This window comes from Salibacterium aidingense DSM 18341 (assembly GCF_000429685.1).
Classification (GTDB): Bacteria; Bacillota; Bacilli; order Bacillales; family Marinococcaceae; genus Salibacterium; species Salibacterium aidingense.
Genome location: NZ_AUCI01000009.1, coordinates 1 through 115,343, shown reverse-complemented (window position 1 = coordinate 115,343; position 115,343 = coordinate 1). Strand labels below are relative to the sequence as shown.

The following is a 115,343-nucleotide window of genomic DNA, read 5'->3' as shown; positions in this document are numbered from 1 at the left end:
ATCCTCTTAGATCCAGCTCACGAATCGGGATATACAAATATCCATAAATGTGATTTGTAGATCTCTCTGTAAGCGCCTTTGTCGCTACTACCATCGCGCTGCTATTCGTAATCTCACCACCATCAACAAATTGATAAAGAATCTGATTGGGGTTCTCTTTTGTGTTTTTTGTGATCCGATGGTCCATTAAGTCATCTCCCGAAACCGACCAATTTACATATTTCATATTAAACAGCCGCTCATTTTCTCCGAGGATGATCATGTTCGCTTCATTCGGGCGGTCGGAGTACAGTTTTTCCATCTGCTTTTTAATGGAATAAAAGGAAGTAGACGCATCTATCGAGCTCACATACTCTTCCGTTAACATTCGCTTAATCGTAGCGTTATTTTCTACGTCCATTGAAGTAACTACAACTGAGTAGCTGAACTGTTCGAACTGCTGCTTAATCTGGTTAAGTACCTTCGTATTTGTAATGCTGAACGTATCCATAAACAGATTGTTCGACATCCGAATCGTACTAAAGGTAATCAGAAGAGAAACAGAAATAATACTAATAACCATGACGAGAAACATTTTAATAAATAAATTATTATATTGAAGAATGTTCAGTAATTTTTTCATTCGACTGATCCTCAATTCAGTATCGGGGCAGGCTTACGATAACTCCCAGGTGATGATCCTTCCATTTGCTTAAATACTTTACAGAAGTAGCTCGGATCTGAGTAACCGACCATTTCACTAACCATGCTGACCGAGACAGAGCTAGTCTCAAGAATCTGCTTCGCTTTGACAATTCTCACTTGATTTAAATAATCGCTGAAACCGATGTTCAGATGAGTGCTGAAATAACTGGATAGATACGAGGGGTTGAAGTGGAATGATTCAGATAAGGTCGTCAGCGAAAGCGGTTCAGCATAATGATTCTCAATAAATTGCAGCAGCCGCTTCAGATCAGGCGGGCAGTTTTTATTGTCTTCGACCTGCACAATACGTCTTACCTCATCAACGAAAGTATGAAAGACAGCCACTGCTTTTTTCGCATGAGATGCTTCATTAATTTCCGAGAAATACTTATATTTCATCGTCTCAAGCTCGTGAACATCGTAATTCATATTGTCCAGCAGAACAATGACATTGAACATAATGTTCTCAAGCCATGACTTAAATTCAAAGATATCTTTCGTATATTGACGCATAAGGACGTCAACATGCTCCGTTAAAGAAGTAATCGCAAACTCGAACTTTTTCTGTTTAAAGAGTCCTAGAAACCTCCCTAAGTCAAAAGGCTTCCCGACTTCAGGTACCTCAGGCAAATCATCATAGATTAAAACCTGCTCCTCCGTTAGATAAAATAAATAATCCTTCATGTTTAATAAATGATCCTCATAAATAGTTTTCAGTTCTAGAATCGACGAAAATGGAACACTCATTAACCAAATGGTCCGGCACTCCCGGTCAGCCTCAGCCATCCGGGTTACACATTGCTTCACAGACTGGAGCTGTTCCTCCCCGTTAAAATTAACCAACACTGTATTGATATCGCTTTCATTAACAGGGATAAAAAAAGTTTCACAGGCAAAGAGCTGCTCCTCGAACAAACCACTTACTTCCTTAAAAAATTCCTTTTTACTCCCCCTGCCGCAGCCAGCGATCAGACTGTAATGACTATACGAAAAATCTTCAAGCAGTTTCTCCTCGCTGATCGTTAACGAGGAGCCAATCAGGCACTTTTGTAAAACTACTTCTATCGAAGGGGCACTCTGAATCACTTCCTCCGCCCGTCTGGACTCAGGCATCACCTTTCGCAGCTTCTTAATTAATTCGTCTCCATTCAACTTCGGTTTTAGAATATAATCAGCCGCCCCACACTGAAACGTTGAACGGACATACTCAAAATTTTCAAAGCTGCTTAACACCACAATCTCAATATCTGGATACTGTTCTTTCACCACCCGCACTAACTCGATCCCATCCATCCCAGGCATCACTACATCCGTAATGACAAGGTGAGGACGTAATTCATCGATTAACTGAAGGGCTTCATTCCCATTTGAAGCCTCCCCAACCATTTGAAAGCCTACCTTTTCCCAATCAATATAATTGATCACCCCTTGCCTGATCAACATTTCATCATCCACAACTACAACCTTGCACAGACCGCTCATAACAATCTCTCCCTTAAGGTGATGCCTAGTCTTTTTGAGAATCAGCAACCTTCCTGCCTTTCAAAAACCAGGTATACGTATTTTTTAATGCTCCTTTCAGAAAATGTTACAGCCCATGAATGAATTTTAAAATTTCTGATACTTTTATTGTAATGTCTTTCGTATAGATCGTAAACTAGTATTCTATCTGACACGGAAGGATACAGCTTAGAACAGATTATCTAGTAAATTCCCTAAGGAAGACAGTTAAAGCTAATTTGTAGATGTTGGTGCCCAAACTTAATTAAATGAATAGGATGAGAATGTATTTCAAGGAGGCGAATGATTTATGTATTACTACAATCCTTACCACTCCCCATATTGGGGCCCGCGTCAGCAGGAAGGCTATATCTGTATTACGGAGGATCAGGTAGAATTCGAAGGAGGAATGGAAGGAACAATAACCACCTCAGAGGATGAAGAACTCTCCGTTGTATGCTTTCCCATCCCTCTAGGACCCGGTCAGTCAGTACCACCTCAAGGACAAGAAGAGGAGGAGGATGGCGGCAATGGGAATGGCAACGGTCAAGATGGCATGATGCCCGGGTTCCCTTTTCCAGGGCAAGGCAATGGAGGTGGAATGCCGGGATTTCCAGGAATAGGAGGCGGTCAAGGGCAATCCCGCACAATTGGACGCCGCCCCTATACAAGGCCGTCATACTACATTTACCCTGGCCCTCGTTATTGGTAACGAAAAAGCTCCACCTTATAATAGAAAGTTCATGCTTTCTCACGATAAAAATAGTCCAGGAACAAGGTGGAGCTATATTTCATCATGTTTATCATTAAAACAAGAGTTCACTTGGTTGATGAAAATGGAAGACAATTCAGCATATACTGCTGATACTGTCTTCCATTACTGTGTTGATTAATAGTCGTCTTCGTTTTTTGTATCCGTGTCTTCTTCTTGTATCTCCTGCTGTTCTTGAATGTGAAAGGCTCTTACTTTCTGATCCGCTTCTTCACTCATCTCGTGTAACTGCTCCGCGGTTTCCGCGACACCCTGCAGCGCCTGAACCTGTTCATCGGTGGATGCACTGATTTCTTCACTTGCCGAGGCAGCCTGCTCGATACTCGCATTAATATTGTCCAGTTTAGCAATGATGTTCTCTTTCTTCTCGTTCATATTCGTAACATCGCCGGAAATAGCATGCATCGCTTCTGCCATTTCTTTGGCTGCCTCGGTCAACCGTTCAAAAATATCTTTTGTCGCTGTTACTGCCTGCTTCTGGTTGTCATTGGAAGCCTGAACCTCTTTCATCGAGGTGACAGCTTCCTCAGACTCCTGCTTAACAGAAGCTATTCGTTCTTTAATCTGGCTGGTCATATCGCTCGTCTGCTCTGATAACTTTCGAACTTCTCCTGCCACCACGGCAAAACCTTTGCCGTGTTCCCCGGCTCTCGCTGCTTCGATGCTCGCGTTTAACGCGAGCAGGTTCGTCTGTTCCGAAATTTCTTCAATATTTCCAATAACAGATTCAATACTTTGGACATGCTCCGACAAGTCATTCACGGTCGTGCTTGCTTTATCGGTTTGAGCGGAAGCCGATTCAGATGCGGTTTGCAGGGAAGTCATCCGCGCCAGTCCATCATTATGGTCTGTCTCCTGCTTTTTACTCAGCTCTGTCATCGCTCCCACCCGGTCCGTAATATTGTCAATAGAGGCCGCTAACTCGTTCGCCGCCCCATCGGTTTCTTCCGTCTGCTCTGCCATGGAAGCCGCCGTTTCAGCCACCTCCTGAATGGCTTTATTAATATCCTGGCTGGAGGCCGTTGTTTCTTCCGAGGTTGCACTCATCTGTTCTGAGGACTCCCGCAGCTGAAATACGGTAGTTCTCATTGAAGTCAGCAGCTCATTCATATCCCTGATCATTTTATTAAACTGACGTCCAAGTATGCCCATTTCATCGTTGGAGGCAATTGCGGTATTTACAGTCAAATCGCCATCACTCACCTGCCCCATCTTTACTTTCAATGTATTCAAATGACGAGTCAACCGACCGGAGAAAATGAAAATAATAACAGAACCGAGCCCTGCAACTATAATCGTGTAAATAATCAATTGAGTCAGCAGCTGATTCAGCGGGGCGTACAATTCCCTTTCCGGTACAGCAAGAGACAATGTCCACCCGGTGGTTGGAAGCGTCTGTTGATAGACGAGATGCCCCTCGCCGTTATATTGTATGGTCTGTATTTCTTCCTCATTTGTTGCAAAGGCTTCCCCAAATTCTTTTTCATCCATTGCGTTAGCCGACATTACTTTATCCCGTTCAGGGTGCGCAATGTACTGCCCATCATTGTCCGTCAGAAACGCATAACCAGCTCCGTTCATATTAGCGGAACCAATATGCTCCTGCAGGGTTGTTAAGTCTATGTCCGCTGTAACCACTCCCATCGGCTCCCCGGCCTCGTTCATAAAAGGGACCGAAGTCGTCAGCATGGTAATGCCAGTTTCTTCATCATCATACGGTTCTGTCCACACCGCATCCCCCTCCGAGTTCATTCCGACTTCATACCATTCCCAACTTGGATAATCATAATCCGGTTCTTCGTATGCTTCCGTATATACCGCTTCTTCTCCGTCTTTATATACGTAAGGGCCAGTAAATTCCGTTTCTTCCTCATAGGCGTACGGCTCATACCAAATCCCCGCCCCCAGCGTGTCCTCATTATTCCAAATCATATGTTCCAGCACTTCTGCCATCTCTTGTTTTTCCATGCTGGTTCCCTGGCTTGTCAGCAAAGCAGATAAATTGTCCCCTATCCGTTCATGTCCCACAAACCTGCGTTCTGTCGCTTCCGTGAGTTCGGCACTGGTTGCTGTCATGTTTTCCTCCAGTGCTGTTTCCAGATCATCTTTGGCTGCAAAATACGAAACCGCGGAAACCGCAGCTCCCGATAGTAATACGAGCGGGATGAAAATGGCCAGCATCTTTTTACGAAGTGTCCTACCTTTATACATCTACTACCCCCCCCATAAGTAAAAAGGCTTATTTTTTCATGGGGATTATTGTAACTAAAATTTGCTTATAAGAAAATAGTCTTATGTTATGAAGAAACTAATGATAACGCTTCCTCCCTTGTTTTAAACGTTTTAAAAAAATTTAATTTTTTTATCAAAAATAAAAATGGAGATTAGGGCATCTACCCCAACCTCCATCTTGCTGGAAGGACTTATTTGTTACTTTGTTATTCCCTTTACATCCTGGATCTGGCTGTCGTATTTCTCAAACATCGCGTTTTGATGGTCCTGAAGCACTTGGTTATAGTGCTCTTCTTCCTTAGAATTATCATTTGGAACCAATTCAACGTCATGTGTTACATGCTCCGCGATATACTGACTGGTGATCACATTTTTCCTTGTTTCCTCTTCCCAAATCGTATTCATGTATTCAGCTGCAGCCATACCTTCCTGCTCCGCCGCCTCTTCCATGTGGGTTTTTAGTTCGTCGTTGTGTTTCATCATTTTTTGATGTAAATCCTTGGCCTGCTCTACTTTATCTTCTACTTCCTGCTGATCAACAGCCCCTGCTTCTTTCAATACAAGCTCTCTGTATAAGAAATGCCGGGCCGTTCCCTTATTTACTTCCATGGTACCGGAGGTCATGACATTTTCTATATCCGAGGTCGTATAGGCCTCTCCATCCAGCACAAACCAGCGTTCGTCTTCCGAATGAAACAGAAAGGCCAAAGCCATGTAAATACCTGCTGCAGTCATCCCAGCTATTAAAAGGATCCTTTTCCAGATAGAAAACCCGCCTTTCCACACCTACCTAATTCGTTCCAGGATGTCTTCGTTATATCGACTCCGGGTGAAAATGTCAAGATGGTGAAGGGCTCTTGTCATAGCGACATACAGCAGTTTAATATCGAGTTCATTGGCTGGGTCAAACCGTTCGTCTTTGGTGACAAGCATAACGCCGTCAAATTCCAGGCCTTTCGATAAATACGACGGCAGGATCTGGACTTTTTCTGGATCTAGTGCTTCGTCTTCCTTCAGCATTTGCAGCGGGATAGCTGTTTCTTTCTCCAGTAATTTCTGCACCGTTTTTGCTTCTTCTGCTGTTTTCGTAATAACAGCCATCGATAACACGTCATCTTTTTTCCAGGCCTCAATGGTTTGGTTGATCCCATCTGCCAGCTCGTTCCTCGATTCATACGGATGAAATAACGGTTCTTCGCCCCGCCGGACCACTGGTTTTGCCTTTGGCAGTTCTTTATTACCGCTGAAGTCAATCACCTGATTCGCTTTTTCCATAATCTCTTTTGTAGTCCGATAGCTTTGTTCCAGCTCAGTGTACGTGGCTTTTGGAAAAATGTGATCCAGCACCTGCTCCCAATCCTGAATACTCCGGTAACTATGGATACCCTGCGATAAGTCACCGAGAATGGTAAACAGTTCTGTATCGAGAACATGCCGCAGCATATATAATTGAAAAATGCTGTAATCCTGTACTTCATCGATGACGACATTCTTGATTTTCTGCGGCAGCTTGACCCCATAGAGGAGATGCTTCAAGTATAAAAGCGGCGCAGTATCCTCAAATTCAAGTTTATTCCCTTTTAGCAATTTTTCATGGTACGCCGCCAACTTTTCCGCCTGGTCCCGCGTCAGTGATCCAGTACTGTATTTTTGAAGCTTGTCTGGATCTTTCATGAGTTCTTTATAATAATCCTGCACTTTCTTTTTGCTGAACTGCTTGGTGTAATCGGAAACGGTGGTCTTTGCAAGATTTTTCAATTCTTCCATATGAGCTTCTTTCCGATCAAAGACTTCCACGACTTTCTGCCGCCGCTCTTCCGGATCCTTGATGCCGTGACGGTACTTTTCAATCTTGTTATCGTAGACCTCTTCCACCTGCTCAAAAATTTCCTGTTTCCGTGTTTTTGTATTTTTTTTAATCACGTCTTTAATTTTATCAAGGCGCTGATACGGGGGCATGTACGCGTATTGGTCTTCAAACAGCTCCTGCTGCCGTTTCCCGGAAAATAAAACGAACCGTTCGAGCATCAAGTCCTCGTTCGGCACAAGGTCTGCTTCCACATCTTTGGCAAAGCGTTGAAGCAGATCCTTGAATTCGAGCGAACCTTTCCAGCCGGAGATCCACTCCATCTCCGTTGTATCGGTATCAGTGTGCTCGACCAAGCTCAGCAGTTTTTCATCGTACGACGTAAAGGTATGCTTTTTTCCGATCGCTTCCAGAAAAAAGTCTGTAAACGTTGTCTGCTTCACATCATCGACCCCAAGCTCCGGCAGTACATCGGAAATGTAATCGAGAAACAGGTGGTTCGGAGCAAGAATCATCATGTCATCGGGATTAAACGTGTCAGCGTAAGTATAGATAAAATACGCAATCCGGTGCATCGCAATCGTCGTTTTTCCACTGCCGGCAACGCCCTGCACAATCACCGGTTTATTCATATCCGCCCGGATAATCCGATTCTGTTCTGCCTGGATGGTTGAAACGATATCTTTCAGGCGTTTGTCGGCGTTAGTCGTTAACGCTTCCTGCAGCATTTCGTCTCTGGCCGTGACATCGATGTCCCGCATGTCCTGAAGCTGCCCTTTTTCAATCGTATACTGCCGCTTGAGAGAAAGTTCTCCCGTATATTCCTCGCCATGGGCCACGTAGGCAGCTTCGCCAATTTGTCCTTCATAGTACAAGTTGGCAACCGGCGAGCGCCAGTCGACAATGACGGGTTCGTGCGTATCTTCCGTGTACAGGGAAGCTTTTCCGATGTACAGCTCTTCTTTGGTACTAGTGGGATCCGGGGTGAAATCAATCCGGGCGAAATACGGTTTTTCGCGGATATTTACAAGGTTCCGGAAACTTTTATCGGCCATATCCAGCAGGTTCGCGTTGGCCAGGATATTAACGTAGCTCAAAGAGCTGTCGAGATGGTCCAGTTCCTCCATTGCGTGTTTAATATTGCCCTGAAATGCCTGCTGATCCTTCGAGGCTTTTTCCAGTACCTTTTCCAGGTACTGCTTTGTTTCTTCTAAATGCTGTTTTTCTTGTTCAAACTCGGTTATTTTCTGCTCTGCCATCAAGAACCCCTTTCTATTAGACAATCATGAGAAAATCATATCATAATCCTGCCGTCCTCATCACCTGCCCGTTTTTTTCTGATACAATGGAAACCGTAAAAATATGTAAAGCGGTGAAGCACATGCTTGAAGATACAGGAGAGCGTATTATCCCAAAGGAAATGAAACCGGAAAACGGGCTGCTGCTGGAGCATTTGGCTCGCTATACGTTTGCGCTTCCCTACGTCAAAGGGCGGGTGCTCGACATTGCCGCTGGGACCGGCTACGGCTCCCAGATTACAGCCAAGAAGAAGAAAAAAGAAATCACGGAGGTTCTCGGAGTGGATGTCGATCCGGAAACGATACGATATGCCAAAAAGCACTACTATCATCCGCTCCTTTCCTTCCAGGCCGCGGATGCCCTTGATCCGGACATCAAGAAGGAACTCGGCACATTTGATACCATTCTCTCGTTTGAAACGATCGAACACGTGCCGGATGATCAAGTATTCCTGAAAAATATTCTGAGCCTTCTCCGTCCCGGCGGTACCCTTGTTCTTTCCACCCCATTTGGACAGGGGCGGGGGAATCCGAGCAGCTCCCCTTTTCATTATCATCAGATCACCGAAGAAGAATTCCGGGATTTGTTTCTGGATTACCCTGCCACCTCCTTTTATTATCAGCGCGGGGTCACGATTGAACCAAAGCGGGAAGGACTGCATTATCCCCTTGGCATCGCCGTCTGCAAAAAGGGAAAGGAACACGAATCATCGATTCATTCTGTGTCTGTGAAAAACTCAGCAGAAGGACCGGTTTACCTCGTACATGATACGGATCACGGAGAACAAAGGGTCAGCCGGGAGCTTTTTTATCAAATCCTGCAGAAATGGGAAGCCAGTGTTGAATAATGGCGGAACAAGGAAAACAAAAAGCCTCGCTGATAAGTATCCTGCTCAACACTGTCTCCTCCCTTTTAGCTTTTGGAGGCATCATTCTCATCGTTTATTTCATTAATGAAGGCTGGTATCCTACGGGGTACAATGTAGAGCACACGGAAGGAGGAACAATCTTTCTGGAACGGGGATGGAAAAATAAAGAAACTTTGGTCATAGAAGAAGAGGCATCAGAGAATTTGAGAGACGTCTCATCAATGGCAGCCATCAGCATTTCCAATTATAAATCGGCCTTTATGGGGATGGCTTCAAGTTTTTACAGCTTTTACATTGCTTTCATTCCCGTCCTGTTTCATTTAAAAAAATGGGATAAAAAGAAAGTGAATAAGAGATTATTTTATTCGGCCTTCTTGTTATTTCTCACAGCATTGATTACCTATCAAACAATGAATATACACACCGGAGTTGAAGAGGACTGTGCGGAGGTGGAACAGCAGATCGAAGAAGAGGAAGAAACAGCGCGTTCCTTCGAATGACTCAAAACTATCTGCCTGAATGATCACCATCTACCTTCGTTTCATGCAGCGTATTATTACGTAAGGAAACAATTTTTTTAAAAGGGAGGAAACCTTTTTGATTTACCCGGTGAGGATAATATGACTCCAACAGTGGGATTATTGTATTCCGCTGTAAAAGAAAATAACCAGCGGCTAAAATCGATTACAGAAGGGATGTCCCTAGAGGAAGTCGAGTACAAAGGTCCTAACAACAATTTTAATAGTACCGCTCAGCTAATAAACCACCTCTCTTACGTCGATTTAAAGTGGGTATATAGAATAAAAGGAGAATCACTTCCTCCTTCTTTAGAAGAGAAATATGGACCTGCGTTAGATGCAGAAGGCAGGCTACCTATGATTAAAAACAAGTCTTTAGGTTCTCTTGTTTCCGATTATGAAGAAATTATTAAAATGTTAAAAGAAACTTGTACACAACTTAGAGATGCTGATTTAGAAAGAGCGACTGCCTTCGGCCACGATAACGAAAAACAAGCGACCATTCGCTGGGGGATATGGCATATAGCCGACCACAGCCGTTATCACCAAGCGAATATAAATCTACTTAGACGGTGGTATGTTAAGGAGACATAGATGGCAGCGAATCATTAAGACGTCAGCGGTCAATGTCGTATGCCCCTACAATGTACTTATTCATTGAGGCAATGGGAAGAATTAGAAGAAGTGCTCCAGGAATGAACAGGTGTCGAATGACGTATCCTTCTCCTATGGTATAGAATAATACATGGTCAGCAGGAGGAGGAATAATACAATGGAATTATGGAAACAACCAGCCATGAACGAACGCCTGAAAGTTTTGGAAAAGGACGTCCAGCCTTTTAAGCAAAGAGCCGCTCTCCATGACGAAGAGGCCTCTTTCCCGGTGGAGAATATAGAAACTTTAAAAGACATTGGATATACAGCGCTAACCGTTCCGAAACGTTTTGGCGGGAAGGACATTTCCCTGCTGGAGCTGGTGAAAGCCCAGGAAATCATCGGCAAAGCGGACGGTTCCACCGCCTTATCGATCGGATGGCATATGGGAATCGTTCAAAATCTCGGTGAACAAGAGAGCTGGCCGGAGGAGATTTATGCTTCTTTCTGTAAAGAAGTTCTTGAAGATGGGGTCTTGTTGAACAACACCGCAACCGAACCGGCTACAGGCAGTCCGACCCGGGGAGGGAAACCGGAAACAACAGCGATATTAAATAATGGGCAATGGGAGGTCACGGGCCGGAAGACGTTTACGACGATGGCTCCTGTATTGGATTACTTTGTCGTCAGTGCCACCCTTGAAAAAGACGAGAGTGTGGCAAACTTTTTAATCCCACGGGAAAGCCCCGGGCTGTCCATTGAGGAAACATGGGATTCGATTGCCATGCGCGGCACCGGCAGTCATGATCTTGTGCTGGATAAAGTAAAAGTACCGGAAGATCAGCTTGTTGCCTATTTAACACCTGGGGAGAAACCAGCCGCAGGATGGCTACTGCACATTCCTGCCTGTTATTCGGGGATTGCCGAAGCGGCCAAGGAGTATGCTGTTTCATTTGCAAAGGAGTATTCGCCAAACAGCATAAACGGAACGATTTCCGAGCTCCCCAACGTGCGCCAGAAAATCGGGGAGATGGAGCTCCTCTCTAAGCAGAACAAACATTTTCTAACCAGTGTGGCTGCTAAGTGGGATCAGTCCGGGTATGAAGAGCGGCAGACGATGAAGCCTGAACTCGGAGCGGTGAAATACAGCATCGTAAATAACGCCCTTTCCATCGTTGATACCGCGATGCGGATCGCAGGAGCACGCAGTCTTTCACAGAAAAACCCGCTGCAGCGGTATTACCGCGATGTCCGCGCCGGCCTTCACAACCCGCCGATGGACGACATGACCATCATGCAGCTCGCCTCCGAAATCTTAAACAACGTGGAAACCTCGTAATGGGTTTCCACGTTGTTTACCCTTTAGGTTTGGGACATTTATTCCGCTATCTGTGACAAAACCTATTAAATCGAGAGGTGGGCGGACATTTATTCCGTTATTCCTGCATTTCACCTTGTTATTTTACTGTTATCCAGCAAATAAGGCATTAAATGTCCCTAACTTCCGTTAAAACACTGATTTTGAGACCAATAGAGGATTAAATGTCCGAATGCTGCCCGAACGGTTTTGATTGTTCAAAAGACCAGGCGACACGTGCCACTCTTTTTCCGAGGCGGGACGCCATGGTTAATTCATCCTCCGCAGGCACACGAGAACTGTCTGGACCAGCCAGCGTAGAAGCGCCATAGGGGGAACCGCCTACCGGGTTAGCTGTTAAATATTCCGGGTTTTCGGTATAAGGAAGACCCATATAAATCATACCAAGATGGAGGAGGGGGACGAGGGAACCAAGCAGGGCCGCTTCATGACCCCCGTGTATGGAACCGGCACTAGTGAACAGAGCGGTTGGTTTCCCTTCCAGTTCTCCTGTACTGCAGAACTGTCCAGCATGATCGAGAAAAGACTTAACCTGGGCCGGCATGGAACCCAGGTAGGTAGGGAACCCCCAAATGATCCCATCTGCTTCCCGTAATTGATGCATGGCGGCTGTTGGTATATGCTCCTGCGCTCTTTGACTTGCTTCAAAGTCTTCCTTCCGCTTTGTTAATCGAAAATGGTTCGAGAGACCTTCCTGTTGATGGTAGGATTGGTTTACAACACGGAGAGTTTCATCCTCAAATTCCGGAATTTTCGCAATCTCTGCCTTAGTTCCTTTTACCTGGGCAGCTCCGGCCGCAACTACTTCGGCCATCGTCCGGATATGACCAAATCCGCTATAATAAAGGATGAGCACGTTCGCCATACACATATTCTCCTTCCACTGCTATCCGCTCTTCCTGCCAGACTCTTGATAACCAGCGTCCCTTTCCAAATACAGCACGTGTCTGAGGCAGTTCAGCAAATAGCTCTTCCAGTGTTTGAGCATCAAACATAACAAATGTGGCCTCTTCCCCAATACTCAGCCCTTTGCCGGAAATCCCCATAATCTGTTTTGGAATGGTCGTAATCATTTTCACTAGCTCCGGTAGGTCTTCCCGTCCTCCCATATGACCGGTATAGCCTGTTAACTGGGCGATCTGAAGGAGGTCCGCCCTCCCGAATGGATGGAACGGATCGCAGACATTGTCTGAAGCAGCTGCCAGTGGGATGCCGTAGTCCCTGATCTCCCCAATACGGGTCGTCCCCCGTCGTACCAGTCCTTCGTCATCTCTGCCCTGCAGATACATGTTGGCTGCAGGAAGCGTAATCGCCATAAGTTCCGCTTCCTTCATTTTTTGAATAACCCGAATGGCTTTGTTTTTTTCCATGGCTGCAAGCGAGCAGAGATGATCTACCGTCACCCGCCCCTGATAGTTAGTCTGAATTGTTTTTTCAGCGACGTAAAGAATGGTATCCACTCTGGGATCATCACTTTCATCGGTATGCAGGTCAATTGGCAGATCGTATTCCCCAGCATATCGAAAGATCTCGTCAATGGTTTCATGCGGAACCTCGCTGAGATGAGGAGCGCCGCCGATACCATCGACTCCGAGTGCAAGCATTTCCTCGATTCGTGTTCTATCTTTTTCCCCGTACTGGAAATAGGGAAGCATTGGAAACACCTGTATATCAATGAGCTCAGACAATTCTTTTTTTGCTTCCAGGACCATGCGGACGCCGCGGAAATTTGCGGCCCGGTCCAGTTTGGTATTAAAGTCGATATGAGTGCGGATCGCAGTTGTTCCATGCTTCAATGCGGCAAAGGCCGTTTTTTTAATGCGGGCTTTTACATCAGCATCGGTGAAGTTGGGGGAATAGGTACTGTAATTTTCAATCGCTTCTTCTAAGGTCCCGCTTTCGTTCCCTACCGCATATAGGGAATGAGACTTATCGAGGTGCATGTGGGCATCGGCAAGCCCCGGAAGAACAATACGGCCTTTTGCATCCCATTCTCCGTCTTTCTCCAGCTTTTCAGAAAATGAAAAAACGTGATAACCGGATATTTTCTCGTGGTGCCGATCAAGAGAGACTACCATCCCGTTCTCTATCTCTAGTTCAAAAAAGGCATCCTTATCATATATCGGTATCTTTACATTCCATAGTTTCATAAGCGTCTCCTTTCTTCCAAAGTTGAAAAGATCTCGGAATAAATAGAGGTTTTCTGTGCTGGGGTTTCTGCCAGAACGGTTCCATTAGAAATTACCAGTTGCGGCACCGGCTGTCTGCGCAGTGCATCCCGGGCATCTAAAGCAGGAAGGAGTATAAGATTGGCTGCCCCACCTTCCCGAATTTCATAGGAGTTTATTCCCATAAGATCCGCTGGATAAGTAGTCAGCATATTCATAATGACCGGAAAGTCCTCACTGCCTGTCATATGGGCCAGATGAGCCAGCATATGTCCCGCTGTCAGCAGGGAGCCATCCCCAAGCGGATAAAAAGGGCTCTGAAAATCATCATGGGCACAAGATACAGAAATACCATATTCGAGTAATTCTTTTACTCTTGTAATCCCTCTTCCTTTTGGAAATCTGTCAAAACGGCCCTGCATCGCACTATTTATTAAAGGGCAGGTAACCACATGAACAGCAGAAGCGGCAAGACGTGGAAGTAGTTTTTTTACATAGGCCTCATTATAATAAGCCATGGCATTAGCATGACTGACCGCCACCTTATGATACAGTCCTGAATCCACGGCAAGGTCAGCTGCAACTTCGAGAAATCGGGACTCAGGATCATCCGTTTCATCACAAAAAATATGAACGAAAGTCTGATGCTCCACACCAATTCCGAAACAGGTCTCCAGGGATTCTACGCCTTTTTCTCTTGTATTTTCAAGGTGAGGTACTGCACTCACTCCGTCGGCTCCGAGGGCCAGAGCTCGTTTCAGCTGAGCTGCTCCATTTCCAGGAGGAGCGAGACCAAGCTGAGGAAAAGCAATAATCTGCAGTTCCACATAAGGAGTCACCTGTTTTTTCACCTCTATCAAGACTTTCAACGCCACAAGCTCCGGGTCGGACACATCCACCATTGTCCGCATGTAGAGAATTCCCTGTGCGGCCATATGCTGAATAACCTGCAGAGCACGGGCACGGACTTCCTCTTCCGACAATTTTTCCTTTTTATATCTCCCCCAGACTTCAATGCCTTCCAGCAATTGGCCGGAATGATTGATATAGGGGGAGCCATACGTCCATGCGGTATCTAAATGAATATGCGATTCGACAAAAGGCGGGAGGAGCCAGGCACCACCCGCTTCTATGACAGAGTGGGCTTCCTGTTTTTCCGGGCCGATGTACTGAATGCACTCGTCTTTGATACCAATTTGTTTTACTTCGCCTTCTAATCTTACATTATTAAGGCACAAATCCAGCATAATTATTCCTCTTTTCCAGCAGTTGTTCCCGCGCGCATCCGGTTGGTCTTCCCCGGATTAAGAAGGTGGTATGGATCATTTTCCCGCTTGGCTTCCAAAATCATTTCCACGCAGTCGTCCTTTCCGCCTTCTTCCAAAACATACGTATGTGGATTACTGACCCTGACCCCTGCTTCTTCGAAAGCATCCATGATTTCATGTAATCGCCTTTCATTCTGATACCGAATCACAGTCTGTGACGTCGGAACAATAATGCCTCCGGCTTTGATCCACTCCAGATGAACGAGAAGTTCCCCCGGAAACTGTTTTTTTAATAATTCTATCTGCCGTAGATATCGATCAGGTGAAAAGCGTGCCTGGACATAGGTGTCGCCTGGATGATCCTTCAGCCACCAAAGCGTAACGTGATTCCAGGTAAAATGACTGAGGTCCTGTTTTTTCTTATAGAGAAATGCTCCAAATGCTTCTATATCATCTCCCCCTAACTCATCGGCCAGCTCTGTTAAAAGTTTGCAGCTGTCCGGCGCCGCCATTACGAAAACCGTGGCTTTCCCAGGTTCGATTATCTCTTTTAACGGAGAAAATACTTGCGCCAACCCTGCTTCACAAACAGAAATCAGCCGTTTATGAATATCTGAATCCAAGGCAGCTATTTCGGCGAAAATATAAGCCTGCCTGTCTGTGTTAAATTGAAAACAGAGATTTTCCCACTCACTCTTTGGAGCCAAAGACAGCACCACTTCTACCATAATGCCGGAAAGCCCGTAGTTATGGATGTACCGCTTCAACTCTTCTCCATTAATCGTTAAACGTTTTGGCTGTTCTTCCATTGTAAGAACCGTCAATTCCAGAACATTTCCTTCATCCCAAAGCGTTCCATAATTAATCGAACCAATACCGCCTGTCCCGCCGGCGATGAACCCAGCCAGCGTCGATTGCTGATACGTACTCGGGAAAAAACGAAGTTCCTGGCCGGTCCCTGCGAGTTTTCGTTCCAGCTGCCCCATTTTCACCCCAGCCTGAAACCGGCCTGTTCCTTCTTTTATTTCAAGAATGCTGTTTAATTTCGTTGTATCTATCATGATACCGCCGTTAAGCGGGACAATCTGGCCGTAGTTACCTGTACCTCCTCCCCTCGTGCTGATCGGTATTCGTTCTTTTGCAGCAAAGGAAAGCAGCCCCCTCAGCTCCATTTCACCCCGTGGCCGTGCCACGCATTCGGCATAATGAGAGGATAATTTTTCTTTCAACACAGGGGAGTACCAGAAAAAATCACGAGACATCTTCTTGAGAAGAGATGGCTGCCATTTAATCACGTCCGATCCAAATTGTTCCTCAAGCCGTTTTACCCAAGAGTTTGTCATTCGGACCCTCCCCTTTCTTATTTTGTCTGTGACATAGTGCCTTTCAGGGCTTTCATTTCAAACGCCGCAATGACCTGCAGTGTTTTTGCAAAATACTCACCCAGTACCGGTAGAAATGTTTCTCCTCTTTCTTTGGATGCCTCCCCGGCGCACCCAGAGGTTCCGCTTTCGCTCACATCATCAGCTATCCACGCCACGGAGGGGCCGCCTTTAATATCGATTCTTACTTCATTTTCGAAAAAAGGGCTGTAGCATTCATTGGAAGCACGTGTCATATTAACCCATTCCTCTTCCAGCGCTAATACAAGGGAAGTTTCCACATCTCCTCCATGAATCCCATACCTTTTTTCCTTTTCTGAAAGATTATGTTCAATCTCCGGCCTGCCATCCATAGCGTTGGCACGGAACACCATCAAACCGGTTTTAATGCGTATTTCCCGGGCCATCATGTTTAACAAATCGGAATTTCCTCCATGAGCATTAAAGAGAACGAGCCTGCGGAAACCGCTACGCTGAATACTCTCTGCGATATCCATTACAACGTTCTGCAGTGTTTCCGAAGTAAGCGTAACGGTACCAGGGTGATTCTGGTGCTCCGTACTCTTTCCAAACGGCAGCGGAGGGAGGAGCCATACGTTGTCCTGCAAGGACAGATGTTCAAATGCTTCCGTAACCACTCCTTCTGCAATCAGCGTATCGGTGTAGATCGGAAGATGATCCCCATGCTGTTCCACAGCTCCTACCGGGAGCACCACCGCCCCCTTTCCTTTGTCCAATTCTTCCACTTCTTTGGTAGAAAGACGCGGCAGAAACAATGTCTGCCACGCCTTTCCCGTCCACTGTCTATTCACGAAGATCCCTCCAAACTTATTGTAAAAATTCCGTTGTGTAAATATCCTCCGGTGCCATCCCTTCTTCTATCAGCCCGAGGTCTGTCATTTGATCAATTAACGTCTGCCATCTTTGCTCGCTCATATATCCTACTCCGTTAACTTCTGCATCCCCGCCGTACACAAGTTCCTGCATTTCTTCTGTGGCATAGGCCATCTGTTCCTCACTCAATCCATCCTGCAGCCCCATGAGATAGGAATAGAGAGGTGCTGGTTCCTCCTTGAACGCTTCCCATCCTTTCGTCACAGCGTTCACAAATGCCTGGACTTCTTCCGGATTTTCTTCAAGATGCTCCTGCGTGGTAAATAATACATCTCCATAAGGGGAATAGCCGGATTCTGCAATCGTTAAATAATCGGTTTCCACCCCCTCCTGCTCCAGATAAAACGGTTCGGAAGTGACATACATCTGGGAGGCTGCTTTTTCATTCGACATAAATTCCGAATTGCTGCCGTTATAAACCATATTCTGTTCCTGCTCAATGTCGGTTGTTTCCACAAGGTATTCCCAATAGCCGGCGCCCGGAGCGGTATAAATGTCATAGCCGTCGGCCAGATCATCGAAATTTTCCACCGGCTCGCCCTCATGGAACATAATCCCCTGCGGCGTAGTCTGGAAATTGGTAAATATCGCTACCAGCGGAATACCGTCGTTCACCGCGCTTAACATCTGATCCGCCTGAGCCATTCCGTACTCTGCCTGTCCTGAAGCTACTATTTGAACAGAAGATACTTCTGGACCGCCGGGTTCCACTGTCATATCCAGTCCTTCTTCTTCATAAAAACCTTCCATCGCAGCGTAATACTGTCCAGCATTCTCTACCTGCGGGAACCAGCTCGTGATTTGCTTTGTTTCTACTAACTCCTCAGCGCCCTCCGATTCATCTTCTACTTCTGCTTCGTTGGTTTCTTCTTCCTCTCCGCTTGCTTCTCCCATGGCCTCTCCGCCGCCCGATGTATCTTCTGAGGACGAATCGGTACAGGCGGAAACCAATAAGAGAAGAGGTACACCGAGGAAAAAAAGAAAAATAGTCTGTCGCAGGTTTTCTTTAATAGATGTCATCAGAAACATGCTCCTTTCAGAAATGAGATTAAACGGTCTCAAAATTCGGAATTTTCCCTTGATTTAATAAACCATGTGGATCATTTTCCTTTTTCTTCTCAACGATAGCCTGCAGCTGCAGGTCCCATCCGCCGGCACCGAGTAAATACGTATGAGGGTCATTTGTCCCAGCCCCAATATCATTTAAAAATGTAATAATTTCATATAGTCTTTTCTTTGAAGTAAATTTAATAAGAGGCAGAGCAGCCGGCACAAGCCGGCCTTTATCCATAATCCATTCAAAATGAAGCAGCACTTCCCCACCGTATTTCTCCTTAACAGTCTTTATTTGCGACTCAACATTTTCAAGAGAGAAAAAATTCTGTAAATAAGTCCAGGCAGGATCTGTTTTCATCGCCCACAATGTCGTATGATTCCAGGTGAAGTCAGAGATACCCATCCCTTTCCGGTATAATTCTGCCTCCTTTTGATAAATAAATATTCCCCCGTATTGCTGCGCCAGCTCCAGCATATCTTTTTCACTTTCTTCCGCTATTTCTATAAATACGAGATCACCACAGTCTTTCAATTCATTTCGAAGGGGTAAAAAGAAATCTCCGATCTCCCTCTCAAATACCGTTACCAGTCTTTTTTTCCCAGGGGATTCTGACAACTCTCTGGCAAAGCTCATCGCTTGAAAAAAATCTGAAAAATTCAGAATATACTGGGACCAGGAGGTTTTTGGTTTCACCGGGATGGTCACATCTACGAGAATACCGTTTACGCCGTAACTGTGAATATAGTTCTTCAGCTCCTCCCCAGTTACGTTGAGTTCTCTTACTTCCTCTTCCATTGTCAGCACCGTGGCTTCCAGCACATTTCCGTCCCACAGGTTGCCCCATGTGATCGAACCAATTCCACCAGAACCACCTGCAATGAATCCTCCCATCGTAGCTTTAGCAAAGGTGGACGGGTAAATCGTCAATTCCTGATTTGTCGGGACTAACTTCCGTTCCAGTTCACGGATTTTCATCCCCGCCTGCACCCGGACAAACCCTTCTCCTACTTCCATCATCCGGTTCAGTTCGCTCATATCCACCAAGAGTCCGCCATGCAGCGGGACTGCCTGTCCATAATTGCCGGTTCCAGCCCCCCGGATCGTCACTGGCAGTTTTTCTTTCACAGCAGCGGTTAAGCCGGCTTTTAAAGAAGCGATGGATTTCGGACGTATCACAAAATCAGCGCTTTTTTCTTTCAATTCTTCTGCTAGAACCGGGGAATACCAGTAATAATCCTTGGATAATTTCCCTACCATATCCTTTTTCTGAAAAAACTCCCCCTCCTCCATCACTTCGGTGAAACGTTTAGCTGGTAAAGCGCTCATTTATTACTCCTCCTCTTATTCATGAGAACTCTATGGATATGATAAGGTCAAATATCCATTAGAGTCATTGTGTATTTTCACTAAAAGATAGCCGTTTAATTGTTAGAATATTAAAATTTTTTGTTAGATAATCTTCATAACAATAACTCCTTGATTCAAAAACTCCCTATTATATCAAGAAATTAATGAATAAAAGCTTGAGGACTTACGAGTCAGGCCGGGTGTGAAATTATGTAACATAAAAATTATATTCAAGCCTAAAAAAGGGGTGGTATCCAATGACCATTCAAAGTAGCAAGATGCGAAGAATTAAATGAGCTGCCGGTGCAGGCGAAACTCCAGCAGGAATGAGTTGCTCCTCTGTGATTAGACACCAATATTTGTTGATTCGCTTCTTGCAGATGGTAGTACTGGAGGGGCATGCCCGCGGAAAGCGAGTCTTCGCAGGGACCCGTCTTTTTTTTATTCAACAAACGTTAAAAATAAACAGTACATATACCTTTTTTATACTTTTTCAGCCGCCTTCCGCTACTGTCCATGGGTAGTTTGCCAAAGCATAGAGAAAGGAGCTGTCACATTTAAAACAGCTCCTCGTACCAAACACTTCCTGATTGTGATTATATCCAGACCTGTATCTCGAAACGGGGGGGGATGCGGTACCTCCTGTGATAGAAGCCGATGTCTCCGACCCATTAATGATATGTACACATCCAAAGATCCCAAAAACGGCCGCAGCAAAAGAACCAAACTCTGTTCCAGCAGAGGTTATTACAACGAATCGTCCTGTACAAAGCCCAATTCATTTCCGTCCGGATCTTTAATACTGAAGCGGCGCAGCCCGTATGGGGTATTATGTAACGATTCTAAAATAACGGCCCGATCTTTCAGTTTTTTCCAGCAAAGCTCCACATCTTCTACATAAAAGTTACAACGGGCGCCGGATGGATACGGCGTGCCTTTTGCCAATGCAAAGGTAACCTGGCCTCCTGTCTCAAAATCAGCATATTCCGGTTTTTCCGGCGGCCACATCGAGCTGGCTTTAAAATCCAGCATCTTTTCATACCACTTCACGGCTCGTTCCAGATCCGATACATTAATCTGGACATGTTTCAAGGTTAATTTCATTTCAACGCCTCCCGCTTTCATTTTATAAGAAATTCATTGATTTGTTTAGCTTTTATTGTGGAAGGATAAGGATAGCAATGATTTGAATGGAAAGAAGGAGGATAACAATGATAGATCCAAGACAACAACAGACAAACGGGCAGCCGGCGCAGACCCAGCCTTCCCAGCCCGGTATCGAATCACAGATGAATCCTCTTCCAGTGCAGCCGAAAGAATATAAAGGAAGCGGTAAACTCACCGGCAAAACCGCGCTTGTAACCGGCGGGGACAGCGGCATCGGCCGTGCCGTTTCGATGGTCTATGCGAAAGAAGGGGCCAATGTCACGATTGTGTACTACAATGAACACAGTGATGCCGAAGAAACCAAACAGCTGGTAGAAGCTGAGGGCGTTCAATGCCTGCTTCTTCCAGGTGATGTAAAACAGGAATCTTTCTGCAAAGATGCCGTCCAGCAAACGGTAACGACATTGGGCGCACTCGATATCGTCGTGAACAATGCAGCCGTCCAGTATGTCCGTAATGACATTTCCGAAGTGTCGACCGAGCAGTTGGAAGAAACCTTTCAGACTAATTTTTTCTCGTATTTTCATTTAACGAAAGCAGCGATCCCTTTTCTGAAAGAAGGCAGCTCCATCATCAATACCACGTCTATCAACGCCTACCGCGGTCATCCGCAGCTTATTGATTATTCTGCGGCAAAAGGAGCGATTGTTTCGTTCACACGTAGTTTGGCACAGCCGCTTGCGCAGAAAGGGATACGGATTAATATGGTAGCCCCCGGACCGGTATGGACACCGCTCATTCCATCGACGTTCTCTGCGGATCAAGTGGCCCAGTTCGGAACGAACAGCCCGATGGGACGTCCCGGGCAGCCTTCTGAACACGCCGGAGCTTATGTGTTTCTAGCGTCAGATGAATCTTCTTACATGACCGGACAGGCCGTTCATATTAACGGCGGGGAGTTTATTTCTTCCTGATTATTTACGTGAATAGGCAGCATGTAAAAACGAGGCCGGGACAGAAGGATAGGAAATGGCCGAAAACCCGAACAAAACAATTTTCCATGGGGACGGCTTCAGCTCACTTGGTAAAGAAGATCGCATTACCAAGTGAATCTGGAGTCTCCGTGGCCGGCCTCGGCTGAATAGAGAAGGTGGTTGGGCCAAACGAAAGAAAAATTGGTAAAACGGACATCGGGTTTATATAACAAGAACGTCCATTCAGCGGAGTCAAAATAGGTCGACTCCTGCGGGAAAAGCACGAGTCTCGAGACCCCGCAGGAAGTGGCTTTCTTCCGAGGAGGCTCGAGCCGTGCCCGCGGAAAGCGACCTATTTTGACGCAGCGATAGAACAATACACAAAAATCCGAACGATTTATGGAAAAAATCGTTCGGATTTTTTGTCCATGATAATGTTTTGTCCCAGACTCGTCTATTTCTTATAAACCGGAAACGGAGCGGTTGTTTTTCTCGCACCACTTTTCCAGCGTTGCGGCAGCAGCCTCCTTGTCTTCTGGTTTGAACCGAATCCAAAACGCCGCTTTGTCTTTGCCCTGATCAATTTTTAATGTCCGCTCCTCTTCCCAGGAAAGACCTCTTATCTGATGACTCCATACCTCGTTCGCCCCGATTTTGATCCAGGCTTCGTGAAAGTCCACTTTGGTCCGGGGCAACGATGTGCGTGCGGAGAGTTCCCCATAGCCATACAACAGAACAGCTACGATCAAAAAGCCAAGCAGCAGCGGCCATTCCCTCGAAAAAGCGTACATGATGCCGCCAATGACGGCAGCCAGGATTGCTCCGGTTTTAAACGCGGAGGCCGATCCCGTATTATCGGCTTCGAAACTCGCGATCACCATGCTTTTATCCGCGATAATTTCTTTCCACTGGAAAATGAGATGCAAAGTTGCCCCCACCCGATAGGTTCGGATAATAGGAATGAATACCAGCAACTGAACGCCGATCGTAACCAGAATCCCGGTATTCCACGTCCCTAAAAACAAAAGAGCTTCCAAAGGAAGGATGGCATAGATAAATGCCTTGTAGATCCAGTTCAGAACAGGATACGGTTTATATTTGCCCTTAAAGGAGATAGGGGGGTTTGGGTTTTCGGGGTCTACTCGGGTCTTTTCAAAATGCCACTCCAATAAATTTTCCCAGTCGCCATCAAAATAATCAGAAAGATAGGAAATAGTTAATGCTGTGGAGTTCATACAATTACGTTCTAAAATAATATTAGAAATATAGTCTGCTTCTTCTTGAAAGTTTTTTTCTCTTTCAAGCCATGTATCAAGAACTACATGTTCATTAAAATGAAATAATTTCAGAAGCCAGGGATTATATTCTTTTATAAAAGATTCCCACAAGTCTATAATTTGACAGCCTTTCATCTCTGATAAACGTTGCTCCGACTCTATCTGTTGAACGAGCTCCTTTATAGCAGAATGATACTCTATAATTTGCTCTTCATAAGCTGGTTTATCTTTCAAGACAGAGATGAAAGAAAAAATGTCTAAAGATATTTCATCGCTATAAACATTCTTAGCCTCTTTAGCAACCCGTTCAATCAGCTGTTCCATTCGTTCCGAGTCCGGATCCATATCCTTTCGTTTTTCCAGAAAAGAAGACAAAGAATCAGGCAGTTTTTTTGCCCATAGCCAATGAGTATAAGCCTCATAAACAGATTTCGCGGTATCTTCCTCCTGCACATTCCCCTGTTCATCCAATACCATCCACTGCATGAAATGTTCATACTCATCCGTAGAAACTTGACCAACGATAAAATAGTACTCTCTATCTTTTTCGATCGGAAACGTCCGATAAATGGGGAATTTCGGAAGAGCATGAGGTATATAGACTTTCTTCTGGGCTTTTGTCAGCTTCTTTCTCACATGAACCGGTTTCATGAATATCCTTCCCTTTATGGACGATTATGCACTGTTCACAGTTTGACCGTTTTTCTCGCACCACTTTTCCAGCGCTGCGGCAGCAGCCTCCTTGTCTTCTGGTTTGAACTGAATCCAAAACGCCGCTTTGTCTTTGCCCTGATCGATCTTCAGCGTCCTCTCGCCTTCCCACAACAGATCCCGGATCTGATGACTCCATACCTCGTTCGGTCCGATTTTGATCCAGGCTTCGTGAAAGTCCACTTTGGTCCGGGACAACGATGTGCGTGCGGAGAGTTCCCCGTAGCCATACAACAGGGCTGCGACGATCAAAAAGCCAAGCAGCAGCGGCCATTCTCTCGAAAAAGCGTACATGATGCCGCCAATGACGGCAGCCAGGATTGCTCCGGTTTTAAACGCGGAGGCCGATCCCGTATTATCGGCTTCGAAACTCGCGATCACCATGCTTTTATCCGCGATAATTTCTTTCCACTGGAAAATGAGATGCAAAGTTGCGCCCATCCAATACATACGAATAACAGGAACGAAGACCAACAGTTGTACACCGATTGTAATTAAAACACCGATATTCCATGTCCCTAAAAATATTAAAGCTTCCAGAGGAATGATGGCATAAACCATCGCCTGATAGATTTTTTTCAAGACGGGATATGGTTTATATTTACCCTTGAAAGAAATGGGAGGTTTTGGATTTTCGGGATCTATCCGGGTCTCTTCAAAATGCCATTTCAGCAGGTGGTTCCAGTCTCCATCAAAACGACCGTAAAGAGAAGAAAGAGAAGAAGCTGTTGATCGCACATAATTTCTTTCCAGATAAAAGGAGCGTGCATACTTTTCTTCGACTGTTTTATTTTTATTTCTTAGTTGTATTCCCAATTGTTGAATAGTTGTTGACTCGATATGAAATATTTGTTGAATCCATGGTTGATATTCTTCTTGAAGTTCTTCCCACAGTTCTAGAATTCGTGTTGCGTTCTGCTCGGACAAGGATCCTTCCGATTCCGTTCTCTGAACAACTTCCTTTAACTCATAAAGAAACGCCAGAATTTCATGTTCGCGGATCGTCTTATTTCTGAACAGCGTTATAAACTTCAGCATCTCTTCCGGATTATCCTCATTATGCCTCTGTTTCAACTGTTCAGCGGTCCGTCGGATCAACTGTTCCAATGCTTCCGGATCCGGATGCAGCTGTTCTCGCTCTTCCAACAAAGGAATTAAGCTATCCGATAGGTTTCTCGCCCACTGCCACGTCGTGTAAATTTCATGAATCGGTCTTGCCGTTGTTTTATCCACCCTAGTTCCTTCGTCATCCAGGACCATCCACTGCATAAAATGGTCTTCTTCATCGAGACTTACCTGACCTACGAGATAAAAATACCTGCCATCCTTCTCGATGGGAAACGTCCGATATATGGGGAATTCCGGCAAAGCGTGAGGTTTGTAGGCCTTTTTCTGCGCTTTTGTCAGCTTTTTTGTCATATGGACCGGTTTCATCTATTCGTCAGCCTCCAATTATTGTTCTGTCATCCAAGGTTCTAGTTCTCGCATAATCTCTTCTTCTTCCCCTTCTTCAAATTCAAAATATTCCATTAACCCTGCAAGAGCATTAGTCATCTGTTCGTTACTTTTTTCTATTTCCGCAGAATAATTTTCTTCCAAGTCAGTGCTCAGAGTATCATTGTACATGGCTTCATATTCCCCTTCCAATGGTTCATACGCCCTCTGCATCGCCTCAAACCCCTGTACAAAACTATTTCTTATTTCAGCGACGTCTTCTGTCTGAATATCTAATTCGTTCAACGTTGTTATTTGCTTATTCAGCCCTTCCATCACTTGTGGATAATAATACTCAATCTGTCCGGCATTCAACGTCTGCACCGTCATGAAATAATCATAGGTCTGCCAGAATTCTTCATTTAACGCTTGGTCTCTCACTTCTTCTGCTTCTTCGGCAGCGTTATTCCCGCATGCGGCCAACAGAAGAAGGAGTATTGTTATTAGTATTATACTATATTTGTTCATTCTTACCTTCCCCTTCTCCAATTTGTGGAGTGTTTATCTCTGCCGTTTGGGAAACATCCAGTTTTGTCCCGGAGATTAAGTCATGCAGCATTCGTTTATCTTTTCTTATCTGTTGAACGATAACACTTACGATATAGAGCAGTCCGAAAGAATATAAGTAAAGAAGATAGGCCGATAAAAAGTGGGCCAAAAGCCTGAAAAACGATGGAACCTCATGGCTCATTGTTTTTATTTCGACTGCAACTATTTTTTGTCCCCACGTTTGTCCACCTCGTTGATAGGCGGCAACCGTAAGAAGAAGCAGGACCATTCCATGGACAAGGAGCAAAGAGACGACGCGGGTTGGAATAAGCATATCCATCAGCCAGATCATCGGATAAAAAAAGATAAAAAACCAAATTATTATATCCATAAGCAAACCGATAAAACGTTTGAAAGCCATTTCCTACTCTCCTTCCCCAAGCGTTGCTCCGGCAGAGGCCTCAATAGACACTTCATTAAAACCTGCTATTTTCATAAAAAACAAAGGGGAAGGAGCAGATGCCTCGACATAAACAGAATGAGAATCGGATTGAAATAAATCTATACGGGCTTCCGGATGATTCTCATGAAGGTAGTGAACAGCAAGATTCCTGGCTTCGGACGCCTGTAATTCAATTTCATCGTCTTCTTCCCAAGCTGTCTCATCATATGAGTCGAGAGCCCCATGAGCCGCTGCATCCACCGCTCCTGAAAGTTTAATGTGATTAGCCGCCAATAACCCTCCGTCCACAAGCAGACCGCATAGCGCGATGAATACGGGGATCATGAGAGCAACAAACGGTGCCACAAAACCTTCTTCCCTTTTTAATACATCTTTCATGATTGAGAGTCCCCTTAATCAAAGATACGGTATTCCGATTCATGGGTTAATTGAAACGAGCCGCCGTTTGAAAGAAACGAAAGCGGTACATTATAATCGCAGTGCACTTCAACAACAAAGTCATCACCGCTCCTGGCTGGGTTCACATTCCCACAATTTCCGCCTGCTGCAAAGGAGAGCGTGTTTTCTGCCGTTTGCCGGGCTCGATCGGCTGCATCGAAGGTCGAACTGCCTTCCTCTGCAATAACAGCTGCCCCGGTGCGGGCCCCCTGATTCGCTGCTGCGACTACAATCATTTGGTTGTAAGCCACTGTCCCAAGCAGAAGTCCTCCTACAATAAACATAATCAGCACCGGCATCACGACGGCGAATTCAGATAAAGCCTGCCCTCGTTCATTATGAACTAGTTTTTTTATTTGTTTTACCATACGATCACCATCCAGGTCAGAGCTATGACCGGGGCAAAGGGAAAAGTGACCGAACTCTCCCGTTTATCGGTTTTATACATGATACTAAGCCACCATCTCCAAAGAATATCTATGATAGCCCGTGGGCCGTTATAACGTAGCATTTGGAGGATTGAAAACAACACGCCGCCTCCAATGGATAAGATCCAAAACCAGTATGTATCAGGAAAAGATAAAGTGAGGGCGGCAGCAGCTGCCAGTTTGGCATCCCCTGCACCCAAAAATCCGATGACCCAGAGCAGAAAAAAAAGCACGAGTGTAGCAGCCATACTAAGGGCATAACTCCACCATTCAGCAGGGTTGTTTACTAATAAATAGAGCATACTGAAAATTAGGATCATGACTATAAAATAGTTGGGGATACGATTCTGTTTTATGTCTGTATAAGCTGAAGAGATTAATAGAACAGCTATGAGTAATATCACTATCAAAATTGTATCCCCTTTCCTGTCATTTTCTTATCCACCTATATTCAGGGAGTCGGTAATACTCTCGAACACAGATAGGATTTGATCACTTAATGCGGTAATCGCACCAATGACACCAACAAGAATGATGCCAAGTATGACACCATATTCACTTAATGCCTGTCCATCCTCTTCCTTCCAGAACCTTTTCATCAAATTTTTCACTTTTCTTCCTCCTTTTTTAAAGTATAGTGCAGGTAATAACCGTAAGCATCATAATCAAAACCTTTAATCCGAATCTTTTCTTCTTTGAAACGATGTCTGAAAGGTAGGGCCTCTCCCGGCTGCAGTACTGATTTGGACAAGTATGGATCAAATGGAGAACCTGCGAGTCTGTTCATCGTTCCATTTCTCAGTGTAATCGTACCATTTTCCAATTCGTCTCGTTCGAATGCCTTATCTTCATACCCATTGCGGATCACACCCGTGACAACTAAATCTTCGCCGTCTTCTGTCATCATTGTCGCCAGCATGTCGATGGTATCCTTCTGTACGGGTGGATATCGTTCCAGCATGTCTTCTTCGAAATATGTCAGTGTCTGCTCTTCAAATTCTTTATGGTCTTTTTCTGTAATGTTCAAAGTCGTGGCTTTCCAGTTGCTTTCTTCAATGAGAGCCTGCCCTTCTGCTCGAATGGATGCCTTATCTACTTCCTCCGAAGCATGTTCTTTTGATTCCTCTTCTGCCTCTGCCGAAGCCAGTGCTTCGGTCATACCTCTTTGTTCCATGCGGTGAAGCCATTTTTCATCCATATTCTGCTGACTCATTTCCCCCTGGCCCCCATGTTGGGGGGAAGATGCAGCATTGGAACTGCATCCTGTTATGATATTGATGGCCATCAGGAGGAAGATCAGAAAAGATCTTTTTCTCCTCATCTCTAGCTGCTTCCTCCAAATAAACTGGAAATACCGGAAGTAATGCTGTCTCCTACATTCTTGACTGCGTCTTTAGCAGCAGAGGCCGCGTTTCCTGCAGCATCCTTTGCCGTATTCCATGTATTTTTAGCAAACTTATTAACGCTTTTTCCAACTTTGGAATTGTTCCAGGTATTAACAAGTTTTGGTCCGTAGGTAATCCCTAGAGAAACAACTCCGGCTACAGCAGCCCCCGTAGCAAGAATAGGTGCGGCTGCCGCCGCGGCTGTACCGGCAAATACAGTTGTTGCGGCTACAGCAGCCAGGCCAAGTCCGCCGCTGGCGATGTCAGCATATCCACCAACAGTGTCCTGCCAGCCATCACCAGACGTGACTTTGTTGTATCCATCATAAAGAGATAATCCGCTCAAAGCCCCTCCTGCCATCTTACCTACCGGAGAAGATGCTATGTTTCGTATCCCTTTACCAATTTTCGAATCCATTGCCTTGTTGACGACATTCGTGGCACTGTTCCAAGCATTGCCCGCTGCCTGTTGTCCACTTTTCAGCAAATCTCCAACAGCTTTGCCGGCATTGGAATTAGCAACAGTCTCCCCAAACTGGCTCATCCGGGAAAAGCCATTGCTTACTGCTGGTAACACCTGTGCCATTCCCTTATTCGTCCATTCTGCTGCAACAGTCTTCATATTCTTCCATGTATTTCCTTTCGCTGCTCCCCTTTTCATGTCTGCATGTTTCAAAGACTTTTCAGCCTTGGCTGCTCCCGCGTCGGCCATCGTTTGGAATCGTTCCGATACATTATCAACCATCATACCAAACGCTTCCATGTGCCTGTCCAGACTGTTTAAAGCTCCATTTGTTACAGTTTGAAAACCATTCTTAGCCATGTTTACCGGTTTATCCAGTATACCGTTAAAGAGACCCGCGTGAATCCTCCCTGAACGAGATTCTCTTTCAAAATTATTAATTTTATTAATAAAATTTTCTCTCAAATCATCATCTTGAATTATTTTTATTTGTTTTGTTAAATAGTTTCTTTGAGACAAGTTTTCCTCTAATCCAAATTCATTAACTAATTTCTGATACTGTCTGGCAGATAAACTATCTTGTATCGTGTTGATAGTCTTCGTATAGCCATCGTTATCCTTGTCCGCTGATCCGGCTAAGGCGAGGGCAATCGCTGTAAGATTTTTTCCTTTCGCGTCTCCATCAAGAATATTGCTCAAACTTCCGAGTGCTTCGTCACTGTTTTTGATATCCCTTAATATATCTTTTAACTGTTCATTCTCCCCGCGTGTGACAGAACCACCGGGATTTCTATTGGTTTCTTCGTTGTCCTTTGTTCCCTCTTCCCCTGTTTGGCCATCATCTCCGTCTTCCCCTTGTGTACCATCTCCTCCGGAACCATCTGCTCCAGGATCTTCTTCCCCGGATGATGCAGAACCATCGTCTTTTTCATTAGAATCTCCGTTTCCGGAACTGCTTCCTTCGCTGCCCGGATCTTCGCCGGAACTCCCGGAGGTGCCGTCCCCGCCTGGATTGTTCTCACCGCTGCCCGGGTGACCATCCGATCCGCCGGGATTTCCGCCGTCTTCATTTCCCCCGCCGGATCCCGGATCGGGCAGGTCATTACCGCCGCCATCTTCCCGGCTGGCGGACTCATCTGCCCGATCGATTTTCGGGACAGGAGAGTCTTTTTCTTCCTCCCCCTCTTCTGCTGATGCCGAAAGCAGCAGGAGTGAAGCAGAACCGGCTGCCGGCTGGATAACCAGAAAAACAGCGAGAAATAAAGCCAGGCTTGTGCGTAACTGTTTCATGTCTTTTTCCTCCCCCCTTTTCTTGATTACCTGGGCTGGTCTGTCAACTCTGAAAAAAGTCAAGCAGACTTAGAACGACAGGGCCTATCATGAAAATCATCATGGCAGGCAGCGCCAGCAGCACCAGGGGAAGAAATAGTTTCATAGATGCCTGTTCCCCCAGCTGCTGCGCGTGTTTTTTCCTGCGTTCCCACACCTCTGCTGCCTGTAGTCTCAGTGTTTCGGTTATTCCGGCGCTGCCTCTTTCAAGGTTCTGGGTGATAGCCGAAACAAACCTGCTCACTTCATCGACCTGGCAGCGATACCCCACTTCTTCCAAGGCCTTGCCTTGAGAAATTCCCATGTTGACATCCCGGATCACCTGCGTCAGCTCCTTTGAAAACTCGCCCTTTTGTTTCTCCGCAACCTCCTGAATGGCGGGGAATAAATTCGTTCCTGCATCGGCCAGGATAGAAATGGCGTTCAGAACATAGGGAAGCTCCCGCCTTATTTTTTCCTGTCTGGCCTTTATTCTTCCGGAGAGCCATACATCTGGTATTTTGTATCCGAGCGGCAGGGCAGCTGCGGCCAGGAAAAGCATGGTAGCATTTCCGCTAACTGCTCCGAGAAACAGAAAATAAACAGCACCCGTTGCAGCAGACAGCACTTTGAACGTAACAAAATGATCGACGGACATCCTGTCCTGGTAGCCTGCCCGGTTCAGCTTTGACTGGAGCCAGGCTTTTTTTTGGTGAGTAAGGCGGATGTTCAAGGCAAGCCTCATGCTTTGTACAAGCGGAGTAAATCGTTCCAGGATTCCTTTCCGCTGGACTTTTTCTTCCGGCGCGGCCTTCATCAGTTTTTTGCGGAGCAGTATCGCACGCAGGGAAGCTGCCGGAAAGAAAATGAGGGAAAGCACAAGGAAAACAAGCACAGAAATAACCAATTCCATTTTTCATCACCTACAAGTCAATGTTTGTTACCTTTTTGCCGATAAAGAAATTGGCCAGAAGCAGTAACGCGCCGATGAACAGCATGAACGTACCGGCCGCCGACTCGTACATCGGCTGCAGATAATCTGGACTCACCACCATAATGAGTAACACGATAACGACCGGAAAAATACTGAGTATATTTGCTTCCATTCGTTTTTGAGCCGTAGCTACCTGTATTTCCTGCTGGACCATTATCTTGTCCGATATCCGTTCGGATGTATTCTGAATAACCTGAGTAATATTGCCGCCCTTGGAACGGACGGCCAGTAAGGAATCCACGAATTGTGTTACGTCTTCCAGCTGCATTTTTTCTTTAAACTGACGGAGAGCTTCATCCACCGACATACCGAACTGAATATCATGATTTATTTCATTCATTTCCTCTAATACCGGCTGTGATTTGTGGGCGATAAGTTCTTTTTTCAAATCATCCTCGCACCTCTTTAAAGCAATCTGCAGGGAGGCCCCGGCACGGATAGAGCTGGCGATAGATCCCATCGCACTCCGGAATTGCTGCAGAAAAAGCTGTGTTTTTTTCCGCTCCAGCCGTCCCCTTCGATATTTAGGAAAATAAAGGGCCAGCAGGCTGAAAAGCACAGCAAGAACTGTCGTTCGAAAAAACACAAGACCAATACAAAACAATGCAAAAGCTCCCAGCAAAAAGACAAATACATCGGCCTGATCCAATGTCTTATTGGTTTTCTGCCGTTTTCTCTTTTCCACCGTCTCCCGGTAGACCCCCGCTTCCTTCCAGCGTTTTCTGACCCCTTTCTGATAAGGCAGTCTCTTTTTTGCAAATAATGTGAGTAGATCCAGAAAAGCAGTAAGTACGGCAAGTGCTGATAAAAATACGAACAGCAGTAAAAGAAAAGCATTCATCATTGTCCCCTCACCATCGGGGAATTTTTAATTCGAAAGGTGCTGAATCCGGCGCCTTCCCACTTTTCCGTCTGCGTCATTTCCTCGCCGGTCGGCTGCAGGGCTCCTTCTAATTTTTCTCTGGTGCTCCGTTTCGGGTCCGTTTCCCACTTCAAGATATCGGTTGTCTGGATTTCATTGTTTTCCAGCTGCTTTATTTCTGTGAGCTGCAGGACTTTTCTTGATCCATCACGGAGCCGCCCCAACTGGACGATAAGTTCCACAGAAGAAGCAATCTGTCTGCGTATCGCTGGTATAGGAAGTTCAAGTCCAGACATCAGGACCATCGTTTCAAGTCTGGAAAGCATGTCATCCGCCGAATTCGCGTGTCCGGTCGTTAACGAACCATCATGCCCTGTATTCATGGCCTGGAGCATGTCCAATGCTTCTCCGCCACGGACTTCCCCGACCACAATCCGATCCGGACGCATCCGCAGCGCTGTCCGCACGAGGTCTCTCATGGATACCTCCCCTTTTTCTTCAATATTTGGAGGCCTCGTTTCCAGCCGTACAAGGTTATCGATCTGGTTCAGCTTCAGTTCGGCGGAATCTTCTACCGTAATAATCCGTTCCCGATTGGGAATCGAAGCACTGAGTGCGTTGAGGAAAGTCGTTTTCCCTGAACCCGTGCCACCTGAAATGACAATGTTATATTTCGCCCGGACCAGTTGTTCCAGAAACGCTGACGTTTCTTCATCCAAGGCCCCGAAAGAAACAAGCTCCTCCATCGAATAAGGACGTTCCGGAAATTTTCGAATCGTGATAATAGGGCCGTCTAGTGAAATGGGCCGAATTACAATGTTGACACGGGAGCCGTCCGGGAGTCTCGCATCCACAATCGGATCACTTTCATCTACCTTCCGGTTAATCGGGGCAACGATCTTTTCAATGATATTCAGGACCTCCTGCTCGCTGGTGAAGGAAATCTCATGACCGTCTTCATCAATGGCACGCTCCAATACTCCCTGTTTCTCAATGAAAATTTCTTCCGTCCCATTCACCATAATTTCGGTGATATCGCTTCGTTTAATTAATGGATCAATCACCCCAAAACCGACGAGCTGCTGCTGAATATCCTCCGCCACAGTTCTTTTTTCGTAATTTGACAACAGCAGATCCCTAAACGCATGATCAGTTTCTTTTTCGAGATTTGACCAAATCGACGCAGACAGCCTTTCAGGCTCAAGAAGCAGGCGGTTGTTTTGGTTATTTTCTTTCATCAGCTTTTCCCGAATCGTCTGCTTGAGCTCATGCAGGCGTTCTTCTTTATACTGCTCGGAGGCCTCTTCTCTGTCCTCCTGATACTGCTTCTGTTTGATCGCCTCCTCAATGCTCATACCTGTGCCGCTCCCTTCTTCTTTTTCTGACGCCGCTTCATGCTGCGCTCTCCAAGTTCTTTCGCCGTAAATACCGGGGAAATCAGATGAGCCACCTGTCGGTAATATCGATTCAGTTTCAGGTTCGACTTTTCGGCAATCAGAATACCGCGGTTGGCGTACCCTTGAATTTGTTCATACTTATCCGGTATCACTACCGAAATGCTCATGGACAATATCGATTCAAGCTCTGGTACCGGAAAGCCTAAAGCATCCTGATAGTGGTTCAGGAGCAAATAACGATTCTGCATCGGCTGATTCAGGGTATCTACTAAATCCAGTGCAGCAAGAAGGGCCCAGTTCGCAGCCAGATCCGTTGTCGTTAAAAACATAATATCTGTCGAAAAACTCATCAGCGCTATATTTTTCTCCGTCAAATCGGAGGAGGTATCCATAAGAATAAAATCATACGAGCTGTCCTGGATTCCTTCCAAAATCGCATCCGTTTTTTTCAAATCCAGCGACGTCATTTTCATGGCGGAACCAGCCGTTAATATATCCATCGAATGGCCGTGCACATCCACGGAAGTAACAGCAGATCGAATAGTCTGGTTCAGTTCCTCTGTACCGATGGTCGGCTGTTCCAAAGCACCAATAATGTCAGATAACCCACGGTCCTGACGGGGAAGCTGAAGCTGAAGCCCAATCGAACCAAACGTAGCAAAATCGACCACAAGGATGTTATACCCCTTTTGCGCCAGTTGAGCTGCCGTGTTTAAACAAACCGTGGTCTTGCCTATCCCGCCTTTTGCTGAATAAAAAAGAATATTTCTGCCTGTTTCCCGTTTTTCGTTTTCAGGGTGAACATTGGTGTACAGTCTTGGAGAAGTACTGGATTCAAAAGTGACCATTCGTTCGGCTATAATCCGCATCGGAGTCCGCTCGTACATCATTTCAACATAAGGTTCTTTCAGCGGGATACGAGAACGAAAAGGATCAAGTCCTTTTGTCACGAGTATAATTTTCTTGAAGCCTGCTTCGATAAGCTCCTCCTGATCCTTGGCTGCATTTTTGAGTTGGTCCAGGGAAAGAAGGGCAACATCTGCTTCCACGTCATCAACAGCGGCCGGAAGAGTTTCTACTGAATCGTAAACAGGGGCAAGTTCTACAAAGGGCAGATGTTTTTCTATATGTTTATGTAAAGCCTGCAGGAAAGTTGGGTCGAGTCCGCAGGGAACAACTGTCATGCTCGATGAAACCGGAGTTTTTTGTTCTGCTGTCATGGTTATTCACTCTCCCCCTGGGGAGTCAGACTGACTGGTGAAACCTCTGTCTGTTCCCCGTTCCATGGATTCATCATTAAGTCAATCTCTCCCTGCTGTCTGGCATTAGTCAGAGTAACGGCATCCTGCGGCGAGAGAAGCAGTGATACGTGCTGGACCATTCCTGCCTTGCCGCCTCCATTTGCTCCTGCCTCTATTTCTTCCGCCTGAAATACATCAACCTGCTGCAATATCATTTCAGAATACGTGGTATCGTCCTCCTCCTGGCTGGTAAATAACATCCACCCAGTCTCCTTTTTCCAGCACATTGTTGACGGCTGCGTCCGGTTCCAGGGCTACAGTAATCACTCGTTTATCCATTGGAATAAAAGCAGACAAATCGGTTTCTCCGGCAGCGGTTAAATACAGCTGCCTGTCCTCCGGAAAAACAATCGTATCTTCATCCAGGGTTAAAACCTCCCCAGATTCTATCTCTTCTAAAGCAAACCCGCCTGTCACTTCTTCTGCAGATTGAATACCGTCCGCGGCAAGAATGTCAGCAGATTGAGCATCTACTTCCACAGCTTCGACATCTTCCGTACTAATTTCTGTATTTGCTTCTATCGTGGAAGAAGCTACAAACACGATGCTGGTTTCTTCTAAACTTTGTAAGTACTGATAAACGAGAAACGCTATTGCTAAAGATCCCGCTATGATGATAATGAAACGTATGCTGATTTTTGCTGCCATGTCAGCGCCTCCTCGTTCTTACTGTGCCATGTCATATCGAAATGCATAGGATTGAAATACTTTGTAATCAAATGCTTCTTTTTCCGCCCTTACACTAAAATAAAAGATAGCCAGCACGACAGACTGGAAAGGAACAATAACAGCATGAGTCAACGCTGCCGACAGTCCCAGCACCCAAAATTCGTCTGCCGCGAACAAACTGAGAATAGAGGTATGCAGAATGATTTGAACTCCCAGCATTAAAGCAGCCAGACATCCTCCGCGGAATAAAGCCCCCCTCATCAAAAACGCGCTGCGTTTAAAAGCCTGCCAAACAGATTTATTTTCAAAAATAGAAATAAAAGGAAATAACATAAAAAGCAGAAATACAAGCACACCCGGAAGGAGAAACAAAATTCCGCCAGCTGCAAGTAAAATCGAGTATAAAATAAATCCTATTGCAAGAAGCGGGACCTTTTTTCCCCATTTTTTCAACGCCAGTTTTTGACTGACAGACCAGGAGGTTCCCTTTTCACTAAATAGAACGATAAAAGGGAAGCTTACCAAGAGCCAAACATAAGCGGCACTGCCTGCACTGGCCACCGCAGCCCCAAGCCATGGCAGCTCCTCCTGAAAGTTAAACCGCAAATAAGCAATTGCAGTGAAATACGGTAGTGCTGTAATGATAGGAACAAAAACCATTTTTGAAAAAAGAGTCAATACCAGACCAATTCCTTGATTGACGATATCCGACAGAGACTGGGGCTGGATATGGTTCTGCTTGATGTACATGAAATCCACCGCTTTCTATGAGTTAAAAGATGATTTCCGGTAAAGGCTGTAATAAAAAAATGCCTCTATTGGAAGAACAAGCGCTCCCGCCGCTGCTTCTCCCGCCATACTGTACTCCGGCCAAAGAATGACAAAAAGCGTCCCGACCGCAATGAATAATAAAAAAAACATGATATAGCAGAGCACAACCTTAAAAAAACACGACTTAACCACCCGGGCACTTGTTTTCACAGCCTCCAGACCTTTTTTATTATGCTCAAGAAGAACAAATGGATAAAATATCCCAAACAGTCCAATTAAAATCCCGGGGACCACAAACAACAAAAATCCAAGAGCCGTCAGGCTGAGATAAATGACTGTCGTTAATAAAAAAGCTCTGCCTTGGTTTTTTATTGCTTTCACCGGCTGTTTTTGCTCGGCCTCATAGTAATACGCTGCCAGTACGAAACAGCCAAACATGCTGAGTCCTATCGAAGCCAGCATAGCAAGTAATTCACTGACTTGGGCCCATATTGGAAATTGCCCGGCAACGACTTTTTGCCCCCACAGCATAGCAAGATGAAAGAAAAAAAACAGCGGTACCAGAAACAACAGAGGTTTTGCAGCTGTTCTCCCTAGTGGAGATAGATGAATAGCGGATCGTTCGGCATAGGTCTGCATTTCCCCTCACTCCTGTATCACAATATGGTCTCCCGGCCTAATGCTACCAGGCTCTGTTACTCCAGCAGCTGTTTCCAAAATAAAACTCGTTTGCTTGACTTTTTTACTGACCCGCCATGGTTTGAGGTTCTTTTCTAAATCCAACACGTGCCCCTCCCGGTTTATAAAAAATACATCGATCGGAAAACGCATAAAAGCTGTATGTATCTGCTCGCAGTCCGGAAGCACAAGAGCGGCATGTGAAAATGATTTTTTTCCCATCAGTCCCGCAATCCTCTGTCTTCTAGTTTCCGCCCAATGAATGGATAAAGGGATCGTTTCAGATGTCGTCGTATTGATAATCATAAATTCGTTATCCTTTTAAAGACTATCGAGGAATCTCGTCTAGATATATTTTTATCACAGTTACAAAAAAACCAAAAGTTTCCTATATTTCTTTCTATTAGTCAAATAGTTACAAAATCATCCATATCATTTACCCACGATCTTGGTAGTGATCTCTACGAACTAGAACGATAGTTATTAATCGGTTTGTACTTTTATTGCCCAATTATTTGGGCAGCGTTTATTGTAATAATAGTATCGCAACGCTTATTAACCCTTTTTATGTCTGAATATTCAGTCTATTATAGAATTTTTTCTCCGTCTTTTGTATTGTTTTTCCCTCTACATTCGTAATATTCAATCTATTTAAAGAGAAATACTAGGCTGGTAGTTGCATTCATAAGGCTTGCAATCTTTTGGTTTATCGTATGCTCTGCAGGGGATGTATGTTAAGAGCGGACATTATAGGCGAGGCCCCTTAACGAACATTTATACTGTTAAATGGCAGAATACCCATCCGCATCCGTATGGGACTCCTCCATTGTTAGGAATTTAATCAGCTTTTGTCGTTAAGAATACCCCGCTGATCACGATAACGGCACCAAGCACCTGCACGATGGTGATTTTCTCCCCCAAAAATAGAAGAGAACCTATAATGACAAACACAGGAAGGAGATTTAAAAATACAGAGGCCTGGGAAGGGCCTATTTCTTCCACGCCTTTATTCCATAAAATCAAGGCAAGCAGGGATGGAAAAATACCTAAATATAATAAACCTGCCATATGTCCTGGTTGAAAAATATCTGGAAACCCTCCAAGGCCCCATTCCAGAAGTGCGATCGGCAGCAGGACAACATTTGCGATGCCCAGCATCACGAGAAGGCTCCCATACACCGGAAATTTCATCATATGAAATTTCACTAGAATCGAATAAGCGACCCAGGTGGCGACCGCGGCCAGCATAATTATGTCTCCACTATTAAATCCGAGAGTACGGATGAGCTCCCATGAGCCTTCGGTTATTACCCATACGGCTCCACAAAGGGACAGAATAACCCCTATCCACTGCACCCTCCCGAGAGATTCCCGTAAAAACAGCATACTGAACAAAATCGTGAATACGGGGATGGAGGCCTCCATTATAGCTACGTTCGTGGAACTTGTGAACTGGAGCGACGCATAAATGAAAGAATTAAAAAACGCAACTCCGGTCAAACCAAGAGCCAATACAGCCTTCCATTCCTTTCGAAACGTCTGCCGATGCTGTTTTACTTCTTTCCATCCCAGTGGAAGTACCACGATACAAGCAATGAACACCCGAAAGAAAGCAATCGTGTAGGGCGGCAGCTCATTGATAGCCTTTCCTACTAAAATATTTCCCGAAAAAATGACTGCAGTAATAAGCAGAAAGAGATATGGTTTCATTGAAAAGAACACCTTTCTTTTAAAAAACCTTCTCCATTGTACTTGATATTTCATAAAACTTTAAGACGGTTTTAAACTATTACTACTTTCTGCCGAAATAATAAGTAACAGTTTTATGTTAAATGCTTACATTAAAAGGGGACGGATGCACCGATGAAACTTGGACTCCCATTTTCAAAACGAGAACAGGCTGCGACAATTACACCAGATGAGAAAGACTGCTCCTTAGACTTGAAAGGGTATGAGGAACTGGAAAAACAGGCTGATTTAATATCTTTATCTGAAAAGGACCTCCATACCATTAAAACGCTGGAACCTATGGTTTACGAATCGATCAAGCAGATTACAGATGAGTTTTATGAGGCGGTAACAGCCCAGCCCGGACTGCTTTCTATTATTAAAGAATACAGCAGTGTAGAACGGCTGAAGCAAACGTTTGAGCAGCATATTAAAGAGATGTTCTCAGGATACATAAATGAGACTTTTTTGGAAAAAAGAAGACAAATCGCCTATGCCCATGTTCGGGTAGGCCTGCAGACGAAATGGTATATGGCGGCTTTTGAGAAATTATATCTATCATTAATACAAACCTTCGAACACCAAATCGAAAACCGCCTGGATTTAGTTGAAGCCATGCGGGCCACAAGCAAACTGATTAGTATAGAGCAGCAGATTGTTCTGGAAGAGTACGAAAAAGAACATGATCGGATACGGGGACAGCATGCCGAAGCAGAAAGAAAGCTGACTCAAAATGTGCGCTCTACCGCTGATGAATTGGCGGGACTATCCGGCCGGACAAGTGAGGCCGTGAAACAACTAAACGAACAGGCAGCCGGTACGATGGAAATGGCAAAAGAAGGAACCGAACTTGCGGTCCAATCCCAGCAGCGCTCCGATGCAGGAAAAGAACAACTGCAGTCACTTCATACCGATATAAACGATGTAAGCAGCAGTGTAGGCAATATATCAGAACACGTTGGCAAACTGAATGACATTGCCGCACAGATGAATGAAGTCATCGAACTGGTTGACAAAGTATCGGAACAGACCAACCTGCTTGCGCTAAATGCCTCTATTGAAGCCACGCGCGCCGGAGAACACGGAAAAGGATTTGCAGTGGTTGCCGGAGAAATTCGAAAATTGTCGTCTCAAACCAAATCTTCTACTGCGAGAATTGCCGAACTGATTGAAAATACCAAGGAACAAAGCACCAAAGTCACCGCGGCCGTGGACAGTATCGTGGAGCTGGTAGACAGAGGAGCAGGCAGCCTTTCTAATACAGATGAACATTTCAATGAAATTCAGCAGGCGATGTATAAAACGAAAGATCAAAACGATAATATAGAAAAAGAACTCGAAAAATTATTAACGTCGGTGAAAGAAATTGATCAGGCTTCCAGTGAAGCAGCGTCTTCTTCGCACCGCCTGAAAGAGTCCACCAATCGTTTTACCAATGTGTGATCCCGGCTCTTATCATATGTTTATTACGATAAGCATATGATTTGTTCTTTTATCAGTTTAGGTATAAACTGATAAGGGAATAGAAAAGCAGAAGGGAGGACAAACATGGCAGATATAGAGAAAACCTCCCCTTCTTCCAAACAGGAAGAGCGGCTGGCCCTGCTTCTCTGGTTTCGGCTCTCCCGTTTTTATAACCAGAGTCTCCGCCGCTCCAATGCTCATTTAAAAGAATGGGGACTTACGGTCACACAATTTGATGTGCTGGTCCAGATCGGTGCTCATGAACCATTAACCCAAAACGAGCTGGCTGAAAAACTGTTTGTAACGAAAGGCAACGTCACCCAGGTCCTCGGAAAGATGGAACAACTGGGCTGGATTAGACGGGAACAGGAATGGCGTAAAAAAGTGTTAACCTTAACCAGTTCAGGCAGAGAAATCTTTCGGGAAGTGGTCCCCCATCAAGAACAATTTCAAGCTTCTCAATTCCAGGGACTTTGCAAGGAGGAACAGAAACAGCTGCTGGAGCTGCTTCGCAAACTGCAGCATCACAATGAAGATATGGAGGGAAAACGATGACATTAAAAGGCATTCATCATCTATCAGCTATCACTGCTAACGCCAGAGAAAACCTTAATTTTTATACAAACACACTGGGCATGCGTCTTGTGAAAAAAACCGTAAATCAGGATGACACCTCCGTGTACCACCTATTTTACGGAGACGAGCGGGGAAATCCCGGCACGGAATTAACATTTTTCGAAATTCCAATGGCTGCCCCGAATCAACCGGGCGCAAGCAGCATTTCCGCCACCTCACTGCGGGTGCCGGACGATAAAGCCCTGCAGTTCTGGAAAGAGCGCCTCGAGGAAAAAGGGGTCGAACACGAAGACATCAAGGGCCGTGGGGGAAGAAATACGCTCGCTTTTCAAGATTTTGAAGGACAGCGCCTGATTTTTGTTTCCGATGAAACGAATCAAGGTGTCCCGGGCGGAGTCCCCTGGGAACGGGCACCTATTCCGCAGGAGCATGGGATCACCGGACTCGGGCCAATAAAGCTCACCGTACGAAAGGCAGAACCGACCGCCCACGTATTAACCGAAGTGATGGGCTTCCGACAAAAAAGCAGTTATGCTTCTCCTGAACAAGGACAGCCTGATATTGTCGTCTATGAAACAGGAGAGGGAGGCAGCGGTGCTGAAATCCACCTTGAGGAACGTCCGGACCTTCCTTTTGAGCGGCAGGGACGCGGCGGCGTCCACCATGTGGCGTTCCGCGTGGAGAACCTTGATGAACTCCATCAATGGATCGATCACATCAACCAGGCCGGTCTTCCAAATTCAGGATTCGTGGAGCGTTATTATTTCCGTTCTCTTTACTTCCGGGAACCCAACGGGATTTTATTTGAAATTGCCACCGATGGTCCTGGATTTGACGGGGATGAGACCCTTGAACATTTAGGAGAATCCCTGGCGCTCCCCCCTTATCTCGAGCCGCACCGCGAAGAAATTGAAGCCAAACTGAACCCGCTTGATTATAAACCAGGCGTATAAGAAAAGCGCCAGGCGCCGGCCTGAATACGCCAACCTTTTAAACTTTCTTATCCTATAACAAGGAGGACCATAACATGAAGCATATATTCCGGGAAGGAAAAGCCGGGGCCCCCATCTTATTATTACTTCACGGAACCGGCGGCACAGAAGAAGACCTTCTCGAGGTTGCTAAATTAATCGATGAGGAGGCTTCCGTATTAAGCGTGCGCGGCAATGTTTCTGAAAACGGAATGCCCCGTTTTTTCAAGCGACTTGCCGAAGGAGTGTTTGACGAAGAAGATCTCCTGTACCGCACGAAAGAGTTGAATACGTTTCTTGATGAAAGTGCGGAACAGTATGGTTTTGACCGTAACAACATCGTAGCCGTAGGCTATTCCAATGGCGCCAATATCGCCGGCAGTCTGCTGTTCCATTATGAAAATTCCTTGAAGGGAGCTTTGCTCCACCATCCAATGGTACCCCGTAAAGGAATCGACCTTCCGAAGCTGGAGGGACAGCACGTATTCATTGGAGCCGGGGCCAATGACCCGATCTGCGCCCCGGAAGAAACCGAAGACCTTTCCCGGCTGCTCGAAGAAGCCGGCGCCCACGTCCACATCCAGTGGGAACACAGCGGCCACCAGCTCACCATTGAAGAAGTCCAGGGGGCTGCCGCTTATTATGAAACACATTTGAAATAATGGAGGAGATGGAGCTTGAAAAGGTAACCAAGCTCCATCCTTTTTTATGCAGATCGTGTTGGCTCCAGACAAACGCTTCCCTTCTCTGGTCGAAACGCCGTACTTTTTCTTTTTCAAAGGATATCAGCGCATGGCCTGCAGAAGCCCTTCCTTCTGAATTAGAGAACACTACAAGGGAATTACTTTTTTATAAAGGTCTCCATGTCGGGTTGGGAGACTATATGCATCTCATTCTCGACGTTGGCGTTCCCCAATATCAATTGGAGAACAGTTCTTAAACTTCTTTTCATACTAATGGGATCAAAAACGGGATCAAAAGCAGGATGGAGAACTATAAATATTGAGAATAATTGGTTAACGTCCTCCACCAATGCCAGACTTAGGGAGTTGAAATGAATCTCTATATACTTAAACCAGCTTCTTTTTAAAGCTTGCTTTCTGCTATATCTTCGTATAGTATATATTTTATATTGAAAAGAATGGTGGTGAGACATGTTTCTAAAACCCCGTTTTCCCTCCCACGAACTCCTATGTTTACGGTCGTTAACCTCGCGTACGTCGATCCTAGCTAAAAGCCGGCAGCATTACAGGAACCTGGAAAAAGGGTTAGAAGGAGAGACATATTATGATGAATGGTTAAAAACATTGCCTGAGGAAAAAACTATTATTTTATGCGATCTGCTCTTCGAAACCAATCATACCCACTTCCAAATCGACACGCTGCTTCTAACTCCCGATACACTATATTTATTTGAAGTAAAAAATTATGAAGGAGATGATTACAGAGATGGAGACGAATGGTACAAAATGGCTGGAGATGAAATAAAAAATCCACTTCTTCAGCTGAAAAAAAGTGAATCAATGCTGCGTCAGCTGTTTCAAGAACATCGATTGCATTTTCCCATGAAGCCTTATCTTGTTTTTCCCCATCCAAATTTCTTCCTCTATTATGCTACCCCTGACCTCCCTATTATTTTTGCTTCCCAAATCAAACGTTACTTATCAAAATGGCAGTCCAGGAATCGTCCGTTGTCTAAAACGCAGCGGCAGCTTGCAGAAAGACTGAAAACATTAGTCATTGAATCATCCCCTTATACTCTGCTCCCTTCCTATACTTTTGAACAATTACAAAAAGGAATTTTTTGTCCAACTTGTTCTTCCTTATTACAATTACAAGATAAAACGCTGATGTGCCAAAAGTGTAGTTAGCAGGAACCTTTTAAACAGGGAGTACTACGAAACGTAATTGAATTCAAGGTTTTATTCCCCAATGAAGCAGTAACGACGAATAAAATATATGAGTGGTGCGGCTCGAAAGGAAACACAAAGAGAACGTCCCGCATTTTATCAAAAAACTTCCAACGTGTAGGACACGGGAAAGCTTCCTATTACACGCACTAAATTTTGAGATCAGTAAAAAAACATCTTTTACCTCTAATGGGGTCAACCGGGGGAGGGAGGACAGCAGCACGAGCTTTGCCCTGGATAGCGCCCTCCATTTCCCGTTGGAAACCGCCGCCCTCCAGTTTGTTGGCTCTACTGTCCGCCAAAACTGTTTGGAGAACAGTACATCAGCTTCCTTTCCTATTTGTGTCCTCTACTTATCTTTATGTTCTATCCTGTACGAAAAAACCGCCTGAACCTGGTGGGTTCAGACGGTCACGAGGACGTCATGATACTCTTGATGCTTCTTTAACTGTTTTTCTGCATACGAACATTTTGGAATAATTTGTTTATTCTCTGCTCTGGCTTTTTCTACGATATTGGCAATGAGCTCTTTCCCTATTCCCTGGCCGCTCCAATCCTCAGCTACCTCTGTATGATCGATAACGATGTTGCTGTCGTTGTCGTGGTAGAATGTCATTTCCCCCGCCTGCCGGCCTTCTTTCTCTACATACATCCTATTCTCCTCGATTTTAATTTCAGCCATATCCATCCACCTTTCTTCCTTACTGCCACTCCTTACCCTTTCTTTTTTATACCTTAAACCTCCGTGTGCACCGCTGCCGCCTGGAGCGCACCATGCGTTTTTCTAACCAGCGGTGACCACCTTTTCCATAAATTGTATGGCAAAGACAATTATTGTATTATAAGAAATTTGGCGATACTATAGAAACGGCATCGGAAAAAGGAGGAACTATGTTCACATTTCAGCACATTTCCTATAAAGACATTTTGTATGTGGAAGATCTTCATATTGAGGAAAAAACAATCACCGCATTAATCGGAGAAAGCGGCACGGGAAAGTCCACGCTGTTAAAGCTGATGAACCATCTGCTCTCCCCTACAAAAGGGGAAATCTTATATCAAGGCTCTCCGGTTCAGGACAGAAACGCCGTAGAACTGCGGCGGGAGGTTGCTATGCTTTCCCAAAACCCCGTGCTTTTCGGAGATACAGTCCGCGATAACCTGGAAGCAGGAATGGGTTTTGCCGGCAAACCCCTTCCCTCCGAAAACGAGATGAAAGAAGCGCTGCATCGTTATTATCTCGACAAAGATCTCGAAGACCATGCCGAAAAATTATCCGGCGGGGAGCAGCAGCGGCTTGCGCTGGCCAGAATTACGCTGCTGGATCCAACGGTTTTTCTTTTAGACGAACCTACCTCCGCGCTTGATGACGAGTTGGAGCATGACGTCATGGAAGCATTCATTTCCTATGCCGGCCATCAGGAAAAAACCGTCATATTTGTTACTCACTCCCGTGCCATCGCAGATGAATTTGCTGATACCATCCTTGATATCACGCCGTTTTCCATGCAAGGAGGGAATGACAATGAATGAAAATATTATTGATTTAACGATCTGGCAGCTTGCCGCCGCTTATGTATTCATTCTTCTTTTACTCCTCATCGTTAAAATCAGGAAGATTCCAAGAAATAAAGAAATCCTTGTTTCCACACTTCGTATGACCATACAGCTCCTGCTCGTCGGCTATATTTTAATTTATCTGTTTGAAAATCCTCATCCTGGATGGACCATCCTTGTTGTTCTGGTCATGGTGACGTTTGCAATCTGGAACATATACCGGCGGGTAAGCAGCGGCCTTGATAAAAAAATGAAACAGATCATTGCTGTCTCCATGGCCGTCGGGACATTGTCCAGTTTGATCTATTTCAATTTTGTCGTTATTCAATTTTCCCCCTGGTATGAACCGCGGTATTTCATCCCCATCGCCGGCATGATTATCGGCAATTCGATGACCGGCGTGACACTCGGTGTGCAAACCCTGACAGAGGGGATGAAGGATCAGCGCCAGCGTGTGGAAGGGGCCCTGATGCTTGGAGCTTCGCCAAAGGAAGCCAGCCGGAAAATTGTGAATCAGGCTTTTGACAATGCCATCCTGCCAACCATCAATAGCATGGTGGGAACCGGGATTGTATTTCTGCCCGGCATGATGACCGGGCAGATATTAGCGGGAGTGAACCCTGTAACCGCCATCGAATATCAGATTGCAATCCTTCTCGGCGTGGCCGGAGCGGTCGCTCTGACTGTGATTTTGTTCGTCCAAAACGGATACAAAGTTTTTTTCAATGAAAAAAGCCAGCTGAACGAACAGATTTAATATCCTTCTATCTGTTCGTGTTTCACAAACCACCACTTTATAAACGGCAGGGCAAGAAACAGGATAAACAGTATGCGGAACAGCTGATACCCGCTAATCATCGCCAGATCGGCCCCGACTCCGCTTCCCGTTACTGTCATTTCTGCCAGACCGCCCGGAGCTGTACTCAAAAAAGCAGTCGCCAAGTTCATTGTCGTCACACTTGTTAAGAAATACGAAAGTCCCAGCGACGCTACAATCAATACCAGACTGCACATAAAGGTGCAGACACCGATCCATTTGGACCTTTTGATTAAACCGGGATCCATCTGCAGGCCAAAATGAGTACCCAGCAGCACCTGGGCCGCCACTGTCAATAAGGAAGGCAGTTCTGCTGTGGTGCCAAACAGAATGTTGACGGCCGCCACGGTAAGCAGAGGCCCCGTTAAAAAGGCAACTGGAAATCCTGTTTTATTGATAAAAAAAGCGACGATACCGCAAAGAAGCAGGACTGCAAGATGGGAAAAAGAAAGCCAGGAGAAGAAAGGGTTATACGCTGAAGAAGCCGAAGCACCATTGGTCAATGCTACTTGATGAACGACTAAAAAAGGGACGACAAATATAACAGTAATAATACGTATCATCTGCATAAAAAGCACCTTGGTCGCGTCTACCTGGTTCACTTCTTCACTAAGAGCCGCTACCTGGGACAGCCCTCCCGGAATGCTTCCAAAAACAACATCCGCCCATTTCATCCCCATTTTTTTGAACACCAGGCTGCCTATTAAAATACTGACAGAAATGGTCAGAATCGTAGCCAGTGCGATAAAATGCAGCTGCTGTCCAATCTGAATCAGGGTACTCGTGGTCACCGAAACCCCGATCATGTACCCAATAAATACCAAACCAAGATTTTTCCCCTGAACAGGCCAGCGCGGGGAACGACCCGTGCCCCCTCTCCATAAAATAAGCCCCGTCATAGGGCCAAGCATCCAGGGCAAGGGGATTTTTAATACATTAAAAATCAAGCCCGCAACAACAGCAACAACGATGGTTTCCCCATAAGGCATCAGGCGACGGACGATTTCTCTCATTCTCTATTCATCTCTTTTCCAACGTTCAAATGGTTCCTTTATAGGATAGCATAAAGACTACCTATCTATCAATTTCGAAAATCGAAATAATGAGAGGGCATAGGAAGGCAGCGTGTTTTTTAAGGATTGATGCACGATTTGTTTTAGGCGTTCTTTTTCATCAGCCATAAAAAATACGGGGCACCGATAATCGCAACGATCGTTCCCGAAGGTATCTCATTTGGCGCCAATAAGGTTCGACTAAGAGTGTCAGCTGCAAGCAGCAGAAGTCCTCCAATTAAAATACTGACGGGCAGCAGCCGCTGGTTGGACGGGCCTGCTAAAAGCCGTGCAGCATGTGGTGCAATTAAACCGATAAACCCAATGGAACCGACAGCTGCAACACAAAACGCGGCTAAAACAGCAGCAGAAAATGCGAGTTGGAACCTTGCCGCCATCACTTTCATCCCAAGTCCTTTAGCCGTATCGTCTCCCAGGGATAAGGTATCACTAATACTTATCCGCATAAAAAGAAACGGGAAAACAACCGCAATCGGCCAAATCAAATAGGTCGTGATTTCAGACCAGCCTTTGGCATATGTGGTGCCTGATAACCACGTTAAAGCGGACGTCACAGTAATGTCCGCCTGGACGACTAAAACTTGAATAACTGCTGAGCCAAAGGCAGATACCCCGATCCCAAGCAGCGCTAATATGGCAGGTTGAAATCCAGCCCGGACGGCAAACAGCATCACTAGGAAAAAAAATAGAATCGATCCAGCCATGGCTCCTATCGGTATCCATATTCCTGATACTCCAAAAACATACATTGTTAATAATGCCCCTGCCCCGCCACCGGAGGTTATCCCGATGACCGAGGGATCCGCCAGCGGGTTTCGAAGGACGCCTTGAAAAACCAAACCGCTTGCGGCTAGAATCATCCCGGCGAGCAGAGCAAGGAGCGCCCGTGAAAATCGAAAGTCGACGATTAAATTTTTCTCAAACTCATTGGAATTTCCAAAAATCGTTTGAAAAAAGGTAATGGGCTCAAACCCGTAATTGCCTGATGCCAGACTGACAAAAAACATCACCGCAATAAGGCCGGTCAATACGGGTAAGAGCACCCTTAATGAAACTTTCCCGGCGGGCCGCCCTGCCATAACAGAAGAATCCTGTTTTCCATACTGTTTCCGATGCATGCGTAATACCAGCCAAATCAGCCACGGGGAACCGATAAGAGCGCTGATAGCACCTACAGGCAGTTCCGAAAAGGAAGGATCAATAATTCTCGCTAGAATATCAGCAAATAACAGAACATTGCCGCCCCAAATGAAAGAAGCGATCACAATCAGGATATGTTTTCGATAACCGAGAAGTTTTATAATGTGCGGTGCAATCAGCCCCACAAACCCAATTGGGCCAACCACACTGACCGTTACGGAAGTCAGCATAACCGCTGCAATGATCGAAAAAAATTTTACAGCTTGAATGTTCTGCCCTAGACCAGCGGCAACATCGTCCCCTAATCCCAGTGTATCCAGTTTAAAAGACATAACTAAAATAACAGCAAGGCTGATCAAAACAAAAGGAATCGAAAAACGCACCCCGCTCCAGTCATTCTGGACTAGGGTACCAGCCCCCCACAGGAATAAACCGGCTGTTTCTGTCTCATAAAAAATCTGCAGGACATTGGTTAAAGAGGAAAACAGCAGGGTGACGATCATCCCGGCTAATACCATCCGGACAGGTGTCGCGTTATTCCCCCCCGATAAAACAAACACAATGAAAAACGTACCAAGGCCCCCCAAAAATGCCACAAACAGCGCATTATCAAACAACGCGGCGGGTAGAAAAACGGTACTTGCCACTACAGCGAAGTAGGTTCCGGAATGAATTCCTAACGTGCTTGCAGAAGCTAATGGATTCTTCGTAACGGTCTGCAGCACCACTCCCGCCACAGCAAGTGCTCCTCCTGCCATAATTCCCTCACTGCGCGGGGCATGCGCAGCACTCGAACCGTGTGGTGGGCAATGGTGTCCTGCGGGTTCACCACAGCCTCCACCACCAGAGAAGCGGGTATAGAAACACTTCCCTGATTTATATGTATAAATGTCAAAACGAACAAAAGCGCGGTTCCGCCCCCAAAAGTAAGAACCGCGAGCAGTGTCTTTTTAAATGATAGCTTCATATGATCACTCTTCGACCATCGTATCCGCGATCTCTTCGGCTAATGCTTTGGCCGTTGACACCCCGCCGATGACAGGAGTGTCCCCCGGCAGATAGTGCGTATTTCCCTCTCGCACAAAACTTAAATCCTCCCATACTGGATTTCCTTTTAACTGATTTTCAAAAATATTATCATCTTCTTGAACAATAGCTAGAAACTGAAGATCTTCTTCCTGAAAATTTTGAAGCGGCTCTACTCCTCCTTCACTAAATCCATAATTCGGTAATTCATCCGTTTGATACGCATTCTCCAGACCCAGTTTTTTCATAACCTGGACCGGATAAGAATTGTCCGTATACAACCGTAAAACCGGTGAATTTTGGGAGGAAAACGTCATAGCTGCAATATACCTCGCATCATCCAACCCCGCATTAGTAATACGCTGCTTTTGTTCATCATAGAAATCGCTAAGGTCTGCAAGGGCTTCTTCCGCTTCCTGTTCCTTATCCGTAACTTCAGCTATGGTTTGGAATTCTCCCATCAGCTCGTTATACAGATTTTTAGAATTCTCTTCCCTATACGGAGCAAATGTGACAACCGGAGCGATCTCCTTTAAGCGGGCGATGATTTGTTCATGCCTGAATTCAGCAGCAATAATCAAATCAGGATCTAAACGAGAGATAGCTTCCAGGTTCGGCTCTGCCCGGGTACCTACATCTTCCACATCATCCGCTAACTGTTGTTCAATATTCATCCATTGATTAAATCCTTGTATATTTGGTACCCCTGCAGGCTGGATTCCTAACGAAAGTAATTGTTCTGCATTATACCACTCCAGCGCTACCACTTTTTCAGGAGTCCCTTCAATGGTTTGCTCCCCTTCGGCATCTTCTATTGTAACGGTGCGGTTATCTGTATTTTGACCGCTGTTTTCATTGTCTGTATCATTACTATTACCGCCGCATCCCCCTAACAGCGGAATCATTAACAGACTAACAATCATCAAACCTCTTTTCATATGTATTCCCCCTGTCATTTTATTTCTGGTTACATCGTCCGGAGCGACTGCACACTGTAACGATCATTGATAATTCCTCTCCTTAACGCATTAATTGATAAAGATTATCAATATCAATTGTGCATTATTCGTTTATTATTGTTAACTTCATTCCATGTTTAAAAATGAACAGCTTTTCAGTAATCGGGTTTACTACAGCCGCTTTCCCATGATACACTAGATAAGAAACTAAATCGTAATTATTACGATTAATATAAAATTTTCATTTCTAATAGAAAGGAGGCTATTGCCATGGCTACAGTAGCAAAAGTGGCAAAGGAAAAGAAACGCCAGGAAATGGTGAACAGATATGCCGAACGCCGTCGTGAATTAAAAGCAAACGGCGATTATGAAGCCCTGCGGAAACTGCCCAGGGATTCTTCCCCGACTCGTCAAAACAATCGCTGCGGTTTGACAGGACGGCCGCATGGATATATGCGCAAATTCAACCTTTCCCGTATTGCGTTCCGGGAACTTGCCCATAAAGGCCAGCTCCCCGGCATAAAAAAATCCAGCTGGTAATAAGGAACGCCATGCCACAAAGGAAAATCATAAACGTTTCTAACAGCGATAGCGTATTAAAAAACTCGAATATATTGTGGTTCCTGTTATAAATTCCCGGACGATTGATAAAAGTCGTTCGGGAATTTTATTATTTAACGGTTTTCTACCAGTTCTTTTTTTATACAGGGAAATATCTGCTTATCCCAAGTTTCAGTCCCCAAATCTCCTGGGGTCTGTTCCTTTTCTGACTTTTTCGCAAGTTGCAATTGTCAATCTTTTCATTATCCATTATAATAAACATTGAAAAAATGTTCATGTTTATATGAAATTTATTTCAGGAATGGTGAGATATATGAGAGCTGCTGTTGTTAATATGAGTGCCTTGCCTCAATCATTTTTATACTTTTTTTCGAATCAACTGGACGCGGCAGGCTCTGCCTGGAATATGGTAGTTCCCGGCCGGCTTCAAGCAGAATGGCAGCCGTTTGAGCCGGAACGTTTTGCTCATACTGCGCCATTTTCCTCCTTACAAGTCGAACAGATGAAATTAAAGGAGACCCTGCAGAAGCAGGCAGATATGATCCTGCTCTTAACGGATCCGCTGAAGACAGAAGAAGATCTGCAGCAGTTTTTATCAGGAATAAAACAGCCGGTGTTTATTATGCCGGTATCAATCCTTTATCCAAGGGTTCATCAGTCAGAATCTATCGGTTATGATACGGCCCTGAATGAAATTGTAAATTATACCTTAAGTGTGGCGGACACCGCGGATTCTATGAAATACGGAAAGCCGAGACTGTTTTTCCTTCAACTTCCGGAAGGAGCATCTATCCATTTAACAAAAGAGGTTGCCTTATCCACCGGAGGATTTGAATTAAATCAAGCCGATCAACACACGGTCCAGCGGTTCAGACAGTCATTGGAAAAACATTACCAGGAAGGACATACGTTTGCTTTGGCAGCTACAGAGGAATCGATAAATATCGCAGAAGTACAGAAGCACCTGCCGGAATACATGGACCTTAATGTAAATGTCGTAACCGTTGACAGTGCCCAGTGTCTCGGTCCGAATTTTACAGCCAAGGACCGGCTGTTAATGGTCCGGGCAGCCCAAAAGGCTAATGAGTGGAGGAGTTCTTCCCTCCCTTCCTCAAACCAGGTGGAATGGTTTCACGTCACCGCCTGAAAATGCTTTATCATACATGAAGGAGGACTTTTACGTGTCACATTTTACAGAAGAAGACAAACTAGCCGTACAAACGATTCGAACATTAGCCATGGATGCAGTAGAAAATGCCCAATCCGGTCACCCGGGCATGCCGATGGGAGCGGCTCCGATGGCTTATACCCTATGGAGCCGGTTCTTCAAAACCAACCCGGATGATCCGGAATGGATCGACCGGGACCGTTTTGTCCTTTCCGCCGGTCATGGCTCCATGCTTTTATACAGTCTGCTTCATTTAAGCGGCTATGACGTCAGCCTGGAAGACATTAAGCAGTTCCGCAGCTGGGGAAGTAAAACACCGGGACATCCAGAATCTGCTGACACCCCGGGAGTCGATGCCACCACCGGACCGCTTGGCCAGGGAGTTGCCATGGCCGTTGGAATGGCGATGGCAGAACGTAAACTTGCTTCCATTTACAATGAAAAGGATGACGAATTAATCGACCATTATACCTATGCGATATGCGGGGACGGGGATTTAATGGAAGGTGTCAGCGCAGAAGCTGCTTCGCTCGCCGGTCATCTGCAGCTTAATAAAATGATCCTGCTGTATGACTCCAATGATATTTCCTTGGACGGGGAATTAAACCGTTCTTTTTCTGAAAATCCGGCCAAACGTTTCGAAGCCTACGGCTGGCATGTTCAGTATATAGAAGACGGGGAAGATATGGAGGCTGTGGAAAAAGCCATAAAAGAAGCGCAGTCTGTTACAGACAAACCCTCGTTTATTGAAGTGAAAACTGTCATCGGCTTCGGTGCGCCAAATAAATCAGGTAGCGCGGCCGCCCACGGGGCAGCACTGGGAGAGGAAGAAGTGAAACTCGCCAAAGAAGCCTACGGCTGGCCATTTGAAGAACCTTTCTTTGTCCCGGACCAAGTCTATTCCCGTTTTCAGGATATGATTGCCAGGCCGGGAAAAGAACAGCATGAGAAATGGCAGAGCCGGCTCAGAGAGTATGAAGAGAAATATCCCGGGAAAGGGGCACAGTTCAAACAGGCCCTCCGCGGGGAACTGCCGGAAGACTGGGATGCTTCCCTCCCCGTATATCATGAAGAGGATAAACCAAAAGCTACCAGAGCGACATCCGGGGAGATGATTCAGGAAATTGCCCGCAGCGTCCCTGAATTTTTCGGCGGATCGGCAGATCTCGGCGGATCGAATAAAACTCATATTAATGATACCAATGACTTCGGTCCCCCGGATTATGACGGGAAAAACGTCTGGTTTGGCGTCCGCGAATTTGCCATGGCCGCCGCGCTGAACGGTATTGCTCTCCATGGAGGTTTAAAAGCCTTCGCCGGCACTTTTTTCGTTTTTTCCGATTATCTTCGTCCGGCAATTCGTATGGCATCAATCATGGAACTGCCTGTTAACTACGTGTTTACTCATGACAGCATTGCTGTTGGAGAAGACGGCCCAACACATGAACCTATTGAGCAGCTTCCTTCCATGCGTGCCATACCAGGGATCTCAGTTATCCGTCCGGCCGATGGAAATGAAACACGGGCAGCCTGGAAACAGGCCATGCAGGCCAAAGACCACCCCACAGCTCTCGTGCTGACCAGACAAAATCTACCCGTTCTGCCGGCCACCGCTGAACGGGCAGATGAAGGAGTAAGTAAAGGGGCTTATGTTATCAGGGAAGGTTTTAAAACAGAAGTGGAAGCTCTTCTTCTTGCGAGTGGTTCAGAAGTTTCTCTGGCAATCGACGCCCAAAAACTGCTCGAACAAGATGATATTTCAGTCAGAGTCGTCAGCATGCCAAGTTGGGATCTATTTGAACAGCAGGATAAATCATACCGCCAGCAGGTCATTCCTCCGCACATTAAAGCGAGACTGGCTGTTGAAATGGCTTCTCCATTCGGATGGGAACGTTACACCGGCGATGAAGGCGACACTTTTGCCATCGAAACATTTGGGGCATCAGCAGCAGGACCGGAAGTCGTAAAACAATATGGATTCACCCCGGAAAACGTTGCTGCGAAATTAAAAGAATTACTGTAGATGGTTTACTGATCCGGAAGAGCGTCCCTGCTCTTCCGGATTTCTCTATATTTTTCTTTCCATTTTTATTAAAATAGGGAAGTAGCGAAGAAACCAGGAGGAACATAGGAATGGATCAGCTCACAAAAATGATAGACGCCGCACGTATGTATTATGAGTATGATTACAGTCAGCAAGAAATTGCCAAAAAATTGAAAATGTCACGGCCGACGGTCTCCCGGATATTAAAAAAAGCAAAACAGGAAGGGATCGTGGAAGTCACTATCCATGACCCCTCTGAACAAATCGAACAGCAAACGGCAGCACTCAAGCATCGTTTTGGACTTCAAAACGTTATCATCGTCCATGCCGATGAAGAGGAACATACCTTAAAAGAAAAATTGGGAGAGGCCGCAGCAGCATTTATTGATCAGCATATTGAAAACAAAGACATTCTTGCCGCTTCCTGGGGCACCACATTGTATGAAGCTGCCAGACGAGTACAGCCGCGTGCTCTGCCTAACCTTGAAATTGTCCAATTAAACGGTGGAGCCAGCCATTCCGGAAGCCAAACCTATGCCACCGAAATTATTCATTTACTCGGCAGTGCCTTTCAAACGGATAATTGGCTCCTGCCCCTGCCGGCCATCGTAGATCATGTATCAGTGAAACATGCTATTGAGACCGACCGGCATATCCAACAGATCCTGCAGAAAGGAGAGGAGGCTAATAAAGCCATTTTCAGTGTTGGTGCCCCCACCATTGATTCTGTTCTTATGCAGACCGATTACTTCACAAAAGAAGAATTGGAGAAGCTGGATAATGAAGCAGCCGGCGAAATTTGTTCCCGTTTTTTCGATGACAGCGGAGATATATGCCATCAGGAATTGAATGAAAGAACCATCGGCATTGAGCTTCATGATTTAAAAAAGAAGGACTCCTCTATTCTCGTGGCCGGCGGCCATAGGAAACACCGGGCTGTCCGCGGAGCGCTTCAGGGTGGTTATGCAAACATCCTTATTACAGATCAAAAGACGGCAGAGAAAGTCCTTGAACTTCCGTGATCACCCCTTTTGTTTCCACTGAAAGCGGCTGACCAGTGTATTTAATTGATTGGCTTTTGCAGATAAGGACGCTGCCTCCCCTTTCATTTCCTGCAAGGCTGTGGTCTGCTGCTCCATACTGGCAACATTCTCAACTACAGAATCCGTAAATTCTTCTGAAATCCGGTTAATAGCTGTGATAGACTGATTTACCTGTTTTCCATTTTTCATCAAACGATCAGCCCGGTGCAAAATATCTTCCACTGATTTATTTGTCCTTTCGGAAGACACCTGCAGACTGTGGATTGCCTCACCAGCTTGATGAACCACTGCCCCCCCTTTATCAATAATTTCCATGCTGGCATCTACTCTGGAAACCGCTTCTTTTAATTCCTGAGTTGTTTTTGAAAGCGTTTCCATAATGTCGAAAGCAAATTCATTTGTATTTTCAGCAAGCTTTCTGACTTCTGTAGCAACTACCGAGAATCCTTTTCCACTCTCCCCCGCTCTTGCTGCTTCAATTGATGCGTTTAACGCCAGTAAATTAGTCTGCTCCGCGATTTCAGTGATGGAGCCGACTTTTTTCATTACTTCTTCGGCATCTCCGGCCACAGCTTTGATTTTCTCCGTAGATGCTCCCACCGATTCCTGCATCTGTTTCATATTTTCTTCTGCTTCATCAATAGCTTCCTTTCCTTTTTCCGCCTCTGTATTCGATTGTTCTGCATGCTGCAGTGTATCTTCCGTTTCTGTTTTCATGGAAGTCACGTCATCCATCATATCTTCAATCATGCTTTGAGCCGACTGCAGAGATGACATCTGGTTTTCAGCTCCGGATTGAAACTGCTGCATCGTTGCCGCAAACTGTTCAAAAGCCGAAGACATATCCTCGGTTTCCTTTTCCTGTGTTTGGCTGATGTTCTGCACAGACGAAGCTGCCTTGTTCATCTCATCGATAATGTTACGCATTCCTAAAACAACTTTATTTATTTCAAATCCTATTTGGTGGAACTGGCTTCGGGAATGATTCTCCACCTCTTTGGTCAAATTTCCTGCCGAGACAGCCCTTGTGACTCTGTACCAATCCTTCACCGCCTTCGTTAACATCCGGTACAATGAAAAACCAGCCAACCCTGCTGCGCCTAGTGCTACCAGACTTTGCCAAATCAGTTCTCTTCCTCCCGGCAGAATGATCTGCAGAATACTAAGAAGCAGGACAGGTAATAGCATGGAACTGAAAATAACAGGTCCCAGTAATTTATTTTGAACAATCTTTCCAACCCTCAGATTATACCCTTCTCCTTCTGGATCTGTGCCAATCGGAGCAGAGGCATCAATCAACATTTCACCTGTATTTCTTGGGTACAGCTGCAACAACGGTTCTGTTGTTTTAGCTGCTTTCGTTCCTACTTCATCCTTAAATGGATGGCCCTCTCTTAATCGATTCGTATGTAAATGGCTCCAGCCGTCTTTATCAACAATAAGGAGATATTCATCACTTTCCAGAAAATCATCAAGCTTTTGTCTGATTCGTTGAGGTTCTTCCTTCAAATCCCCTCGTTCAATCATTTTCTTTAGATCTTTCGCCCTTGTTTTTGCTTTTTTTAGTAATTTTTTCGCAGACCTGGATTGTAATGATGCCATTATTACACCACCTAAAGGTTTATTTATATTGAAAATTCTAACATTAATTTAAAGCGTTGTCTTAATTTATAGGAAATTTTTCATTAGGTTTGACAAATATTTTTCTGCCGTAATTATGTCTTTTTTGTGAATTATTTGTTACAATATAAGTAACAAATCATGAAAGCGGTTGCTAAAAGAGGTGTTATGTATGGATGTGTTAATTCTATTTATGGCTTTTGCTACCATCGCTCCACTGTTTTTTGCGCGGCGCAGCAAGTGGGTGCTTGCTATTCTTCAAGGTGCCTTGATGCTTGGCATGTGGGATTATTTTTTAAGTCATTTCACATCAATTACTGTATTAAATGCTCCAACATCGGTTATTGCGTTTTACGGCAGTCTGCTTCTCGCAGATGTAGCCTTAATTATGTTTCTTATTTCCTTTATCAAGGATATGAAAACAAAGGAGTGGGTTCCCCGCTTCCGTTCCAGTACACGCTAAGAAAAAAGAGCTTGGGGATCTTCCCAAAGCTCTGTGCTGTTGATCCCGCTTTTGTCTCGTTATGGGTTGTGGTTAAAAAACTTCATCCTGTGCATAAAGAAAGCACTCCCTGCCTTGGGCTTGGAGTGCTTTCTTTGTGTTATTCCTCCATGTCCTGGTGATTTTCCATTTCCATCTCTCCGCTTCCGCCGTCGTCGTGATTATGCGCATATCCAAAGGACATGGTCCAGATCGATCCGGCGATTATAATAGCCGCGATAAAAAAGGCATGAAGCATATTTCCGACCTGAATACCGCCGCTTTCGGTTTCTGTCATATGCATAAACATAAATAACTGAATCCCGGCTTGTATGACAGCCATCACCATAATCGAAGCAATAATCCATGGTGTGGGCAGCCCCGAGCCGACAGCCGCCCATGCTGCAGCAATCGTTAGAACCATCGAACCAAGAAAACCGACGATGTGTTTTTTAGGGAAGCCTTCGCTGTGTCCGCTCATTTAAACCACCATCCCTATCAAATAAACACTTGTAAAAATGAAAATCCAAATGACGTCCAAAAAGTGCCAGTATAAACCAACGACGAACATTTTTCTCGAGGTGACCTGTGTTAGGCCGCGCCGGCGAAGCTGCACAATCAAAAGGGATGCCCAGGAAATACCCAGCAGAACGTGCAGACCGTGAGTTCCGGTCAAGACAAAAAAGCTCGACCAGAAAGCGCTGGAAGGGAGGGTCGCTCCTTCGTGGGCATAGTGAACAAATTCATATATTTCAAATCCAAGAAACCCCAGGCCAAGCAGGAGCGTCACTGCCAGCCAAGTTAAAAGGCCTTTTAAAGAGCCGCGCCGCATTTCATGAATGGCAATACCGCAGGTAAAACTGCTCGTTAAAAGCAGGAAGGTCATGATAAGTACCATCGGAAGTTCGAACAGTTCCGCTGGAGACGGCGCTTTAGCAGTGCGGCCGAACATGACGGCATACGTCGCAAACAGGGTGGAAAACAATGCAATTTCCGCCCCTAGAAATATCCAGAAACCCAGAATTGTCATGCGGTCTTCATGCGAGCGGTATTCAAGGGGACCTGTCGTTAAATCTGATTCGGCACTCATTTTTCTTCCCTCCTTGCTTTTTCTTCCGTTTCTTTAATCTCTTCCACAGATACATGAAAGCCATGATCGTAATCAAAGGAACGAATGAACATACAGGCAAGTACTCCGATCAATCCGGCAATGGCCACAATCATCCATTCCCAGACCAGCCCGAAGCCGGCCACAAACATAAAGGCCATCATAATAAACGGAACACCCGAATCGCTCGGCATATGAATCGGCTCCAGGTTATTCTTATCGTACGTGGTTTTGCCTTTCTGTTTCATTAACCAGTAGGCTTCCGGTCCTTCCACTTTCGGCACCGTTGCAAAATTATAAAATGGCACCGGTGTGGTCGTTGCCCATTCCAGGGCACGCCCGTCCCAGGCATCTCCTTGTGTTTCCCGAGGGCTGTAGCGGAAGCTGTAATAAATATTGTAAACAAATACAGCAAACCCGACTGCCATCAGCACCGCCCCTACAGAAGATACAACATTCAGAGGCATCCATTCCGGTTCGATAGAATAAGTCCGACGCGGCATGCCCGCAAATCCGAGGAAATACATCGGCAAAAAGCACACATTAAATCCGATGAGAAAGAACCAGAAACTGATTTTGCCAAGCGTTTCATTCATTTTGTGACCGAACATTTTAGGATACCAGAAGGTCAGACCTGCGAAACAGCCGAATACCGTTCCGGCGATCAACACATTATGAAAGTGGGCAACCAGAAAGTACGTATTATGGTACTGATAGTCCGCCGCCGCCATTGCAAGCATAACACCAGTTACCCCGCCGAGCACAAAACAAGGGATAAAGCCCAGGGCCCACAGCATCGGTGTATCGAACCGTATTTTTCCTTTATACATCGTCCCAAGCCAGTTGAAAATCTTGACACCTGTCGGGACTGAGATCAGCATCGTCGTGATCGAAAAGAACGAATTGACACCCGCACCGGCTCCCATTGTAAAGAAATGGTGGACCCATACAACGAAACTGAGACCGGCGATAATAACCATCGACCACACCATTGCTTTATAGCCGAACAACTGTTTACGAGCAAAGGTCGAGATCACTTCCGAAAAGATACCAAAGGCCGGAAGAATAACAATATACACTTCAGGATGCCCCCAGAGCCAGAAAAGGTTCGCCCACATCATAGGCATGCCGTCGCCCGTCAACGTGAAAAACTGGGAGCCGAAGATACGATCAATCGTCATCAACGCCAAAGCAACCGTCAATATCGGAAAGGCAAAGGTGATAATAAGCGACGTGATCAAAGAGGACCATGTAAATATCGGCATCCTCATCAACGTCATTCCCGGGGCACGCATTTTCAAGATGGTTGCTAGGAAGTTAATCCCTGTCGCAAGTGTACCAATTCCTGATATTTGAAGTCCGATCAGATAATAATTAATATTCGGCCCGGGATTTAGGTTCGGACCAGCCATCGGGGCATAGTTGGTCCATCCAGCATCCGGGGAACCCCCTATAACGAAGGACAGGTTGAAAAGCAGCGCTCCAATTGCAAACGACCAGAAACTGACAGCGTTCAGAAAAGGAAACGCCACGTCTCTTGCCCCGATCTGCAGCGGTACGACAAAGTTCATCAATCCGATCAGAAAAGGCATCGCCATGAAAATAATCATAATTGTGCCGTGCGTTGTAAATATTTCGTTATAGTGCTGGGAATTTAGAAATTCCATACCGGGAAGCGTGAGCTGCGTTCTCATAAGCAGGGCGTCGACCCCGCCCCGGAACAGCATCGCTATCGCGGCAATAATATACATAATACCGATTTTTTTATGGTCTACCGTGGTCAGCCATTCACGCCACAAGTAGCCCCACTTCTTAAAATAGGTAAGAACATACACAATGGCGATGGAAACGAGGACCATAGAAACCATCGCGCCATATATTAATGGATCCCCCGTTACAAGAAACTCATTCAACAGAAAATCTAACACGTTATTTCACCCGCTTTCCCTGTGCATCGATTATTCATCGCCGACCCCTCTTCCACCTTCCAGGTGCGGAAGTTCTTCAAACGCTTCTTGATGACGTTCAATTAAATAATCACTGCCATCCATTTCTCCGTGATCGACATATTCGAGGTGAGTAGAAGAAAACTCCATCTCTTCCAGCAGACCGGGAGCCAGCAGCTTATCATATTCACTCTGGGTTAATTCCGGCGCGTTCTGCTGCGTTTCCTCCACCCAGCTTTCAAATTCTTCGGCAGGTTCAGCGTGGACATCAAACGTCTGCTCCGCAAACCCGGTGCCTGTAAAATTGGAGTTCCTGCCTTGATACGTACCTGCTTCATCTGCCTGCAGATACAGCTTGGTTTCCATACCGGCCATATTATATTTCTGTCCGCCAAGAGCCGGGATCCACAACGAGGCCATCGAATCTGCAGAAGAAAGACGGAACTCAATCGCCCGGTCCGTTGGAATATGCAAATAATTCACCGTTTCAATATCCTGTTCCGGATAACTGAAAAACCACTTCCAGTCGGCTGCTGTGGCATGTACTACCAGGGGTTCCTTATCACTGGATGATTCCGGAGGCTCTTCCAGTTGAAAAATGGTAATAACGGTTGGCACAGAAAGAGCCGTCACAATAATAAGCGGTACCACCGTCCAAATAATTTCAAGTTTCGTATTTCCTTCATGATCGGGGTCATAGTCTTTATCTCCCCGGTCTGGACGTTCCCTGAATTTAACAAGTATATATGTTAATGCGACCATCACCACAGCAACAATAAACAGCATCATAATGATGGAAAAGACAATAAGATCCCGCTGACTCTCCCCGACCGGCCCTTTCGGATCAAGAACCGTCATATCAGAACAGCCGCTTCCTATCATTAGGAGCAAAGCTGCTGCCAGCAGCGCAACGTACTTTCCCCATCTATATTTCAAGGCCTTCCACTCCTTTCTGAAAAAACTTTCAAGCGTTCGCTCAAAATGTTACTTCCATCTTAGCAAATCCACCGCGCTCAGCGGGTTTGACCGTTCATTTGTCATATAAATCTCACCAGACTGTTTCAAAATCAACACAATTTAGTCATAAAACTTTCAATGATGCCGATTTCACACGGATCTCGGGAAGCAGCCAAAGCAAAGGTAAATTTCTTATATTCCAAAAAAGAGACCGGGACAGAAGGATAGGTGCCGGCCGAAAACCCGAACAAAACAATGACGATGGGATCGCTGCACCCGGTCACTGCGCTTTCCAGCTCACTTGGTAAAGAAGATCGCATTACCAAGTGAATCTTCAGTTCGTCTTCGTCCCATAGGAGTCTCCGTGGCCGGCCTCGGCTCAATAGAGAGGGAGGTTGGGCCAGTTTATATAACAAGAACGTCCATTCAGCGGAGTCAAAATAGGTCGACTCCTGCGGGAAAAGCACGAGTCTCGAGACCCCGCAGGAAGTGGCTTTCTTCCGAGGAGGCTCGAGCCGTGCCCGCGGAAAGCGACCTATTTTGACGCAGCGATAAAACAATACACAAAAACCCGAACGATTTATGGAAAAAATCGTTCGGATTTTTTGTCCTTGATAATGTTTTGTCCCAGACTCCATGGTTACACAGCCTGTTTCCGGGCTGTTTTTCGTTTTCGGTTCCGCCATGTGGTATTGGAGCGGGATACAGTGAAGATGATAAGGCCTGTCCAGACGATAATAAAAGAGAGAAACTGCTGGCGGCTGAAAGGTTCTTCGAATAAAAACACGCCGAGAAGCAGCATAATCGTCGGAGCAAAATACTGTAGAAATCCCATCGTGGACAACGTTATTCGTTTTGCGCCGGCCGCAAATAACAACAGCGGTATCGCTGTGGCCGCCCCGGCTCCGAACAAAAGGAAGATGATGGACGAAGAATAGATGAAAATACCGCTGCTCTCCACGGCGAATACCAAAAACAGCAAAGCAAACGGGGTCATTAACATCGTTTCTATTGTTAAACCTGCCCATGCTCCTACCGGGGTTGTCTTTTTAATCAATCCATACAGTCCAAAACTTAACGCAAGACCTAACGCGGCCCAAGGCAGATATCCATAATAAAATGTTAATATGGCCACCCCTGCTGCCGCCAGCAAAAATGCCAGCACTTCCGCTTTCGACAGCTTTTCTTTTAAGAATATCGTCGCCAGGATTACATTTATTAGTGGATTAATATAATAACCAAGGCTTGCTTCAATGACGCGGTCACTGTTTACCGCAAAAATAAAAATAAACCAGTTTACACTGATCAAAACAGCGGCAGTGGTAATAGCCAGACCGGATTTTCTGGAAGCAAACGTGGTTTTTATTTCTTTCCAGACCCCTTTAAACTTGCGAGCCGCCAGCAGCACTACCAGCATAAAAACAAGCGACCATACAATCCGGTGGGCCAGAACTTCTTCTGCCGGGACATTTCCGACCAGCTTCCAGTATAACGGTAAAAAGCCCCAGCTTACATAGGCAAGCATCGCAGCCAGAACTCCCCGCCCCTGTTGGTTCTCTCCCATACGTTTCCCTCGATTCTATTTTTCTATGTCTTTTCCAGTATAAAACACTTCTGTTTATAAGCGCCACTAATTCAACCTGGTAAAAGAGTGATGCATAAAAATAACCCGGCGCCTGGAAAGCAGCCGGGAAAGGTTCAGGCATCCACCCTGGGTTTTGCCGGATTACAGGAAGGCTCTTCGGTTTCAGTTGATTCTGCCAGTTTCCATAAGTAATAACATTCTTCGCGTGACATATGGTCCGCCATCAATGGGGTAAGCGTCCCCAGCATCTCTTTTGTCAATCCCATCTCCTCCAGTTCTTCCAGAAAACAGCGGAAAATATCCATTTCCAGTTTCACTTGACTATTCATGCGCTGCAGAGCGGGGAATGTTTCGACATTTGCCCGCAGGTAGCCAGCCATTTCCACCGCTTTTAAGTAAAAGTGATCAAAGTCATCGGTAAACCTTCTCGACTTTTCTTTTAATTCGTGCTCCACTTTATCCAGCGATCCGGTAATGGCATCTGCATGACCGGCAGCATCAATCAACCACACCAAATGATAATGAAGCGGGTGACAGACAGGTGGAATTTCCTGTTCGACCAGATAGGAGAGAATCCGTAAATACTCCTCTACTTCGTTTACCATATGATTAATGAAAGTCGGAGTTAATTCAATTTTTATTTTTCCAGTCAATTGGCGCTGAATGATCTGTAACTTAAAAAAACGAATGTCCTTTGCTGCTTCCTCCGCCCTCCTTGTGAGTCCTCCCATATCATAGGATGTTCTTGCTTCTTCCAGTAATTGGTCAAAAAGAGTGATAAATGCCTGCGCCGCTTCAATATACTCTGTTTCTGATGGAGCAAGGGTATCATGGATGAAGCGTGAATGGTCCCCTAACACCTGCAGCCAAAATAAGTGTTCTTCTTCTGCCACGCCCTCCCAGTTTTTATTCATGCTGTCCCTCCCTTTCTGTTCTGTATCCCTTTCAATATATGAGAAAAAAACCTGTCCAAAGAACCCAATCCTGTTTTTATTTTTTGTCAAAACTTCTGGTTGAACAGGTACTGGAACAAGGTTAAAAAATCATAATATTTAGAATTTTTAGCAGAAGGGCAGTCGCCCCCTAAGACAATTTGGGGAAATAATAAAGGACCGTCCAGGGAATTTATTTTGTCCTAAAAGGCTCCATTGGGAGTTGGAGGCCCACAGGTCGTTCCTACTTCATGCCAACGGCCTCCAAATACGCTTGGAGGCCGCTCCTTCTTTTTTTCTCTTTTATAATAGGTTCAAAAGCTTCTTTGGAGATCAATAAAAGCCTTATTCTGTTGATTCGTATCCTCCGCTACTGTCGGCGGATCTCATATGCACAAACAGCAGCCGGACCCTGGTTTTCCCGCGGGAACATCGCTTGATAGAGGATGCCTCTTTGCTATTCAGCCGCGTTAAAACTACTTTTCTTCGAGCCGGCGGATCCGCTCTTCCAATGGAGGATGGGAAGAAAACAGGCTTGCCATCGTGGCTTTATTATTGATTTTCAGTGTCTGCATAGAAGTCTGGCTGTTATCCACCATATTGGAGCGGGCCTGCAGTGCCTGAAGAGCACTCTTCATTTTATCTTTTCCGGCAAGGTCCGCTCCGCCTTTATCCGCATGAAATTCACGGTAACGCGAATACGCATTGACCACAAGACTGCCAAGAATAGAAAACAGAATTTGAAATACAATAATAGCGGCAAAATGAACAATCATCCGCATGGCATCATTCTGGACAAAACGGGACACGACAGAGGCCACAATACGGGAAAGGAAGACAACAAAGGTGTTCACCACTCCCTGCAGAAGCGTCATCGTAACCATATCCCCGTTTGCTACGTGGGCCACCTCATGAGCCAGGACGCCTTCTACCGCATCATCATCCATCGAATTTAACAGCCCGCTTGATACGGCAACTAATGAACGTTTCTTCGTCGGACCGGTAGCAAAGGCATTCACTTCTCTAGAATTGTAAATTCCCACTTCCGGCATATGCATCATGCCGGCACTGCGGGCCAGACGGTGAACTCGTTCCACCAGCTCTTTTTCCATGCCGGTGCTTGCGCCGGGGTCAATAACCTGCACACCCATTAATTTTTTTGCAATGATACGCGAAATCCCAAGAGAGATAAAAGCTCCGCCAAAACCGATAACAGCGCTGAATATCAAAAGAGCCACATAATCTATGTTGCCTGCAGCTGTCGCTCCAAGGCTCGGCAGATTAATACCAAACATCCCAAGAATGCTGAAGACGATGGTAATCGTCGTAATGATAAGAATGTTGGTTATAATAAATAGCAAAATTCGTTTACCCAAATCTGCTTCCTCCTCTTTTTTTCCATTAAATAAGCAAGTATCTTTTTTACGTCATACCGACCCGTTTCGTTTCACTGGTTTATTATATCATTTCTTTGTTCGTTTGGCTTGTCAGATACTCTCTTTGTTTAGTTTTTCTTTATAAAAGGTATATATTAAAACAACAGATTTATACTAAAAAAATCAAAGGAGGTCCGTTTACTTATGGCTTATAATACTGCCCAAAAACTGATAAAAGAGCACCTTTCCTCCGGTGAATTGATCCCCGGGGAAGAAATTTCGCTGTCCATAGATCAGACATTAACGCAAGATGCCACCGGCACGATGGTTATGCTTGAACTCGAAGCGATGGAAATGGAACGCGCCAAAACTGAAGCTTCTGCCCAATATGTAGATCATAATGTGATTCAGGAAGACAGTAAAAACCCAGACGATCACTTATTTCTGGAAAGTGCAGCTAAACGATTCGGCCTGCATTTCAGCCGGCCTGGAAACGGCGTCAGCCACCCCGTACACATGCAGCGGCTGGCCGTCCCCGGAAAAACACTGCTTGGATCCGACAGTCACACCTGTGCCAACGGCTGTATGGGGATGCTCGCCATGGGAGCCGGCGGCATTGATGTGGCAATGGCGATAGCGGGCGAACCCTATTTTGTGAAGATGCCTCAGATCTGGGGAGTAAAGTTAACAGGCAAGCTGCCGGACTGGGTCGGGGCCAAGGATATTATTCTCGAACTACTGCGCCGTCACGATGTAAAAGGCGGTGTCGGAAAAATTATTGAGTATTACGGCCCCGGACTGGAACAGTTAAGTGCGATGGACCGGCACGTCATTGCCAACATGGGAGCTGAACTCGGTGCCACAGCCACTGTATTTCCTTCGGACGAAGAAGTGAAGCGTTTCTTAAAATCGCAGGGACGTGAAGAAGATTGGCGGGAACTAAAAGCAGACGATGGAGCGTCCTATGATATAGATGAAGAAATTGACTTATCCACGTTAGTTCCCATGATCGCTAAACCATCCAGTCCAGGCAACGTTGTCCCTGTGACCGAGGTCGAAGGGGAATCGATTTATCAATCCTATGTCGGATCTTCCGCCAACCCCGGGTATAAAGATTTTGCTATGGCGGCTGAAATCGTGAAAGGGAAACAGATCGCAAGCGGCGTCTCGTACGACATTAATCCAACGTCCCGGCAGATGCTTACCGACCTTGTTCAGAACGGCCATATCGCAAGTCTGTTGTCCTCCGGAGCACGGCTGCACCAGGCAGGCTGTAACGGCTGTATCGGCATGGGACAGGCTCCCGCTTCCGGAAGAAACAGTCTGCGCACCACCCCGCGGAACTTCCCGGGACGTTCCGGGACAAAAGAAGACAGTGTCTTTCTTTGCGGGCCTGAGGTAGCGGCCGCATCCGCTTTATACGGGCAAATCACAGATCCCCGCAAACTGGATATGGAATATCCAAAGCTGACAGAACCAGATCAGCCAACGGTGGATTTCAGGCTCCTGGAAGAACCGCTGTCTCTGGAAGAAGCAAAGAAAACAGACCTTCACAAAGGACCGAATATTGCTTCCATTCCATATATGGAGCCGCTTCCGGACGAACTGAACGTTCCGGTTCTCTTGAAAGTCGGCGACAATTTCTCCACCGACGAAATTCTGGCAGGCGGAGCGCGGGTGCTTCCGTACCGAAGCAACCTCCCGGAAATCAGTAAATTTGCCTTCGAAATTCTTGATGAAGATTATTACAGCCGTTCCATGGATATCCGGGAAAAAACCGGACATGCCATTGTCGGCGGTACCAACTACGGCCAGGGCTCAAGCAGGGAACATGCTGCTCTTGCGCCCCGTTACCTGGGACTGCGGGTCGTCATTGTGAAAGACTTTGCCAGAATTCATCTGCAGAATTTAATCAACTTTGGCATTCTTCCCCTTACGTTTGCCGATAATAAGGACTATGACGATATCGAATCCGGCGATATTCTTGAATTGAAGAATATACGGGAGGCCATTAAAAACAGCCATAAATTAACAGCACATGTTAAAGATAAAAATAAAGAAATCCGGGTTCATCATGCATTATCCGAGCGCCAGGTGGACATCATGTTAACAGGCGGCCTGATCAATTGGGTCAAAGACAGACAAAAAGACAAAGCTTAATATTCTCCGAAAAGGAGCGGGATCCACGATGAACATCCATGAAAATGTTTGTAAAGCCTGTGACGGCTCTGGTTTGTTGATGGATGATGAACAATGGAAGTATTCCTGCAGCGTTTGCGGCGGGGATGGTATTCTGGAAGCAGGGGAAAGCCCTGAACCAGACGCCCCTTTTGATGTAGATGAAACAAACAGGACACTGGAATAAGAAAAGCTTCGCAGGAGAGAACAGCAGGCTCCTGCGAAGCTTTTTAGGGTTATTTACATTGTTTATAGCTGCCTTCAAAATACAACAGCGGTTCTTCATCCTGCACCATTAAATTCTCCACACGGCCGATAAAAAGGGTATGATCCCCCGCTTCATGGCTGTCATAGAGCGTGCAGGCAATGTTTACAAGGGCTCCATCAATTATCGGTTGTTCTTCAAATCGGTCCAGGGGAATATCTATATCTTCTTTTAATTGATTGGCAAAATATTGAGACAGCTCTTTTTGACTCTCTTTTAAAATATTTACGGCAAAAACACCGGTCTGTTTAATAATATCATGAGAATTGGCGTGCTTTGCGACTGAAATTAATACCAGCTTCGGATCGAGAGAGACAGACATAAACGCATTAGCTGTCATCCCATGGAGGTCCCCTTTGACTTCTGTTGTTACGATAGTCACCCCTGTCGCAAATTTACTCATCGCCGTCTTAAATAAACGATCATCCATAACCAGTTCCCCCTCTGTCTGATTTCAAAAGCCACTTTTTACGTTACATCGAAACCTATCATTATGCAATGCAGCGGCATTAGTTCTTGTGTTTATCTTTTTAAAACAAAAGGAGGAAATACAGCATGTATTCTCTTTTCAACAAAAAATTGTTATTACCGGGGCGGCTTCCGGAATCGGGAAAGAAGCAGCAATTCAATTTACTGAGGCTGGAGCAGAAGTGGCACTTCTCGACAAAGACGACCTCTCCGGAGTAGTACAATCTCTTCAATCGAAAGGAAGAACAGTGTTTTCCTATGCAGCGGACGTTTCAAATCCGGAGCAGATGGAAAACAGCTTCTCTCGTATTGCCGAGCATTGGGGACAAATAGATGGGGTTTTTGCTAACGCGGGAATGAACGGGCGGTTGGCGCCAATAGAGGATTTAACTCCAGAGGACTGGGATCTAACGCTGGCGGTGAATCTTAAAAGTACATTTCTGTCTTTAAAATACGCCATTCCTCCCATGAAAGAATCCGGCGGCAGTATCGTTATTACCAGTTCTATTAACGGTAACCGCACCTTCTCCAGTTTGGGGATGTCTGCCTATAGTACGTCAAAAGCCGGGCAGACCGCTTTGGCAAAAATGGCCGCCGTTGAACTGGCGCCATACAATATTAGAGTAAATGCGATCTGTCCCGGCGGGGTTGAAACAAACATCGGAGAACGCACCTATCCGGATGAGGAGCATCTTCAAGAATTGCGGGCGAGGCATCAAAAAGCAGCAGAGCCTCCAGGACGGAATGCCCCGCCTGAGAAAATTACCAATGTGGCGGCATTTTTATTATCTGATGCTTCGAATCACCTATCCGGCACCGAAATGTATATCGACGGGGCATCCTCCCTTTTTTGACTATTAGGTGGCTTTCTTTTTCGTCTGCTGGGCAGCGCTTTTCTGGGATGTTTTTTTCTTGGAAGCCCCCGCCGGCGATTTTTTCTTTTTATTTTTATCCACGGAGGCCTGCAGCGCTTCCATAAGATCAGCCACGTTATCTTTAGGCGGTTCTTCCTGAACAGAAACTACTTCTTCTCCTCTTTCCTTCGCTTGAATTAAGTCCAATAACTTCTGACGGTATTCATCCACATATTTTTCCGGCTCAAACTCTGCTGTTAATTGATCGATCAGCATCTTGGCTGTGTTTAATTCCTTTTCTTCTACATTGTCTTCTTCCGGAACATTCGGGACATCTGCTGATTTTCTGATTTCATCTGGATAATGCAGTGTTTCCAGAAGGATCGTGTTTTGATAGATGCGGAGAACGGCTAACTGTTCTTTCGAACGGAGCATGATTTTTGCAATTCCTACTTTTTTTGAATCGTGCAGCGCCTTACGCAGTAACGTATAAGCTTTGGTCCCCCCTTCGTTCGGACCTAAATAATAACTCCGGTTAAAATAAATCGGATCGATGTCATCCATATTGATAAAATCAAGAATTTCTACCGCTTTTTCCCCTGCTTCCTGACGAATTTCTTCGAGCTCTTCATTTTTCACCACCACAAAACTGCCGTTTGTTGTTTCATAGCCTTTGACTAAATCCTCTTTTTCGACTTTCTCCTCACAGACAGGACAAACTTTTTCGTATTTTATCGGTGTTTTGCACTTTTCGTGCAGATTTCGAAAAGAAACATCTTTATCTTCTGTGGCAGCATGCATCTTTATCGGAATGCTGACAAGACCAAATTGAATACTGCCCTTCCACATCGTATGCATCGTCCTACCTCCTTTTTCCCTTATTGTGCATGACTTCATACATTCTCATTCATACTAAATAACATGAAGAAGGAGGCGTCCCTTATGAAACCTTCCCGTACAGATACCCTCCCAAAAGGGGCGGAATGGATGTATGAATTGAAATACGACGGCTATCGTGCTTTTCTCGAATGGGATGGAAGCACTGCCCGCCTGACCAGTAAAAATGATCATCCTTTAAATGCACAATTTCCTGAAATTATAAAATCAGCTGAAGACTGCTTTTCCTCCGATACGTCCTTTTCCCTGGACGGAGAGCTTATCGTATTTGAAAACTGGGGGAAAGCTGATTTTTATACCTTGCAGAGCCGCTTCCGCCGCCGCGGAAATGCTGTTATTCAGAAGCTGGCGAAGACCCGGCCGGCTGCATTTTTGGGGTTTGACTGCCTTCAAATAAAAGGAAAGGCGGTCACAAGCCTGCCCTGGAAAGAACGAAAAAACCAGCTGAAATCTCTTTTCAAACAGGCCGCTCTACCGCTTACACCAGAACCGCATGCTGACCAGCGGATTCAATTTCTTCCGGCCTGCGCAGAGCTGCCGAAAAAAATCGAGCAGACCAGGATATACTGCAGTGAAGGGATTGTAGCGAAGCACATCGATTCTGCCTATGAAAAAGGCCGTACCAGTCATTGGCTGAAGTTTAAAACTCCGTATAAAGGGACTTGTTTCATCACCGCTTATGATCCGGCTAACGATTATTTTCATCTTGGAGTTTTTCAACAAGAGGAAGTAAAAGGGATCGGGAAATGTGCGCATGGGTTAACAGACAAAGAGCAGTCCGCTCTTGTCGAAACCATTAAAAAGAATGGAACATGGGACCCCTCTCTGAAGGTTTATACGATAGAACCCTCTATCGTTGTTGAAACTGCTTATACGACGAGAAAAAAAGAAGAACTGCGGGAACCTCGTTTCAGGCGTATTCTGTTTCAGACCCCGCCTTCTTTCTGCACCTGGGAAAATTGGCAGACAGAAGCCCTCCGTTTCCCGGAAGACGTAGACATCACCCATCCAGAAAAACCATTATGGCCGGACGCCCGCCTGCAAAAACTCGATTTTCTGCAGTATGTGCGGCAGATAGCTCCATATGTTCTCCCATTTCTGCAGAACCGGGCACTTACCGTCATTCGTTTTCCTCACGGCATGATGGAAGATGGCTTTTTTCAGAAAGACTGTCCGGCTTACGCTCCTTCCTTTGTTGATACCAAAACGCTTGACGATACTGATTATATTGTATGTAATAAACTAGAGACGCTCTTATGGCTGGCAAATCAGCTTGCCATCGAATGGCATATTCCTTTTAAACGAGTAACCACAGATGGGGTGGATGAAGTCGTTTTCGATCTGGACCCGCCAGATGCGGCGCATTTTCCTCTTGCTGTCGACGGGGCCCTGGCATTAAAAGCATTGCTCGACTCCTTTGAAATAGAAGCATTTGTGAAATTTTCCGGTAATAAAGGACTGCAGGTAAATATTCCCCTGCCCGAAAATACGTTTACCTGGGAGGACACGAGGGTATTCACCAAAGCGGTTGGGCATTATCTGACAGCGGAGCATGGAGCGCTTTTTACGACAGAACGCCTGAAAAAGAACCGCGGTCAGAAGTTGTACATTGATATCCCCCAGCACGCTGAAGGCAAGACGATCATCGCTCCTTATTCCATGCGCGGAAAAGAGGAGCCTCTTATTGCATGTCCGTTATTTTGGGACGAAGTTTCCCCTTCTTTAGATCGGTCGATTTTTACACACGAGTATGTGTTAGAACGAACCGCCCTGCACGGCTGCCCTTTTTTGGACCAGAATGGAGAACGAAACCGCCAGCCATTTGAACGTCTGCTTCAGACAATACGACACTCTGCGACGTGAAAGGAGCAGATGATGGTCTCAGAAGAATTAATCGAACGCTGTAATCAGAGAATCGCGGCTTATGATTGTGAAGGCTTTGTCTATGGACAGGGCCCTTCCAGACCTGTGATCATGTTTGTCGGCGAAGCTCCGGGAGAAACCGAAATACATAATGGAAAGCCGTTCAGCGGCAGAGCCGGCCGTTACTTTGATGCCTTTCTGGAGCAGTTGCATGTCACACGGGAAGATATTTATATTACGAGCACGGTCCGCAGCCGCCCCTATAAATGGGGAAAAGGGAAAAATGCCGGAAAAAAATACAACCGTACCCCAAACCAGAAAGAAATCGCTGCCCATGCACCGATCCTTGATGTCGAAATCGAAGCTGCCCGGCCGAAGCTGCTTGTACCGATGGGACGAACCGCCTACTGGCGTCTCCTGGGAGAATCGCCGCAGATGGCCGAGGTAACCGGATCTTTCTTCTCTTCCCCCATCCGGCGTCTCGAAAGTTGGGAGAAACGTATGTACCTATTTACAGATACGTCCTATACCCTGTTTCCTCTCTACCACCCGGCCGCCGTTCTCTACAACCGCAGCCTGGAAGCAGACATTTACAGCCACCTGGAAAAGCTGAAACAATATATTTCAACAGATTAACATAACGGGGCTTATTCATGTCCTTTACCGTCCGATCACTGCCCATTCTCTTCCCGCTTTCTTGAAAAAGGAACGGGCCGCAGATGCCCGTTCCTTTCATTTATTCCTCTTTTTTCTCCTCATCTTCCGGCGGCGTTTCTGTTTCCTGCCGGACAGCTTCAGCGTTAGAACCTTCTTCTCCCACAGAAGCGGTGTTTTCTTCTTTTGTATTCTCAGCAGCCTGTGCCGCCTGGGTAATGGACGCAGCAGTACCTTTTCCAGCAAAGTTTTCAAGCAGCGCTTTCATGTCAATCCCGGTTGATTCTTTTAAGGTATCCTGCATCACTGCCATATTGTTTGTGACACTGCCGGCCAAATTGGATACTCCTTTACCGCTTCCGGTATCAATAACTTTTACGCTGTCTATGTTATTCATCGGTTCAGAGACAGCTTTGGCAAAGTCCGGCATCATGTTGATCATCATTTCCAGGATAGCAGCCTCACCGTATTTAGACATCGCTTCGGCCATCTGTTCTTTCGCTTTTGCTTCCGCTTGTCCTTTTTCACGGATAACCTGCGCTTCTGCCTCCCCTTGCTTTCGCTCGGTCTCCGCATGAGCTTCCGCTTCAGCAATAGCCCGGTATTTTTCCGCATCCGCCTGCTGCTGGGACGCATAGCGTTCGGCGTCGGCCTTTTTCTTGACTTCCCCTTCATACTGCCGTTCTTTCCGCTCGATTTCGATTTCTTCCAGTTCGGATTGTTTGGACAATTCAACGGCACGGACATCCATTTCCTGCTCTTTTAACTGGCGGTCCGTAATACTTTTTTCCAGGGCATATGCCTGATCCGCCTGGGCCCGTGCTTTTTCGTTTTCCTGTTTAAAGGATGCTTCCTGAATTTCGTTGTTTTTCCGGGCTTCGGCAATTTCGGTTTTATGTTGGTATTCGGATTCTTCGGCTTCCTTATCCATCTGCGCCTGATGGATTCTTGTCTCCCGTTCCGCGTTAGATTCTGCAATATCCGCATTTTTCTTTGCTTCCGCAATCCGTGGACGGCCCAGCGCTTCCAGATAACCATTTTCATCACGAATATCTTTTAAGGCAAACGAGGTTATTTCAAATCCCATTTTTGCCAGATCTTTTTCTGCCACTTCCTGAAGCTGCTCGTTAAACCGTTCCCGGCTCTGATAAATTTCCTCCACTGTCAGGGAAGACAAGGCCGAGCGTAAATGCCCTTCCAGCACCTCCACAATTTCCTGATCACGATCCTCTTTGCTCTTTCCTAAAAACTGTTCGGCAAAGTTGGCAATCTGGTCAAGCGAACTCCCGATTTTCACCATGGCGACCGCATCCGCAACAACCGGCACCCCCTGGGATGTATAGACTTCCGGGGTCTGCACCATAAGCTGGGATGTTGTCAGGTCCACAGGTTCTGCGACTTGAAAGAGTGGTTTGATAAATACTCCCCCGCCCCGGACCACTTTCAAGCGGCGGCCGTTCGTTTCATCGGTGAACACATTTTCATCACTGCCAAGTCTTTTTCCAGTAATAATGAGTGCTTCATTGGATTTTGCCGTTTTGTAGCTCCGCTTAAATATAATGTACCCAATGATTGCTGCAATCAATAGTACAAAAAGAACAATTCCTGTCATAACTAAACCAAAAATATCCTGAATTATTTCCAAGATCATACACCTCCTATAAAAATTCTATAGTATGTAACGATTTCATACCAGTAACGTTTCAGAATATGTTATATTTTTTTGCCTTAATAACGCTTACAAGTAATTGAGTTATTACTTAGGATGTCTTAAAATAAAAGAAGAAATATGGGAGAAGGTGAGTATATGAAACTAATAGCAATTGATATGGACGGAACCCTGCTAAATCCGGAGCAGATTGTCTCCCGTAAAAACAGGCAGGCCATTCAGGAAGCACAAAGCCAGGGGATAAAAGTTGTCATTGCTACGGGGAGGGCCCATTTTGATGCCCAGACGTTTCTCGAAGAAGCTGGGCTGGCTTTACCTATTATTGGGGCCAACGGAGCAACCTTTCATGATAAAGAAGGCAGGCGGCAGCTTTCCGTACCAATGGCTGAGCATCAGGCCTATGATATCCTTGCCTGGCTGGAAGAAAATGAGTATTATTATGAAGTATTTACCAATAGAGCAATCTTCACGCCTCACCACGGACGGGATTTATTATCGATCGAGCTGGACCGTCTTGAGTCAGCCAATCCCGAAACAGACAGAAAAGCCTTGGAGAGAGCCTCCAAGCGGCAGTTTAACCAATCCGGCTATGCATTCATCTCTTCGGCTGCCGACATAAAAAAGGAGGAGGTGGAAATTTATAATATTCTTGCTTTCTCCTTTCTGAAAGAAAAACGTGACAGGGGGTGGGCTCAATTTCAACGCGAGGAACAGCTCACCCTCGTTTCGTCGGGGGATCACAATTTTGAACTGGAGCATCTCCACGCTTCCAAAGGTCAGATGCTGAAGTATCTCGCAGATATGGAGGGTATTTCTTTAGAGGATACTGCCGCGATTGGCGACAGTTTTAATGATTTATCGATGATGAATGCTGTAGGCTGCAGTGCAGCTATGGGAAACGCCAGAGACGAAATTAAACGCCAGTGCAGCATCACGGCGCCATCTAATGCAGATGACGGTGTCGCAGCTGTCATTACTCAAATACTGGAACAAAACGTATAAGAAGGGGACACGCTTCCCCTTTTCTTCCTGCTAATGGATTAACCACTGATTTGGTATCTTACTAAAAAAAGCGCGGCTCTGTTGGTAAGGGCCGCGCTTTTTTCGCTATTGGTTGTCTTCGACTTCGTCTTTGATCTCTTCACGCATACCTTCAATGCTCTCTTCCCGGCGTTCATTTTTTTCTTCAATTTGCTGTTTTTCTTCCTCACTTAATTCTTCCGCATGAGCTTTTTCAAAATCCCGCGCTTCATTTCTGTTTTGCAGCGTATGTCCGATTGCATTTTCAATTCGTTCCGCGTTATTGGAACGATCATCTGGTTTAGCCATTTTATGCATGCCTCCTTTAAAAATTTCAAGTTTAGTTTAACCGTTTAACAGGAAGGTTATGTAAAAGATATGTACGATGTTGTAGGATAGGGTATGGACATGTATTATTTTACATATATATTATTTTAATCCAATAAAAAGGCAGGAGAGTGAGCATATGGAAGATTGGCTTACCATGGATACGTGGCTTGGAGGAGCTGTAGAAGTCAGCAATACTATCTTGTGGACGTATCTACTTATCGGATTATTATTATTTTTAGGATTATTCTTTACTATTAAAACTCGTTTCGTTCAATTTACTATGTTAAAAGAAATGATTACTCTCTTATTTCGAGGGACAAACCGATCTGTTTTTAAAGAAAAAAAGGGGACCACCCCGTTTCAGGCATTCACCATCAGTACAGCAGCCAGAGTAGGAACAGGCAACCTGGCCGGAGTGGCGCTCGCTATCACGGCCGGAGGTCCGGGAGCCGTTTTCTGGATGTGGGTTATCGCATTATTTGGGGCTGCCACCGGGTTTGTGGAAAGCACATTGGCGCAAATGTATAAAGTAAAGGTGGATAACGGTTATCGCGGCGGGCCGGCGTATTATATGGAGAAAGCGTTGGGCATGCGCTGGATGGGGATACTATTCGCCATCCTTATTATGTTATGTTTTGGTCTTATTTTTAACGGAGTTCAGTCCAACACGATTTCTCAGGCCTTTACAGGAGCCTATGGCATAGAAGGATACTGGGTCGGTTTAGCGATCGCGATTATGATCGGTATTATTATTTACGGGGGAATTCGTCGTATTGCCGTCGTCACCGAATTTATTGTGCCCTTTTTCGCTATTATCTACATTATTGTTTCCTTGATTATTATGATAATTAATATAGGGATGCTTCCGGAGGTTATTTCCCTCATCTTCACCAATGCGTTTGGCATCCGCGAAATTGCCGGCGGTGGTTTAGGTGCTGCCATTATGAACGGCGTACAGCGTGGCTTATTCTCCAACGAAGCTGGTATGGGTAGTGCACCAAACGCCGCTGCTACCGCTCACGTGAGTCACCCGGTGAAGCAGGGACTCGTTCAGACACTCGGGGTTTTTACAGATACCCTGATTATCTGCAGCTCTACTGCCTTCATTATTATCCTGGCTGGTGTTCATACTTCTAATGAGACGGATGGCATTCAATTAACACAACTTGCCCTTGATACGCACCTTGGCGGCTGGGCGCAAACCTTTGTTTCGCTTGCTATTTTCTTTTTCGCGTTTAGTTCTTTATTGGGCAACTACTATTACGGTGCCAATAATATTGAATTTATTTCCGAGAATCCCGTATACATTCAAATATTCCGGGTAGCCTTTCTCATCATGGTAATAATCGGTTCCATCAGTCAGCTTGACCTGATTTGGGCGCTTGCTGATATTTTCATGGGCTCCATGGCCCTTGTCAACTTAATTGCCGTTGCTTTATTAACGAAAACCGCTGTGGCCGCCCTTGAAGATTACCAGAGCCAGCGGAGACTGGGGCATGATCCGGTCTTTTATAATAACAGCATTCCAGGGCTGCGAAACATGGACGCATGGCAGAAAAAGCCAGGATCATCCGATCAGGAAGAATAGCAGGAAAAAACCCGGCGTTTTGCCGGGTTTTTTTATGAAGAAACGCTATTATTTTTTTCCCAATTTTAATAATTCTTATAGAAAGACTAGTCTATAATAGCTTACCATGATATTCTAGTTTCAGGATGAAAAGTATGGAGAATCTTGCCTTATATTAGCAGAAAGATAATACGAGAGGAGGATTTTGTCATTTTTTATAAAAAAATCTCATATTCTATGATGGCAGCGGCGTTAACGATATCTGTCCTCCCCGCTCTCTCCCAGAATCAAGCGGAAGCAAGCGACCGCTATTCTGATGTAAGCAGCAGTTACTGGGCGGCAGAAGAAATTGCCTATCTGACAGAGCAGGGTGTTGCTTCCGGAGATGAGTCCGGAGAATTCCGTCCAGAAGAGCCGCTCACCAGGGCCCAGGCATCTGTTATGATGACCAGCGCACTGGGAGAAGAAGGTTTATATTCGTCTTCTGCTGCCTTTACGGATGTAGACACAGAATTCTGGGCCTATGCCAGCATTGAAAGAGCAGCTGAGCTGGATATTTTCCAGGGGAGTAATGGAGAATTTGATCCGAATGGGGAGATAGAAAAAGCGCAGGTAGCAGCTGTTGTCTCCCGGGCACTTTTTGAACAGGCCGACCCTGATGCTTCCCTTCAATTCGACGACATCGAGAATGGATTTTGGGCAGAAGAATACATAACCACGCTTGTAGATCAGGGCATTATTGAAAACGAAGGAGAGTTTGATCCGAACAGTCCCGCAACCCGTGCGGAATTCTCCGCTTATCTTGCGAGAGCCTTGGAAGAAAATATTGAATCCAGTGAAGATTCTCCGTCCGAAGAAGATTTGGCTGACGATAATGTGATGTATAAAGGGGAAGTCGATGCGGACACTCCTTTAAACGTTAGAAGCGGTCCGGATGTCTCCTACGAATCTTTGGACAAGCTTGAAGATGGGACGACGATCGACATTTACGATAGGAACGGAGACTGGCTCAAAGTAGAACACGAGGGGACATGGGCTTACGTGCATGGAAACTATATTAATAATGCGGATAACATTGATTCAGATGAGAAAGAATCAGAAGAAATACCGGATGAAACGGAAGGGGAGAACCCGGAAGAAGGAACGGCCGATGTGCCAGATGATGTGGACAAAGAAAATATAATCTCTGTCGCAAAAGTCACAGTAGATGATCTGAATGTCAGGACAGACGGCAGTACAGATGGAGACGTCATTTCCAAGCTGAACAGCGGAGATACGGTTGATGTATACGAACATACTGGAGAAGACTGGGCACTTGTCGACTACGGAGATGGAGAAGGATATGTCCATCGTTACTACCTTCAGGAAAAAGAACCCGGCGAAGACGCCCTCACGAATCAGACCATCGTGGTGGATGCAGGGCACGGAGATCATGATAATGGCGCATCCGGCAATGGTCTGATTGAAAAAGACATTAATCTGGATGTAGCACTGGAAGTAGAAGAACGATTGGAAGAGGCGGATGTGGATGTTGTTATGACCCGTTCCGATGACACCTTTCTCGGCTTGAATGAGCGGGTGGAAGTCGCCGAATCCGCTGATGCTGATGCTTTCATCAGTATTCATTCCAATGCGTACAAAGCATCCGCTCATGGCGCGGAAACCTATTACAACAACAATTATAAAGGATCCGAGAGCCGGGCCCTGGCGGAATCCATTCAGGAAGAACTCGTCAACCAAACCGGCATGAGCGACCGCCGTGTTTCAGATGCGGGATTTGTCGTTATTAAAAACACGACCATGCCAAGCAGCTTAATTGAACTTGGTTTTGTAACCAACCCGGATGATGCACAGCGAATGAAGCAGGAGAGCTACCCCGACGAGGCGGCAGACGCTATATTTGACGGAATTGACAATTATTACAATTGGTAAAAAAAAGCACGACCTTCCTTATGAAGGAAGGCTGTGCTTTTTTTGATGCCTCTGATGTAATTGCTCCATATCTTCCAGACGATCATGAATAGATAAAATAACATAAAATACAATAATTTCTTTGGAAAACTGATGATGATACCGATAAGAGATCATATCAGGATGAGTTTCCTGAATATGCCAGAAATGATGGTCTACCTCAGAGACAAGCTCGTGATGTTCTTTGGGAATATGGTGCTCCGGGTGATTCAACACCGTAATAATCGACTGAAACCCCCGCACGCACAATTCCTTTTCTCCATAATGAAAGGTATCGTCTACTTCTCTCAGCATAAACAAACTGTTTATATGGTAAACAATCCTCTCCAGTGCCTCCAGCCGGCGGTTTTCATAAGTGAAATAATCAATATACTTGGCGCTATACCGGTGATATTTCCATTCTTCCCGCTGGTAGTAAACAAGGTCCATGGCACGGTCGATATTCTTCTGCAGCTGCTGAAAACGCTGGCGGGTGGACTTGGAAGCCGGTTTATCCTGACAAAGCTCCTCCGTTCGTTTCTCCAGCACTGTCGTTATTTCATCAATGATTCTTGTATTTTTTGCCGAGATTAACTCTGAAAAACGCGGGTGTAAAATAGAGAAATTGACCATCGCCGATACGGCCAGCCCGATCGTAGTAGTTCCTGCCCTTTCCACAAAGGACAGGAAGTAAGCTCCTTCTGTAACGGGGATCATAGCTACCGCTGTCAACGTCGCCACCAGCGTTCCTACTTCTAAATGCAGAAGATTACATGCATAAATAGTAAACACGGCAGCAATAGCATAGGCTGCTGCGTTATGACCAAAAATGGATACGGCAGTAACCGCCAGAGCGGCTCCAATCAGTGTAGCAGGAAACCGTTTTATCCCTTTTCTTATGGAGGCTGCTGCGGTTGGTTCGAGTGTGACAATGGCTGTAATGACGGCAAATGCAGCCGGAAGCCCTGCCCAATGACAGATAAAGGCAGCGACATAAACCGCAATTCCTGTTTTTATTAACCTGGCACCTAAAAACTTAAACCGTTTCGCTTTTATTTTAGTAAACATGACCCAAGCCTACTTCATCGTCGTTTTCCCTATCATAACATACATCTCCGGAACGTTAATCCTGGTTTTTGTAGTGTTCGGCCATCCAGTCCACTACCCGCAGCCCCTGGCTGGTTCGTATATCTTCCGTCTCCGCCATTCCTAAAATTTTTCCATCTTTAATCGCTATCACCCTGTCAAATAAAGGTTCCATCTCGTTCACTTCATGGGTAGTCATTACCACAGTCTGACGTTCTACATCAATAAAAGAAATCAAACTTTTTACAATAGAATCCCTGACCATAGGATCCAGTCCGGACAACGGCTCATCCATTAATATAACCGGGGCATCTCTTGCAAGGGTGAGGACAATCTTCAAACGCCCCCGGTTTCCTTTGGATAAAGATTTTATTTTACTGTCAGGATCAAGTTTCATAAAAGTGAGCATTTCTTCTGCCCGCGCCCGGTTAAAATCACGGAATTGAGAAGCTTGAAAATCGACCATATTTTGAACGGTATAGAAACGATAAAACGCATCTAATTCAGACAAAAATGCCACTTTCTCCGCGATTCTGCGATTCACCGGAGTTTGATCCACCTGAAGCGTTCCCCGGCTCGGATGAATAAGCCCGGACACCATCTTTAAAATCGTCGACTTGCCGCTGCCGTTTTCCCCGACAAGACCAGTAATCCCCCCGGCCGGTATGTGAAGCGTGACATCCTGTACCGCTTTTTTAGCTAAATAATGTTTGCTTACATTTTGTAAAGAAATCATTCATTATCCTCCTCCAGAAACGTTTTCAAACCGTTCAAAATCACAGCTTCGGAAAACCCCATCGCTTTCATTTCCTGCACAAACTGCCGAATATAAGATTGTTTCATGCCTTCCCTCCATTGATCCAGGACGCTCTGGTCTTCACTGACAAAGGTTCCCTGACCGCGTTTGGATTCCACCACACCGTCTCTTTCCATTTCACTATACGTTCTTGAAACCGTATTTGGATTGACGCCAAATTCAACGGCTGTTTCCCGCACGGAAGGGAGCTTTTCCCCCGCTCTTAATTCCCCTCTTAATATCCGCCAATATATCTGATCCGCCAGCTGCCGGTAAATCGGCTTTGATGCATCAAATGTATGAGTCACACGGCTACACCTCTACTTTATGATCGATAAGCTTGGCTGACGCCACAAATAGAATAATCATCACAACTAATTGAATGAAAATAAATCCAAATGCGAATTGCATCGTATCTAATGAATATTGCTGCAATAACGGAGTCTTTAATTCAAAGGACACCGCGCCCCAGTTATTCAGAGCTTGAACCCAGGAAAGGCTGCCTATCAGATCGGTCACCCAGCTGTATAGTATAAATAATACCAGGATAACAAACCAGGCCCATTTGCCCATCCAGCCTCTAAGCACAAAATAAACGGAGATGAAAAATAACACATGCAGGGCAAGAGATAAGGAAGAACCTATCAACGCAACGCCCCCGCTCCCGGCCAGAATGATATTATCAAACACAGCCAGTGAGGTGTATCTTTCTGAAAGAAAAACATTCCCAAGTACCAGGAAAATGGTTCCGTTTAATAACAGGGAACAAAACATACAGATAACACCGGCTGCTAATTTTGCAAGGAGCAGGCTGTACATAGAATGAGGAGAATGGAGCCATAAATGCAGGGTATTCGATTCCCGAAATAAACTGACAGCCGTGTAGATTGGCAGATAAAAGATATGAGCAGCCACTCCCCCTCCGATGGCCCCCAGCATCATTCCCGTGATGTGGGGATTTTTTAATTCAATAAAATAGGTGAGCCCCAGGACAAATAGGATTAAGCCAAGACCGATAAAAAATATCACCCTTGTTAATAGAAATTCTTTTTTTAACAGCGCAAGCCAACTTGTCATATTTAAACCTCCAATTGTATTATTGTATCAGTGTACTATTAGTATAATACAGTTAAATGTTATTCTAGTCAATGATAAAAATTAATCGTTATTTGTCTTTTTCCATAGTAAAATAGGAGAGACATGGAAAAAGGGGGCCAAGTATGTGGTGGTGGCAGTACAATCATTCAGGACCATCCTTTACATGGATGGGGACGGCGCATATTTTGGTATTTATCATTTTATTACTTCTGTGTTTTACTATGATCAAAGGACGCAAAGGCTTTCGCCGCTGCAATGCACAAAAGTATATACATAGAGGAATTAGTGCTCTTTTTATTTTAGGGGAAATATCCCTGCAGATTTTTTATATAACCAACGGGGTCTGGGATGCCTCTTATGCTCTGCCTCTGCATTTGACCAGTTTTGTCTGGATTACAACAATTCTGGCCTTTACCGCCGGTCATAAAATATGGTTTGAAGTAACGTTCTTCGCGGGAGTAGGAAGTGCCCTCCTTACAATTATTACGCCTGATCTGGCTCATTACGGATTTCCCCATTATCGTTTCTTCCACTTTTTTATTACCCATAGTCTGGTTATTCTGGCAGTCTGTTATATGCTCGTTGTCGAACAACGGACGTTGCGGGTAACATCTGTTTTCCGGGCATGGGGAGTGCTGAATCTATATGCCGCACTCGTGTTTCTCTTAAACCTTTTAACCGGCGGAAATTATATGTACTTGATGAAAAAACCGGAGCAGACCACGCCAATCGACTGGCTCGGCCCCTGGCCGTATTATATTTTATCCCTGGAAACCGTTGCTCTTATTGTCTTTTTTATCATGTACGGGCTTTACCGATTCGAAGTAAAAACGAAAAAGAACAGTGGAGCTTCCGGGTGATTTAGGGACAACTGCAGCGGAGAGTAACGTAAAAATTGGATGGGACAGAAAGCGTTGAAACTTTCTGTTTTCATTTGAGCAACGGCATTGGAGACAGGAGCGGTTTGAAAGTGTCTAATAATCGAGGATAGGAGCCATTTTCTAAACTTGAACTACTTATTTTGTCCTTTATTCTTTTTACCAACCATTTGAGCTTCTCTTTTTCCTTCATGTGTTTTTAATACGTCCATTATAGACACCATATTCCAGAGAATGTCCGTGAACAATACTGGTTCTAAGAAACGAGGGGCGGGCAGTCCATCACCCCATCCTTGTCCCTGTAGAAGCAGGCATCCGCTGCAGACGGGACGTTTTCACTTCAGAGAACAAGGGCTTCTGCAGAAGATGGTAAATTCAACGCCCGGCACAGGGCATGTACGATTTTAGAAAAGTTCCTTTTTAACATCGTGTCTTACTTGCGCTTGCAAAAGCAGACCGGTCTCCCGGTCTGTCAAGCAAAAATAATTAAATTCAGCCCGGCCAGGGCCACGATAATGCTCGCCAGCTTTTTGATATTTTCCTGGGAAAGGCGTTTAAACCACATCATTCCGAGCCTGGAACCAGCTATGACACTTAGAAAGCCGATGAAAAAGTAAACCAGTAATTCAAGATGGAGGTCCCCGCTGAATCCGTGCAGAAGCAGTGTCACAAGAGCGCTAAGGACAAAGACAGCCTGAATATTAGCGCTGTAGGCATATTTATCTTTACATACCATAAGCAGATAAAATACAAAAAAGGGCCCGCCTACCACGAAAACTCCTCCGATAAAGCCTCCCAGCCCACCAATTACAATGGGGAAAACAGGGTTCTCTGCCTGTTTTCTCTCCTGGGGATTTTTTTGCAGCAGAATGTAGACCACCATTCCAATGAGGACGAAGCCCAGAATCTTCTTCATTGCGTCCATTTCCCCGTAATGGTGAAGGACAAAATAGGCGCCAATTCTTCCGACAATAGCCCCGGTTAATAAATATCCCAGTTTTTTGAAATCAATATGTTTATATACCTTTAAAAAAATGGTAATGCAGGTGACAAGAGCCAGGGCCATCACAAGCAGCGTACTGTCTTTGACTGAAAACAAAAACGGCAGAAAGCTCATCGCAAACAAACCGAATCCAAATCCACTCGCTCCCTGAATAAAACTTCCTATGAATAATACGATAAATACAATGACACCTGTAAGCAGCATAAGTATCTGAAACCTTTCTTTGATGAAACAAAAAGTATATCTCTATTGTACAGGAAAAGACATCCAATGACACTTTTCTTATATATAGAAAGCTCGTCGGAAACAAAAGGGAAGAAAAGGGGCTGGGACAATACGATGGTAAGATAAAAATGGAGCTGGCTATGAAGAAATAAAAAATTCCGAACGATTATTCCATAATTCGTTCGGAACTTTTTGGGCACCCATCCTTCAAAATACTTCGCTTTCCGTGGGCACAGCTCGAATAAAGGAGGTCCGGCTAAGGGCGGTATCTCCTGGAGGGCGCCGATCGGACCCGCATCCTGCTGGCCTTCCACAGAAAAACGTCTTATCTTTTGTCGTGTTATTCTGTTTTTTCGGTAGAGTGGCCCCCGAACTCATGGCGGAGCGCAGCGACGACTTTGCCGGTAAACGTATCTGTTTCCTGGGAGCGGTATCGCATCATGAGAGAGAGAGCAATAACCGGAGCGGCCGCTTCATAATCAAGGGCAGATTCGACGGTCCATTTCCCTTCCCCGGAAGAATGCATAACCCCGCGGATATCCTCCAGGTTCGCATCTTTTTTAAAAGCTTCTCCCATGAGTTCCATCAGCCAGCCGCGGATGACAGAACCATTATTCCAGATGTTTGCAACACCCTCATAGTCATAATCAAAAGGACTTTTTTCCAACAGTTCGAAACCTTCCCCGATAGCTGCCATCATCCCATATTCAATACCATTATGAATCATTTTCAAATAGTGGCCGCTTCCGCCTTCGCCTGTATAAAAATAGCCGTTTTCCACAGATAAATCTTTAAACAAGGGTTCCAACGTTTGATGAAATACTTCTTTGTTCCCTCCTATCATAAAACAGGCTCCGTGTCTTGCCCCGGAAATCCCTCCGCTCGTTCCAACATCAAAGAAGTGGATGCCGCGGGCTTTCATTGTTTTATGATGTGCCATCGTACTTTTATAATGAGAGTTTCCCGCTTCAATAAGGATATCTTCCTTGTCCAGCAGCGGGGCGATTTCTTCGAGTACGTTATCCGTAATATCCCCGGCTGGAACCATCACCCAAATCACTCTCGGGGAGTCGAGTTTTTCCGTTAATTCCTTTAACGAGAAAGCTCCTTCCCCGCCGGCTTCTTCAAAGGTGTCTACAGTACTTTGCTCGACATCAAAAGCGACAGGGGCATGGTCCTTTTCCATCATCTGCAGGCCAATGTTATATCCCATTTTTCCAAGTCCTATTAATCCTACTTTCATAAGCTGTCCCCTCTTTTTTAGAGTTTAAACAAATAGACTAAGCAGCAATGCTACCCCAAATCCAACAAACCCAATAATCGTCTCCATTACCGTCCACGTTTTTAGTGTCTGCTTTTCGGTCAGACCGAAATAGCGGTTGACCAGCCAAAAACCGGAGTCATTTACATGGGAAAACACAGTTGCTCCGGATGCTATTGCAATAACCAGGAGACCGAGCATCGGTTCACTGACATCAAACGATTCAATCAGCGGAGCGACAAGTCCTGCAGCAGTTACCATCGAGACGGTGGCGGAACCCTGAGCCACCCGTACAACCGTCGCTGCAATAAATGCAAAGACGATGAGCGGCATCTGCATGCCTTCCATAGCATCCGCCAGAATATCTCCAATGCCGGAACTGATCAGCATTTCGCCGAAAACGCCCCCGGCGCCGGTAACCAAAATGATAATACCTGCTGGTTCCAAGGCTTTTGTTGTAATCTGCTGTATTTCTTCTTTCTTATACCCTCGTTTTATCCCGAACACATAGAATGTCAGCAGCGCTGCTGCCGTTAGAGCCACAAACGGATGTCCGATAAAAGTTAAAACGGATTGAAGCGTGCTGTCATCGGATAAAACAAGATCTGATGTAGTATTCACTAAAATTAATACCAGCGGCAGGGTGATGATGCTTACCACGCTTATGAAACTGGGGAGATCGCGGTCGTAGTCTACATCTTTTACCTGCTCCATCATATAATCCGGGACTTCTACATGGATTTTGTTTCCGATGTATTTCCCGAAAATTGGACCGCCAATAATCATAGCGGGCAGACCGGCAATAGCACCGAACAGGATCACCCAGCCCAGGTCCGCATCAATAATCGAGGCCACAGATATCGGCCCCGGCGTTGGCGGTATAAAACTATGTGTAACCGCAAGGCCAGCAAGCAGCGGGATTCCAAAATGCAAAAGAGACTTTTTAGTTTTCTGTGTCAAGCTGTAAATAATCGGAATAAGAATAACCAGTGCAACATCCAAAAAGACTGGAATGGACACAATGAAACCTGTCAGCCCCATGGCCCAGGATACATTTTTCTCACCAAATTTATCCATTAAGGTGATCGCAAGACGTTCCGCTCCTCCAGATACACGAAGCATTTCACCGAACATCGCACCCAGTCCAATAATAACGGCAATGAACCCGAGGGTGCCACCCATTCCTTCTTCAATGGTTGTAATTATCTCTCCCGGAGGCATTCCTACAGCCAGTCCAACCAATAGACTGACCAAGAGCAGAGCAATAAAGGCCTGCAATTTTGTTCTCATGACTAAAAATAAAAGTGCAATCACCGCAAGGACGGCTACAATGACTAATCCTGCTGTGGATTCCATTTTTCGTTTCCCCTTTCGATTGTTAATCTGTAGATGAAAGTGTCCTCTCCCCTGCTGCATGCTTACGTTGAACTTCTGCTATCGCCTGAAATTCACTGTGAAGCCCTCTCGCCAATCGAAGGAAGATCGGCTTAATGTCCCGGTAGGCCGTTACATTTTCTTCTATAGGTTGATGTCTGATATTCGTTTTAATAATCTCCTGGACACTGGAGAAATCCTGGATGATATTCAGTGATTTCATTGCCAGCCAGGCTGCCCCGAAGCAGGAACCTTGATGGCTTTCTGGAATCACAATTTCCTCTTCAAATATATCCGCCATCATCTGGCGCCAGAGTTCGGATCGGGCAAAACCTCCGCCGGCACGGTATTCCGTTGGCTTAACTCCTGCTTCTATCAAAGCAATAACCACAGAATACATCTGATACATGACACCTTCGAGCACACTTCTTACCATATGATCCCTTCCATGAGACAACGTCAGGCCGAAAAATACTCCTTTCGTGTCGGAATCCCAGAAAGGAGCACGTTCTCCCATTAGATACGGAAGAAACAGGAGACCATCCGCCCCGGGTTTTATTTTTTCAGCTCTGGCAGTCAGCTCCTCATATCTACTGTTTCCTTTTCCATCTGCTTCGTCTTTCTGCTCAGGAAAAAGCTGATCTTTGATCCACCGGAACGCAATTCCCCCGTTGTTAATCGGACCGCCGATAACCCACTGGTTTTCCATCAGCTCATAACAAAAAATCCGGCCTTTCGGATCAACAGCTGGTTCATTAACCACTGTTCGTATCGCCCCGCTTGTTCCGATTGAACAGGCGACCTGTCCCGGTTCTATTGCACCTGCTCCAATATTAGCCAGCACTCCGTCACTGGCTCCTGCAATAAACGGAGTCTCTTTTGGAAGATTGAGCCTGGCTGCAGCGCTTTCCTGTAAACCTCTTAAAATATACGTAGTAGGAACCAGCTCAGACAATTGATCTTCCCTGATGCCTGCTGTTCTTAACGCGCCTTCGTCCCACTGTTTCGTTTGTAATTCAAATAACCCCGTTGCTGAAGCGATGGAATGGTCGACAATGAACCGATCAAATAATTGATAAATAATATATTCTTTAATAGAGATCCATTTGGCAGCCTTTTCACAGACGTCCGGCTGATATTTTTGAAACCACATCAGCTTCGTAAGCGGAGACATCGGATGGATCGGTGTGCCTGTTCGTAAATAAATGTCGTGTCCGCCGCTTTCTTTCAGCTCTTCTGCTTCTTTCACGGAACGTTGATCGGCCCACGTAACAGCATTGGTCAGAATCTTTCCTTCCCCATCCAAAGCCAGAAGACTGTGCATGGCCGCGCTGAATCCTACTCCTGCCACCACAGCGCCTTTGTTCTGAACTGTATTTATTACAGAAGCAAGCGTTTTCTCAACCGCTTCCAAAATCTCTTCAGGATCCTGTTCCTTCCAGGCTGGATCCGGTGAATAAAGCGGATATTCCCGTTCTACTTCTGCCCATATTTCCCCTTCTGTATCATAAGCCAGACTTTTTGTGCTTGTCGTACCAATATCCAGCCCAATCACGATTTGTTTGCTCATAGTTATCCCTCACGTTTCTGCAAACATAAAACCGTTTCCAGTTTCATTTATTATTTATTAAATTTTTTTTCTTTCAGTCACATTATACATGAAATTTTTTTCGAATCAATAGATACAAATGAAAAATTTTTTATCGTTATTCTTTTATTGAAAATTTTTTTCGTATAAACTATACAGTATACCCAATGATAAAGGAGCATAGCGTGATGACAGAAGAAAATACGACTCATGTGCTGCACCGCATTCGCTCTTCCCATAGGCAGTTAAGTGAGAAAGAACGGTTAATTGCTGATTATATTCTTCAGTATCCGGAATCGATCATCCATTCCACGATTAATCAGGTAGCGGACGATTTAATGGTGGCGGATGCCACGGTTTTTCGTTTTTGCAAAAGACTGGGGTTTAAGGGATATCAGGCTATGAAAATAGCACTCGCTTCAGAGTTGGTACATCCCATTCAAGATATTCACGAAGAAATCAACGAAGAGGATTCCGAGATGGAGATTATGGCTAAAGTATTTCAGTCTAATGTAAATGCGATCCAGTTCACAAAGGATATACAGGAAACTTCCAGGTTTCAGGAAGTGCTTTCCCATATCCTTCAAGCACGTCAGCTTCATTTTTACGGAAACGGCGGCTCAGGAATCACGGCTCTGGACGGCCAGCATAAATTTATCCGCACAGGCGTGCCGTGTTTTGCTTATACCGATACCCACCTGCAGCTGATGGATGCGTCCCAGTTGAACAGCGAAGATACAGCATTCTTTATTTCCCACACTGGGTCGAATAAAGACCTGCTGGAAGTATTAGAAGTTGCAAAGCAGAGTGGGGCGGTCACAATCGGGATCACGAATTTGGCTAAATCGCCGCTGAGCAAACAGGTGGATGTCTGTCTGTATACCACCTCCGAGGAGACAGAATATCGGTCCGAGGCCCTGTCCTCACGAATAGCAGAACTGTCTCTGCTGGATGCCCTGTATGTCAATTACAGTGTAAAAAAACAGGAGCAGACGCAGCAGGCCGTAACCAAAATGCGGGAAGCAATTTCCAGACGCAGAATGTAGAAAAGTAAAGTGAGGATTTAGCGGAATAAATGTCCTCTTGCCTGGCTGTTTTCTCCAAAAAGCCACTATTTACAGGAACCGCTTCTGCTTCAAAAAATCCGCCGCTGATGACAAGTCAGCGGCGGATTTCTTTTACCATTCTGCAATACTGCCGTCAGCGTGGCGCCAGACTGGATTTTTCCAATTGTGGCCTTCGGCTGCCCGTTCTCTCACATAGTCTTCATTGATTTCTATACCAAGTCCTGCTCCCTGAGGGATTCTAACATGGCCGTTCTCGTAGTTAAATACATGGCGGTCTTTAATATAGTCCAGTAGATCATTTTCTTTATTGTAATGAATTCCAAGGCTCTGCTCCTGGATAAAAGCGTTGTGGGAGGTAGCATCCACATGCAGGCAGGCAGCCAGGGCGATCGGGCCGAGCGGACAATGCGGCGCGACCGCAACGTCATATGCTTCTGCCATCGATGCAATCTTTTTCGTTTCTGTAATACCGCCGGAATGAGACAAATCCGGCTGTATGATATCAGCATATCCATCTTCCAAAAGCGGTTTGAAATTCCACCTTGAAAACATTCTCTCGCCCGTCGCAATCGGGATGTGAGTATGATTGGCAATATCCCGGAGTGCTTCGTTGTTTTCCGGGACCACCGGTTCTTCTAAAAACATCGGACGATGAGGTTCTAATTCTTTTGCCAGCACTTTCGCCATGGGTTTATGCACCCTGCCGTGGAAATCGACACCGATGCCGACGCCTTTCCCGACGGCTTCCCGGACCGCTGCAACCCTTTCAGCAACGGCATCTATTTTTTCATAGGAATCGATATACTGCAGTTCTTCCGTTCCATTCATTTTTATTGCCGTAAATCCGGTGTCTGCCGCATTTTTCGCAGCTTCTCCCACATCTGCCGGCCGGTCCCCGCCAATCCAGGAATAAACACGGATCGAATCCCGGCATGCGCCGCCCAGCAAATCATAAATGGGAGCGTTATAGTATTTCCCTTTAATATCCCACAACGCCTGATCAATACCAGCAAGGGCACTCATCAGAATCGGCCCGCCGCGATAAAAACCAGAGCGGTACAACATGTTCCAGTGATCTTCTATCCGAAGGGGATCCCGGCCATCTATGTATTCCATCAATTCTTCCACAGCTGCTTTGACCGTATGGGCCCGCCCTTCAATCACCGGCTCTCCCCATCCAATAAGTCCTTCATCCGTCTCGATTTTCAAAAATAACCATCTTGGCGGGACCTGGAATAGTTCATACCCTGTAATTTTCACTATACACCTCTCCTTTGTTCCTTATTAAGGAACGCTGTTCTTTTTATATCATAAAATGTAAGAATTGCTACACATTATAGGACTCGTCCCAATACCTGTCAATCAGGGATATACGCTTCTATTCGTCCGAAAGCCTTTCCAGCCGCGTGTTTTCCTTCCATAGGAAACCAGAAGAGTCGTTCGTTTTCAAATACCGAACCTGTCACCCTGATCCCTGCTATAACAACTTTTGGATACACCAAGCTTATTGAACCACTATTCCGTCAGGGTCTCCTAAACGTAAAGCGCTCTATCGACCGATCGCTCAGAAACGGAGTTCTTCCATTTCATCAGCCTCCTATCCACAATCCTGTCCCAAAACTAAGGAAAGCTCCGCCAACGGATAACCCCGTATATATTAATAAAGTCGGATATTCTCTTTTTTCCAGCAAATGAAACGCCTCCATGCTGAATGTGGAAAACGTTGTAAATGCACCAAAAAAACCAACACCGCCGAAAAGAAACCACGGGTCGGTATAAGCCTCTGCCGGTATCCCTCCATAGAATCCGCCAAAAAAAAGACCAAGGCCGAAAGAACCGGCAATATTAACGAACAGCATCGGGATCGGAAACGGTATGGTGGACTGAAATCGTCCAAACCATTTTCCAAGCAGGTAGCGGCATATCGCTCCGAGCGCTCCTCCTGCCGTCAGACACAATGCTGTCATAGGTGCTCCCCTCCTGCTTTCTGCCCGGCAGCAAACCCTATCATAGCAAAAATAATCCCAAGAAACAGCGTAACGAACATATACCATACCGCCGGAGCTATCATCTGCCCGGTGTAGAGATCCACCGTATCTGCAGCAAAAGCAGAAAAGGTCGTGTATCCGCCGCAAAGACCGACGCCCAATCCAGCTTTGACCCAATCCCGCGGGGTTTTCACTGCAAACCAGCCGGACAGCAGTCCAAGCAATAGGCTTCCTGTGATATTTTCGATCATCGTTCCAACTGGAAAATCAGCGGGAAGCTGCGTGTTTATAATATAACGAAGATATGTACCCGCTGCTCCACCTATCCCAACCGCTATTACATTTTTCATGTTTGCCACACCTTCACTTTTTGAGCGAGTATAGGTTTATCATACTCCTTTCCTTTACTTCCGAAAACCATCTTCTTTTTCAAGAAGAGAAATAATCTTGTCCAGTTTTTCATTCATTTCTTCTGATTCTCTCTGTTTCCGCTTTTTCTGGAGAAATTGCATAATCAGCAGCGCTACAAGAACAAGGACAACCGCAATAACAGCAAACGTGAGCAGGGAAAATAGCACATCTCCCCAATACACTGCTTCCGGCATTCTTGACCTCCCCTTTTTCTAAAAATATCCATTTCATTGTACCATGATTGACCAAAGAAAAAGAGAGGCCAAAACCTCTCTTTTTCAGCTGCTTTAGTTGTTTTATTGATTACGAACGATTTTAATTTGATCAATATTGGGAGCGTAAGCCTCTTCATTTGAAAATTCAATAGTATTGTTTCCTTGATTCAATGAAACGTCCACCACTTTTTCTCTGTAACTATTCCAGCCATAGGTTGTTCTAAAATAACGGCGCTGCGATTCTTCCTCATTTACGGTAATATCGGCATACCGGTCTACCACGTCAAGATTATAGTCATGTCCTTCCCATCTTTCATCATTCGCATAACGTACAATCATTTTATAATCTCCTGCAACCGAAACTTCGATATCTTCAAAAATCAGCGTATTTTCTGCACCGTTCCCAATATCTTCTACATATCTGCCGTTGCTTGCATAGGGATCTTTTTCAATCATTACATCTCCTGCCGCCCTATTTTCTTCCGCTTCATAACTTTGCTGATTATTCAAGCTGCTGTTTTCGACCACTACATGATCAATAGACACGGGAACTTCCTCTCCTGCATCTTTTTGCAATTTCACTCTATTAATCCCTTTTTCCAAAAATAATTCTTTCGTATGCAAAGCACCTGCTCTATTTTCACTGAATGACATGTTTTTAAGCCTATCGTTATTTACATATAGGTTTAATTTATAATCCTCTCTTTTTTTGGCTGCTTCCTCTAATAAATATTGAAAATTTAACTCGTGCACCGCGTTTTCATCCGCATAGATAACAAATTCCAAACTTGCTTCTTCCTGGCTGAAACTAACTACCGCATTTCCTTTATTTTTTTTAGGCCGATAATCTATTTCAGCAGCACCGGACAGGGTTTGATCCTCAGCCTCGTAGAGTACTGCGGCGTCCTCTTTTACCGGTTGAAGGTCAATCTTATCCAAGGTCACTCCTCCGCCTTCTGTGCCTCCGATTGATTCAGCATAACGACCGAACGTGATGTCATTTTCGCCTTTTTCAAGTTTTAATTCGACTTGTTTAGTTCCGAAAAATGTCCAGTCTGGCGTAGGTTGATAGTCAATGAATTCCCAGTCTTGATCATTGACTTTCATTATTTGCTGAGCCATACTTCGTGTCCCGTTTCCATAAAAAATGTCCATCGTGTACCTTCCTGCTTCCGGAACGTTTACCTGAAAATTAACCCTGCTGTCATCATAATCAATATATCCGACATGTTCTTCACCGGATGATGCATTTTCTCCAGGGTTTTCCAAAGAACCGCTTGGAACAGTCCGGGCATTTATCAATTCTGCATCTTCGGCTTCAAATGTTCCTTTCCAATATTGATCATTACTGTCTTTATCTTTTGTTTTTGGGGATACCTGTATTTGATAAGCTGCCATTGGGTCCATATTTTCAACTGGAACAGTTATTTTTCCATTATTGACTTTTCGTGTTTTCTGATACTGCAGATCAGGTTTACCCTGTTCGCCTTTATGACCACTCCAATCGGTTGCTTCTACTTTCACATTTACCTGCTGGTTGTTGTTCGTTAATTCATTAAGCCCTTCTATTTCAACATCGGCTTGTCCGTTTGTCCCTCCCAAAATCACTCGGGCCTGCCTTTTTTCACTATCCAACGAAGCAATTCCCTGCAGTCCTGCTTCATTCCTCTCAGGAGGGGTTACTTTGACTGTCTCTCCTGTCATCTGGCCGTACCATTTATACAGCCACCATGCTCCGTTAGGGACATTTGTTTCTGCTGCCAGATCATTCAGATTTCCGGCAATGTGCCAGTAGGCTAAAGAAGCATCCACTTTAGAATTTTCAAATCTCGTCATCCATTGGACCAATTGACCCGGGGTGGACAAGTCCATAAACTGAGCATATTCATTAATAGATATTTCTCTTTCTTCAATTTCTAATTGATTTTCTATCGCCCTATAGCTGTCATATCTATCATACCACCCTTCATAAAAGTCGTTAGACAATTCATGCCAACTTGTTATATCAGGGAGGACATCATGTTTTGCTGCGAACTCATAGAAATCTTCAAAAAATTCTTCATTATAATTAGCAGTGTTGGGCCCAACTATCGGAGTGTCTGGATCCCTTTCTCTAATAAAATGATATATTTCTTTCCAATCTTCGAAAAACTCCGTTTTTTTCTCTCCTTCCATAGAATACCAAATATAATCAGGTTCATTAAAAGGGACATAAGCAAATTTGTCTTGTTGGGGATGCTGTTTGACCTTTGTAACGACTTCATCGACGATATCTTTATATTCTTCCAGACCAATGTCCTCATACGGCCATTCTTCCAGACGATCCTGGATATAAATTTGAATCTGTTTTCCTCCAGCATCCGCATAACTTTCAGCCACATCCAGAGCATCTCCATTTGGATGCTGCAAACCATCGGGTGCCTTTTGGGCAATAACCTGCGGGCTGAGGGGAGCTATTAAATTTTTACTTGGATTATCTTTATCCCCCAATCCATATAGAAAACCGGATGCACCGTGTCTAATTTCGCCGGTACTGCTTGATAGATCAACTTTTAACACCTCCCCCTCTTCCGCTTTGACGGTGTCATTAGTGCCAATTGCCCCTGCAGCCATAATCAAACTTAATGCTGCTAATGTTAATCGTTTTTTCATAAGAAACCCCTTTCAAAAAATCTCGATTTCCAGCAGGCGTGCACTATATTTGGTTGGAATATTTACTATAATATTATTTTTTTCCTTCACCCCCCTTTCCCAATTAATATCCGCTTCTACTGGATACTTCAGCTGAATATCCACTTCTTTGTTTTGAATAGAATCGAGGGGAATCGTAAAGGAAGATTCTTCTCCGTGTATCCTCCATATTGCAAGGTAGAGATGACTGTCATATATTAAAGCAAAACTCATCCAAGCATCGTCCCAATCTGGAATTCCTGTCGGCCAAACCGGCTCAGCCATAGGAATGACCGCTCTTATTTCTTTATAACATGCGATAGCTTCTTTAATCAGATCAAACGCTGTGGAATTAATCTGTGATAATTCTCCACTTTGGTGAATTCTTACAAGCATACTGTTTATCATGTTAAAAGCAACAGCCTCAAATTCAGCATCTTTTAATGGATAAGACCACACTGCTGCCTGTTCCGGTGTCACCAGCGTGGCGGAGGATGCAGCAATAATGCCGTTTTTAATATAATCCGTCTGATCGCTGGTAGATTGAACAGAATGCCGCTGTAATAAGGCGTAGTCCATTCTCATGCCGCCGCTTCCGCAGTTTTCGATTATAAGATCAGGGAATTTTTGAAAGATATAATCCAGCCATGTCAAATAGGCTCGGTTATGTTCCAGCAAACCATCTCCAAAACTGTCAGCCTTTATTTCTGTGCCAATTCCTGCATTAATGTTATAATCCATTTTTATATATCCTATGTCATATTCGTTGACTAATCTTTCTACGACACCAGTTGCATAGTTTCTCACTTCCAGGTTTCTGAAATCGAGCTGGTAGCGGGAATGATCAATAACCCTCCGGCCGTGGCGGCAGAAAAACCAGTCATCCGGAACGTTGGCCGCTATCTTACTGTTAATCCCCATGACCTCTATTTCAAGCCATAATCCCGGAATCATATCTCTTTTTTTGATCTTGTCTATCACTTCCGTAATGCCTCCTGGAAATCTAACAGTGGAGGGATACCATTCACCTACCTCATCCCACCATTTCCCATCGGCATACCAGCCGCAATCGATACAATAAATTTCACACCCTGCTTCTGCAGCGGCATCTACAAGCGGCAGCAGTTTTTCCGTGGTCGGATCACCAAACAAACAGTTCATGTAATCATTGAAAATGACAGGAAGTTTTTTATTGTCCCAGTTGTCGCGTCTAATCGCTCTTCGATAATTAGTCAGCGACTGAAGAGCATCCTGCATTCCTCCTTCTACAACCCCCGCTGCAACAGGCACGGTTGAAAAATGTTCTCCGGGATGTAAAGATTTCCACCAATGGTTTTCAGCTTCCGAAGGACCGCTGCATTGAAGATAAAGCATCCTTTTAATATCACTAATTTCCCAATGCCAGGAACCATTGTGTTCAATTTGCCAAAATAACGTATTGCTTGATGGCATTTTTTCTAATATTCCTACAGGAGCAAATTCTGAGGAAGACCATGTTCCGGTATTGGTTACATGAATTCGTTTCATCGAAAAATCGTTAACAGGGTAATATCCCATTTCCTTCAGAGTGCAGGCTTTCCAATTCCCTTCCCCGTACCATGTGTTGTGTGGAAGATAAAGCATCATATCCTGAGCCTCGGTTACTTCCCCAACCCCGGTCCATGCAAACGAAGACACATATTCAATACCCAGTGTAGAGTCCCCTTCATTGCCTAATTCCGTCCAAGTCCGGATGATTGGAATATCGTTATAAAATTGGGCATGCCACGTGACGTTCAGCAAAGACTTTTCATCTTTCATTATTATTTTTAGTCTTTTTCCAACAGCAGTATTAAATAAATCATGTCGCACAAATATTAACCGTGCCCCAGGCATTGTACCAGTATGTTTCATGCTATGATGATCATTCTGGTTCTCACCGGAAACCTGAACTTCAACTAATCTTCTTACATTTTTCTGAGATTCGGCCAGATCTTCGGTGAGAGGGGAGTGATCAAAATGTAGCAGCCTGACATCCTTCTCTTCCGTGACTTCAATTGTCAAAAATAATCCGTTTTCTTCCATTTCAATCCTTTCCGACATTGTCATCATCCTTTCACTGCTCCAGCAGCCATTCCCTCTATGAGATAACGCTGAATATAAACAAAAACAACCAGCACCGGTAGTACGCTCAAGACAGAAGCTGACATAATACTTCCCCAGTCTGTTCCGTAAATTCCCTGAAAGAGCATAATACCCGGCGTAAGGGTGGTTAGTTCGGAATCGTTAATAAAAACGTAACCGAACATAAATTCATTCCATGCATTGACAAACGCATATAATCCCGTAGCAATGACTCCAGGAATCGAAATCGGCAGTACAATTCTAATAATGGTAGCAATTTTTGAACATCCGTCCATTTCCGCGGCTTCTTCTAAATCAGTTGGAATAGAAGCAAAGAAACTTGTAAGCATGAAAGAACATAACGGGATTGTAAATGTAGTATACGCCACAATTAAAGACAAATGGGTGTTTAAAATACCATATTGATTCATAATGACGTAGAGTGGGATCAGCAGTAACACCGGAGGAACCATCTGGGATAAAAGCATCGTAAAACTCACCAGCTTTACCCCGCTGTATTTCATGAATCGACTCAACGTATATCCGCTGAATATCGAAACTACTATCGATAGAAAAGTTGCGGAAAAGGCAACAATAACACTATTTTGAAAAAAGGTGAGAAACGGCGTATTTGTTAACACGTTTGTAATGTTTTCTAATGTCGGGTTTTCAATCCATAACGTGGGATTCGTGCTCCGTATTTCCTCGCGCGGCCTTAATGCAGTTAAAGCCATCCATATAAAAGGAAATAAGCAAAACAGGGTGAACAAAACCAATGTTAAATACGTCAATATCTTCAAGACAATTTTCATTTTACGGCTGATGAGCATTCCGTCCTTCGCTCCTTCCCCCATTGTTTACCCTTTGTTTTTCGTTGAAGTGTACAGGTAATACATGATAAACACAAGCAGCATGAAAGCCAGCATCATGGAGGAAAGAGCCGACGCGATACCCACATTAAACTCCTCCATAGCGAATTTATAAATCATAATCGGAAGCGTTTCTGAAGCCCTGGCAGGACCGCCTTGTGTCATAATCCATATAAAATCAAAGTTGATAAATGTCCATATAACATGGATAAAGATTAAAACCATTGAAACACTCTTAAGCTCAGGTAAAATTATCTTACGAAAACGAGTAATAATACCCGCACCATCTATTGCTGCAGCCTCTACCATTTCTCTATTTACGGCTTGTAAAGCCGCAAGAAAGCAAATAGTATAAAAAGGAAAACTTCTCCAAATATTAACGATAACAACTGTTAACAAGGAAGTATCTTTTTCCCCCAGCCAATAATATGGTTCATCAATAATGCCGAGGTCTGCCATCCAAATGTTTAATACGCCATAATCCGGAGTAAGCATCCATGTCCAGGTCATCCCTGCGATAACAATAGGTACGACCCACGGAATAATGATAATTCCCCGGAAAATGGCCCTGCCTTTTATTTTCTGATTTAATGCTAAAGCGGAAGTAATCCCTAGTACATACTCCCCTGTGACAGACAGGACGGTCCAACCAATTGTATTCCATAAGGCAGGTATAAAATTGGGATTCTGAAGGACACTGATATAATTATCTAAACCTGCAAATCCCTGAGTTTCGGGATTAATAAGATTTTTTATCTGAAAACTGTCCCACAAAACCGTAAACAACGGATATGCTACGATAAACAGGAAGAACAATAAGGCAGGAAGAATAAAAGCATAAGCTATTAGTTTTGATCTGGTTTCTCGCTTTAAAGTCCTATTTTCTCTGTTATTCATGTTTTATACACCCTAACCGGAAACAAGTGATACATAATATTGTGTAATGAAACGGGAAGGGAGAACCACTTCCCCCTTCACCGAACGTTAAATTATTCTTCACTAAATTCACCATTCTTCTGAAGTGTATTGTTGATTTCTTCTGATAGGAATTCAGCGGCTTCTTGCGGGTCTTCATCGTTAACCAATACCATAGCAAGTGCATCTTCCATGGCGTTTGTAATACCTCCGAGCGAAACCTGAGGAAATGCTGTACCAATTTCGGTTAACTCATTAAAACTCTGCCCCCAATCGTCTTCCCCCTGGACATCGGAAAGAGGAGAATCATCAGTGTTTACTTCGCTTTGAAATTCTTCGCTTAACATGAATTTAGCAAACTCCCAGACCTCATCCGGATGTTCTGTATTTTCATATAAATAAAATGGACTTATTTCTAAAAATGTGGCTTCTACCTCATTGGCCGGCGGCGAAGTAACACTTACATTGTCCTCGTCTATGGCACCTTCGCTATTTATTGTGTCTCTGATCCACGGACCATTGATAACCATGGCGTACTCTCCTAATGCAAAGTTTGTATCTTCTTCCTGCCATGTCCAGGCGCTTGCGTTGGAGTTAATTAACCCGTTATCGAGCATGTCTTTATAAAATTGAAAAACCTCTGTGGCTCGTTCCATTTCATCGGAATTTTCTTGCCACGTATTTTTAAACATTCCACCTTCCATTTCGGCAGCTAATTCCAGATCATTTTGTGCTAAATACATAATCAATTCCTGCGGAGCACGTTCCCCTGCTCCGGCAATGCCAAATGCTTTTTTTCCTGTCGCTTCTTCTATTTGACCGTCCATATCCATTAATTCATCCCACGTTTCTGGCGGCTCATCGATGCCACTTTCATTTAGCATTTTTTCGTTATAAACGAGACCTCTGTTTCCTAAATAATTTGGCACCGCTTTCAATTCGCCGTCTATCGTAAGCGATTCTAAAACATTATCTGGAATTTGATCGCTTCCTTCCCAGTCCTCTACATAATCCGTTAAATCCATCAATGCTCCAAATCCGTTAAATTGGCCCAGCCATTCTCCTAAACCCCAACTAATGTCAGGCGCATCATTTGCGTTAATGGAAGTGACCAAGTTATCGTACATTTGATCAAAATTAATTTCCTGCACGTCAATCGTAATGTCAGGATTTTCTTCCTCATACTGGTTAATCATTTCTTTGCTCGATTCAGCTTTTTGCGATCCTGGATCCCATGCTGCCCAATAATCAATGACTATGTCCTCACCGCCCCCTTCCTGGTTGTTGTCTTTACCACTTTCCTCCGATGATCCGCCACACGCACCCAGCAATAAGAGAAATAAAAACGATGGAATAATACTTATTTTCCACAACCTTTGAGCCATGACTGAGCCCCCTTTTACTTTTTACCATATGTAAATCGTACTGTTCATTTAGATAATACGAAATGAGATAAAATTCAGTTTATTGTTTGAAATGTTACTATCTAATTGTGTACGACACATAAAAGAAGTTTGCGAATGATCGCAAACTTCTTTCAAAGATTTATTTTTCTTTTAATTGAGAACGATATAAACTGGGTTGATACCCTGTATACTTTCGAAAAACCTGACTGAAATATCTTTGATCCCTATAACCAACTAATTCAGCGATTTCATAATTTTTCAGTTCACTCTCTTTCAGAAATATTTTAGCTCGTTCTAATTTAATTCGGGTTAGAAATTCTCCGAAATTTTCTCCCGTTCTTTCTTTAAACAGGGAACAAAAATAGTTTTTGCTAACATAGAATTTATCAGCAATGACTTGCAGATTCACCGTGTCATAATTTTTTTCGGTATAATCCTTAATAAGTGTAATTAGTTCCTCATTTGTTTTATGAAACGTGAACATTTCCGTTAGCACTTTCAGCGCCGCCTTTAGAAATGCAGAGGCTTCCCGCCATTGCAATTCCAACATTAAACTTTCAAAATGCCTTATATGGTTTTGATATTCTGCATTTTCCTGTCCCAGCCTATCCAATTTCCTCTTAAACAAGTTAACATAATGCTCCCATTCTTTAATTCGTGTATTGTCGTATTTTTGAAATACCGTATTAAAAGTATCTTCCAATATCGAAGCATAATGTTTCGATTTAGATTTCACAAAACAATCTGTTATTCTTAATAAATCGTCCCACATGTTTTTAATCTCACTATTTCCTTGTTCCAATGGTTCTATTCTATGATCTGGATGCAAGGTCAACTGATTCATATTATGCTTGGCTTCTTGGTACGAATCCGGTAAATCGATTAATTTCTTTTTGAGGGTGCTCCCCCCTGCCTTCATGTTTCCATTAGTTTTTAAAAACGAAAGGCCTTTCAAAATGGATCCTATGGATAGGGTCTCTTTGGAGTTGACTAGTATGACATATTCGTTAATGCTAAGTCTATTGGTGAATAAAATCGTCTGATGAATCGGAATTATGGATGATAACAGCTTTTTCACATTATCATTGAAAAATTCTTTCTCTTCCTGCTGATCAAATAGTTTTATTATTATTGTGAAATAATTGGATTCAGGGAGGTAAATATTCAACTGGTCAGCTCGAACATATAGTTCATTTACATCTGTATACCTTTCATATAAAATTTTTGATAAAAATTCTTCCTGGATTAACGATTTTGCATTTTCCATCCACGCTTTGTTTTCTTTTGATATCCTTTTTTCTTCCAGCAGTTTATGATGGGCGGAAGTTAAAACCTCTGCAATTTTCATTTCATCAATCGGCTTTAAAATGTAGTCAAACGCATTCATTAAGAACGCCGGGCGGGAATAACTGAAATCGCTATAGCCGCTTAATACGATTATTTTTCCTGGAAACCCCTCATTTTTTAGTTTTTCCATAAAAGTTAAACCGTCGGAAAACGGCATTTTCATATCTGTCATTATTATATCCGGGCGATCCTCCATTACTTGATGGAACGCTTCATTTCCGTCATAAGCATGTCCCGATACTGCCATGTTTATTAATTTTTGCGAAATAATATTTTGAACATAATCGTGGACATATGCTTCGTCATCTACAATAAGAACCCTCATTTTAAACACTCACTCCTTTAGGGGAATGGTTAATTTCACACATGTCCCTTTCTCCCTTTTACTTTTCAATGTTAAACCATAGTTTTCTCCGCATAGCAATTGAATTCGTTGATGTACATTTTTCAGTCCAATCGACACGTATTCTTTCTCCGAAAAGTACATGTCTTTGATAACGCTTTCAAGTCGTTGTTTAGACATCCCCTTTCCATTATCAGAAATTCTTATTACTAATACTTTTTTATGCTCATTTTTTGTAAATGAAAGTTTCAACAGTCTTTTTTTCTTATTGCTGTTAAATAGCCCATGCTCAATGCTATTTTCTAATATTGGCTGTAAAATGAATTTGGGTATTATACAGTTTTCGATTTCAGAAATAGAGTGCATTATTATTTTAAGAGAGTTTGGAAAACGTTTATTTATAATCATTAAATAATTTCGAACGTGCATAATTTCCTGCCTTAAGGTCACTCTTTCGTTTTCAATATGGGTATTATATTGATACATATTGCTTAAACCAGTAGCGATAAGTTCTATTTCCGGCGTATTTTTTTCATTTGCTTTCGCAGCAATCATCTGCATAGAATTATATAGGAAATGAGGAGATATCTGGGCTTGCAGTGCTTTCACCTGTGTTTCTTTATTTTTTAGCTGCATTTTCAAATCATGCTCTATTAAATATTCCATTTTTTCAGCCATGCTGTTAAATCCTTCTGCTAAATGACCTACTTCATCTTTCGTTTCCACTTGAGTTCTTGTACCAAGGTTACCCTTTTCTATTTCACCCATTTTTTTTCTTAAATTTACTATGGGTTTCGTAATGTTGTAACTCATTAATAAGGACATAGTAATAGTCAGTAAGATAGAAAAAAAGATCAGACTAATTGCTGTATTTCTCACAATAATGATCTGAGGGTTTATATCGTACTTGTAATTCAATCGCAAATTCCCGTCTAACAGCTCCGTTTCTATGGTATAATCTTTGTCCCTACCCCCTTGTATATTGTTTGACCTAGTCTGGTAAACTATATTCCCCGAAGAATCATATACTGTTGCTACACCATTATGGAACAGGTTATAGGCTTCTACAGTATTAGCTAATATTGATTTATCCATATCAAAAATTATCATTCCTACATTTTCTTCCCGGAGTTTTATCGGAGCAACATACTGAAATATAGAAAAACCATACACACTTTGATTGTAAACTCTTGTATAAGGATTTCTAGCTGAGCGATTCTGTATATTTATATATCTTTCTAAAAAATACGAATGATCCATTTTGACCACTGGTGTTCTTCCACTTGGAAGCAGTCTGCCTACAATATTCTGAGTGCTGTCTACAATATACATTCCCTGTACTTGATCAAACTGATGATAACTATACATATTTTGAAGGTAAGCTTTTGCTTGTATACCTACATCTGGATCGATCCCTTTTTCTTTATATTTAATTTTTCGTAAATTTTCTAACAATTCAGTGTTGGAATGTATCTGATAGGAACTTTGCAATAAATTCTGATAAAGTTGTTCGACTCTCCAAGACAAGTCCATATTAATGCGTTCTGAAGCAATTAATTCATCATCTTTGATTTTTTGGGAGGTAAGATTAAGTATAATAGCAGCTAAAATAATAATTGGTATGATAGTAGTGAGAATAATTCCAAAAAAAAATTTAACCCTTATTTTTTTTATTTGGAAACGTTCGAAACCATTTATCAAACGTCTTGAAACAAACTTAAACGTTTGTTTTTCAGTATTATTCATCAATAAAAACCTCAATGAAAATAAAGGGAGTATATTAACTCCCTTTATTTTTAATTATTTTATTAGCCACTCTTAAATTGCTTCAGCCGTTTCATCACATCATTTTCGCCCCGGCCGAAGTAATCGTGCAGCCGCTCATATTCCTCATACAGTTTTTGATACATTTCGTGGCGTCTTTGATCCGGAAGAACCGGTTCCGGCTGGAGACGGGCCATGTTTTCTGCAGCTTCAGCAATAGAGTCATAGCCTCCTTTTTCCGACCCTGCGGCAACAGAGGCAAACATGGCGGATCCGACTGCCGGTAGTTCTTTACTTTCAGCGATATAAATCGGCTTGTTGGTTACATCACTGTAAATCTGGATCAGCATTTTATTTTTATAAGAGAGGCCGCCGTTTGCATACAGCGCATCGATTGGAACGCCCTGTTTTGTGAAGCTTTTTACGATTTTATATGTCCCAAATGCTGTTGCTTCAATCAATGCCCGGTATACCTCTTCCGGTTTCGTGGCAAGTGTCATACCGAGAATCATTCCGGTCAAGTCTGTATCCACCAGTACAGAGCGGTTTCCATTCATCCAATCAAGTGCCACAAGACCTGTTTCCCCGGGTTGCAGTTGACTTGCTTTATTTTCCAGCAGCTCATGAATAGAAATTCCTTGATCACGCGCTTCCAGTTCATATTTCTCCGGAATATAATTCTCAACAAACCAGGAAAAGATATCACCTACCGCAGACTGACCAGCTTCGTAACCGTAGTATCCCGGGATGACTCCGTCTTCAACGACACCGCACATTCCTTCCACGGTTTGCTCTTCTTTACCAAGCAGAATATGGCAGATCGAAGTGCCCATGGACATCACCAGTTTCTTTTCTTCGGTTACCCCCATTGCAGGCACGCTTACGTGGGCGTCGACATTTCCAACAGCTACGGCAATCCCCTCCGGAAGCTCCATCGCCTCTGCCATGTCAGATGTCAGTTCACCAGCTTTGGTGCCCTGCGGATAAATCTCTCCCCGCAGTTTCGTTTCATATAAATTTTCCATTTTTGGAGACAATGTTTTCAATGTTTCCTTGTCTAAATAACCTTCCCGTTTATGCCAGATCGCTTTATAGCCTGCGGTACAGCTGTTTTTCTTGATTTCTCCGGTCAATTGGGATGTCACCCAGTCTGCTGCTTCCAGAAATTGATCCGCCTGCTCGTAAACTTCGGGGGCTTCTTCCACAATCTGCATAATTTTTGCAATCATCCACTCTGAAGACAGCTTGCCGCCGTAACGGGCCAGCACATCCGGCCGTTTCTGTTCCAAAACTTCGTTTAACCTGTTCGCATGAGGCTGGGCAGCGTGATGTTTCCAAAGCTTCACCCAGCTGTGCGGATTATCTGTCCATTCTTCTTTCAGGCATAACGGTACATTGTCAGCGCTTACAGGAAGCATTGTACAAGCAGTGAAATCTATCGATATTCCAATAATATCCGCCTTCGATAGGCCTGCTGCTCTTACCGCTTCCGGCACCGCTGTTTGAAGGACGTGGATGTAATCATTCGGATGCTGAAGCGCCCAATCATGCCCTAATGCAATGTTTTGAGGGAGCTGCTCATCCAGTACTCCATGGGGGTAATCGGCCGCAGCTGCTGCAAGTTCTGCCCCGTTCTGGTTGTCAACCACCACGGCGCGGCCGGATAAGGTTCCAAAGTCAATTCCGATCGTGTATTTACTCATCAAAATCCCTCCTGCCCTGCTATCCTCTTCATGTACGTACAACTACTTTGAATTATAAATAATATAACGATGAATGACAACCTTTATCTTTTCATACTTCTTATTATCTCTTTAAAATACTAGTTTAAAGCTTTTTTCTTCTTTCAACTTGTCCAAACAACTTCTTTTTTTTTACTGGTTTTTCGTGTATCCTCCTCCATTCAATAAATACTCCTCTCTTTCCCGAAAGTAGGAAACACTTTGCTGGACTAAATAGTTAAGTTTCTCCTGGTCGGGTTTAGCGTGCATCGCTGGATAAGGATCTCCTCCCGGGCCTAACGGTTCCGGCGTAACAAAAGCGGCCTTCTGATGAAAGTCAATTAAATATAGAGCCATGATAATAGTGTCGATATCCATATGGCCGTCTCCCAACGCCCCGCGGTTACTGTCCGCCATATGCAGATTTACTAAGTGGTCTTCCGCTTCCAAGATCGCTTCTCCAATATGGGCTTCTTCTGATTGCATGTGGTAGACATCTCCATTGATATGTTGAACACCTTTATGATTTACTTTTCTAATATAATGTCTTGCCTCCGCCACTGTATGAACAAAACTTACTTCCGCGGCCCGGACCGGTTCAACAGCTGCTTTTATCTCATACTCCTGAAACAAATCTGCTACTGTTAAGAGAGAATCGGCACTTCTCTCCAATTCCATATCATCGTAAGCCTGCGGTCTCCCTACTGCCCCAGGGACGACTAATAAATAGTGACCTCCCACTTCCTTCGTAAATTCGATTTCCCGCTTCAAATAATCAATCGCTGCCTGTCTTTTCCCCGGGGCGTTACTGGATAAATCATTTTCTGCAGAAAACATCCCGCACACTCCAGAAACACTCATATCATAACTTTCCAACAGTTGTTTTGTTTCCTTGACCCGATATCCAAGATCTTTTCCATAGTGATTCCCATGTAATTCGATATATCGGATATCTGCTTGATGCAGACGATGAAAAGAATCTTTCAATGGTTCAAACCCAAATCCCCAGTTACTCCACGAAAACTTTAAACGTTTTGTAAAGGAATCCGGATGTTTTTCCAGCAGCTCGTAAAATCTCTTTCGAATCTGTTTATTTTTCTTCTCATAATTTTGTGTCATTCTCGTCCCCTCTCCTCCTTACATGAATGAGAAAAGCGGTCAAACCCTTTCATCATTTGACCGCTTTTTCTTTTTCTATTATGAACTTTACTTAAAAGTCGAACTCAGAGGCATTTTCTTTTGTATAGTCCTGAGGCGGTGCCATGATTACTGTCTTGCCGTCATCCTCTACTGTAATTTCGCCCACACCTTCGATTTCCTGACCGTCTTCCGGCATTTCCCCTTCTGCGAGCATTTTACCCAGCGCCACTGTAAGGTATCCAAGCTGTTCTGGATTCCACAGTACTGCTGTATCCAACGAGCCGTCTTCTAAAAATGGCTCGGAGTCTGTCGGAAGGGCGGAGCCAACGACAGAAACCTCATCCTGCAGTCCTTTTTCCTGAACGGCCTGGGCTGCGCCCAGTGGAGCGGGGGTGGAAACTGCCAGTACCCCTTTCAAATCAGGGTAAGATTTGAGTAAATCCAGCGTCTTTTGATAGGCCACCTGCTGCTTTTCATCTGTTGGAATCTTGTCAGAAACAATTTCAATGTCAGGGTAGTTCTCATCGAGTTCACTTTGGGCTGCGTCAATCCAGGAGTTCAAGTTAGCCGCTGACAGTCCGCCTGTCAGAATAGCGATTTCACCTTCTTCGGTGCCCATTGCCTCTACAAGTTTTTCTGCCATGTGACGCCCGAATTCTTCATCATCCACCTGCTTCACAGAAAGATCCACCAATTCTTTATCTGCCGGGGTATCCCAATCCATCACATGAATGTCATTTTCTTTTGCTTTCTTTAGAACTGGTTCTACAGATGCCGGATCGTTTGGAGCAACCGCAATCGCATCGACATCCTGCGAAATCAAGTCTTCAATTACTTTCACCTGCGCTGCTGCGTCCGCTTCAGTCGGGCCGGTATATTCTACATTTACACCCAAATCTTCTCCGGCCTGCTCAGCCCCTGTTTCCGATGCATTAAAGTAAGGAATCCCAACTAATTTCGGAACGACCGCAATTTCTAACTCATCATCTGACTCGGCTTCTTCTGTATTTCCTTCTTCACTTGTATTATCCGTTTCTTCTGCCCCGTCTGCCTCTTCGTCCCCGCCACTGCCTGCACTTTCTTCCGACACACAACCTGCCGCCAAAATGAGGCCTAATACTACAACTAATGATAACCATAACTTCCTCATTCTTGATCCTCCCCTTATTTTTTATTATTTATTTTTATAACCCTGGGACCTTCCAGGTTTATAAATAAGAAAACATCTATTCTGCTTTTTAAGAAGCAGCTTTTGCTTTTTGTCTGCTAAGTTTATCTGAAAAGAAATTCAATGTCAGAACCGCTATTAAAATAGCTCCAATCACTACATCTACCAATGAAGAATGAACCCCCATCAGATTTAATCCATTTCGTATAAACTGGAATATCAATACCGCATAGATGGTTCCCATCACTTTCCCGTAGCCGCCGTGAATATTAGTGCCCCCTAAGACGGCAGCTGCAACACTTTGGAGCAGGTAAGAAGAGCCTAAATCCACTTTGACTGAGTTATAGCGGGAGGTCATAATAATTGCTGAAACCGCTGCCAATAAACTGGCGTAAAGATATACTTTCATTAATACTTTGCTGTTTTTCACCCCGGAAAACAAAGTGGCCAGGTCATTACTCCCATACATATAGACCCTTCTTCCCCAGGTTGATTTGTTCAACAGCAGCCCGGTTATTATCGTAAAAACAAAAAATATAACCAGGGAGAAAGGAACGATCCCTAAATAATATCCATTCCCGATAAGACTGTAGGCATCAGGAAATCCTGAGATGGCATTTCCATTCGTAATGGCCAGGATGACCCCCTCGAACAGAACCATTGTTCCTAAGGTAACAAGAATCGGAGGAACACCGATTTTAGATACGACGACACCGTTAAAAGCACCGCAGGCTAAAGCGAAAATAATCCCAACGATAATGGCAGGGAAAATGCCGAAGCCATTTGTCATCATCAGGGCTGCCCCAACTCCTGAAAACGCGGCAATGTAAGTGATAGATAAGTCAATGCCTCCCGTGATAATGACCACCATCATCCCCAGCGCAATCAACCCAAACTCCGGCAGCTGAAACATCATGCTGTTTATATTACCGGAAGATAAAAACCCCGGGGTGAATAAGCTCAATCCAACAAAAATTGCCAGAGCGATAAGGCCTAATACGCTTTCTTTGGAAAGTTTGATATTTGTCATTTATGAGGCCTCCTTGACGTCGATGTTTGCCAGTTTTGCCTGGTTTCTTCTATGATTAATTTCATCGTAGGACACGGCAATGACAATAATGGCCCCTGTCACTACATTCTGCCAAAAAGTATCAATTCTAGCTAAAATCATCCCATTCTGCATAATCGCTAACAACAGCACACCCAGCAGGGTTCCGGGAATGGACCCTCTCCCGCCATGGATATTCGCCCCGCCAAGAACCACCGCTGCAATCACGGTAAGTTCCAGCCCCATTAAACCATTTGGATCGACAGCCGTTGTATAGGAAGTTTGAGCAATCGCGGCTACTCCTCCAAGAAAGCCCATATAGGTGAAAACAAACATCTTTACTTTTTTAAAATTAATTCCTACACGGGTGGAAGATTGAGCGTTCCCCCCAATAGCCAGGACGGACCGGCCGATAAGTGTATATTTGAGAATAAACCATGTACTTACTGCTACCAGCGCAAACAAATAGATTAATATTGGTATTCCTAGAATCTCAATGTTTGAAAAGGCCATAAATGATTGGGGGAACTGAGTGCTGTTTATATAATTTCCATTCGTGAAATACAAAACCAGACCCGAAAAAATGTTAAGGGTTCCGAGCGTGACCACAATAGCCGGAATTTGAATTTTAGATACCAGTATTCCATTAAAGGCTCCCAGCAGCATACCTATCAGTGGGGCAATCAAAAAAATGAGTACTACCGAAAACCAGCTGTCGGGAAGATACTGAAACATAAACCCGATGGATACGGCGACGGCCGTAGTTAAAGCTGCGACGGAAACATCAATATCACTGGTTATAATAATTAACGTCATTCCGATAGCTAAAATGCCTATCACTGTATTCCCTTCCAGGATGTCCATCCAGTTTCCAACCGTTAAAAATACCGGACTCACAAAGGACAAGATAACGCAGATAATAATAACAATAGCTAAAACACTAAATTCTTTCTGTTTTAATAAAGCTTTCATTTTCAGACCTCCTGGTGAACCGTACTCTCAGCTCCTTCGGGCTGGCGTTTATCCTCAGGTTCTTCTGTGTCTAGTGCTAAATTCATGACCTTTTCCTGATCCGCTTCCAGGGTATTTAATTCCCCCGCGATTCTCCCCCGGCTCATGACCAGAATTCTGTCACTGACGGATAATACCTCAGGTAATTCTGAAGAGATCATAATAACCCCAATCCCTTCCTTCACCATTCTTCGCAGCAGTTTATGAATCTCGGTTTTGGCCCCGATATCAATTCCGTTCGTAGGTTCATCGATAATAAGCAATTTGGGCTGAGCCGATAACCATTTCCCGATAACGACCTTCTGCTGGTTCCCGCCTGAAAGCTTATCAGCAGCCAGATCCGGCATGGAAGGGCGGACATCCAAAGATTTGATATATTGTTCGGTCAGCTCCTTTTCCACTTTTCGATCGATTAGTTTCAACTTGTTTCTTAATGCATCAATCACAGGAAGCGTCATATTATTTACAATAGACTGTTCAAGCACTAAGCCCTGCGTTTGTCTCGCTTCAGGAACATAAGCGATACCCTGTTTTACGGCATCCTCCGATGAATTAATTTTAAGATCCTTCCCGTTCAGCCACAGCGTTCCTTCGTCCGCCTTATTTACACCGAATATAGACTGTGCAAGTTCTGTCCGGCCGGAGCCGACTAAACCGGTGACAGCCAGTATTTCCCCTTCATAAAGACTTAAATTAATATCCTTGAAGTTCCCTTCCTTTGAGAAGTTTTTGACTTCAAACACTTTTTCTCCCACCGCTGCTTTTTGGGTATTATTTTCATAGACTACTTCCCGGCCGACCATTCGTTTAATTAACTGTTGTTCATCAATCTCCTCTACATCATAAGAACCGACAAACTGGCCGTCCCGCAACACAGTGAAGCGATCGGACACCCGAAACAGTTCTTTTAATTTATGACTGATGAAAATAACGGAAATACCGCGTTCTTTTAGTTTGTCTATCACTCTATAAAGTTTTTCGACTTCTCCTGAAGAAAGGGAGGAAGTGGGCTCATCCATGACAATTAACTTGGAATCAAAAGCCAGCGCTCTCGCAATTTCAATCATTTGCTGCTGGGCAATACTTAACAGTTCCACTCTTTTATTAAGATCTATATCCATCTCCAATTCATCCAGAGCTTTTCCCGCCAGTTCCTTCATTGATTTCCAATTAATTTTTGTCCAGGGCTTTTTATTGCTGTCCCTCCCTATATAAATATTTTCCGCTACACTTAAGTTAGGAAATAAACTGAGGTCCTGATAAATAATAGAAATACCTTTTAAGGTGGCATCCAGCGGCCGATGGATATCAGCATCTATTCCTTCAAAGAGGTATCTGCCCCCTTCATCCGCCTCATGAACCCCGGCCAACACTTTAATTAACGTTGACTTTCCTGCTCCGTTTTCTCCTATCAAGGCATGAACCTCACCTTGTTTCACTTTCAGTTCCACGTTATCCAAAGCTTTGACACCCGGAAATGTCTTACTTATATGTTCCATTTCTAAAATGTAGTCACTCATCCAGAAAAACCCCTTTCAAAGGTTTCTTCCTTATCCAGTAAAAATTCTTCCCCTAATTGTTCACAGAAACCCTTGACCTCTTCCTTCGTTGGAATTCCAACCTGCGCTCCCACTTTTGTCACTTTCAATGCACCAACGACGGATGCAAATCTGGCAGCTCTTACTAAATCTATTCCTTCTTCAATGCAGCAGGCGAGTGTCCCGGCAAAAGCATCCCCTGCTCCCACACTGTCGATCGGATCTACCGGAATCGCAGGGATATGGCACCATTCTCCGCTCTGATATACAACCGCTCCTTTGTCTGCCATTTTTAAGATGGAATTTATTACTCCCATATTTTCAAATGTTCTTCCAGCCTGGATGGCAGTATCCACATTTACGACATCGATTCCGAGCATATGATATGTTTCTTGTCGATTAGGCGTAATAACATCAGCATATTCCAGCGCCTTCACCGTAATTCCTTCAGCCGGGGCAGGATCCAGAATGGTAAATATATTTCGTTCTTTGGCAAGCTGCATCGATCTTATTACCGTTTCCTGCGGAACTTCCATCTGTACCAGCAGTACACTCGTGTCCTCTGTTTCTTTGAAAGGGATTTCAACATCCTCCGCTAATAAGTCCTCATTAGCTCCTTTCATCACAAACATGGTATTTTCCGAGGTGCTGTCTATCGTGACAATCGCTGTTCCAGTAGCATATTTATCAGATTTTTTTACATAAGTACTATCGACCTGGGACGCCTGCAGCGTATTAATCAATTGTTCCCCATAATAGTCGCTTCCTACCGCTCCTATTAACCGGACTTTCCTTCCAAATCTTGCTGCAGCCGTTGCCTGGTTCGCTCCTTTTCCTCCGGGAAAATATTCTATTTCTTTTCCAAAAATCGTGTCTCCCCGTTTTGGATATTGGTCAATCACTGCAACAATATCGTTATTAATACTGCCTACTACTGAGATCGTCATCGGTTGAACCCTCCGTCCTGATTATTACTGCTCTACCTTTAAATCATCTGTATACTGCCGTAATCCGGCCACCGATTTTTCCAGACCCTGAGGCTGATTAAATAAACAAGAAGTACCGCAAACCAGCATATCTGCTCCCTTACGGAGTACTTCCGGAATAATGTCATAACTGATATTTCCGTCTACTTGGATTTCAATTTGAAGATTATTACTATTTACAAAATATCGAAGATTCTCAATCTTCTTCAGTGTGGAAGGAATGAATTTCTGGCCCGCAAACCCCGGGTTCACTGTCATTATCACTACATAGTCCACAATATCTCCGACAAATTCCAAACTATCCAGTGAGGTGGAAGGGTTGAGTGCTAACCCGGTGCGGACTCCTGTGCTGTTAATATATTGCAGCGTCCGGTGTAAGTGGGGAGTCGCTTCCTCATGGACGGAAATCATATCACAGCCGCTTTCTACAAAGGTATCGATGTATCGTTCTGGATTTTCAATCATTAAATGGGCATCAAAAGGAAGATCGGTATCCTGTCGGACACTTTTTATCATATCTGTTCCCATGGTATAGTTTGGAACAAAATTTCCGTCCATAATATCAAAGTGAAAAAAGTCAACATTTCCATTATGAAGAATCTGCACATCCTGTCTTAAGGCTCCGAGATCACTGCACATCAAGGAAGGTCCAATTTTAGCCAAAGTAATACATCCTCCTTTGATAAAGCGCTTCCAATCAATTTATTAAGTTAATATTATCACCGCCCATTAAAGAAAGCAACATGTTTTTTTGGCATTTTCAAAATTTATTGTGTGATCCAACAGTTATCATTGGTTAATAACACAGAATTATTTTATCATTCACAACCTATTCCCACGGGATGTATTTGTTTCTTATTATAAATTTTAAATACGAAAAACTTAATCTGGGAAACCCAGATTAAGTCCTTTATTCAAGGAGTCTGCGGAACAGCCTGCGTTCCAGGCGGACGCTTTCCGCGGGCAGCGCCTCAGCTTCATCAAACGGGGAAACCCCGTTTGATGGGATCTTCGGCTGCTGCTCTTCCCGCTGGAGACGCCGCCCTCCACTCCGGCCTTTCATTTGGAAACTGCAGAAGCATGGTTCCTTGATCTCCTATACCAATAGGAGATTCAGCGGAAACAAGGTGCAAAAATTGAGTACTTTTTACCCTCAAAAAAGGAACCTAAACATATAAATTCTGATACTATAAGAAAAACGGAGCTTGAGCAAACCGCCCAAAAATCCGTCCTTTGTGGTTTCACAGAATCTGCTTCTACTCTTAGCACCCGCTCCGGACGCTTTCCGCGGGCTTGGCCACAAAATGGAGGATCGGCTAAATAGGAACAGGTCCTGTGGCAGGTCTGCATGACCAACATTCTGTTGGCACGGAATCCGCCCGTACTCTGCTTATTTTTTTATAATAAAAAGGCTGCCTTTTAGACAGCCCCAGGGTTTTCTTCACCGACGACGATGTTTATTCCGTGTTTATTAATTTCGCGGATGGAATTCATGGATACTTTGTTATCTGTGATGAGATAGTCAAGAATAGAAAGGTTACACAAACGGAAAAGAGACTTTTCTCCAAATTTGCTGTAATCCGCCAGCAGAAATAATTTTTCGGAGATAGAAATGAGCTGTTTTTTTACGAGAGCCTGATCTTCGTGCATTTCACTAATCCCTCTGTCAATATCCACTCCGAGACAGGAGAAAAAGAATTTATCTACATGATAGTCCTCGATGACCCTTTCAGCAAAATTACCGACCAGGGACATAGAAGCTTTTGATAAGTATCCGCCGATTAGTATCACTCTAATATGGTCTTCTGTTGATAATTCCATCGTCACGCCAATCGAATTAGTAATGACTGTTAAATTCCTGTCTTTAATATATTCCACCATCATTAAAGCTGTGGTGCTGGCATCCAGTGCTATGATATCTCCATCTTCTACATAAGATGCCGCCTTTTTTGCAATCACTTGTTTCTCTTCTATGTTTTTGGACTGCCTGTGCATTTGTGGTGTTTCTGTATGCTGTTCAACTTTGAGGGCTCCCCCGTGTATTTTCCGAAGCAGTTGATCCCTCTCCAGTTTTTCAAAATCTCTTCTGATCGTTTCTTCACTTACGTTAAAAGTTGAACTTAGCTCCGCTACCCGGACGGAACCGTTTTTATTTATCATTTTAACAATATCCCGCTGCCGTTCATTTAAATGAAAGGACAGGTTGTTTTCTTTTCCCACAAAACCACACCTTTTCAACCATAAATACCACACAAAAACAACATTTAATTTTGTTATAATGTGGCTTTTCGTTGCTGTTACTTGCTCATGTATATTTATAACTACACGATCACTGCTGTTGTATTTACTAGTTTACTATATTATTCAGCGATATACCAACCTTACCGGATAATGACTTTTAGCTGAGTGTACCGGAACGAAGAGCTTACTTTACACAATTTTACATCTATTATATGATAATTCTAACAAAAATTCTACCTCAACATTTGGGCTGAGAGGTTGACCAACAGATCTATTGTCCCGTATTATTTTTATAACATGTACGTACAAATAAAAGAGGTGAAGATATGCTGGAACAGTTAAAAAAAGAAGTGCTGGAAGCTAATCAGGGCTTGGAAACATATGACTTGGTCACTTTTACATGGGGGAATGTAAGCGGATTCGACCCTGAGTCCGACTACCTTGTCATTAAACCATCAGGGGTCCCGTACAAAGATTTACAAACGCATGACATGGTCGTGGTATCCCTTGATGGAGAGGTCATTGAAGGGACATTAAAACCTTCTTCCGATACTCCAACCCATATTGAATTGTATAAAGCGTTTCCTGATGTGCGCGGCATTGTACACACCCATTCTGACTGGGGGACTGCCTGGGCTCAGGCCGGCAGAGGGATTCCCTGCGCAGGTACTACGCAGGCTGATTATTTTAACGGGGAAATTCCATGTACCCGTCGTCTGACAAAAGAAGAAGTGGAAGAGGATTACGAAAAGTATACCGGTACGGTCATCATTGAAGCCTTTCATCATATTAATCCAGTTGAAGTACCCGGAGTTGTCGTTCACGGACATGCCCCATTTGCATGGGGAACATCGCCTGAAAATGCCCTGCACAATGCGGTGGTGTTGGAGAAAACAGCTAAAATGACCTTTTCATCCAGCCAGCTTTCAAGCACTGGAGAACCCGAACTCCTGGATGACTATGTATTAAATAAACATTATGAGCGAAAACATGGAAAAAACGCATATTACGGTCAGTAGAATAAAAAAGGAGGCTGCTCCAAAGAACAGCCTCTTTTTTTATTTGCTCCAATATGCTTCGTTCTGGCGGATTTCTTTTTGAATCTCCCTTGGTTTTGATGTTTCATCGATCACAATGCATTCGATCCCGTGCATTTCCGCCCAGTCCTGCAGGTCTTCGCTACTCAGTGCATAGGAGAGGCAGGTATGGTGCGCGCCTCCAGCAATAATCCAGGATTCCGCCGAATCCTGGAGGTTCGGTTTTGGCTCCCAGAGAACTCTGGCCACCGGCAGATGAGGCATCTCCTCTGTGACTTCTACCGCATCTACTTCATTCAATACCATGCGGAA

General features: G+C 44.6%; 107 protein-coding genes and 2 pseudogenes (1 of these 109 running past the window's edge). 29 read left to right on the top strand and 80 right to left on the bottom strand.

What is annotated here, in order from left to right; all coding sequences use genetic code 11:
* Positions 1-622, bottom strand: the 5' portion of a protein-coding gene (locus G475_RS24770) for a sensor histidine kinase (RefSeq protein ID WP_035710881.1). Its footprint begins 1,199 nt before the window's first position; 622 of the gene's 1,821 nt are visible here — the first part of the coding sequence; its start codon is at positions 620-622; the stop codon falls past the left edge of the window.
* 11 nt (positions 623-633) lie between these two features.
* Positions 634-2,166, bottom strand: a complete 1,533-nt coding sequence (locus G475_RS0110635) for a response regulator transcription factor (protein ID WP_026701284.1) — start codon at positions 2,164-2,166, stop codon at positions 634-636.
* Positions 2,167-2,494: 328 nt separating this feature from the next.
* Here G475_RS0110635 and G475_RS0110630 point away from each other — a divergent pair, with 328 nt between their 5' ends.
* A complete protein-coding gene (locus tag G475_RS0110630; protein WP_026701283.1) occupies positions 2,495-2,896 on the top strand; it encodes a hypothetical protein in 402 nt (133 codons plus the stop codon).
* 177 nt (positions 2,897-3,073) lie between these two features.
* Here G475_RS0110630 and G475_RS0110625 read toward each other — a convergent pair whose 3' ends face one another.
* The 3 genes from G475_RS0110625 to helD form a co-directional block, all read right to left on the bottom strand.
* On the bottom strand, positions 3,074-5,167 hold the full coding sequence (locus G475_RS0110625) for a methyl-accepting chemotaxis protein (protein ID WP_026701282.1): 2,094 nt from the start codon (positions 5,165-5,167) through the stop codon (positions 3,074-3,076).
* A 219-nt stretch (positions 5,168-5,386) separates the two neighbouring features.
* Positions 5,387-5,902 carry a hypothetical protein gene (locus tag G475_RS0110620; protein ID WP_035710877.1) on the bottom strand — a complete coding sequence of 172 codons (516 nt, stop codon included), beginning with the start codon at positions 5,900-5,902 and terminating at the stop codon, positions 5,387-5,389.
* 72 nt (positions 5,903-5,974) lie between these two features.
* On the bottom strand, positions 5,975-8,254 hold the full coding sequence (helD, locus tag G475_RS24765; RefSeq protein ID WP_051302406.1) for an RNA polymerase recycling motor HelD: 2,280 nt from the start codon (positions 8,252-8,254) through the stop codon (positions 5,975-5,977).
* A gap of 122 nt (positions 8,255-8,376) precedes the next feature.
* Here helD and G475_RS24760 point away from each other — a divergent pair, with 122 nt between their 5' ends.
* The 4 genes from G475_RS24760 to G475_RS0110595 all read left to right on the top strand — a co-directional run bounded on the left by G475_RS24760 (position 8,377) and on the right by G475_RS0110595 (position 11,613).
* A complete protein-coding gene (locus tag G475_RS24760) occupies positions 8,377-9,141 on the top strand; it encodes a class I SAM-dependent methyltransferase (protein WP_084414090.1) in 765 nt (254 codons plus the stop codon).
* Positions 9,141-9,662, top strand: a complete 522-nt coding sequence (locus G475_RS0110605; protein ID WP_026701280.1) for a hypothetical protein — start codon at positions 9,141-9,143, stop codon at positions 9,660-9,662. Before G475_RS24760 ends, G475_RS0110605 begins: the two co-directional genes overlap by 1 nt.
* Before the next feature lie 120 nt (positions 9,663-9,782).
* The gene (locus tag G475_RS0110600) at positions 9,783-10,274 is read left to right on the top strand and encodes a DinB family protein (protein ID WP_026701279.1); all 492 of its coding nucleotides are present in this window, start codon (positions 9,783-9,785) and stop codon (positions 10,272-10,274) included.
* A 178-nt stretch (positions 10,275-10,452) separates the two neighbouring features.
* Positions 10,453-11,613, top strand: coding sequence for an acyl-CoA dehydrogenase family protein (locus G475_RS0110595; protein ID WP_026701278.1), 1,161 nt, complete (start codon positions 10,453-10,455; stop codon positions 11,611-11,613).
* A gap of 199 nt (positions 11,614-11,812) precedes the next feature.
* Here the strand turns inward: G475_RS0110595 and wrbA are convergent, their stop codons facing one another.
* The 8 genes from wrbA to G475_RS24735 form a co-directional block, all read right to left on the bottom strand.
* Positions 11,813-12,517, bottom strand: coding sequence for an NAD(P)H:quinone oxidoreductase (gene wrbA, locus G475_RS0110590; RefSeq protein ID WP_026701277.1), 705 nt, complete (start codon positions 12,515-12,517; stop codon positions 11,813-11,815).
* A complete protein-coding gene (locus G475_RS24755) occupies positions 12,489-13,802 on the bottom strand; it encodes an amidohydrolase family protein (RefSeq protein ID WP_051302404.1) in 1,314 nt (437 codons plus the stop codon). Before G475_RS24755 ends, wrbA begins: the two co-directional genes overlap by 29 nt.
* Positions 13,799-15,067, bottom strand: a complete 1,269-nt coding sequence (locus G475_RS24750; protein ID WP_035710874.1) for an amidohydrolase family protein — start codon at positions 15,065-15,067, stop codon at positions 13,799-13,801. The genes G475_RS24755 and G475_RS24750 overlap by 4 nt, the downstream gene beginning before the upstream one ends.
* Before the next feature lie 2 nt (positions 15,068-15,069).
* Positions 15,070-16,431: an FAD-binding oxidoreductase gene (locus tag G475_RS24745; RefSeq protein WP_051302401.1), complete on the bottom strand. Its 1,362-nt coding sequence runs from the start codon at positions 16,429-16,431 to the stop codon at positions 15,070-15,072.
* A 17-nt stretch (positions 16,432-16,448) separates the two neighbouring features.
* Positions 16,449-17,282: a creatininase family protein gene (locus G475_RS24740; protein WP_035710871.1), complete on the bottom strand. Its 834-nt coding sequence runs from the start codon at positions 17,280-17,282 to the stop codon at positions 16,449-16,451.
* A 16-nt stretch (positions 17,283-17,298) separates the two neighbouring features.
* Positions 17,299-18,384: an ABC transporter substrate-binding protein gene (locus tag G475_RS0110565; RefSeq protein WP_035710867.1), complete on the bottom strand. Its 1,086-nt coding sequence runs from the start codon at positions 18,382-18,384 to the stop codon at positions 17,299-17,301.
* A 28-nt stretch (positions 18,385-18,412) separates the two neighbouring features.
* Positions 18,413-19,747 carry an FAD-binding oxidoreductase gene (locus tag G475_RS0110560; protein WP_026701275.1) on the bottom strand — a complete coding sequence of 445 codons (1,335 nt, stop codon included), beginning with the start codon at positions 19,745-19,747 and terminating at the stop codon, positions 18,413-18,415.
* A gap of 768 nt (positions 19,748-20,515) precedes the next feature.
* Complete coding sequence (locus G475_RS24735) at positions 20,516-20,872, bottom strand: VOC family protein (RefSeq protein WP_035710865.1); 357 nt, start codon at positions 20,870-20,872, stop codon at positions 20,516-20,518.
* A gap of 110 nt (positions 20,873-20,982) precedes the next feature.
* Here G475_RS24735 and G475_RS0110550 point away from each other — a divergent pair, with 110 nt between their 5' ends.
* Entirely contained in the window at positions 20,983-21,849 is an 867-nt protein-coding gene (locus G475_RS0110550) for an SDR family oxidoreductase (RefSeq protein WP_026701274.1), read from the top strand.
* Between the two features lie 461 nt (positions 21,850-22,310).
* On the opposite strand, the gene G475_RS0110540 is transcribed toward G475_RS0110550, so the two are convergent.
* The 20 genes from G475_RS0110540 to G475_RS0110445 all read right to left on the bottom strand — a co-directional run bounded on the left by G475_RS0110540 (position 22,311) and on the right by G475_RS0110445 (position 38,687).
* Positions 22,311-23,777 (bottom strand): hypothetical protein, encoded by a 1,467-nt coding sequence (locus G475_RS0110540; RefSeq protein WP_026701273.1) that lies wholly within the window; start codon positions 23,775-23,777, stop codon positions 22,311-22,313.
* A gap of 24 nt (positions 23,778-23,801) precedes the next feature.
* Complete coding sequence (locus tag G475_RS0110535; RefSeq protein ID WP_026701272.1) at positions 23,802-25,271, bottom strand: MFS transporter; 1,470 nt, start codon at positions 25,269-25,271, stop codon at positions 23,802-23,804.
* A gap of 18 nt (positions 25,272-25,289) precedes the next feature.
* On the bottom strand, positions 25,290-25,799 hold the full coding sequence (locus tag G475_RS0110530) for a hypothetical protein (RefSeq protein WP_026701271.1): 510 nt from the start codon (positions 25,797-25,799) through the stop codon (positions 25,290-25,292).
* Positions 25,786-26,241 (bottom strand): RDD family protein, encoded by a 456-nt coding sequence (locus G475_RS26325; protein WP_051302400.1) that lies wholly within the window; start codon positions 26,239-26,241, stop codon positions 25,786-25,788. The genes G475_RS0110530 and G475_RS26325 overlap by 14 nt, the downstream gene beginning before the upstream one ends.
* A gap of 3 nt (positions 26,242-26,244) precedes the next feature.
* On the bottom strand, positions 26,245-26,661 hold the full coding sequence (locus G475_RS0110520) for a TadE/TadG family type IV pilus assembly protein (RefSeq protein WP_026701270.1): 417 nt from the start codon (positions 26,659-26,661) through the stop codon (positions 26,245-26,247).
* Between the two features lie 14 nt (positions 26,662-26,675).
* Positions 26,676-27,089, bottom strand: coding sequence for a TadE/TadG family type IV pilus assembly protein (locus G475_RS24725; RefSeq protein WP_035710861.1), 414 nt, complete (start codon positions 27,087-27,089; stop codon positions 26,676-26,678).
* Entirely contained in the window at positions 27,083-27,553 is a 471-nt protein-coding gene (locus G475_RS0110510) for a prepilin peptidase (protein ID WP_233275764.1), read from the bottom strand. The genes G475_RS24725 and G475_RS0110510 overlap by 7 nt, the downstream gene beginning before the upstream one ends.
* A 33-nt stretch (positions 27,554-27,586) precedes the next feature.
* Positions 27,587-27,760 (bottom strand): Flp family type IVb pilin, encoded by a 174-nt coding sequence (locus G475_RS0110505; protein WP_026701268.1) that lies wholly within the window; start codon positions 27,758-27,760, stop codon positions 27,587-27,589.
* Positions 27,757-28,362, bottom strand: coding sequence for a hypothetical protein (locus tag G475_RS0110500; protein WP_156911672.1), 606 nt, complete (start codon positions 28,360-28,362; stop codon positions 27,757-27,759). The genes G475_RS0110505 and G475_RS0110500 overlap by 4 nt, the downstream gene beginning before the upstream one ends.
* A 110-nt stretch (positions 28,363-28,472) precedes the next feature.
* Entirely contained in the window at positions 28,473-30,287 is a 1,815-nt protein-coding gene (locus G475_RS0110495) for an ICP22 family protein (RefSeq protein ID WP_026701266.1), read from the bottom strand.
* A 43-nt stretch (positions 30,288-30,330) separates the two neighbouring features.
* Positions 30,331-31,218: a type II secretion system F family protein gene (locus G475_RS0110490; RefSeq protein WP_026701265.1), complete on the bottom strand. Its 888-nt coding sequence runs from the start codon at positions 31,216-31,218 to the stop codon at positions 30,331-30,333.
* 10 nt (positions 31,219-31,228) lie between these two features.
* Positions 31,229-32,140, bottom strand: coding sequence for a type II secretion system F family protein (locus G475_RS0110485; protein ID WP_026701264.1), 912 nt, complete (start codon positions 32,138-32,140; stop codon positions 31,229-31,231).
* Positions 32,140-33,516 (bottom strand): CpaF family protein, encoded by a 1,377-nt coding sequence (locus G475_RS0110480; protein WP_026701263.1) that lies wholly within the window; start codon positions 33,514-33,516, stop codon positions 32,140-32,142. The genes G475_RS0110485 and G475_RS0110480 overlap by 1 nt, the downstream gene beginning before the upstream one ends.
* Positions 33,513-34,778, bottom strand: coding sequence for an AAA family ATPase (locus G475_RS0110475; protein WP_026701262.1), 1,266 nt, complete (start codon positions 34,776-34,778; stop codon positions 33,513-33,515). The genes G475_RS0110480 and G475_RS0110475 overlap by 4 nt, the downstream gene beginning before the upstream one ends.
* Before the next feature lie 2 nt (positions 34,779-34,780).
* A complete protein-coding gene (locus G475_RS0110470) occupies positions 34,781-35,059 on the bottom strand; it encodes an RcpC/CpaB family pilus assembly protein (RefSeq protein WP_026701261.1) in 279 nt (92 codons plus the stop codon).
* Entirely contained in the window at positions 35,016-35,507 is a 492-nt protein-coding gene (locus G475_RS0110465; protein ID WP_026701260.1) for an SAF domain-containing protein, read from the bottom strand. The genes G475_RS0110470 and G475_RS0110465 overlap by 44 nt, the downstream gene beginning before the upstream one ends.
* An 18-nt stretch (positions 35,508-35,525) precedes the next feature.
* Positions 35,526-36,278: a hypothetical protein gene (locus G475_RS0110460; protein WP_026701259.1), complete on the bottom strand. Its 753-nt coding sequence runs from the start codon at positions 36,276-36,278 to the stop codon at positions 35,526-35,528.
* A gap of 15 nt (positions 36,279-36,293) precedes the next feature.
* Positions 36,294-36,938, bottom strand: coding sequence for a hypothetical protein (locus G475_RS0110455; protein ID WP_026701258.1), 645 nt, complete (start codon positions 36,936-36,938; stop codon positions 36,294-36,296).
* 6 nt (positions 36,939-36,944) lie between these two features.
* Positions 36,945-37,283, bottom strand: coding sequence for a DUF192 domain-containing protein (locus G475_RS24720; RefSeq protein WP_051302398.1), 339 nt, complete (start codon positions 37,281-37,283; stop codon positions 36,945-36,947).
* A 531-nt stretch (positions 37,284-37,814) separates the two neighbouring features.
* A complete protein-coding gene (locus G475_RS0110445; protein WP_026701257.1) occupies positions 37,815-38,687 on the bottom strand; it encodes a DMT family transporter in 873 nt (290 codons plus the stop codon).
* A gap of 153 nt (positions 38,688-38,840) precedes the next feature.
* Here G475_RS0110445 and G475_RS0110440 point away from each other — a divergent pair, with 153 nt between their 5' ends.
* The 5 genes from G475_RS0110440 to G475_RS24715 all read left to right on the top strand — a co-directional run bounded on the left by G475_RS0110440 (position 38,841) and on the right by G475_RS24715 (position 43,587).
* A complete protein-coding gene (locus tag G475_RS0110440; protein ID WP_026701256.1) occupies positions 38,841-40,148 on the top strand; it encodes a globin-coupled sensor protein in 1,308 nt (435 codons plus the stop codon).
* Positions 40,149-40,253: 105 nt separating this feature from the next.
* The gene (locus G475_RS0110435) at positions 40,254-40,724 is read left to right on the top strand and encodes a MarR family winged helix-turn-helix transcriptional regulator (protein ID WP_026701255.1); all 471 of its coding nucleotides are present in this window, start codon (positions 40,254-40,256) and stop codon (positions 40,722-40,724) included.
* Positions 40,721-41,698, top strand: coding sequence for a ring-cleaving dioxygenase (locus tag G475_RS0110430; protein ID WP_026701254.1), 978 nt, complete (start codon positions 40,721-40,723; stop codon positions 41,696-41,698). Before G475_RS0110435 ends, G475_RS0110430 begins: the two co-directional genes overlap by 4 nt.
* Positions 41,699-41,772: 74 nt before the next feature.
* Positions 41,773-42,378 (top strand): alpha/beta hydrolase, encoded by a 606-nt coding sequence (locus G475_RS0110425; protein WP_026701253.1) that lies wholly within the window; start codon positions 41,773-41,775, stop codon positions 42,376-42,378.
* A gap of 492 nt (positions 42,379-42,870) precedes the next feature.
* On the top strand, positions 42,871-43,587 hold the full coding sequence (locus G475_RS24715; RefSeq protein ID WP_051302396.1) for a nuclease-related domain-containing protein: 717 nt from the start codon (positions 42,871-42,873) through the stop codon (positions 43,585-43,587).
* A 442-nt stretch (positions 43,588-44,029) separates the two neighbouring features.
* On the opposite strand, the gene G475_RS0110405 is transcribed toward G475_RS24715, so the two are convergent.
* The gene (locus G475_RS0110405; RefSeq protein WP_035710920.1) at positions 44,030-44,308 is read right to left on the bottom strand and encodes a GNAT family N-acetyltransferase; all 279 of its coding nucleotides are present in this window, start codon (positions 44,306-44,308) and stop codon (positions 44,030-44,032) included.
* Positions 44,309-44,517: 209 nt separating this feature from the next.
* On the opposite strand from G475_RS0110405, the gene G475_RS0110400 reads away from it, so the two are divergent.
* Positions 44,518-45,159: an ABC transporter ATP-binding protein gene (locus G475_RS0110400; protein WP_026701250.1), complete on the top strand. Its 642-nt coding sequence runs from the start codon at positions 44,518-44,520 to the stop codon at positions 45,157-45,159.
* Positions 45,152-45,940, top strand: a complete 789-nt coding sequence (locus G475_RS0110395) for an ABC transporter permease (RefSeq protein WP_026701249.1) — start codon at positions 45,152-45,154, stop codon at positions 45,938-45,940. Before G475_RS0110400 ends, G475_RS0110395 begins: the two co-directional genes overlap by 8 nt.
* On the opposite strand, the gene G475_RS0110390 is transcribed toward G475_RS0110395, so the two are convergent.
* The 3 genes and pseudogenes from G475_RS0110390 to G475_RS0110380 form a co-directional block, all read right to left on the bottom strand.
* Positions 45,937-47,013 carry an AbrB family transcriptional regulator gene (locus G475_RS0110390; protein ID WP_026701248.1) on the bottom strand — a complete coding sequence of 359 codons (1,077 nt, stop codon included), beginning with the start codon at positions 47,011-47,013 and terminating at the stop codon, positions 45,937-45,939. The genes G475_RS0110395 and G475_RS0110390 overlap by 4 nt on opposite strands.
* A 143-nt stretch (positions 47,014-47,156) precedes the next feature.
* Positions 47,157-49,180: pseudogene (locus G475_RS24710) on the bottom strand (iron ABC transporter permease).
* A gap of 4 nt (positions 49,181-49,184) precedes the next feature.
* A complete protein-coding gene (locus G475_RS0110380; RefSeq protein ID WP_026701247.1) occupies positions 49,185-50,177 on the bottom strand; it encodes an ABC transporter substrate-binding protein in 993 nt (330 codons plus the stop codon).
* 291 nt (positions 50,178-50,468) lie between these two features.
* On the opposite strand from G475_RS0110380, the gene rpsN reads away from it, so the two are divergent.
* The 4 genes from rpsN (at position 50,469) to G475_RS0110355 (ending at position 54,993) form a co-directional block, all read left to right on the top strand.
* Positions 50,469-50,738, top strand: coding sequence for a 30S ribosomal protein S14 (gene rpsN, locus G475_RS0110375; protein WP_026701246.1), 270 nt, complete (start codon positions 50,469-50,471; stop codon positions 50,736-50,738).
* 334 nt (positions 50,739-51,072) lie between these two features.
* The gene (locus G475_RS0110365; protein WP_026701245.1) at positions 51,073-51,906 is read left to right on the top strand and encodes a 6-phosphofructokinase; all 834 of its coding nucleotides are present in this window, start codon (positions 51,073-51,075) and stop codon (positions 51,904-51,906) included.
* A gap of 16 nt (positions 51,907-51,922) precedes the next feature.
* Complete coding sequence (gene tkt / locus G475_RS0110360; RefSeq protein WP_084414076.1) at positions 51,923-53,950, top strand: transketolase; 2,028 nt, start codon at positions 51,923-51,925, stop codon at positions 53,948-53,950.
* Positions 53,951-54,060: 110 nt separating this feature from the next.
* Complete coding sequence (locus G475_RS0110355; RefSeq protein ID WP_035710857.1) at positions 54,061-54,993, top strand: sugar-binding transcriptional regulator; 933 nt, start codon at positions 54,061-54,063, stop codon at positions 54,991-54,993.
* On the opposite strand, the gene G475_RS0110350 is transcribed toward G475_RS0110355, so the two are convergent.
* Entirely contained in the window at positions 54,994-56,616 is a 1,623-nt protein-coding gene (locus G475_RS0110350) for a methyl-accepting chemotaxis protein (RefSeq protein WP_035710856.1), read from the bottom strand.
* Between the two features lie 190 nt (positions 56,617-56,806).
* Here G475_RS0110350 and G475_RS0110345 point away from each other — a divergent pair, with 190 nt between their 5' ends.
* Positions 56,807-57,097: a hypothetical protein gene (locus G475_RS0110345; RefSeq protein WP_026701241.1), complete on the top strand. Its 291-nt coding sequence runs from the start codon at positions 56,807-56,809 to the stop codon at positions 57,095-57,097.
* A gap of 139 nt (positions 57,098-57,236) precedes the next feature.
* Here the strand turns inward: G475_RS0110345 and qoxD are convergent, their stop codons facing one another.
* The 8 genes from qoxD to htpX form a co-directional block, all read right to left on the bottom strand.
* Entirely contained in the window at positions 57,237-57,596 is a 360-nt protein-coding gene (gene qoxD / locus G475_RS0110340; protein ID WP_026701240.1) for a cytochrome aa3 quinol oxidase subunit IV, read from the bottom strand.
* Positions 57,597-58,205: a cytochrome aa3 quinol oxidase subunit III gene (gene qoxC, locus G475_RS0110335; protein ID WP_026701239.1), complete on the bottom strand. Its 609-nt coding sequence runs from the start codon at positions 58,203-58,205 to the stop codon at positions 57,597-57,599.
* Positions 58,202-60,091 carry a cytochrome aa3 quinol oxidase subunit I gene (gene qoxB, locus G475_RS0110330; protein WP_051302415.1) on the bottom strand — a complete coding sequence of 630 codons (1,890 nt, stop codon included), beginning with the start codon at positions 60,089-60,091 and terminating at the stop codon, positions 58,202-58,204. Before qoxB ends, qoxC begins: the two co-directional genes overlap by 4 nt.
* 90 nt (positions 60,092-60,181) lie before the next feature.
* Positions 60,182-61,051: a cytochrome aa3 quinol oxidase subunit II gene (gene qoxA, locus G475_RS0110325; RefSeq protein ID WP_084414088.1), complete on the bottom strand. Its 870-nt coding sequence runs from the start codon at positions 61,049-61,051 to the stop codon at positions 60,182-60,184.
* 185 nt (positions 61,052-61,236) lie between these two features.
* Positions 61,237-61,446, bottom strand: a complete 210-nt coding sequence (locus tag G475_RS0110320) for a hypothetical protein (protein ID WP_026701236.1) — start codon at positions 61,444-61,446, stop codon at positions 61,237-61,239.
* 320 nt (positions 61,447-61,766) lie between these two features.
* On the bottom strand, positions 61,767-62,690 hold the full coding sequence (gene rarD, locus G475_RS0110315) for an EamA family transporter RarD (RefSeq protein ID WP_026701235.1): 924 nt from the start codon (positions 62,688-62,690) through the stop codon (positions 61,767-61,769).
* Between the two features lie 134 nt (positions 62,691-62,824).
* The gene (locus G475_RS0110310; RefSeq protein WP_026701234.1) at positions 62,825-63,625 is read right to left on the bottom strand and encodes a DUF2935 domain-containing protein; all 801 of its coding nucleotides are present in this window, start codon (positions 63,623-63,625) and stop codon (positions 62,825-62,827) included.
* 494 nt (positions 63,626-64,119) lie between these two features.
* Complete coding sequence (gene htpX, locus G475_RS0110305; protein WP_026701233.1) at positions 64,120-65,019, bottom strand: protease HtpX; 900 nt, start codon at positions 65,017-65,019, stop codon at positions 64,120-64,122.
* A gap of 204 nt (positions 65,020-65,223) precedes the next feature.
* Here htpX and G475_RS0110300 point away from each other — a divergent pair, with 204 nt between their 5' ends.
* Together G475_RS0110300 and G475_RS27535 are read left to right on the top strand one after the other, a co-directional pair.
* Positions 65,224-67,179: an aconitate hydratase gene (locus G475_RS0110300; protein WP_026701232.1), complete on the top strand. Its 1,956-nt coding sequence runs from the start codon at positions 65,224-65,226 to the stop codon at positions 67,177-67,179.
* A gap of 28 nt (positions 67,180-67,207) precedes the next feature.
* Positions 67,208-67,384 carry a hypothetical protein gene (locus G475_RS27535; RefSeq protein WP_169728521.1) on the top strand — a complete coding sequence of 59 codons (177 nt, stop codon included), beginning with the start codon at positions 67,208-67,210 and terminating at the stop codon, positions 67,382-67,384.
* Between the two features lie 49 nt (positions 67,385-67,433).
* Here the strand turns inward: G475_RS27535 and G475_RS0110290 are convergent, their stop codons facing one another.
* Positions 67,434-67,892 (bottom strand): flavin reductase family protein, encoded by a 459-nt coding sequence (locus G475_RS0110290; protein ID WP_026701231.1) that lies wholly within the window; start codon positions 67,890-67,892, stop codon positions 67,434-67,436.
* Between the two features lie 88 nt (positions 67,893-67,980).
* On the opposite strand from G475_RS0110290, the gene G475_RS0110285 reads away from it, so the two are divergent.
* A complete protein-coding gene (locus G475_RS0110285; protein ID WP_324603213.1) occupies positions 67,981-68,784 on the top strand; it encodes an SDR family NAD(P)-dependent oxidoreductase in 804 nt (267 codons plus the stop codon).
* A 3-nt stretch (positions 68,785-68,787) separates the two neighbouring features.
* On the opposite strand, the gene ku is transcribed toward G475_RS0110285, so the two are convergent.
* Positions 68,788-69,642 (bottom strand): non-homologous end joining protein Ku, encoded by an 855-nt coding sequence (gene ku, locus G475_RS0110280; protein WP_026701229.1) that lies wholly within the window; start codon positions 69,640-69,642, stop codon positions 68,788-68,790.
* Between the two features lie 84 nt (positions 69,643-69,726).
* Here ku and ligD point away from each other — a divergent pair, with 84 nt between their 5' ends.
* Positions 69,727-71,544 carry a DNA ligase D gene (ligD, locus tag G475_RS0110275; RefSeq protein ID WP_051302394.1) on the top strand — a complete coding sequence of 606 codons (1,818 nt, stop codon included), beginning with the start codon at positions 69,727-69,729 and terminating at the stop codon, positions 71,542-71,544.
* Between the two features lie 9 nt (positions 71,545-71,553).
* Positions 71,554-72,180 (top strand): uracil-DNA glycosylase, encoded by a 627-nt coding sequence (locus G475_RS0110270; protein ID WP_026701227.1) that lies wholly within the window; start codon positions 71,554-71,556, stop codon positions 72,178-72,180.
* A 100-nt stretch (positions 72,181-72,280) separates the two neighbouring features.
* Here G475_RS0110270 and G475_RS24705 read toward each other — a convergent pair whose 3' ends face one another.
* Positions 72,281-73,849, bottom strand: a complete 1,569-nt coding sequence (locus tag G475_RS24705; RefSeq protein WP_156911671.1) for a flotillin family protein — start codon at positions 73,847-73,849, stop codon at positions 72,281-72,283.
* A 156-nt stretch (positions 73,850-74,005) separates the two neighbouring features.
* Between G475_RS24705 and G475_RS0110260 the strand changes: the two genes are divergently transcribed.
* Positions 74,006-74,869, top strand: a complete 864-nt coding sequence (locus tag G475_RS0110260) for a Cof-type HAD-IIB family hydrolase (RefSeq protein ID WP_026701226.1) — start codon at positions 74,006-74,008, stop codon at positions 74,867-74,869.
* Positions 74,870-74,974: 105 nt separating this feature from the next.
* On the opposite strand, the gene tlp is transcribed toward G475_RS0110260, so the two are convergent.
* On the bottom strand, positions 74,975-75,196 hold the full coding sequence (gene tlp, locus G475_RS0110255; protein WP_026701225.1) for a small acid-soluble spore protein Tlp: 222 nt from the start codon (positions 75,194-75,196) through the stop codon (positions 74,975-74,977).
* Between the two features lie 157 nt (positions 75,197-75,353).
* Here tlp and G475_RS0110250 point away from each other — a divergent pair, with 157 nt between their 5' ends.
* Both G475_RS0110250 and G475_RS26320 read left to right on the top strand, forming a co-directional pair.
* A complete protein-coding gene (locus G475_RS0110250; protein WP_407636199.1) occupies positions 75,354-76,805 on the top strand; it encodes an alanine/glycine:cation symporter family protein in 1,452 nt (483 codons plus the stop codon).
* Between the two features lie 144 nt (positions 76,806-76,949).
* Complete coding sequence (locus tag G475_RS26320) at positions 76,950-78,716, top strand: N-acetylmuramoyl-L-alanine amidase (protein ID WP_051302392.1); 1,767 nt, start codon at positions 76,950-76,952, stop codon at positions 78,714-78,716.
* Between the two features lie 18 nt (positions 78,717-78,734).
* On the opposite strand, the gene G475_RS0110240 is transcribed toward G475_RS26320, so the two are convergent.
* Genes G475_RS0110240 through G475_RS0110225 form a run of 4 tightly spaced genes read right to left on the bottom strand, consistent with a single transcriptional unit; the run spans position 78,735 to position 81,693 of the window.
* Positions 78,735-79,802: an FUSC family protein gene (locus G475_RS0110240; protein WP_026701223.1), complete on the bottom strand. Its 1,068-nt coding sequence runs from the start codon at positions 79,800-79,802 to the stop codon at positions 78,735-78,737.
* Between the two features lie 55 nt (positions 79,803-79,857).
* Entirely contained in the window at positions 79,858-80,556 is a 699-nt protein-coding gene (locus G475_RS0110235) for an ABC transporter ATP-binding protein (RefSeq protein WP_026701222.1), read from the bottom strand.
* Positions 80,553-80,924: a GntR family transcriptional regulator gene (locus tag G475_RS0110230; protein WP_026701221.1), complete on the bottom strand. Its 372-nt coding sequence runs from the start codon at positions 80,922-80,924 to the stop codon at positions 80,553-80,555. Before G475_RS0110230 ends, G475_RS0110235 begins: the two co-directional genes overlap by 4 nt.
* A 4-nt stretch (positions 80,925-80,928) precedes the next feature.
* Positions 80,929-81,693 (bottom strand): hypothetical protein, encoded by a 765-nt coding sequence (locus tag G475_RS0110225; RefSeq protein ID WP_026701220.1) that lies wholly within the window; start codon positions 81,691-81,693, stop codon positions 80,929-80,931.
* Positions 81,694-81,836: 143 nt separating this feature from the next.
* Between G475_RS0110225 and G475_RS24695 the strand changes: the two genes are divergently transcribed.
* Positions 81,837-82,574 carry a YwaF family protein gene (locus G475_RS24695; protein ID WP_051302390.1) on the top strand — a complete coding sequence of 246 codons (738 nt, stop codon included), beginning with the start codon at positions 81,837-81,839 and terminating at the stop codon, positions 82,572-82,574.
* A gap of 490 nt (positions 82,575-83,064) precedes the next feature.
* Here the strand turns inward: G475_RS24695 and G475_RS0110215 are convergent, their stop codons facing one another.
* The 4 genes from G475_RS0110215 to gntK form a co-directional block, all read right to left on the bottom strand.
* Positions 83,065-83,799 carry a sulfite exporter TauE/SafE family protein gene (locus G475_RS0110215; protein ID WP_026701219.1) on the bottom strand — a complete coding sequence of 245 codons (735 nt, stop codon included), beginning with the start codon at positions 83,797-83,799 and terminating at the stop codon, positions 83,065-83,067.
* Between the two features lie 361 nt (positions 83,800-84,160).
* Positions 84,161-85,063, bottom strand: coding sequence for a phosphogluconate dehydrogenase (NAD(+)-dependent, decarboxylating) (gnd, locus tag G475_RS0110210; protein WP_026701218.1), 903 nt, complete (start codon positions 85,061-85,063; stop codon positions 84,161-84,163).
* 24 nt (positions 85,064-85,087) lie between these two features.
* Positions 85,088-86,437 carry a GntP family permease gene (locus G475_RS0110205; protein WP_026701217.1) on the bottom strand — a complete coding sequence of 450 codons (1,350 nt, stop codon included), beginning with the start codon at positions 86,435-86,437 and terminating at the stop codon, positions 85,088-85,090.
* Positions 86,438-86,459: 22 nt separating this feature from the next.
* Positions 86,460-88,025, bottom strand: coding sequence for a gluconokinase (gene gntK, locus G475_RS24690; RefSeq protein ID WP_051302388.1), 1,566 nt, complete (start codon positions 88,023-88,025; stop codon positions 86,460-86,462).
* A gap of 206 nt (positions 88,026-88,231) precedes the next feature.
* On the opposite strand from gntK, the gene G475_RS0110195 reads away from it, so the two are divergent.
* Entirely contained in the window at positions 88,232-89,089 is an 858-nt protein-coding gene (locus tag G475_RS0110195; RefSeq protein ID WP_026701216.1) for a MurR/RpiR family transcriptional regulator, read from the top strand.
* Between the two features lie 132 nt (positions 89,090-89,221).
* On the opposite strand, the gene dgoD is transcribed toward G475_RS0110195, so the two are convergent.
* From dgoD to G475_RS0110085, 21 genes are all read right to left on the bottom strand, one after another.
* On the bottom strand, positions 89,222-90,370 hold the full coding sequence (gene dgoD / locus G475_RS0110190; protein WP_026701215.1) for a galactonate dehydratase: 1,149 nt from the start codon (positions 90,368-90,370) through the stop codon (positions 89,222-89,224).
* A gap of 329 nt (positions 90,371-90,699) precedes the next feature.
* Positions 90,700-91,077 carry a fluoride efflux transporter FluC gene (locus G475_RS0110180; RefSeq protein ID WP_026701214.1) on the bottom strand — a complete coding sequence of 126 codons (378 nt, stop codon included), beginning with the start codon at positions 91,075-91,077 and terminating at the stop codon, positions 90,700-90,702.
* The gene (locus G475_RS0110175; RefSeq protein ID WP_026701213.1) at positions 91,074-91,448 is read right to left on the bottom strand and encodes a fluoride efflux transporter FluC; all 375 of its coding nucleotides are present in this window, start codon (positions 91,446-91,448) and stop codon (positions 91,074-91,076) included. Before G475_RS0110175 ends, G475_RS0110180 begins: the two co-directional genes overlap by 4 nt.
* A 54-nt stretch (positions 91,449-91,502) precedes the next feature.
* Positions 91,503-91,703 carry a DUF4083 family protein gene (locus G475_RS0110170; RefSeq protein ID WP_026701212.1) on the bottom strand — a complete coding sequence of 67 codons (201 nt, stop codon included), beginning with the start codon at positions 91,701-91,703 and terminating at the stop codon, positions 91,503-91,505.
* Positions 91,704-91,805: 102 nt separating this feature from the next.
* On the bottom strand, positions 91,806-94,376 hold the full coding sequence (locus G475_RS0110165; RefSeq protein ID WP_026701211.1) for a carbohydrate-binding protein: 2,571 nt from the start codon (positions 94,374-94,376) through the stop codon (positions 91,806-91,808).
* Between the two features lie 12 nt (positions 94,377-94,388).
* Positions 94,389-96,476, bottom strand: a complete 2,088-nt coding sequence (locus G475_RS0110160; protein WP_026701210.1) for an alpha-galactosidase — start codon at positions 96,474-96,476, stop codon at positions 94,389-94,391.
* Between the two features lie 5 nt (positions 96,477-96,481).
* The gene (locus G475_RS0110155; RefSeq protein WP_026701209.1) at positions 96,482-97,327 is read right to left on the bottom strand and encodes a carbohydrate ABC transporter permease; all 846 of its coding nucleotides are present in this window, start codon (positions 97,325-97,327) and stop codon (positions 96,482-96,484) included.
* Between the two features lie 27 nt (positions 97,328-97,354).
* Positions 97,355-98,263, bottom strand: a complete 909-nt coding sequence (locus G475_RS0110150; protein WP_026701208.1) for a carbohydrate ABC transporter permease — start codon at positions 98,261-98,263, stop codon at positions 97,355-97,357.
* Between the two features lie 92 nt (positions 98,264-98,355).
* Positions 98,356-99,666, bottom strand: a complete 1,311-nt coding sequence (locus G475_RS0110145; RefSeq protein ID WP_026701207.1) for an ABC transporter substrate-binding protein — start codon at positions 99,664-99,666, stop codon at positions 98,356-98,358.
* Positions 99,667-99,826: 160 nt separating this feature from the next.
* On the bottom strand, positions 99,827-101,359 hold the full coding sequence (locus G475_RS0110140; protein ID WP_026701206.1) for a response regulator: 1,533 nt from the start codon (positions 101,357-101,359) through the stop codon (positions 99,827-99,829).
* Positions 101,360-101,368: 9 nt separating this feature from the next.
* A complete protein-coding gene (locus G475_RS0110135; RefSeq protein ID WP_026701205.1) occupies positions 101,369-103,123 on the bottom strand; it encodes a sensor histidine kinase in 1,755 nt (584 codons plus the stop codon).
* A gap of 62 nt (positions 103,124-103,185) precedes the next feature.
* Positions 103,186-104,847 carry a ribulokinase gene (locus G475_RS0110130; RefSeq protein ID WP_026701204.1) on the bottom strand — a complete coding sequence of 554 codons (1,662 nt, stop codon included), beginning with the start codon at positions 104,845-104,847 and terminating at the stop codon, positions 103,186-103,188.
* Positions 104,848-105,015: 168 nt separating this feature from the next.
* On the bottom strand, positions 105,016-105,981 hold the full coding sequence (locus G475_RS0110125; protein ID WP_026701203.1) for a sugar phosphate isomerase/epimerase family protein: 966 nt from the start codon (positions 105,979-105,981) through the stop codon (positions 105,016-105,018).
* A gap of 91 nt (positions 105,982-106,072) precedes the next feature.
* The gene (locus G475_RS0110120; protein ID WP_026701202.1) at positions 106,073-107,152 is read right to left on the bottom strand and encodes an autoinducer 2 ABC transporter substrate-binding protein; all 1,080 of its coding nucleotides are present in this window, start codon (positions 107,150-107,152) and stop codon (positions 106,073-106,075) included.
* Between the two features lie 88 nt (positions 107,153-107,240).
* Positions 107,241-108,200 (bottom strand): ABC transporter permease, encoded by a 960-nt coding sequence (locus tag G475_RS0110115; protein ID WP_026701201.1) that lies wholly within the window; start codon positions 108,198-108,200, stop codon positions 107,241-107,243.
* Positions 108,201-109,190: an ABC transporter permease gene (locus tag G475_RS0110110; protein WP_026701200.1), complete on the bottom strand. Its 990-nt coding sequence runs from the start codon at positions 109,188-109,190 to the stop codon at positions 108,201-108,203. It lies immediately after the preceding gene.
* A 2-nt stretch (positions 109,191-109,192) separates the two neighbouring features.
* On the bottom strand, positions 109,193-110,749 hold the full coding sequence (locus G475_RS0110105) for a sugar ABC transporter ATP-binding protein (RefSeq protein WP_026701199.1): 1,557 nt from the start codon (positions 110,747-110,749) through the stop codon (positions 109,193-109,195).
* The gene (locus G475_RS24685) at positions 110,746-111,714 is read right to left on the bottom strand and encodes a ribokinase (protein WP_051302386.1); all 969 of its coding nucleotides are present in this window, start codon (positions 111,712-111,714) and stop codon (positions 110,746-110,748) included. Before G475_RS24685 ends, G475_RS0110105 begins: the two co-directional genes overlap by 4 nt.
* Before the next feature lie 24 nt (positions 111,715-111,738).
* Positions 111,739-112,416: a ribulose-phosphate 3-epimerase gene (gene rpe / locus G475_RS0110095; RefSeq protein ID WP_026701198.1), complete on the bottom strand. Its 678-nt coding sequence runs from the start codon at positions 112,414-112,416 to the stop codon at positions 111,739-111,741.
* 247 nt (positions 112,417-112,663) lie between these two features.
* On the bottom strand, positions 112,664-112,816 hold the full coding sequence (locus G475_RS27185; RefSeq protein WP_156911670.1) for a hypothetical protein: 153 nt from the start codon (positions 112,814-112,816) through the stop codon (positions 112,664-112,666).
* Between the two features lie 356 nt (positions 112,817-113,172).
* Positions 113,173-113,973, bottom strand: a complete 801-nt coding sequence (locus G475_RS0110085) for a DeoR/GlpR family DNA-binding transcription regulator (RefSeq protein ID WP_051302384.1) — start codon at positions 113,971-113,973, stop codon at positions 113,173-113,175.
* A gap of 347 nt (positions 113,974-114,320) precedes the next feature.
* On the opposite strand from G475_RS0110085, the gene araD reads away from it, so the two are divergent.
* Positions 114,321-115,013, top strand: coding sequence for an L-ribulose-5-phosphate 4-epimerase AraD (araD, locus tag G475_RS0110080; protein WP_026701196.1), 693 nt, complete (start codon positions 114,321-114,323; stop codon positions 115,011-115,013).
* Positions 115,014-115,052: 39 nt separating this feature from the next.
* Here the strand turns inward: araD and G475_RS24680 are convergent.
* Positions 115,053-115,343: pseudogene (locus G475_RS24680) on the bottom strand (L-arabinose isomerase); the annotation flags it as partial.

Coding starts and splice junctions, on each gene's coding strand:
- G475_RS0110635 (WP_026701284.1), bottom strand. CDS start 2,166: ATGAGCGGTCTGTGCAAGGTTGTAGTTGTGGATGATGAAATGTTGATC.
- G475_RS0110630 (WP_026701283.1), top strand. CDS start 2,495: ATGTATTACTACAATCCTTACCACTCCCCATATTGGGGCCCGCGTCAG.
- G475_RS0110625 (WP_026701282.1), bottom strand. CDS start 5,167: ATGTATAAAGGTAGGACACTTCGTAAAAAGATGCTGGCCATTTTCATC.
- G475_RS0110620 (WP_035710877.1), bottom strand. CDS start 5,902: ATGGCTTTGGCCTTTCTGTTTCATTCGGAAGACGAACGCTGGTTTGTG.
- helD (WP_051302406.1), bottom strand. CDS start 8,254: ATGGCAGAGCAGAAAATAACCGAGTTTGAACAAGAAAAACAGCATTTA.
- G475_RS24760 (WP_084414090.1), top strand. CDS start 8,377: ATGCTTGAAGATACAGGAGAGCGTATTATCCCAAAGGAAATGAAACCG.
- G475_RS0110605 (WP_026701280.1), top strand. CDS start 9,141: ATGGCGGAACAAGGAAAACAAAAAGCCTCGCTGATAAGTATCCTGCTC.
- G475_RS0110600 (WP_026701279.1), top strand. CDS start 9,783: ATGACTCCAACAGTGGGATTATTGTATTCCGCTGTAAAAGAAAATAAC.
- G475_RS0110595 (WP_026701278.1), top strand. CDS start 10,453: ATGGAATTATGGAAACAACCAGCCATGAACGAACGCCTGAAAGTTTTG.
- wrbA (WP_026701277.1), bottom strand. CDS start 12,517: ATGGCGAACGTGCTCATCCTTTATTATAGCGGATTTGGTCATATCCGG.
- G475_RS24755 (WP_051302404.1), bottom strand. CDS start 13,802: ATGAAACTATGGAATGTAAAGATACCGATATATGATAAGGATGCCTTT.
- G475_RS24750 (WP_035710874.1), bottom strand. CDS start 15,067: ATGCTGGATTTGTGCCTTAATAATGTAAGATTAGAAGGCGAAGTAAAA.
- G475_RS24745 (WP_051302401.1), bottom strand. CDS start 16,431: ATGACAAACTCTTGGGTAAAACGGCTTGAGGAACAATTTGGATCGGAC.
- G475_RS0110565 (WP_035710867.1), bottom strand. CDS start 18,384: ATGACATCTATTAAAGAAAACCTGCGACAGACTATTTTTCTTTTTTTC.
- G475_RS0110560 (WP_026701275.1), bottom strand. CDS start 19,747: ATGAGCGCTTTACCAGCTAAACGTTTCACCGAAGTGATGGAGGAGGGG.
- G475_RS24735 (WP_035710865.1), bottom strand. CDS start 20,872: ATGAAATTAACCTTGAAACATGTCCAGATTAATGTATCGGATCTGGAA.
- G475_RS0110540 (WP_026701273.1), bottom strand. CDS start 23,777: ATGAAACCGGTTCATGTGAGAAAGAAGCTGACAAAAGCCCAGAAGAAA.
- G475_RS0110535 (WP_026701272.1), bottom strand. CDS start 25,271: ATGAAACCGGTCCATATGACAAAAAAGCTGACAAAAGCGCAGAAAAAG.
- G475_RS0110530 (WP_026701271.1), bottom strand. CDS start 25,799: ATGAACAAATATAGTATAATACTAATAACAATACTCCTTCTTCTGTTG.
- G475_RS26325 (WP_051302400.1), bottom strand. CDS start 26,241: ATGGCTTTCAAACGTTTTATCGGTTTGCTTATGGATATAATAATTTGG.
- G475_RS0110520 (WP_026701270.1), bottom strand. CDS start 26,661: ATGAAAGATGTATTAAAAAGGGAAGAAGGTTTTGTGGCACCGTTTGTT.
- G475_RS24725 (WP_035710861.1), bottom strand. CDS start 27,089: ATGGTAAAACAAATAAAAAAACTAGTTCATAATGAACGAGGGCAGGCT.
- G475_RS0110500 (WP_156911672.1), bottom strand. CDS start 28,362: ATGAGTCAGCAGAATATGGATGAAAAATGGCTTCACCGCATGGAACAA.
- G475_RS0110495 (WP_026701266.1), bottom strand. CDS start 30,287: ATGAAACAGTTACGCACAAGCCTGGCTTTATTTCTCGCTGTTTTTCTG.
- G475_RS0110490 (WP_026701265.1), bottom strand. CDS start 31,218: ATGGAATTGGTTATTTCTGTGCTTGTTTTCCTTGTGCTTTCCCTCATT.
- G475_RS0110485 (WP_026701264.1), bottom strand. CDS start 32,140: ATGAATGCTTTTCTTTTACTGCTGTTCGTATTTTTATCAGCACTTGCC.
- G475_RS0110480 (WP_026701263.1), bottom strand. CDS start 33,516: ATGAGCATTGAGGAGGCGATCAAACAGAAGCAGTATCAGGAGGACAGA.
- G475_RS0110475 (WP_026701262.1), bottom strand. CDS start 34,778: ATGACAGCAGAACAAAAAACTCCGGTTTCATCGAGCATGACAGTTGTT.
- G475_RS0110470 (WP_026701261.1), bottom strand. CDS start 35,059: ATGTTATTTACCAGCCAGGAGGAGGACGATACCACGTATTCTGAAATG.
- G475_RS0110465 (WP_026701260.1), bottom strand. CDS start 35,507: ATGGCAGCAAAAATCAGCATACGTTTCATTATCATCATAGCGGGATCT.
- G475_RS0110460 (WP_026701259.1), bottom strand. CDS start 36,278: ATGTACATCAAGCAGAACCATATCCAGCCCCAGTCTCTGTCGGATATC.
- G475_RS0110455 (WP_026701258.1), bottom strand. CDS start 36,938: ATGCAGACCTATGCCGAACGATCCGCTATTCATCTATCTCCACTAGGG.
- G475_RS24720 (WP_051302398.1), bottom strand. CDS start 37,283: ATGATTATCAATACGACGACATCTGAAACGATCCCTTTATCCATTCAT.
- G475_RS0110445 (WP_026701257.1), bottom strand. CDS start 38,687: ATGAAACCATATCTCTTTCTGCTTATTACTGCAGTCATTTTTTCGGGA.
- G475_RS0110440 (WP_026701256.1), top strand. CDS start 38,841: ATGAAACTTGGACTCCCATTTTCAAAACGAGAACAGGCTGCGACAATT.
- G475_RS0110435 (WP_026701255.1), top strand. CDS start 40,254: ATGGCAGATATAGAGAAAACCTCCCCTTCTTCCAAACAGGAAGAGCGG.
- G475_RS0110430 (WP_026701254.1), top strand. CDS start 40,721: ATGACATTAAAAGGCATTCATCATCTATCAGCTATCACTGCTAACGCC.
- G475_RS0110425 (WP_026701253.1), top strand. CDS start 41,773: ATGAAGCATATATTCCGGGAAGGAAAAGCCGGGGCCCCCATCTTATTA.
- G475_RS24715 (WP_051302396.1), top strand. CDS start 42,871: ATGTTTCTAAAACCCCGTTTTCCCTCCCACGAACTCCTATGTTTACGG.
- G475_RS0110405 (WP_035710920.1), bottom strand. CDS start 44,308: ATGGCTGAAATTAAAATCGAGGAGAATAGGATGTATGTAGAGAAAGAA.
- G475_RS0110400 (WP_026701250.1), top strand. CDS start 44,518: ATGTTCACATTTCAGCACATTTCCTATAAAGACATTTTGTATGTGGAA.
- G475_RS0110395 (WP_026701249.1), top strand. CDS start 45,152: ATGAATGAAAATATTATTGATTTAACGATCTGGCAGCTTGCCGCCGCT.
- G475_RS0110390 (WP_026701248.1), bottom strand. CDS start 47,013: ATGAGAGAAATCGTCCGTCGCCTGATGCCTTATGGGGAAACCATCGTT.
- G475_RS0110380 (WP_026701247.1), bottom strand. CDS start 50,177: ATGAAAAGAGGTTTGATGATTGTTAGTCTGTTAATGATTCCGCTGTTA.
- rpsN (WP_026701246.1), top strand. CDS start 50,469: ATGGCTACAGTAGCAAAAGTGGCAAAGGAAAAGAAACGCCAGGAAATG.
- G475_RS0110365 (WP_026701245.1), top strand. CDS start 51,073: ATGAGAGCTGCTGTTGTTAATATGAGTGCCTTGCCTCAATCATTTTTA.
- tkt (WP_084414076.1), top strand. CDS start 51,923: ATGAAGGAGGACTTTTACGTGTCACATTTTACAGAAGAAGACAAACTA.
- G475_RS0110355 (WP_035710857.1), top strand. CDS start 54,061: ATGGATCAGCTCACAAAAATGATAGACGCCGCACGTATGTATTATGAG.
- G475_RS0110350 (WP_035710856.1), bottom strand. CDS start 56,616: ATGGCATCATTACAATCCAGGTCTGCGAAAAAATTACTAAAAAAAGCA.
- G475_RS0110345 (WP_026701241.1), top strand. CDS start 56,807: ATGGATGTGTTAATTCTATTTATGGCTTTTGCTACCATCGCTCCACTG.
- qoxD (WP_026701240.1), bottom strand. CDS start 57,596: ATGAGCGGACACAGCGAAGGCTTCCCTAAAAAACACATCGTCGGTTTT.
- qoxC (WP_026701239.1), bottom strand. CDS start 58,205: ATGAGTGCCGAATCAGATTTAACGACAGGTCCCCTTGAATACCGCTCG.
- qoxB (WP_051302415.1), bottom strand. CDS start 60,091: ATGGTTTCTATGGTCCTCGTTTCCATCGCCATTGTGTATGTTCTTACC.
- qoxA (WP_084414088.1), bottom strand. CDS start 61,051: ATGATAGGAAGCGGCTGTTCTGATATGACGGTTCTTGATCCGAAAGGG.
- G475_RS0110320 (WP_026701236.1), bottom strand. CDS start 61,446: ATGCGATCTTCTTTACCAAGTGAGCTGGAAAGCGCAGTGACCGGGTGC.
- rarD (WP_026701235.1), bottom strand. CDS start 62,690: ATGGGAGAGAACCAACAGGGGCGGGGAGTTCTGGCTGCGATGCTTGCC.
- G475_RS0110310 (WP_026701234.1), bottom strand. CDS start 63,625: ATGAATAAAAACTGGGAGGGCGTGGCAGAAGAAGAACACTTATTTTGG.
- G475_RS0110300 (WP_026701232.1), top strand. CDS start 65,224: ATGGCTTATAATACTGCCCAAAAACTGATAAAAGAGCACCTTTCCTCC.
- G475_RS27535 (WP_169728521.1), top strand. CDS start 67,208: ATGAACATCCATGAAAATGTTTGTAAAGCCTGTGACGGCTCTGGTTTG.
- G475_RS0110290 (WP_026701231.1), bottom strand. CDS start 67,892: ATGGATGATCGTTTATTTAAGACGGCGATGAGTAAATTTGCGACAGGG.
- ku (WP_026701229.1), bottom strand. CDS start 69,642: ATGCATACGATGTGGAAGGGCAGTATTCAATTTGGTCTTGTCAGCATT.
- ligD (WP_051302394.1), top strand. CDS start 69,727: ATGAAACCTTCCCGTACAGATACCCTCCCAAAAGGGGCGGAATGGATG.
- G475_RS0110270 (WP_026701227.1), top strand. CDS start 71,554: ATGATGGTCTCAGAAGAATTAATCGAACGCTGTAATCAGAGAATCGCG.
- G475_RS24705 (WP_156911671.1), bottom strand. CDS start 73,849: ATGATCTTGGAAATAATTCAGGATATTTTTGGTTTAGTTATGACAGGA.
- G475_RS0110260 (WP_026701226.1), top strand. CDS start 74,006: ATGAAACTAATAGCAATTGATATGGACGGAACCCTGCTAAATCCGGAG.
- tlp (WP_026701225.1), bottom strand. CDS start 75,196: ATGGCTAAACCAGATGATCGTTCCAATAACGCGGAACGAATTGAAAAT.
- G475_RS0110250 (WP_407636199.1), top strand. CDS start 75,354: ATGGAAGATTGGCTTACCATGGATACGTGGCTTGGAGGAGCTGTAGAA.
- G475_RS0110240 (WP_026701223.1), bottom strand. CDS start 79,802: ATGTTTACTAAAATAAAAGCGAAACGGTTTAAGTTTTTAGGTGCCAGG.
- G475_RS0110235 (WP_026701222.1), bottom strand. CDS start 80,556: ATGATTTCTTTACAAAATGTAAGCAAACATTATTTAGCTAAAAAAGCG.
- G475_RS0110225 (WP_026701220.1), bottom strand. CDS start 81,693: ATGACAAGTTGGCTTGCGCTGTTAAAAAAAGAATTTCTATTAACAAGG.
- G475_RS24695 (WP_051302390.1), top strand. CDS start 81,837: ATGTGGTGGTGGCAGTACAATCATTCAGGACCATCCTTTACATGGATG.
- G475_RS0110215 (WP_026701219.1), bottom strand. CDS start 83,799: ATGCTGCTTACAGGTGTCATTGTATTTATCGTATTATTCATAGGAAGT.
- gnd (WP_026701218.1), bottom strand. CDS start 85,063: ATGAAAGTAGGATTAATAGGACTTGGAAAAATGGGATATAACATTGGC.
- G475_RS0110205 (WP_026701217.1), bottom strand. CDS start 86,437: ATGGAATCCACAGCAGGATTAGTCATTGTAGCCGTCCTTGCGGTGATT.
- gntK (WP_051302388.1), bottom strand. CDS start 88,025: ATGAGCAAACAAATCGTGATTGGGCTGGATATTGGTACGACAAGCACA.
- G475_RS0110195 (WP_026701216.1), top strand. CDS start 88,232: ATGACAGAAGAAAATACGACTCATGTGCTGCACCGCATTCGCTCTTCC.
- G475_RS0110180 (WP_026701214.1), bottom strand. CDS start 91,077: ATGACAGCATTGTGTCTGACGGCAGGAGGAGCGCTCGGAGCGATATGC.
- G475_RS0110175 (WP_026701213.1), bottom strand. CDS start 91,448: ATGAAAAATGTAATAGCGGTTGGGATAGGTGGAGCAGCGGGTACATAT.
- G475_RS0110170 (WP_026701212.1), bottom strand. CDS start 91,703: ATGCCGGAAGCAGTGTATTGGGGAGATGTGCTATTTTCCCTGCTCACG.
- G475_RS0110165 (WP_026701211.1), bottom strand. CDS start 94,376: ATGAAAAAACGATTAACATTAGCAGCATTAAGTTTGATTATGGCTGCA.
- G475_RS0110160 (WP_026701210.1), bottom strand. CDS start 96,476: ATGTCGGAAAGGATTGAAATGGAAGAAAACGGATTATTTTTGACAATT.
- G475_RS0110155 (WP_026701209.1), bottom strand. CDS start 97,327: ATGCTCATCAGCCGTAAAATGAAAATTGTCTTGAAGATATTGACGTAT.
- G475_RS0110150 (WP_026701208.1), bottom strand. CDS start 98,263: ATGAATAACAGAGAAAATAGGACTTTAAAGCGAGAAACCAGATCAAAA.
- G475_RS0110145 (WP_026701207.1), bottom strand. CDS start 99,666: ATGGCTCAAAGGTTGTGGAAAATAAGTATTATTCCATCGTTTTTATTT.
- G475_RS0110140 (WP_026701206.1), bottom strand. CDS start 101,359: ATGAGGGTTCTTATTGTAGATGACGAAGCATATGTCCACGATTATGTT.
- G475_RS0110135 (WP_026701205.1), bottom strand. CDS start 103,123: ATGAATAATACTGAAAAACAAACGTTTAAGTTTGTTTCAAGACGTTTG.
- G475_RS0110125 (WP_026701203.1), bottom strand. CDS start 105,981: ATGACACAAAATTATGAGAAGAAAAATAAACAGATTCGAAAGAGATTT.
- G475_RS0110120 (WP_026701202.1), bottom strand. CDS start 107,152: ATGAGGAAGTTATGGTTATCATTAGTTGTAGTATTAGGCCTCATTTTG.
- G475_RS0110115 (WP_026701201.1), bottom strand. CDS start 108,200: ATGACAAATATCAAACTTTCCAAAGAAAGCGTATTAGGCCTTATCGCT.
- G475_RS0110110 (WP_026701200.1), bottom strand. CDS start 109,190: ATGAAAGCTTTATTAAAACAGAAAGAATTTAGTGTTTTAGCTATTGTT.
- G475_RS0110105 (WP_026701199.1), bottom strand. CDS start 110,749: ATGAGTGACTACATTTTAGAAATGGAACATATAAGTAAGACATTTCCG.
- G475_RS24685 (WP_051302386.1), bottom strand. CDS start 111,714: ATGACGATCTCAGTAGTAGGCAGTATTAATAACGATATTGTTGCAGTG.
- G475_RS27185 (WP_156911670.1), bottom strand. CDS start 112,816: ATGAAAGGCCGGAGTGGAGGGCGGCGTCTCCAGCGGGAAGAGCAGCAG.
- araD (WP_026701196.1), top strand. CDS start 114,321: ATGCTGGAACAGTTAAAAAAAGAAGTGCTGGAAGCTAATCAGGGCTTG.